Source organism: Crenobacter caeni (assembly GCF_010435965.1).
Taxonomy (GTDB): Bacteria; Pseudomonadota; Gammaproteobacteria; order Burkholderiales; family Chromobacteriaceae; genus Craterilacuibacter; species Craterilacuibacter caeni.
Genome location: NZ_JAAGAA010000005.1, coordinates 54581 through 164065 on the forward strand (window position 1 = coordinate 54581; position 109485 = coordinate 164065).

Annotated in this window: 111 protein-coding genes (1 of these 111 running past the window's edge); 63 read left to right on the forward strand and 48 right to left on the reverse strand. The window is 67.3% G+C overall.

The window, feature by feature from the left end; translation table 11 throughout:
• Nucleotides 1-137: 137 nt before the first annotated feature.
• Together fabI and GZH52_RS06975 are read right to left on the reverse strand one after the other, a co-directional pair.
• Nucleotides 138-926 (reverse strand): enoyl-ACP reductase FabI, encoded by a 789-nt coding sequence (fabI, locus tag GZH52_RS06970; protein WP_163315768.1) that lies wholly within the window; start codon nt 924-926, stop codon nt 138-140.
• Nucleotides 927-983: 57 nt separating this feature from the next.
• On the reverse strand, nt 984-2714 hold the full coding sequence (locus GZH52_RS06975; RefSeq protein ID WP_203525660.1) for a SulP family inorganic anion transporter: 1731 nt from the start codon (nt 2712-2714) through the stop codon (nt 984-986).
• 149 nt (nt 2715-2863) lie between these two features.
• Between GZH52_RS06975 and trxA the strand changes: the two genes are divergently transcribed.
• Nucleotides 2864-3190 carry a thioredoxin TrxA gene (gene trxA / locus GZH52_RS06980; protein WP_136552926.1) on the forward strand — a complete coding sequence of 109 codons (327 nt, stop codon included), beginning with the start codon at nt 2864-2866 and terminating at the stop codon, nt 3188-3190.
• A gap of 135 nt (nt 3191-3325) precedes the next feature.
• Nucleotides 3326-4582 (forward strand): transcription termination factor Rho, encoded by a 1257-nt coding sequence (rho, locus tag GZH52_RS06985; protein ID WP_136552928.1) that lies wholly within the window; start codon nt 3326-3328, stop codon nt 4580-4582.
• Nucleotides 4583-4636: 54 nt separating this feature from the next.
• Here the strand turns inward: rho and GZH52_RS06990 are convergent, their stop codons facing one another.
• On the reverse strand, nt 4637-6127 hold the full coding sequence (locus tag GZH52_RS06990) for an aldehyde dehydrogenase (RefSeq protein WP_163315770.1): 1491 nt from the start codon (nt 6125-6127) through the stop codon (nt 4637-4639).
• Nucleotides 6128-6172: 45 nt separating this feature from the next.
• Nucleotides 6173-6718: a cupin domain-containing protein gene (locus GZH52_RS06995; RefSeq protein WP_163315771.1), complete on the reverse strand. Its 546-nt coding sequence runs from the start codon at nt 6716-6718 to the stop codon at nt 6173-6175.
• Between the two features lie 216 nt (nt 6719-6934).
• Here GZH52_RS06995 and ald point away from each other — a divergent pair, with 216 nt between their 5' ends.
• The 4 genes from ald to GZH52_RS07015 are packed head-to-tail and all read left to right on the forward strand — an operon-like array spanning nt 6935 to nt 11665.
• Nucleotides 6935-8059 carry an alanine dehydrogenase gene (gene ald / locus GZH52_RS07000; RefSeq protein ID WP_163315772.1) on the forward strand — a complete coding sequence of 375 codons (1125 nt, stop codon included), beginning with the start codon at nt 6935-6937 and terminating at the stop codon, nt 8057-8059.
• A 26-nt stretch (nt 8060-8085) separates the two neighbouring features.
• Entirely contained in the window at nt 8086-8844 is a 759-nt protein-coding gene (locus GZH52_RS07005; protein ID WP_163315773.1) for a gamma-glutamyl-gamma-aminobutyrate hydrolase family protein, read from the forward strand.
• A 53-nt stretch (nt 8845-8897) separates the two neighbouring features.
• Nucleotides 8898-10232 carry a glutamine synthetase family protein gene (locus GZH52_RS07010; protein WP_163315774.1) on the forward strand — a complete coding sequence of 445 codons (1335 nt, stop codon included), beginning with the start codon at nt 8898-8900 and terminating at the stop codon, nt 10230-10232.
• Between the two features lie 56 nt (nt 10233-10288).
• Nucleotides 10289-11665: an aspartate aminotransferase family protein gene (locus tag GZH52_RS07015; RefSeq protein WP_163315775.1), complete on the forward strand. Its 1377-nt coding sequence runs from the start codon at nt 10289-10291 to the stop codon at nt 11663-11665.
• Nucleotides 11666-11722: 57 nt separating this feature from the next.
• On the opposite strand, the gene GZH52_RS07020 is transcribed toward GZH52_RS07015, so the two are convergent.
• The gene (locus GZH52_RS07020; RefSeq protein ID WP_163315776.1) at nt 11723-12331 is read right to left on the reverse strand and encodes a TetR/AcrR family transcriptional regulator; all 609 of its coding nucleotides are present in this window, start codon (nt 12329-12331) and stop codon (nt 11723-11725) included.
• Between the two features lie 375 nt (nt 12332-12706).
• On the opposite strand from GZH52_RS07020, the gene GZH52_RS07025 reads away from it, so the two are divergent.
• From GZH52_RS07025 to GZH52_RS07070, 10 genes are all read left to right on the forward strand, one after another.
• The gene (locus GZH52_RS07025) at nt 12707-13639 is read left to right on the forward strand and encodes a sigma-70 family RNA polymerase sigma factor (RefSeq protein ID WP_163315777.1); all 933 of its coding nucleotides are present in this window, start codon (nt 12707-12709) and stop codon (nt 13637-13639) included.
• 157 nt (nt 13640-13796) lie between these two features.
• Nucleotides 13797-14657 carry a flagellar motor stator protein MotA gene (gene motA, locus GZH52_RS07030; RefSeq protein ID WP_163315778.1) on the forward strand — a complete coding sequence of 287 codons (861 nt, stop codon included), beginning with the start codon at nt 13797-13799 and terminating at the stop codon, nt 14655-14657.
• Nucleotides 14658-14669: 12 nt separating this feature from the next.
• Entirely contained in the window at nt 14670-15563 is an 894-nt protein-coding gene (gene motB / locus GZH52_RS07035) for a flagellar motor protein MotB (RefSeq protein WP_163315779.1), read from the forward strand.
• Nucleotides 15564-15569: 6 nt separating this feature from the next.
• On the forward strand, nt 15570-16301 hold the full coding sequence (locus GZH52_RS07040; protein ID WP_163315780.1) for a class I SAM-dependent methyltransferase: 732 nt from the start codon (nt 15570-15572) through the stop codon (nt 16299-16301).
• Nucleotides 16291-17619 carry a histidine kinase gene (locus tag GZH52_RS07045; RefSeq protein ID WP_163315781.1) on the forward strand — a complete coding sequence of 443 codons (1329 nt, stop codon included), beginning with the start codon at nt 16291-16293 and terminating at the stop codon, nt 17617-17619. Before GZH52_RS07040 ends, GZH52_RS07045 begins: the two co-directional genes overlap by 11 nt.
• Entirely contained in the window at nt 17616-18410 is a 795-nt protein-coding gene (locus GZH52_RS07050; protein WP_163315782.1) for a TrmH family RNA methyltransferase, read from the forward strand. Before GZH52_RS07045 ends, GZH52_RS07050 begins: the two co-directional genes overlap by 4 nt.
• Nucleotides 18411-18481: 71 nt before the next feature.
• Complete coding sequence (locus tag GZH52_RS07055) at nt 18482-18820, forward strand: YegP family protein (RefSeq protein WP_163315783.1); 339 nt, start codon at nt 18482-18484, stop codon at nt 18818-18820.
• A gap of 572 nt (nt 18821-19392) precedes the next feature.
• Nucleotides 19393-20124, forward strand: a complete 732-nt coding sequence (locus GZH52_RS07060; protein WP_163315784.1) for a metallophosphoesterase family protein — start codon at nt 19393-19395, stop codon at nt 20122-20124.
• Nucleotides 20091-20855, forward strand: a complete 765-nt coding sequence (locus GZH52_RS07065) for an SGNH/GDSL hydrolase family protein (protein WP_163315785.1) — start codon at nt 20091-20093, stop codon at nt 20853-20855. The genes GZH52_RS07060 and GZH52_RS07065 overlap by 34 nt, the downstream gene beginning before the upstream one ends.
• Nucleotides 20855-22966 (forward strand): putative bifunctional diguanylate cyclase/phosphodiesterase, encoded by a 2112-nt coding sequence (locus GZH52_RS07070; protein ID WP_163315786.1) that lies wholly within the window; start codon nt 20855-20857, stop codon nt 22964-22966. The genes GZH52_RS07065 and GZH52_RS07070 overlap by 1 nt, the downstream gene beginning before the upstream one ends.
• On the opposite strand, the gene GZH52_RS07075 is transcribed toward GZH52_RS07070, so the two are convergent.
• Nucleotides 22939-25410 carry a cation-translocating P-type ATPase gene (locus tag GZH52_RS07075; protein WP_163315787.1) on the reverse strand — a complete coding sequence of 824 codons (2472 nt, stop codon included), beginning with the start codon at nt 25408-25410 and terminating at the stop codon, nt 22939-22941. The genes GZH52_RS07070 and GZH52_RS07075 overlap by 28 nt on opposite strands.
• A gap of 281 nt (nt 25411-25691) precedes the next feature.
• Between GZH52_RS07075 and GZH52_RS07080 the strand changes: the two genes are divergently transcribed.
• The 3 genes from GZH52_RS07080 to GZH52_RS07090 are packed head-to-tail and all read left to right on the forward strand — an operon-like array spanning nt 25692 to nt 29186.
• Nucleotides 25692-26618 carry an AAA family ATPase gene (locus tag GZH52_RS07080; RefSeq protein WP_163315788.1) on the forward strand — a complete coding sequence of 309 codons (927 nt, stop codon included), beginning with the start codon at nt 25692-25694 and terminating at the stop codon, nt 26616-26618.
• A gap of 19 nt (nt 26619-26637) precedes the next feature.
• Complete coding sequence (locus tag GZH52_RS07085; protein ID WP_163315789.1) at nt 26638-27873, forward strand: DUF58 domain-containing protein; 1236 nt, start codon at nt 26638-26640, stop codon at nt 27871-27873.
• Nucleotides 27870-29186 (forward strand): DUF4129 domain-containing protein, encoded by a 1317-nt coding sequence (locus GZH52_RS07090; protein WP_163315790.1) that lies wholly within the window; start codon nt 27870-27872, stop codon nt 29184-29186. The genes GZH52_RS07085 and GZH52_RS07090 overlap by 4 nt, the downstream gene beginning before the upstream one ends.
• Nucleotides 29187-29574: 388 nt before the next feature.
• Here GZH52_RS07090 and GZH52_RS07095 read toward each other — a convergent pair whose 3' ends face one another.
• Nucleotides 29575-30567 carry a transporter gene (locus GZH52_RS07095; RefSeq protein WP_163315791.1) on the reverse strand — a complete coding sequence of 331 codons (993 nt, stop codon included), beginning with the start codon at nt 30565-30567 and terminating at the stop codon, nt 29575-29577.
• Nucleotides 30568-30609: 42 nt separating this feature from the next.
• Entirely contained in the window at nt 30610-32406 is a 1797-nt protein-coding gene (locus GZH52_RS07100; protein ID WP_163315792.1) for an arylsulfatase, read from the reverse strand.
• A gap of 566 nt (nt 32407-32972) precedes the next feature.
• Between GZH52_RS07100 and GZH52_RS07105 the strand changes: the two genes are divergently transcribed.
• Nucleotides 32973-34259, forward strand: a complete 1287-nt coding sequence (locus GZH52_RS07105) for an anaerobic sulfatase maturase (protein WP_163315793.1) — start codon at nt 32973-32975, stop codon at nt 34257-34259.
• 43 nt (nt 34260-34302) lie between these two features.
• On the opposite strand, the gene GZH52_RS07110 is transcribed toward GZH52_RS07105, so the two are convergent.
• From GZH52_RS07110 to tyrS, 11 genes are all read right to left on the reverse strand, one after another.
• Entirely contained in the window at nt 34303-35805 is a 1503-nt protein-coding gene (locus GZH52_RS07110) for a glycerol-3-phosphate dehydrogenase/oxidase (RefSeq protein ID WP_163315794.1), read from the reverse strand.
• A 117-nt stretch (nt 35806-35922) separates the two neighbouring features.
• Nucleotides 35923-36270, reverse strand: coding sequence for a translation initiation factor Sui1 (locus GZH52_RS07115; protein ID WP_163315795.1), 348 nt, complete (start codon nt 36268-36270; stop codon nt 35923-35925).
• Nucleotides 36271-36296: 26 nt separating this feature from the next.
• Nucleotides 36297-37169 (reverse strand): SMP-30/gluconolactonase/LRE family protein, encoded by an 873-nt coding sequence (locus GZH52_RS07120; RefSeq protein ID WP_163315796.1) that lies wholly within the window; start codon nt 37167-37169, stop codon nt 36297-36299.
• Nucleotides 37166-38386, reverse strand: a complete 1221-nt coding sequence (locus tag GZH52_RS07125) for a multifunctional CCA addition/repair protein (RefSeq protein WP_163315797.1) — start codon at nt 38384-38386, stop codon at nt 37166-37168. Before GZH52_RS07125 ends, GZH52_RS07120 begins: the two co-directional genes overlap by 4 nt.
• A gap of 9 nt (nt 38387-38395) precedes the next feature.
• Nucleotides 38396-39331 carry a complex I NDUFA9 subunit family protein gene (locus GZH52_RS07130; protein ID WP_163315798.1) on the reverse strand — a complete coding sequence of 312 codons (936 nt, stop codon included), beginning with the start codon at nt 39329-39331 and terminating at the stop codon, nt 38396-38398.
• A gap of 26 nt (nt 39332-39357) precedes the next feature.
• A complete protein-coding gene (locus GZH52_RS07135; protein WP_163315799.1) occupies nt 39358-41193 on the reverse strand; it encodes a lytic transglycosylase domain-containing protein in 1836 nt (611 codons plus the stop codon).
• 11 nt (nt 41194-41204) lie between these two features.
• A complete protein-coding gene (locus GZH52_RS07140) occupies nt 41205-42695 on the reverse strand; it encodes a TrkH family potassium uptake protein (protein ID WP_203525661.1) in 1491 nt (496 codons plus the stop codon).
• Nucleotides 42695-44071 carry a Trk system potassium transporter TrkA gene (gene trkA, locus GZH52_RS07145; RefSeq protein WP_163315800.1) on the reverse strand — a complete coding sequence of 459 codons (1377 nt, stop codon included), beginning with the start codon at nt 44069-44071 and terminating at the stop codon, nt 42695-42697. The genes GZH52_RS07140 and trkA overlap by 1 nt, the downstream gene beginning before the upstream one ends.
• Nucleotides 44072-44189: 118 nt before the next feature.
• Nucleotides 44190-45218, reverse strand: a complete 1029-nt coding sequence (locus GZH52_RS07150; RefSeq protein ID WP_163315801.1) for a 3'-5' exonuclease — start codon at nt 45216-45218, stop codon at nt 44190-44192.
• A gap of 29 nt (nt 45219-45247) precedes the next feature.
• Nucleotides 45248-46897: a methyl-accepting chemotaxis protein gene (locus GZH52_RS07155; RefSeq protein WP_163315802.1), complete on the reverse strand. Its 1650-nt coding sequence runs from the start codon at nt 46895-46897 to the stop codon at nt 45248-45250.
• A gap of 133 nt (nt 46898-47030) precedes the next feature.
• Nucleotides 47031-48305, reverse strand: a complete 1275-nt coding sequence (gene tyrS, locus GZH52_RS07160; protein ID WP_163315803.1) for a tyrosine--tRNA ligase — start codon at nt 48303-48305, stop codon at nt 47031-47033.
• 155 nt (nt 48306-48460) lie between these two features.
• Here tyrS and GZH52_RS07165 point away from each other — a divergent pair, with 155 nt between their 5' ends.
• Nucleotides 48461-49120: a cytochrome b/b6 domain-containing protein gene (locus GZH52_RS07165; protein WP_163315804.1), complete on the forward strand. Its 660-nt coding sequence runs from the start codon at nt 48461-48463 to the stop codon at nt 49118-49120.
• Nucleotides 49121-49179: 59 nt separating this feature from the next.
• Here GZH52_RS07165 and GZH52_RS07170 read toward each other — a convergent pair whose 3' ends face one another.
• The 6 genes from GZH52_RS07170 to yjgA form a co-directional block, all read right to left on the reverse strand.
• On the reverse strand, nt 49180-49644 hold the full coding sequence (locus tag GZH52_RS07170) for an acyl-CoA thioesterase (RefSeq protein ID WP_163315805.1): 465 nt from the start codon (nt 49642-49644) through the stop codon (nt 49180-49182).
• Between the two features lie 30 nt (nt 49645-49674).
• Nucleotides 49675-50103, reverse strand: coding sequence for a c-type cytochrome (locus tag GZH52_RS07175; RefSeq protein WP_163315806.1), 429 nt, complete (start codon nt 50101-50103; stop codon nt 49675-49677).
• 158 nt (nt 50104-50261) lie between these two features.
• Nucleotides 50262-50699: a c-type cytochrome gene (locus GZH52_RS07180; RefSeq protein WP_163315807.1), complete on the reverse strand. Its 438-nt coding sequence runs from the start codon at nt 50697-50699 to the stop codon at nt 50262-50264.
• A gap of 107 nt (nt 50700-50806) precedes the next feature.
• On the reverse strand, nt 50807-51610 hold the full coding sequence (gene trpC / locus GZH52_RS07185) for an indole-3-glycerol phosphate synthase TrpC (RefSeq protein WP_163315808.1): 804 nt from the start codon (nt 51608-51610) through the stop codon (nt 50807-50809).
• A 23-nt stretch (nt 51611-51633) separates the two neighbouring features.
• Nucleotides 51634-52593 carry a YheT family hydrolase gene (locus GZH52_RS07190; protein ID WP_163315809.1) on the reverse strand — a complete coding sequence of 320 codons (960 nt, stop codon included), beginning with the start codon at nt 52591-52593 and terminating at the stop codon, nt 51634-51636.
• Nucleotides 52590-53147 (reverse strand): ribosome biogenesis factor YjgA, encoded by a 558-nt coding sequence (gene yjgA / locus GZH52_RS07195; protein ID WP_163315810.1) that lies wholly within the window; start codon nt 53145-53147, stop codon nt 52590-52592. Before yjgA ends, GZH52_RS07190 begins: the two co-directional genes overlap by 4 nt.
• An 88-nt stretch (nt 53148-53235) precedes the next feature.
• On the opposite strand from yjgA, the gene pmbA reads away from it, so the two are divergent.
• From pmbA to GZH52_RS07210, 3 genes are read left to right on the forward strand one after another with little or no spacing between them, the layout of a single operon-like run.
• The gene (gene pmbA / locus GZH52_RS07200; RefSeq protein WP_163315811.1) at nt 53236-54579 is read left to right on the forward strand and encodes a metalloprotease PmbA; all 1344 of its coding nucleotides are present in this window, start codon (nt 53236-53238) and stop codon (nt 54577-54579) included.
• A complete protein-coding gene (locus GZH52_RS07205) occupies nt 54576-55193 on the forward strand; it encodes a DNA-3-methyladenine glycosylase family protein (RefSeq protein WP_239058048.1) in 618 nt (205 codons plus the stop codon). Before pmbA ends, GZH52_RS07205 begins: the two co-directional genes overlap by 4 nt.
• A gap of 57 nt (nt 55194-55250) precedes the next feature.
• Nucleotides 55251-55754, forward strand: a complete 504-nt coding sequence (locus tag GZH52_RS07210) for a disulfide bond formation protein B (RefSeq protein WP_239058049.1) — start codon at nt 55251-55253, stop codon at nt 55752-55754.
• A gap of 144 nt (nt 55755-55898) precedes the next feature.
• On the opposite strand, the gene GZH52_RS07215 is transcribed toward GZH52_RS07210, so the two are convergent.
• The 6 genes from GZH52_RS07215 to GZH52_RS07240 form a co-directional block, all read right to left on the reverse strand.
• On the reverse strand, nt 55899-57053 hold the full coding sequence (locus GZH52_RS07215) for an HD-GYP domain-containing protein (RefSeq protein WP_163315813.1): 1155 nt from the start codon (nt 57051-57053) through the stop codon (nt 55899-55901).
• Nucleotides 57054-57116: 63 nt separating this feature from the next.
• Entirely contained in the window at nt 57117-57896 is a 780-nt protein-coding gene (locus GZH52_RS07220; protein ID WP_163315814.1) for a TOBE domain-containing protein, read from the reverse strand.
• The gene (locus GZH52_RS07225; RefSeq protein WP_163315815.1) at nt 57893-58573 is read right to left on the reverse strand and encodes an ATP-binding cassette domain-containing protein; all 681 of its coding nucleotides are present in this window, start codon (nt 58571-58573) and stop codon (nt 57893-57895) included. The genes GZH52_RS07220 and GZH52_RS07225 overlap by 4 nt, the downstream gene beginning before the upstream one ends.
• Nucleotides 58563-59255 carry a molybdate ABC transporter permease subunit gene (gene modB / locus GZH52_RS07230; RefSeq protein WP_163315816.1) on the reverse strand — a complete coding sequence of 231 codons (693 nt, stop codon included), beginning with the start codon at nt 59253-59255 and terminating at the stop codon, nt 58563-58565. Before modB ends, GZH52_RS07225 begins: the two co-directional genes overlap by 11 nt.
• A 2-nt stretch (nt 59256-59257) precedes the next feature.
• Nucleotides 59258-60001 (reverse strand): molybdate ABC transporter substrate-binding protein, encoded by a 744-nt coding sequence (gene modA / locus GZH52_RS07235; RefSeq protein ID WP_163315817.1) that lies wholly within the window; start codon nt 59999-60001, stop codon nt 59258-59260.
• 48 nt (nt 60002-60049) lie between these two features.
• On the reverse strand, nt 60050-60958 hold the full coding sequence (locus tag GZH52_RS07240) for a LysR family transcriptional regulator (protein ID WP_163315818.1): 909 nt from the start codon (nt 60956-60958) through the stop codon (nt 60050-60052).
• A gap of 101 nt (nt 60959-61059) precedes the next feature.
• On the opposite strand from GZH52_RS07240, the gene GZH52_RS07245 reads away from it, so the two are divergent.
• The 5 genes from GZH52_RS07245 (at nt 61060) to GZH52_RS07265 (ending at nt 64395) form a co-directional block, all read left to right on the forward strand.
• Nucleotides 61060-61620, forward strand: a complete 561-nt coding sequence (locus GZH52_RS07245) for a cytochrome b (RefSeq protein WP_163315819.1) — start codon at nt 61060-61062, stop codon at nt 61618-61620.
• On the forward strand, nt 61617-62162 hold the full coding sequence (locus GZH52_RS07250; protein ID WP_163315820.1) for a YceI family protein: 546 nt from the start codon (nt 61617-61619) through the stop codon (nt 62160-62162). The genes GZH52_RS07245 and GZH52_RS07250 overlap by 4 nt, the downstream gene beginning before the upstream one ends.
• Nucleotides 62163-62189: 27 nt before the next feature.
• Nucleotides 62190-62765: a YceI family protein gene (locus tag GZH52_RS07255; RefSeq protein ID WP_163315821.1), complete on the forward strand. Its 576-nt coding sequence runs from the start codon at nt 62190-62192 to the stop codon at nt 62763-62765.
• Between the two features lie 10 nt (nt 62766-62775).
• A complete protein-coding gene (locus tag GZH52_RS07260) occupies nt 62776-63579 on the forward strand; it encodes a DODA-type extradiol aromatic ring-opening family dioxygenase (protein ID WP_163315822.1) in 804 nt (267 codons plus the stop codon).
• A gap of 63 nt (nt 63580-63642) precedes the next feature.
• Nucleotides 63643-64395 carry a nitroreductase family protein gene (locus GZH52_RS07265; protein ID WP_163315823.1) on the forward strand — a complete coding sequence of 251 codons (753 nt, stop codon included), beginning with the start codon at nt 63643-63645 and terminating at the stop codon, nt 64393-64395.
• A 9-nt stretch (nt 64396-64404) separates the two neighbouring features.
• Here GZH52_RS07265 and GZH52_RS07270 read toward each other — a convergent pair whose 3' ends face one another.
• Nucleotides 64405-64743, reverse strand: coding sequence for an FKBP-type peptidyl-prolyl cis-trans isomerase (locus GZH52_RS07270; RefSeq protein ID WP_163315824.1), 339 nt, complete (start codon nt 64741-64743; stop codon nt 64405-64407).
• 95 nt (nt 64744-64838) lie between these two features.
• Here GZH52_RS07270 and GZH52_RS07275 point away from each other — a divergent pair, with 95 nt between their 5' ends.
• Nucleotides 64839-65576 (forward strand): SDR family oxidoreductase, encoded by a 738-nt coding sequence (locus tag GZH52_RS07275; RefSeq protein ID WP_203525662.1) that lies wholly within the window; start codon nt 64839-64841, stop codon nt 65574-65576.
• Nucleotides 65577-65598: 22 nt separating this feature from the next.
• On the opposite strand, the gene GZH52_RS07280 is transcribed toward GZH52_RS07275, so the two are convergent.
• From GZH52_RS07280 to GZH52_RS07300, 5 genes are all read right to left on the reverse strand, one after another.
• Nucleotides 65599-66228: a MarC family protein gene (locus tag GZH52_RS07280; RefSeq protein WP_163315825.1), complete on the reverse strand. Its 630-nt coding sequence runs from the start codon at nt 66226-66228 to the stop codon at nt 65599-65601.
• A 120-nt stretch (nt 66229-66348) separates the two neighbouring features.
• Nucleotides 66349-67482 (reverse strand): succinyl-diaminopimelate desuccinylase, encoded by a 1134-nt coding sequence (gene dapE / locus GZH52_RS07285; protein ID WP_163315826.1) that lies wholly within the window; start codon nt 67480-67482, stop codon nt 66349-66351.
• On the reverse strand, nt 67479-67829 hold the full coding sequence (locus GZH52_RS07290; RefSeq protein ID WP_163315827.1) for an arsenate reductase: 351 nt from the start codon (nt 67827-67829) through the stop codon (nt 67479-67481). Before GZH52_RS07290 ends, dapE begins: the two co-directional genes overlap by 4 nt.
• Before the next feature lie 10 nt (nt 67830-67839).
• Nucleotides 67840-68970, reverse strand: a complete 1131-nt coding sequence (locus tag GZH52_RS07295) for a PilT/PilU family type 4a pilus ATPase (protein ID WP_163315828.1) — start codon at nt 68968-68970, stop codon at nt 67840-67842.
• Nucleotides 68971-69045: 75 nt separating this feature from the next.
• Nucleotides 69046-70719 carry a long-chain-fatty-acid--CoA ligase gene (locus GZH52_RS07300; RefSeq protein WP_163315829.1) on the reverse strand — a complete coding sequence of 558 codons (1674 nt, stop codon included), beginning with the start codon at nt 70717-70719 and terminating at the stop codon, nt 69046-69048.
• Nucleotides 70720-70978: 259 nt separating this feature from the next.
• On the opposite strand from GZH52_RS07300, the gene rimP reads away from it, so the two are divergent.
• From rimP to GZH52_RS07340, 8 genes are all read left to right on the forward strand, one after another.
• Entirely contained in the window at nt 70979-71404 is a 426-nt protein-coding gene (gene rimP, locus GZH52_RS07305; protein WP_163315830.1) for a ribosome maturation factor RimP, read from the forward strand.
• Nucleotides 71405-71452: 48 nt separating this feature from the next.
• Nucleotides 71453-72934 (forward strand): transcription termination factor NusA, encoded by a 1482-nt coding sequence (nusA, locus tag GZH52_RS07310; RefSeq protein ID WP_163315831.1) that lies wholly within the window; start codon nt 71453-71455, stop codon nt 72932-72934.
• A 35-nt stretch (nt 72935-72969) separates the two neighbouring features.
• Nucleotides 72970-75759 carry a translation initiation factor IF-2 gene (gene infB / locus GZH52_RS07315; protein ID WP_163315832.1) on the forward strand — a complete coding sequence of 930 codons (2790 nt, stop codon included), beginning with the start codon at nt 72970-72972 and terminating at the stop codon, nt 75757-75759.
• 79 nt (nt 75760-75838) lie between these two features.
• Nucleotides 75839-76237 carry a 30S ribosome-binding factor RbfA gene (rbfA, locus tag GZH52_RS07320; protein ID WP_163315961.1) on the forward strand — a complete coding sequence of 133 codons (399 nt, stop codon included), beginning with the start codon at nt 75839-75841 and terminating at the stop codon, nt 76235-76237.
• Nucleotides 76234-77154, forward strand: coding sequence for a tRNA pseudouridine(55) synthase TruB (gene truB, locus GZH52_RS07325; RefSeq protein ID WP_163315833.1), 921 nt, complete (start codon nt 76234-76236; stop codon nt 77152-77154). The genes rbfA and truB overlap by 4 nt, the downstream gene beginning before the upstream one ends.
• A gap of 70 nt (nt 77155-77224) precedes the next feature.
• Nucleotides 77225-77494: a 30S ribosomal protein S15 gene (gene rpsO / locus GZH52_RS07330; RefSeq protein ID WP_163315834.1), complete on the forward strand. Its 270-nt coding sequence runs from the start codon at nt 77225-77227 to the stop codon at nt 77492-77494.
• Between the two features lie 164 nt (nt 77495-77658).
• Complete coding sequence (gene pnp / locus GZH52_RS07335; protein ID WP_163315835.1) at nt 77659-79806, forward strand: polyribonucleotide nucleotidyltransferase; 2148 nt, start codon at nt 77659-77661, stop codon at nt 79804-79806.
• Nucleotides 79807-79874: 68 nt separating this feature from the next.
• Nucleotides 79875-80681 (forward strand): M90 family metallopeptidase, encoded by an 807-nt coding sequence (locus GZH52_RS07340; protein WP_163315836.1) that lies wholly within the window; start codon nt 79875-79877, stop codon nt 80679-80681.
• On the opposite strand, the gene GZH52_RS07345 is transcribed toward GZH52_RS07340, so the two are convergent.
• On the reverse strand, nt 80667-81707 hold the full coding sequence (locus tag GZH52_RS07345; protein ID WP_163315837.1) for an NAD(P)H-dependent flavin oxidoreductase: 1041 nt from the start codon (nt 81705-81707) through the stop codon (nt 80667-80669). The two genes, GZH52_RS07340 and GZH52_RS07345, sit on opposite strands and share 15 nt — an antisense overlap.
• A gap of 77 nt (nt 81708-81784) precedes the next feature.
• On the opposite strand from GZH52_RS07345, the gene GZH52_RS16665 reads away from it, so the two are divergent.
• The 18 genes from GZH52_RS16665 to GZH52_RS07430 all read left to right on the forward strand — a co-directional run bounded on the left by GZH52_RS16665 (nt 81785) and on the right by GZH52_RS07430 (nt 98928).
• On the forward strand, nt 81785-81961 hold the full coding sequence (locus GZH52_RS16665) for a hypothetical protein (RefSeq protein WP_203525664.1): 177 nt from the start codon (nt 81785-81787) through the stop codon (nt 81959-81961).
• A 129-nt stretch (nt 81962-82090) separates the two neighbouring features.
• Complete coding sequence (gene rpsB, locus GZH52_RS07350; protein ID WP_136553064.1) at nt 82091-82819, forward strand: 30S ribosomal protein S2; 729 nt, start codon at nt 82091-82093, stop codon at nt 82817-82819.
• Nucleotides 82820-82894: 75 nt separating this feature from the next.
• Complete coding sequence (gene tsf, locus GZH52_RS07355) at nt 82895-83761, forward strand: translation elongation factor Ts (protein ID WP_136553066.1); 867 nt, start codon at nt 82895-82897, stop codon at nt 83759-83761.
• Between the two features lie 85 nt (nt 83762-83846).
• Nucleotides 83847-84566 carry a UMP kinase gene (pyrH, locus tag GZH52_RS07360; RefSeq protein WP_163315838.1) on the forward strand — a complete coding sequence of 240 codons (720 nt, stop codon included), beginning with the start codon at nt 83847-83849 and terminating at the stop codon, nt 84564-84566.
• A gap of 80 nt (nt 84567-84646) precedes the next feature.
• The gene (frr, locus tag GZH52_RS07365) at nt 84647-85204 is read left to right on the forward strand and encodes a ribosome recycling factor (protein ID WP_163315839.1); all 558 of its coding nucleotides are present in this window, start codon (nt 84647-84649) and stop codon (nt 85202-85204) included.
• A 9-nt stretch (nt 85205-85213) separates the two neighbouring features.
• Complete coding sequence (gene uppS, locus GZH52_RS07370) at nt 85214-85963, forward strand: polyprenyl diphosphate synthase (protein WP_203525665.1); 750 nt, start codon at nt 85214-85216, stop codon at nt 85961-85963.
• Nucleotide 85964: 1 nt separating this feature from the next.
• Nucleotides 85965-86762: a phosphatidate cytidylyltransferase gene (locus tag GZH52_RS07375; protein WP_163315840.1), complete on the forward strand. Its 798-nt coding sequence runs from the start codon at nt 85965-85967 to the stop codon at nt 86760-86762.
• Between the two features lie 13 nt (nt 86763-86775).
• On the forward strand, nt 86776-87954 hold the full coding sequence (gene ispC, locus GZH52_RS07380) for a 1-deoxy-D-xylulose-5-phosphate reductoisomerase (protein ID WP_163315841.1): 1179 nt from the start codon (nt 86776-86778) through the stop codon (nt 87952-87954).
• Entirely contained in the window at nt 87948-89288 is a 1341-nt protein-coding gene (gene rseP / locus GZH52_RS07385) for an RIP metalloprotease RseP (protein ID WP_163315842.1), read from the forward strand. Before ispC ends, rseP begins: the two co-directional genes overlap by 7 nt.
• 7 nt (nt 89289-89295) lie before the next feature.
• Entirely contained in the window at nt 89296-91596 is a 2301-nt protein-coding gene (gene bamA / locus GZH52_RS07390) for an outer membrane protein assembly factor BamA (RefSeq protein ID WP_163315843.1), read from the forward strand.
• A 15-nt stretch (nt 91597-91611) separates the two neighbouring features.
• Nucleotides 91612-92094 (forward strand): OmpH/Skp family outer membrane protein, encoded by a 483-nt coding sequence (locus GZH52_RS07395; RefSeq protein WP_163315844.1) that lies wholly within the window; start codon nt 91612-91614, stop codon nt 92092-92094.
• Between the two features lie 93 nt (nt 92095-92187).
• On the forward strand, nt 92188-93243 hold the full coding sequence (lpxD, locus tag GZH52_RS07400) for a UDP-3-O-(3-hydroxymyristoyl)glucosamine N-acyltransferase (RefSeq protein WP_163315845.1): 1056 nt from the start codon (nt 92188-92190) through the stop codon (nt 93241-93243).
• Nucleotides 93240-93689, forward strand: coding sequence for a 3-hydroxyacyl-ACP dehydratase FabZ (gene fabZ, locus GZH52_RS07405; protein ID WP_163315846.1), 450 nt, complete (start codon nt 93240-93242; stop codon nt 93687-93689). The genes lpxD and fabZ overlap by 4 nt, the downstream gene beginning before the upstream one ends.
• A 2-nt stretch (nt 93690-93691) precedes the next feature.
• Entirely contained in the window at nt 93692-94465 is a 774-nt protein-coding gene (lpxA, locus tag GZH52_RS07410) for an acyl-ACP--UDP-N-acetylglucosamine O-acyltransferase (RefSeq protein WP_163315847.1), read from the forward strand.
• A gap of 2 nt (nt 94466-94467) precedes the next feature.
• Nucleotides 94468-95628: a lipid-A-disaccharide synthase gene (gene lpxB / locus GZH52_RS07415; RefSeq protein WP_203525666.1), complete on the forward strand. Its 1161-nt coding sequence runs from the start codon at nt 94468-94470 to the stop codon at nt 95626-95628.
• Nucleotides 95625-96218, forward strand: coding sequence for a ribonuclease HII (gene rnhB / locus GZH52_RS07420; protein WP_203525667.1), 594 nt, complete (start codon nt 95625-95627; stop codon nt 96216-96218). Before lpxB ends, rnhB begins: the two co-directional genes overlap by 4 nt.
• On the forward strand, nt 96219-96707 hold the full coding sequence (locus GZH52_RS07425; protein ID WP_163315848.1) for a DNA-deoxyinosine glycosylase: 489 nt from the start codon (nt 96219-96221) through the stop codon (nt 96705-96707). It abuts the gene before it with no gap.
• A gap of 124 nt (nt 96708-96831) precedes the next feature.
• The gene (locus GZH52_RS07430; RefSeq protein ID WP_163315849.1) at nt 96832-98928 is read left to right on the forward strand and encodes a methyl-accepting chemotaxis protein; all 2097 of its coding nucleotides are present in this window, start codon (nt 96832-96834) and stop codon (nt 98926-98928) included.
• Between the two features lie 37 nt (nt 98929-98965).
• Here the strand turns inward: GZH52_RS07430 and GZH52_RS07435 are convergent, their stop codons facing one another.
• The gene (locus GZH52_RS07435) at nt 98966-99181 is read right to left on the reverse strand and encodes an alkylphosphonate utilization protein (RefSeq protein ID WP_136553094.1); all 216 of its coding nucleotides are present in this window, start codon (nt 99179-99181) and stop codon (nt 98966-98968) included.
• Between the two features lie 188 nt (nt 99182-99369).
• Here GZH52_RS07435 and GZH52_RS07440 point away from each other — a divergent pair, with 188 nt between their 5' ends.
• The 3 genes from GZH52_RS07440 to rarD all read left to right on the forward strand — a co-directional run bounded on the left by GZH52_RS07440 (nt 99370) and on the right by rarD (nt 101531).
• Nucleotides 99370-99987, forward strand: a complete 618-nt coding sequence (locus GZH52_RS07440; protein WP_163315850.1) for a hypothetical protein — start codon at nt 99370-99372, stop codon at nt 99985-99987.
• Nucleotides 99988-100061: 74 nt separating this feature from the next.
• A complete protein-coding gene (locus tag GZH52_RS07445; RefSeq protein WP_163315851.1) occupies nt 100062-100574 on the forward strand; it encodes a YgjV family protein in 513 nt (170 codons plus the stop codon).
• Nucleotides 100575-100580: 6 nt separating this feature from the next.
• Nucleotides 100581-101531, forward strand: coding sequence for an EamA family transporter RarD (rarD, locus tag GZH52_RS07450; RefSeq protein WP_163315852.1), 951 nt, complete (start codon nt 100581-100583; stop codon nt 101529-101531).
• Here the strand turns inward: rarD and GZH52_RS07455 are convergent.
• Complete coding sequence (locus tag GZH52_RS07455) at nt 101488-101856, reverse strand: hypothetical protein (RefSeq protein WP_163315853.1); 369 nt, start codon at nt 101854-101856, stop codon at nt 101488-101490. The two genes, rarD and GZH52_RS07455, sit on opposite strands and share 44 nt — an antisense overlap.
• Nucleotides 101857-101865: 9 nt before the next feature.
• A complete protein-coding gene (locus tag GZH52_RS07460) occupies nt 101866-102288 on the reverse strand; it encodes a DUF3617 domain-containing protein (protein WP_163315854.1) in 423 nt (140 codons plus the stop codon).
• Between the two features lie 161 nt (nt 102289-102449).
• Between GZH52_RS07460 and GZH52_RS07465 the strand changes: the two genes are divergently transcribed.
• The gene (locus tag GZH52_RS07465; RefSeq protein ID WP_239058050.1) at nt 102450-102749 is read left to right on the forward strand and encodes a YkgJ family cysteine cluster protein; all 300 of its coding nucleotides are present in this window, start codon (nt 102450-102452) and stop codon (nt 102747-102749) included.
• A 48-nt stretch (nt 102750-102797) separates the two neighbouring features.
• Here the strand turns inward: GZH52_RS07465 and GZH52_RS07470 are convergent, their stop codons facing one another.
• Genes GZH52_RS07470 through GZH52_RS07495 form a run of 6 tightly spaced genes read right to left on the reverse strand, consistent with a single transcriptional unit; the run spans nt 102798 to nt 106080 of the window.
• Nucleotides 102798-103559, reverse strand: coding sequence for a peptidylprolyl isomerase (locus tag GZH52_RS07470; RefSeq protein ID WP_163315856.1), 762 nt, complete (start codon nt 103557-103559; stop codon nt 102798-102800).
• A gap of 19 nt (nt 103560-103578) precedes the next feature.
• On the reverse strand, nt 103579-103851 hold the full coding sequence (locus GZH52_RS07475) for a BolA family protein (RefSeq protein WP_163315857.1): 273 nt from the start codon (nt 103849-103851) through the stop codon (nt 103579-103581).
• On the reverse strand, nt 103848-104150 hold the full coding sequence (locus GZH52_RS07480) for a YciI family protein (RefSeq protein ID WP_163315858.1): 303 nt from the start codon (nt 104148-104150) through the stop codon (nt 103848-103850). The genes GZH52_RS07475 and GZH52_RS07480 overlap by 4 nt, the downstream gene beginning before the upstream one ends.
• Nucleotides 104150-104683 (reverse strand): septation protein A, encoded by a 534-nt coding sequence (locus GZH52_RS07485; protein WP_163315859.1) that lies wholly within the window; start codon nt 104681-104683, stop codon nt 104150-104152. Before GZH52_RS07485 ends, GZH52_RS07480 begins: the two co-directional genes overlap by 1 nt.
• A 60-nt stretch (nt 104684-104743) precedes the next feature.
• Nucleotides 104744-105664, reverse strand: a complete 921-nt coding sequence (locus GZH52_RS07490) for an SPFH domain-containing protein (RefSeq protein WP_163315860.1) — start codon at nt 105662-105664, stop codon at nt 104744-104746.
• Complete coding sequence (locus tag GZH52_RS07495) at nt 105661-106080, reverse strand: NfeD family protein (RefSeq protein WP_163315861.1); 420 nt, start codon at nt 106078-106080, stop codon at nt 105661-105663. The genes GZH52_RS07490 and GZH52_RS07495 overlap by 4 nt, the downstream gene beginning before the upstream one ends.
• Before the next feature lie 102 nt (nt 106081-106182).
• Between GZH52_RS07495 and GZH52_RS07500 the strand changes: the two genes are divergently transcribed.
• The 3 genes from GZH52_RS07500 (at nt 106183) to GZH52_RS07510 (ending at nt 108919) form a co-directional block, all read left to right on the forward strand.
• Nucleotides 106183-106770, forward strand: a complete 588-nt coding sequence (locus GZH52_RS07500) for an IMPACT family protein (RefSeq protein WP_163315862.1) — start codon at nt 106183-106185, stop codon at nt 106768-106770.
• A 74-nt stretch (nt 106771-106844) separates the two neighbouring features.
• On the forward strand, nt 106845-107771 hold the full coding sequence (locus GZH52_RS07505; RefSeq protein WP_163315863.1) for an exopolyphosphatase: 927 nt from the start codon (nt 106845-106847) through the stop codon (nt 107769-107771).
• 197 nt (nt 107772-107968) lie between these two features.
• Nucleotides 107969-108919, forward strand: a complete 951-nt coding sequence (locus GZH52_RS07510) for a GMP reductase (protein WP_163315864.1) — start codon at nt 107969-107971, stop codon at nt 108917-108919.
• A gap of 3 nt (nt 108920-108922) precedes the next feature.
• Here GZH52_RS07510 and GZH52_RS07515 read toward each other — a convergent pair whose 3' ends face one another.
• Nucleotides 108923-109485, reverse strand: partial view of an MgtC/SapB family protein gene (locus GZH52_RS07515; RefSeq protein ID WP_163315865.1) — the final stretch only. 712 nt of this gene lie beyond the right edge of the window; 563 of the gene's 1275 nt are visible here — the last part of the coding sequence; the start codon falls outside the window, past its right edge; its stop codon occupies nt 108923-108925.

The window sequence follows — 109485 nt, forward strand, 5'->3', positions numbered from 1 at the left end:
ATGCAACAAGCAATGCAAAAGGCATTGACATGTGTCAATCTTTGCAGAAAAAGCAAGCAAGCGCGTTTGTTTTATGGCCGGCAATGAAAAAAGGGCGCCCATTTGGGCGCCCCTTACCATCCGCAGTCTGCGCCGGATTAGGCTTCCGGTACGTTCAGCGAGTTCACGCTGAAGCCGGCGTCGACGTAGGTGATCTCGCCGGTGATGCCGGAGGAGAGGTCGGACAGCAGGAAGGCGGCGGTGTTGCCGACTTCCTCGATGGTCACGTTGCGGCGCAGGCAGTTCTGGCTGGCAGCCATCTTCAGCAACTGCGAGAAGCCCGAGATGCCGGCGGCAGCCAGCGTCTTGATCGGGCCGGCCGAGATGCCGTTCACGCGGATGCCGTCACGGCCGAGGCTGGCGGCCATGAAGCGCACCGCAGCTTCCAGGCTGGCCTTGGCCAGCCCCATCACGTTGTAGTTCGGGATCGCGCGCACCGCGCCCAGGTAGGACAGGGTGAGCAGCGCGCCGTTGCGGCCCTGCATCATCGGGCGCGCGGCCTTGGCCAGCGCCGGGAAGCTGTAGGCGGACACGTCGTGCGCGGTGTGGAACGCTTCGCGGCTGAGCGCGTCGAGGAAGTCGCCCTCGAGTGCCTCGCGCGGCGCGAACGCGATCGCGTGCACCAGGCCGTCTAGGCCGTCCCATTCCTTGCCGAGGTCAACGAACAGCTGCTTGATCTCGTCGTCGTTCTGTACGTCGCAGCGGTAGACCAGCTTGGAGCCGAAGTCAGCGGCCATGTCGCGGACGCGGTCCTCGAGCTTGTCGACCACGTAGGTGAACGCGAGCTCGGCGCCCTGGCGGTGGCATGCCTGCGCGATGCCGTAGGCGATCGAGCGGTTCGAGATCATGCCGGTAATCAGGATCTTTTTGCCTTGCAGGAAACCCATTGTTGGAGTCCTTTTGCTTGAAACAGTCGCGCATTATACCCGATGTGGCCGCGCCGCCTAACTGTCCGACAATGTCATGTCTGGTTTTGGCATGCCGGCGCACGCCTTGAGTGCCTGCTTGACGGTCGGGAACAGCCGGTCTTCCTGTGCCCAGAACAGCGACAAATGTGCCGCCTGCCACTGCAAGAGCTCGGTGCGCCGTCCGGCGATCACCAGCCGGATGCCTTGCGCGTCGAGGCGCCGCGCCACTTCGTCGAGGGTGTAGCGGCCGGTCGCGTCCAGCCTGGAGACCGGCATCATGTCGAGGATCACGGTGGCCAGGCCCGGCCGCTGGCTGCAGGCGGCGAGCAGGCGGTGGCTGAAGGTCGGTGCGTTGAAGAAGACCAGCGGCGCGTTGAAGCGGTAGATCAGCACGCCCGGGCGCTGCCGTGCGTCCGGGTGGCGGCCGGTGTCGTGAAAGCCGGGCACGCCGTCGATCTGGCCGAGGACCTCGTCCTCGGGGCGTGCCATCGCGTGGATGAAGCGCAACAGCGACAGCGCGAGCGCCACGGCGATCCCTTCGAGCACGCCGGTGCTGAGCACGCCGGCAGTGGTGGCGAGCGACAGCCACATCTCGTGGCGGCTGAGGCGGCCCAGTTCGCGCACCGCACGCATGTCCAGCAGCGACAGCGCGGCGTCGACCAGGATCACCGCCAGCGCGACGGTCGGCACCAAGGCGAGTAGCGGGGTGAGGGCGACCAGACAGAGCGCGACCCATAGCGCGGCGACAATCGAGCTCATCTGGGTGCGCGCGCCGGCGCGCTCGGCGACCGCGGTGCGCGAATCGGCCGCGCTGACGGCGAAGCTGCCGGACAGCGCCGACGCGATATTGGCGGCGCCCAGCGCGCGCAGTTCGAGGTCGGCGTCGACTTCGTAGCCGCCTCGCGCGGCAAAGCTGCGCGCGGTGACGATCGCGTTGCAGTAGCTGATCAGCGCGACGCCGCCGGCGGCCGAGGCGAGCTTGCCAAGCTCGAGCCCCGGCACGGCGGAGAGGTCCAGCCTGAGCGTGGGCAGGCCGGCGGCCACCTCGCCCAGGGTGGCAACGCCCAGTGCTTCGAGCCCGGCCAGACGGGTGGCGAGGGTCGCGCCGGCCAGCGCAAGCAAGGCGGCGGGCAGGCCGGGCGCCCGCCTTGTGGTCAGCCTGAGCAGGGCGAAGGTCGCAAGGGCGAGCAGCAGGGTCGGCAGGCTGGTGTTGCCAAGTCCGCGCGCCAGTTCGGCGACGCGGTGTAGCGCGTCGTGCGAGGAGAGCTCGATGCCGATGAGGCTGCCGCCTTGCCCGAGCAGGATGTTCAGCGCGACGCCGTTCAGGAAACCCAGCAGGATGGGGCGCGACAGGAAGTCGGCCAGCGCGCCCAGGTGCAGGCGGCTCGCGCCGACCAGGAGCAGGCCCGCGAACAGCGAGAGCAGCGCCGAGAGCGCGAGGCGGGTGTCGGCGTCGACCGCGCCGAGCGTCGCCAGCGTGCCGGCGACCATCGCGCAGGTCGCCGCGTCCGGGCCGACCACCAACTGGCGCGAGGTGCTGAACAGCGCGTACGCGATGAGCGGCAGCAGCGACGCGTACAGCCCCAGCGCCGGCGGGAAACCGGCCAGTTGCGCGTAGGCGACGCCGACCGGCACCGCGACCGCCGCGACCGCGCTGCCGGCCCGCACGTCGGCGGCAAGGTCGGTGCGCCGGTACGCGAGCAGGGCGGCGGCGCCCGGCATCAGGCGGCGCAGCAGGTTCGGAACGGATGGAAACTGGGTCGGCATGGCGTGGGCAGGCGTCGGCGTTGACTCCAACTATACGCCTTGTAATATCTTTGTCATGCCCGTGGCGCGTGCCGTCTTGCTGCGGATTTGGCGGCTTTGCTACCATGCGTGTTTCGAGCACAACAGCGCACGCTTCTCCAGAGGACACTATGAGCGATCTTATCCAGCACGTCAGCGACGAATCCTTCGAGCAGGAGGTCCTGAAAGCCCAGGGCCCGGTACTGGTCGACTACTGGGCAGAATGGTGCGGTCCGTGCAAGATGATCGCGCCCATCCTCGACGACGTTGCCGGCGAATACGCAGGCCGCCTGAAGGTGGTCAAGCTCAATATCGACCAGAACGAGCAGACCCCGCCCAAGTTCGGCATCCGCGGCATCCCGACCCTGATGCTGTTCAAGGACGGCAACGTGGTCGCGACCAAGGTCGGCGCCCTGGCCAAGGGCCAGTTGACCGCGTTCATTGACAGCCACATCTGATCGCGTCTATCCTTCCCTGAGTTTTCAAGCACGGGTGGCGTTTCCGCCGCCCGTCCTCCTGTTTCATTCCTCACTCGTAGACTTCAGAAGCCCGTTCGCGGCTTCGTTTCGACAATGAGTCGACTTACGGCTGCCATGCATCTATCCGACCTCAAACACCTCCATGTCACCCAGCTGGTTGAAATGGCGATCGCCAATGAAATTGACGGCGCCAACCGGCTGCGCAAGCAGGACCTGATCTTCGCCCTGCTGAAAAACCAGGCCAAACGCGGCGAAAGCATTTACGGCGACGGTACCCTCGAAGTGCTGCCGGACGGCTTCGGCTTCCTGCGCAGCCCCGACACCTCGTATCTGGCCGGTCCCGACGACATCTACGTCAGCCCCAGCCAGATCCGCCGCTTCAACCTGCACACCGGGGACAGCATCGAGGGTGAGATCCGCACGCCGAAGGACGGCGAGCGCTACTTCGCGCTGGTCAAGGTCGACCGGGTCAACGGCGAACCGCCGGAAAACTCCAAGCACAAGATCCTGTTCGAGAACCTGACGCCGCTGTTCCCGACCGAACAGTTCAAGCTCGAACGCGACATCCGCGCCGAAGAGAACATCACCGGCCGCATCATCGACCTGGTCGCGCCGATCGGCAAAGGCCAGCGCGCGCTGTTGGTCGCACCGCCGAAGTCGGGCAAGACGGTGATGCTGCAGCATCTCGCGCACGCGATCACCGCCAACCACCCCGAAGCGGTGCTGATCGTGCTCCTGATCGACGAGCGTCCGGAAGAAGTGACCGAGATGCAGCGCTCGGTGAAGGGCGAAGTGGTCAGCTCGACTTTCGACGAGCCGGCGACGCGCCACGTGCAGGTCGCCGACATGGTGATCGAGAAGGCCAAGCGCCTGGTCGAGCACAAGAAGGACGTGGTGATCCTGCTTGACTCGATCACCCGTCTGGCGCGCGCGTACAACACCGTGATCCCGTCGTCGGGCAAGGTGCTGACCGGCGGTGTCGACGCCAACGCGCTGCAGCGCCCGAAGCGCTTCTTCGGTGCCGCGCGCAACGTCGAGGAGGGCGGTAGCCTGACCATCATCGGCACCGCGCTGGTCGACACCGGCAGCCGCATGGACGACGTGATCTACGAGGAATTCAAGGGCACCGGCAACTGCGAGATCCACCTGGACCGCAAGATGGCCGAGAAGCGCATCTTCCCGGCGATCAACATCAACCGCTCGGGCACCCGCCGCGAGGAGTTGCTGATCCCGCCGGAGCAGTTGCAGCGCATCTGGGTGCTCCGGAAACTGCTCTACCCGATGGACGACATCGAGGCGATGGAGTTCCTGCAGGACAAGGTACGCGCGACCAAGTCGAACCAGCAGTTCTTCGACTCGATGCGTCGCTGACGTACCACACAAAAAAGGGAGGCCGCGGCCTCCCTTTTTTGTTGCCAGTCGAACTTAGCTGAGCTTGATCAGCGTGCTCTTCAGTTCGGTGTACTTCTCCAGTGCGTGTAGCGATTTGTCGCGCCCGTTGCCTGACTGCTTGAAGCCGCCGAACGGGAAGTTCATGTCGCCGCCCTCGTCGTAGCAGTTCACCCACACCGTGCCCGCGCGCAGGCGGCGCGATACCTGGTGCGCGGTGGTGAGGTTGGACGTCCAAACCGCGGCGGCGAGGCCGTATTCGCTGTCGTTGGCGATGGCGACCGCCTCGTCGACGGTGTCGAAGGTGATGATGGAGAGCACCGGCCCGAAGATCTCCTCGCGGCAGATGGCGAGGTCGGCGCGCGGACAGTCGAACGCGGTCGGCTCGATGAAGAGGCCGGTGTCGGTATGCGCGGCCTTGCCGCCGGTCACAAGCTGGCCGCCCTCGGCGAGGCCCTTCTCGATGTAGCCCAGCACCTTTTCGTACTGGATGCGGTCGACGATGGCGCCCATCGCGGTGTCCGGGTCGAGCGGGTTGCCCGGCTGCCAGCCCTGGGCCGCCTCGCGGAAGGCGGCGAGGAAGGCGTCCTTCACTTCGCGTTGTACCAGCACGCGCGAGCCGGCGGTGCACATCTCGCCCATGTTGTAGAAGATGGCGGCGGCGGCGGTGCGCGCGGCCTTGCGGATGTCCGGGCAGTCGGCGAGCACGATGTTGGGCGACTTGCCGCCGAGTTCCAGCCACACGCGCTTGAGGTTGGATCCGGCAGCGTAGCCGGCGATCAGCTTGCCGACGCCGGTCGAGCCGGTGAACGCGATGCAGTCGACGTCCATGTGCTCGGCGAGCATGCGGCCGACGTCGCCGGCGCCGGGCAACACCTGGAAGATGCCGGCGGGGATGCCGGCTTCGCGGGCGAGCGCGCCCAGGCGGATCGCGGTCAGCGGCGACTTCTCGGACGGCTTGACGATCACCGCGTTGCCGGCGGCCAGCGCCGGGCCGAATTTCCAGCTCGCCATCAGGATGGGGAAGTTCCACGGCACCACCGCGGCAACCACGCCGACCGCCTCGCGGGTAACGAGGCCGACCAGCTTGGGGTCGACCGGCGCGACTTCGCCGCCGACCTTGTCGATCGCCTCGGCGAACCATTCGACGCAGTAGGCTGCACCGGCGACGTCGACGCTCTGGGTGTCCGAGATCGGCTTGCCGGCGTCCAGCGTTTCCAGCAGCGACAGCTCGTCGGAATGCTCGCGGATCAGCGCGGCGAAGCGCTTGAGGATGCGGCCGCGTGCAAGCGGGGCGAGGCCCGACCATTCACCCGACTCGAACGCCTGTCGCGCGCATGCAACAGCGGTGTCGACTTCGGGCTGTCCGCACCAGGAAATCCGGGCGAGTGCCTGCCCGTTGGCCGGGTTGACGCAGGGGAAGGTCCTGCCGTCGGCGCTGGCGGTGTACTCGCCCTTGATGAAGGCGCGGCCTTCGATGGCCAGCTGGGCGGCCATCTCTTGCCATGCTTGCAGGGTGCGGCTCATGGTGTGCTCCTTTTGGCGGCCGCTCGTGGCGGCCTGTTGTGTCGTTCAGAATGTCGGTGGCGAGCTTGCGCTGACGATCTCGCACGGCGCGTCGCCCAGGTTGCGGAAGCGGTGGGGCAGGCGGCTGTCGAAGTAGTAGGCGTCGCCGGGGCCGAGGGTGCGCACTTCGCTGCCGACGGTCAGCTCGACTTCGCCGCTGATCACGACGCCGCCTTCCTGTCCCTCGTGCTCGAGCATGTCAGGCCCGGTGTCGGCGCCCGGCAGGTAACGCTCCTTGAGGATCGCCAGGTCGCGCCGCTCGTGCGCGGTGCCGACCAGCAACAGTTCGATCTCCTCGTTGCCGAGGTTGGGCAGCTCGCCTGCCTGGTAGAACACGGTCGGCTGCTTGGGTTCGGCGTCGAAGGTGAAGAATTCGGCCAGCGTCATCGGCAGCCCTTCGAGGACCTTTTTCAGCGAACTGATCGACGGGCTGACGCGGTTCTGTTCGATCAGCGAGATCGTCCCGTTGGTCACCCCGGCGCGTTTGGCCAGTTCGCGCTGCGAGAGGTTCATGTTCTCGCGCACCATCCTCAGTCTTGCCCCGATATCCATGCTTTGTTCTGCCTCCTGTGGCTAATGTTAATAATATTAGACGAGGGTAAGTCAACCGGAATGTGCTCCCGGCGAGTGCTGTTGCAATGCAAAACGCATTCGCGTTGCAAATTGGCTATTTTGCAGCCAGTATCTGCTCAGCGGTTGTCAGACAGCTTGGTGATTTTTTTAAACGAGCCAGGCCGGGTCGACCCGTAATTATGACAGGAGGCAGAGATGTTGATCGGTGTTCCGAAGGAGATCAAGGTTCACGAGTACCGCGTCGGCCTGACGCCGTCGGGGGTGCGCGAGCTGGTCGCGGCCGGCCACTCGGTGCTGGTGCAGTCGCAGGCGGGGCTCGGCGTCGGCTTTACCGACGAACACTACCTGCAGGCAGGCGCCAGTATCGCGGCGAATGCCGCCGAGGTGTTCGAGCGCGCGCAGATGATCTGCAAGGTCAAGGAGCCGCAGCCGGTCGAATGCCGGATGCTGCGCCCGGGCCAGGTATTGTTCACCTACCTGCACCTCGCGCCGGACCCGGACCAGACCCGGCTTCTGGTCGACTCGGGCGCGATCGCGATTGCCTACGAGACGGTCACCGACGACAAGGGCGGCCTGCCGCTGCTCGCGCCGATGTCCGAGGTGGCGGGACGCATGGCGATTCAGGCCGGCGCGCACGCGCTGGAGAAGGCGCAGGGCGGACGCGGCGTGCTGCTGGGCGGCGTGCCTGGCGTGGCGCCTGCGCGCGTGGTGGTACTCGGTGGCGGGGTGGTCGGCCTGAACGCCGCGCGCATGGCGATGGGGGTCGGCGCCGACGTGACCATCCTCGACAAGTCGCTGCCGCGCCTGAAGGAAATCGACATGCTGTTCGAGGGCCGCATCAAGACCCTGATGTCGAACACCGCCAATATCGAGGAGATGGTGCGCGACGCCGACATGGTGATCGGCGCCGTGCTGATCCCGGGCGCGGCTGCGCCCAAGCTGGTCACCCGCAAGATGCTGGGCCGCATGAAGCCCGGCGCGGTGCTGGTCGACGTCGCGATCGACCAGGGCGGCTGTTTCGAGACCAGCCGTCCGACCACCCACCAGGAGCCGACCTATGTGGTCGACGGCATCGTCCACTACTGCGTCGCCAACATGCCGGGCGGTGTCGCGCGCACGTCCACCATGGCGCTGACCAACGCGACGCTGCCCTTCGCGCTGGAGCTGGCCAACAAGGGCTGGGCACGCGCCTTGCTTGAGAATCCGCACCTGATGAACGGCCTGAACGTCTGCGCGGGCAAGGTCACCTACGCGGCGGTCGCCAGTGCTCTGGGCTACCCGTACGCGGACCCGGTCTCGACGGTGAAGGCCGCCGCGTGACGGGCCCATTCCACATTGAGGACACCATGCAGCAAAAACCCCTGATCGGCATCCCCTGCGACGTCAAGCAGATCGGCCACTTTCCGTTCCATGCCGTCGGCGACAAATACGTCGTCGCCGCGGCGGGCGCGGCCGGCGGCGTGCCGCTCTTGTTGCCGTCGCTCGGGGACGCCGAGCTGATCGCCGCGTCACTCGAACTGGTCGACGGCGTGCTGTTGCCAGGCTCGCCGTCAAACATCGAGCCGCACCACTACAGTGCCGGTCCCAGCCGCGAGGGCACCCTGCACGACGTGCGCCGCGACGCGACCACGCTGCCGCTCGCTCGCCTCGCGATCGAGCGGGGCGTGCCGCTGCTGGGCATCTGCCGCGGCTTCCAGGAGGTCAATGTGGTGATGGGCGGCACCCTGCATCAGCATGTGCAGGAAGAGCCGGGCATGCTCGACCACCGCGAGCCCGACACCGACGACCTGGACCTGATGTACGGCGAAGCGCACGACATCCGCCTGTTGCCGGATAGCTGGATCGCCGGCTGGGCAGGGAGTGAGCGCGCCCGCGTCAACTCGATCCACCAGCAGGGCATCCGCACGCTGGGCGAGGGGTTGGTGGCCGAGGCGGTCGCCGACGACGGGCTGATCGAGGCGTACCGGGTCGAGGCCGCGCGTGCGTTTGCGTACGCGGTGCAGTGGCATCCCGAGTGGAAATACTGGGAGAACCCGCTCTCCCGCAAGATTTTTGAGGCTTTCGGCGAAGCTTGCCGACAGCGCCGTCAGCGACGCAACGAATAAGTCGCGACTCGGCTCCGAGCCGGAGGATAACCGGCAAAACCAAGGAAACCATCATGCATCAAGAGAACCTGGACTGGCTGCGCGAGCACCGGATCACCGAAATGGAGTGCATCGTCCCGGACATGACCGGCGTTGCGCGCGGCAAGATCGTCCCCAAGGACAAGTTCATCAGCGAGACGGAAATGCGCCTGCCCGAGGCGGTGCTGATCCAGACGGTGACCGGCGACTGGCCCGACGACAGCATGCTTGACCTGACCGACCCGGACATGGTGCTGCGGCCCGACCCGAGCACGCTGCGCCGCGTGCCGTGGGCGAGCGACCCGACGGCCCAGCTGATCTACGACTGCTTCCGTGCCGACGGCAGGCCTGTGGAAGTCGCGCCGCGCAACGTGCTCAAGCGCGTGCTGTCGCTCTACGAGGCCGAGGGCTGGGCACCGGTGGTCGCGCCGGAGATGGAGTTCTACCTGATGTCGCCGAACCCGGACCCGGACATCCCGCTGGCGCCGCCCATCGGCCGTACCGGCCGCGCCGAGTTTGGCCGCCGCTCGTACGCGATCGACGCCGTCAACGAGTTCGACCCGCTGTTCGAGGACATCTACGACTACTGCCACGCGCAGAACCTCGAAGTCGACACGCTGATCCACGAGATCGGTACCGCGCAGATGGAGATCAACTTCCTGCACGGCGACGCGCTGTCGCTGGCCGACCAGGTCTTCCTGTTCAAGCGCACGGTGCGCGAGGCGGCGTTCCGCCACAATATGTACGCGACCTTCATGGCCAAGCCGATGGAGAACGAGCCGGGCAGCGCGATGCATATCCACCAGAGCCTGGCCGACCGCGAGACCGGCAAGAACCTGTTCAGCCGGCCGGACGGCGAGCCGTCCGAACTGTTCTTCAACTTCATCGGCGGCCTGCAGCACTACCTGCCGGAAGTGATGCCGCTCTTTGCGCCGTACGTGAACTCGTTCCGCCGCCTGAGCCGCTATACCGCCGCGCCGACCAACGTCGAGTGGGGCTACGACAACCGCACCGTGGGCCTGCGCGTGCCGCATTCGAGCCCGGCCGGGCGCCGGGTGGAAAACCGGGTGCCGGGTGTCGACGTCAACCCGTATATCGCGATGGCCGCGACGCTGGCCTGCGGCTACCTCGGCATCAAGGAAGGCCTCAAGCCGCGCGACCCGTGCCAGATCGACGCGTACACCTTGCCCTACCAGTTCCCGCACTCGACCGAAGAGTCGCTGCAGCGCCTTTCCCGCTGCGAGGCGATCGCCGAAGTGCTGGGCAAGCAGTTCGTCAAGATGTACGTGGGGGTGAAGGAGAAGGAATTCTCCGAGTACTTCCGCGTGATCAGCCCGTGGGAGCGCAAGTTCCTGTTGCTGCACGTGTAAGCCGGCCGGCCTGCCGCCGGGAGCGGCAGGCGCCTGAACGACAAGATGGAGAGACCATGAAGCAGAATACCGAAGCTTGGCGCGCGCTCGACGCCGCACATCACCTGCATCCGTTTTCCGATACCAAGGGCCTGAACGCGCAGGGCGCCCGGGTGATCACCCGGGCCGAAGGCATCTACCTGTGGGATTCCGAGGGCAACCAGATCATCGACGGCATGGCCGGGCTGTGGTGCGTGAACATCGGCTACGGGCGCAAGGACCTCGCCGAAGTCGCCAAGCGGCAGATGGAAGAGCTCGCCTACTACAACACCTTCTTCAAGACGACCAACCCGCAAGTGGCCGAGCTCTCGAAGCTGCTGGCCGAAGTGGCGCCGGAAGGCTTCGAGCACGTGTTCTACACCAACTCGGGCTCCGAATCGGTCGACACCATGATCCGCATGGTCCGCCACTACTGGTCTTCGGTCGGCAAACCCGAGAAGAAGGTGCTGATCGGCCGCTGGAACGGCTACCACGGCTCGACCATCGGCGGCGCGTCGATGGGCGGCATGACGTATATGCACGAGCAGGGCGACCTGCCGATCCCGGGTATCGTCCACGTCGAGCAGCCGTGGTACTACAAGCACGGCAAGGACATGACGCCGGAAGAGTTCGGCCTGGCTGCCGCGCGCTGGATCGAGGACAAGATCCTCGAAGTCGGCGCCGACAAGGTCGCCGCCTTCGTCGGCGAGCCGATCCAGGGCGCCGGCGGCGTGATCATCCCGCCTGCGACGTACTGGCCGGAAGTCGAGCGCATCTGCCGCAAGTACGACATCCTGATGGTGTGCGACGAGGTGATCTGCGGCTTCGGCCGTACCGGCCAGTGGTTCGGCCATGAGCTCTACGGCGTGAAGCCGGACCTCTTCACCACCGCCAAGGGCCTGTCGTCGGGCTACCTGCCGATCGGCGCGGTGTTTGTCGGCGAACGCGTCGCCCAGGGGTTGATCGAGCACGGCGGCGACTTCAACCACGGCTTCACCTACTCGGGCCACCCGGTGTGCTGCGCGGTGGCGCGTGCCAACGTTACCGCCTTGCGTGACGAGGGCATCGTCGCGCGCGTGCGCGAAGAAACCGGCCCCTATATGCAGGCGAAGTGGCGCGAGACCTTCGGCCAGTTCGACCATGTCGACGACGTGCGCGGCGTTGGCCTGATCCAGGCGTTCACCCTGGTCAAGGACAAGCAAAAGCGCGAACTGTTCGACAACTGGGGCACGATGGGCCTGGCCTGCCGCGACATCTTCTTCCGCGAGAACCTGATCATGCGCGCGTGCGGCGACCATATCGTCGCGGCGCCGCCGCTGGTGATCAGCAAGCGAGAGATCGACGAGATGCTCGGCCGTGCCGCGCGTTGCGTCGAGGAATTCGAACGTGTGGTGGTGCGCGGCCAGCCAGGCTGAACGCCTGGCCGATGCCGGCCTTGAAGGGGCGCGCAAGCGCCTCTTTTTTTGTGTCTGCTAGATCGCCGGAGCGGGTGTGCCCGCGATGCGGGCAATTTCCGCCTGCAGCACGCGGCGCGCCCACTCGGTGCGTTCGCTGGACGGCGAGTGGGTGAAGAGCAGGCAGTTGGTCACGGCCATCCCGACATACTGGGTGATCAGCGAGAGCACGACCGGGATGAACTCGCGGTGGCTGGCGTACTCCGGGAAATGGGCGCCGAGCAGCGCGACGAAGCGGTCCCGATAGTGCAGCGCCTCTTCGTGCAGCAGCCGGTGCAGTTCAGGCTGGGTGCGCGCGGCGACCGCCAGCTCGACGGCGACCAGGTGGCAGCGGCCGGCCGAGGCACTTTCGGCCAGTTGCCACAAGCGGTGCGCGGTGTCTGCCTGTCCGCGGCTCGCGTGCAGCGACGCTTCGCAGTGCTCGAGGATGCGTTCGAGCGCACGGGAAAACGCGCTGTGCAGCACTTCGTTCTTGGTTTCGAAGTGCCTGAACAGGGCGCCCTGGGTGAGTCCGGTACCTTCGCAGATTTGCTGGGTGGTCGTCCCCTTGTGTCCATGGCGGTAGACGCTGTTGAGCGCGGCGTCGACAAGCTTGTCGCGGGTGATCTGGGAGCGGGCGTGCTGCAATCTGTATCTGTCCTAAACGAAGTCAAATCAATAATCAGGATAAATTATTCAATTTATAGATGCAGCCCGCGGCCTTTGCCACCCGATATGCCGGCAGGCGGCGCGGGGGGTGCTAGTGCCTGCTAGCAACGCATGGTCGCCGGATAGGGGCTATGGCGGCCGGCGTGGCAATAAACTGTCCGCGCCGGCGGTAAATTGCATTGGAATGCCATAAAAATCGAATGTTCGACCATTCCGGACTTGCATGTCGGGCTGCATTGCGAGCCGTTCCCGATAGTGTTTGGTTTTGCCTGAGGCGCCCGTTAGCATGGATAACACACTCAGTAGTGGATTTTGTTATTGGGAGGTCAGGATATGGTGTTTTGTGCGGATTGGGTGGCAGCGGAGGGTGCCGATCAGCCGGAAGAGGAGGCTGAAGCTTTAGCCGATGCGCCGGACAGCCTGCCGCTGGCCGGGGCGGGCGAAGACTGGCGCAGCGAGACGGCTGATCTTGCGCAGGTCTATCTGAACGAGGTCGGCCGCAAGCCGCTGCTCACGCAGGCAGAGGAGCAGTATCTGGCCCGCCTGGCGAGGGACGGCGACGACGATGCGCGCCGGCAGATGATAGAGCGCAACCTCAGGCTGGTCGTCTCGGTCGTCAAGCGCTACCAGGGCCGCGGGGTCGACTTCCTGGATTTGATCGAGGAAGGCAACCTCGGCCTGATGCACGCGCTGGAGAAGTTCGACCCCGACCTGGGTTACCGCTTCTCGACCTACGCGGTGTGGTGGATTCGCCAGAATGTCGAGCGCGCCTTGCTCAACCAGTCGCGCACCGTGCGGCTGCCGGTGCACGTGGGCAAGCAGCTGGCGCGTCTGTTGCGCGCGGCGCGCGAGCACGAGCGCCGTCATGCCCGCGAGGCCAGCATGCCCGAACTTTCCCGTGCGCTGTCGCTGGACGAGGCGGAGGTGGCCGAGCTGCTGACCTTGCAAAAAGGCTGCGTGTCGTTCGAGACGCCGATCGCAGGCCAGAGCGAACTGACCCTGGCCGACATGCTGCCCGACCCGCACGCGCGCGGGCCGGAAGGCCTTCTCGGTGCGAGGCAGCTCGACGAAGGGATGGGGCGCTGGCTCTCGGCGCTCTCGCCCAGGCACCGCGCGATCATCGAGTTGCGCTACGGGCTGGGCGACGAGGCGCCGCTGACGCTCGAGGCGGTCGGCGCACGGCTGGGCATCAGCCGCGAGCGGGTCCGCCAGTCGCAGATCGAGGCGCTGGAAGCCTTGCGCCGCCAGTTGCGGCGCGAGGGGCTGGACGCCAGCCTCCTGTCCTGAAGCCGCCGGTGCTCGTCAGGCGGACCGCGCTTGGGCTTGCGCACCTGCCTGTAATATACTGGCGGCGCTATTACGGTCGCAGGTGTCGCCATGCGCGTGACGCCAGAGCCCCGCCACAGGGGACATCGCAGGCCGGATTTTCATTTTGGGGGTCTGCATGTTCATTCCAATCGGCTACGTGGTCATCTTCGCGGCGTGCCTGGGCGGCTTCGCGCTGGCGGGGGGGCACCTGGCGTCGCTGTTCCAGCCGGTGGAACTCCTGATCATCGGCGGTGCGGCCGTCGGCGCCTTCATCGCCGCCAACGGCGGCGCACCGCTGAAGGCGACCGGCAAGGCTCTGCCCACCGTGTTCAAGGCCTCGCCGTACAGCAAGGCGTTCTACATGGACCTGTTCGCCTTGCTGTTCGAGGTGCTCGCCAAGGTGCGCAAGGAAGGCCTGATGTCGGTCGAGGCCGACGTCGACGCGCCCGAGTCCAGCCCGCTGTTTTCCAAATACCCGGCCATCCTGGCCGACCACCATGTGGTCGAATTCATCACCGACTACCTGCGCTTGATGGTTGGCGGCAGCCTCAACGCGTTCGAGATCGAGAACCTGATGGATGTCGAGCTGGAGACGCACCACCACGAGGGCGAGGTGCCGGTCAACGCGGTGAAGAGCCTGGCGGACAGCCTGCCCGCCTTCGGTATCGTCGCCTGCGTGATGGGCGTGGTGCATACCATGGAGTCGGTCGGCCTCCCGCCGGCGGAACTGGGCAAGCTGATCGGCGCCGCACTGGTCGGCACCTTCCTCGGCATCCTGCTGGCCTACGGCTTCGTCGCGCCGATCGCGACCGCGCTCGAACACAAGCTTGCCGACCAGACCCGCGTGTTGCAGACGGTCAAGGTCACGCTTCTGGCCAGCCTCAACGGTTACGCGCCGCAGGTGGCGGTCGAATTCGGCCGCAAGGCGCTGGCCGGCCACGACCGCCCGTCGTTCCGCGAGCTCGAAGAGCACGTCAAGCAGGCCAAGGCCAAGTAAGGAGCGCCGACGATGGCAGACGAGTCGCAGCGCCCCATTATCGTCAAGCGGGTCAAGAAGGGTGGCCACGGCCACCACGGCGGGGCGTGGAAGATCGCCTACGCCGACTTCGTGACCGCGATGATGGCGTTTTTCCTGTTGATGTGGTTGTTGGGCTCGGTTTCGCAGGGGACCTTGCAGGGTATCTCCGAATACTTCAGGACGCCGCTGAAGGTCGCCTTGTCGGGCGGGCAGGGGGCGGGCGACGCCACCGCCATCATCAAGGGCGGCGGCACCGACCTCACGCGCCAGGCCGGGCAGGTCAAGCGCTCCAACCGGTCGCCGGAGGACGTCGAAGCCGAGAAGAAGCGGCTGAAGGCCCTGCACGACAAGATCAGCGCGGACTTGCGTACCAGCAACGTGCTGAAGTTCTACAAGGACCAGCTCAGGCTGGAGATGACGCCGGACGGGCTGAAGATCCAGCTGCTCGACGAGAAGAACCGGCCGATGTTCGCCTCCGGCAGCGCGGCCTTGCTGCCGCATACCCGCGAGATCCTGCGCGAGCTTGGCTACGAGCTCAACGCCGTGCCCAACCTCCTGAGCGTATCCGGCCACACCGACGCCGCGCCGTTTTCGGGCGGACAGCAAGGCTACAGCAACTGGGAATTGTCGGCCGACCGTGCAAACGCGGCACGCCGCGAGCTGATCCTGGGATCGATGGACCCGTCCAAGATCCTGCGCGTGGTGGGCCTGGCCAGCGCCAACCCTCTGAACCGGCAGAACCATTTCAGCCCCGAGAACCGCCGCATCGAGATCGTGATCCTCAACCAGGACGCGGTCGACCGCATCCGCTCGGACGGCGCGAGCGCCGACGCTGCCGCGCCGGCGCCGGCAGAAGAGGGCATGCAGGCGAGCGGCGCAGGCTAAGCGGCCATGTTGCGCGCGGCGCTCGCCGTCTTCCTCGCCTCGCTCGCGGCGTGGGCGCTCTTCGCGCCGCTGGCCGAGCCCGGGCGCTGGGCGCTCGCGCAGGCGGCTTTCTGCCTGCTGCTCGGGCGCGCGCTGTCGCTTGGCGGCGTACGCCTCATCGCGCTTGGCCTGTTCGCACCTGCGTTGCTCTTGGCGCTGCAGTGGTCGCTGCCGCCTTGGGTGTGGGCGCTCGCGGCGCTGCTGACCTTCGCGCTCGCGCGCAACGCGCCGACGCAGCGCGTGCCGTTCTACCGCTCCTCGGGCGAGGTGTGCCGGGTGCTGTCGCACTGGCTGCCGCAAGGCGCTCGGCTGTGCGATTTGGGCTGCGCCGACGCGCGCATGCTCTTTTCGCTCGCGCGCTTGCGCCCCGACCTCGTGCTCACCGGCGTGGAGAACGCGCCCCTGCCGTGGCTGGCGGCGCGTGTACGCTGGTCTCTGGCGGGCCGTCCGGCAAACGTGAAGATCGTCTTCGGTGATTTGCGCCGCCTGCCGCTGGCGGGTTTTGACGTGTTGTACGCCTTCCTGTCGCCCGCGCCGATGCCTATGCTGTGGCGGCGTTTCCAGCGCGAGGCGGATGCGGGCGCCTGGCTTGCCAGCAACTCCTTTGCTGTCCCAGACGCGCCTGCCGAGCGCACGCTGCCGCTGGGTGGCCCCTTGCAGACCGAACTTCTCCTTTGGCGTCGACCGCATGCAACTTGAACACTGGCTCGCCGGCCTCGTGTCCCGGCGTCTTCCCGTGCTGCCCAATAGCCGGCGCGCGCTGGGCCGCCTGCTCGCCGAGGGCGACGCGCTCTCGCTCGAGGCGCTGGCCAACCTCACCCTGTCCGACCCGCTGATGCTGTTCGACCTGATGCGGCTGTGCGGGTCGGTGCCGCGGCTCGAGGCCTCCGGCAAGCTGCCGGCGGTCGAGCAGGTGCTGATGCTGCTCGGGGTCGATACCGTGCGCAGCCGTTTCGCGGCGCTGGACACGCTGAGCGTGGCATCCGGCCAGCTGGATGCCGACGTCGCCGAAGAGGTGCGCGCGATGCTGGGGCGCGGCCGCATCGCGGCGCAGATCGTCAAGGGCTGGCTCGCGCTCGCCGGCGAACCCAGGGTCGAGGACTGCTTCATCGCCGCCGAGCTCTACAACCTGCCGGCGTGCGTCTACCTGCTGGACAGCAATACCCTGACCGGCAAGCCGCCATTGCAGGCGGCGGCCGACGCTTTCGGCACCGACTATCCGCTGCTGCTGTCGGCCTTTGTCCGCAAGCTGGGCCTGCCTGGCGCGCTGGGTGCCTTGCTGGGGCCGGGCTCGCCCAACCGCCAGCGCGGCCTGCTCAAGCTTGCGGTCGCGACCGCAGAGGGGGTCGACCAGGGCGTCTGGCGCGCCCCGTGGCTCGCGGGTGTCGAGGCGGCTGCGTCGCTCTGCGGTGCGCCGCTGGACGATGCGCTCGAAGTCGTGCAGCGCGCCGTGCTGCAGGTGGCCAGAAGCGGTACCGCGCCCGAGTACGGCTTTGCCGCTAGGCGCCTGATCGCGCTCGAGGGGGCGGTGCCACCGCCTGTACCGCGCGTGCGCGCGGCAGCGGCCATCGACGCCGTGCGGCCGGACGCGGTGATCCGCGAGGCGCTGCGCCACTTGGCTAACGACCTTAGGTTCTCGCGCGTGCTTTACTACCGTGTTGACCCGGCGGCAGCGTGCCTGCGCCTGCGCTTCCAGGTCGGCGTGCGCGAGGGCGAGCCGCTGGCCAGGCTGGCACCCGAACTGGGCGAGGGGCGCCTGCTCTCGACCCTGATGTCGCGTGCGCAGTGCCTGTTCACGCCCGCGCACGCCCTGGAGCAGCTTGCCAGCCGTTACGGGGACGTGCTGCTCACTGCGCTGGGGCCGGGCGACAAGGCCTTCCTGTCGCTGTGGGCGCACGGCGTGCCGCTGGGCCTGTTCGTCGCCGATAACGGGCCGGGCGGCCGAGCAATCGACGCGGCAACTTTCAACCAATTCAAGGCCCTGGCAGCCGGGCTGCCGGGGCGGACATCCGCATGAGCAAACTGATCACCTCCGCGAACAACGACGCCGTCAAGGCGCTGGCCAGGCTCTCCGACAGTGCGCGCGCGCGCCGCAAGGCGAACCTGATGGTGCTAGAAGGCATCCACCTGATCGCGGCCGCCCGCGACGCCGGCGTGCTGCCGCAGACGCTTTACGTGAACGAAGACGCGCACGCGCACCCGGAGGTGGCGGCCTTGCTCGCGTCTCTTGCCGGGTGCTGCGAGGTACTGGTCCTCGCGCGGGGCGTGCTCGGAAGGTTCAGCGCGCTTGCGTCGGCCCCCGAGCTGATCGCGCTCGCCGCGCGGCCGCAGCCGCAGCCGGCCCCGGCAGGCGCGTGCTGCGTGCTGCTGGAGGACGTGCAGGACCCGGGCAATGTCGGTACCATCCTGCGCTCGGCGGCCGCGTCGGGCGTGCGCGACGTCTACCTGTCGCAAGGCTGTGTCGACGTCTATTCGCCCAAGGTGCTGCGCGCCGGCATGGGCGCGCACTTCGCGCTGTCGCTGCACGAGGGGGCGGACCTGGCCGCCTTGCTGGACACTTTTCCCGGCCGGCGCCTGGTCACGCATCTTGCCGGCGCGCACTCGCTGTACGAGGAAGACCTGGGCGGGCAGGTCGCGCTGGTGTTCGGCAACGAGGGCGCCGGCGTGTCGGACGCGCTGCTTGCGCGCGCCGACGCGCGCATCCTGATCCCGATGCCCGGCCACGCCGAGTCGCTGAACGTCGCGATGGCGGCGACTGTCTGCCTGTTCGAACGGGTCAGGCAGCGTCTTGCCTTGCAAAACGGATGAAGCCTGGCTTTTTCTGATCTAGATTGGCTGGAGGCGGGCGGCTTGCCCGTGTTCTTCCAGCGGAGGGTCAGATGTCCGGAAAATTCGAAATCAGCGCGTCGAGCAACGGCAAGTTCCTGTTCAACCTGAAGGCCCGCAACGGGCAGGTGATCCTGACCAGCCAGCTGTTCGATTCGGTCCACCATGCCGTCGAGGCGGCGCAGTCGCTGCAGCAGGACAGGAAGCTTTCCGATCGCATCCACCGCAAGGTGTCCACCGCCGGCGAGCCCTATTTCAGCATCCACGGTGACGGCGACAAGGTGATCGCGCGCAGCCAGATGTATTCGTCGAGCACCGCGATGGAAAAAGGCATCGACTCGGTGCTCGAGCACGCGCCGCAGGCGCTGCTCGTCGACACCACCGCAAAGTAGGCGCTAGACATAGCGCTGCCCGAACACGCCAGGCGGCTGCGGATGGCCAAGCAGGTCACCTTGCAAGGCACCGCAGCCGCGCGCAGAGGTTGTCGCGCTGCGTGTCTGTTTCCATACCCCCGGGCCAGTGCGAGCGCCATCGCCTTGCCCGGCGCGATCATGGTGCCGACGACCTCTGCGTCCTCGGTGTCGCGCGTAACCTCCCGCAGCAACGGGCCCCAGCCGCGTGCCCCAGCGTATTGTTGCGTTCCTTTAAGTGCCAAGGTCGAGGCCGATCCGCTCGCCCTCCCGCGCGCGGCGACCTGCAGGCGTTTGCGTCCGTCCGTGCCCGTGAACGGCGCCTTGACCGAGCGGAAGTGGCGGAGCTCGCCGCAGGCAGCGTCGATCAACGTCTCGGGTGCCCCGGCCTGCAGGACGCGGGCGATGTTCTGGTTGTGCGAGAAGGCCATGAATATCAGTCCAGTGCCAGTGCCGGGTGTTGCGCGCAAGCCATGCTTTGGGCATTTGTGTGGCGGGGCAGGCGAGGTTTGCCCCTATGATGTCGAAGCTACCCTCCGACCGGGAACTTTGTCATGCGCATTGCCCTTGTTTCAGACATCCACGGCAACCTGCCCGCACTGGAAGCCGTCGCCGCCGACATCCGTCGCCGGGGCGCCGATGCCGTCTACGCGCTGGGCGACTTGCTGTCCGGCCCGCTCGCGGCAAGGGATACCGCGCACTGGCTGATGGCGAGCGGCTGGCCGTGCCTAGCCGGCAACCACGAGCGCCAGCTCCTGAGCGCCGACCCGGTCGTGCACGAGGCGTCCGACCGCGCGGCGCTCGCCGAACTGGATGCGGAGTCGCTCGCCTGGCTCTCGACCCTACCGCCGACGCTGCGCCCTGCGTCCGACATCCTGCTCTGTCACGGCACGCCCACCAGCGACTGCCGTTACCTGCTGGAGACGGTCGACAGCGGCGGGATCCGCATGGCCAGTGGCGACGAGATCGCCCTGCGGCTCGCCGGCGAGACGGCGTCGCTGGTCGCCTGCGGACACAGCCACCTGCCGCGCGCGCTCGAAGCGGCGGGCGTCACCCTGGTCAACCCCGGCAGCGTCGGCCTGCCCGCGTACGCGGATACGACGCCCATGTACCACCGGGTCGAGACCGGCTCGCCCGACGCCCGCTACGCGCTTGTCGAGCGGCTGGGCGGTCGTTGGCATGTCGACCTGGTGTCGGTGCCGTACGACTGGCGGCCGATGGCGGCGCTGGCCGCGCGCAACGGCCGCGCCGAATGGGCGCGTGCACTCGCGAGCGGGCGCGTTTGAGGACGCCTTGCTGGGCGTACTGGCCGCTCGCGCCGCTGCTGGCCTGGCAGGGGCAGCAGGTGCGCCAGCGCACGCCGAAGCTGCCGGAGCCGGCCGGGGAGCGCGAGGGCGAAGCGGGCGAGGGCACGCCCCTGTCGCTGCTGATTGTCGGCGATTCGTCTGCCGCCGGTGTCGGCGTCGCCAGCCAGGCCGACGCACTGTCCGGCCAACTGCTGGCGGCGCTGGCGCCCGGGTTTCGGGTGCGCTGGCAATTGCGGGCGCAAAGCGGGCTGACCAGCGACGAAATGCTCGCCTGGCTCGCCGCCGAGCCGCCGGCGCGTTGCGATGTGGCGGTTTCTGTCTTGGGCGTCAACGACGTGACCTCGCAGCAGCCGCTGGCGCGCTTTGTCGAAATGCAACGGGCGCTGGTTGAGCGGCTGCAGGGGCTGGGCGCGCGGCGGGTGCTGCTGTGTGCGCTGCCGCCGATGCAGTGCTTTCCGGCCTTGCCTGCGCCGCTGGCCGGCTACCTCGGTGCACGGGCCAGGCGTTACGACGCGGCGCTCGCTGCCTTGTGCGCGGCAACGCCCGGTTGCCGGCGGGTCGGCTTTACCGGCCGGGCGGAGCCGGGCTGGGTCGCGTCCGACGGTTTTCACCCGGGGGCCGCGTGCTACAGGGCATGGGGCGGGGCGCTGGCACGGTCGATCATCGACGCGTGGCCGCAAGCACAGGGCACAGGGACGAGGAGGTCGTGATGGAAACGCTGGATCAGGCGGGGCACTCCCCGGTTGGCGAGTTGGTCCGCCACCTGCGCGCGCAGCAGGCGGCCGAACGCAAGCTGTTCGACGGCGGGCCGGTGATGGTACTGGTGTGGCTGCCCGAGGACGGCTGGCCGCTCGAGTACGCGTCGGCGAATGTCGCGGCGCAACTGGGCTACACCGCGCGCGAAATGCTCGCGCCGGGGTTCCGCTATGCGGATCTGGTGCATCCGGACGACCTTGAGCGCGTCGGTCGCGAAGTGAGCGAGCGGGTCGCCGCCGGCCTGCCCGAGTACGAACAGTCGTACCGCCTGCGCGGCAAGGACGGGTGCTGGCGCTGGTTCTACGATTTTTCCCGGCCCGAATGGGACCGGAACGGGCGCGTGGTGCGCATCCGCGGTTACCTGATCGACCGCACCCGCCACAAGGAGGCCGAAAACGCGCTGCAGGAGAGCGAACGCCGGCTGCGCCTTGCGCAGGCGGCGAGCGGCGCCGGCATCTGGGAGTGGCAGTTTGCCGGCGACCGCGTGCTGTGGGACGCGTTGTGCTGGCAGATGCTCGGCTACGAAGACCAGGCGTTCGCGATGGACTACACGCGCTGGAAGACGCTGGTCCACCCGGACGACAGCCTAGGTGCGCTGGAGACGCTGCGCGAGCAGCTCGCGCGCGCGCAGGCGTTCGTGATCGAGTTGCGCCTCAGGCGTGCCGACGGCGCCTGGCAGTGGACCGAGGTGCGCGGCAAGGCGGTCGAGGCGGGGCCGGATGGCCAGATGCGGCGGGTGCTGGGCACCCATATCGACATCTCGGCGCGCAAGGCGAGCGAAGAGAAGATCGAGCGGATGGCGTTCTACGACACGTTGACCGGGCTGCCGAACCGGCGGCTGCTGCTCGACCGGATCGGGCAGGCGATCGCCGGTGCACGCCGCGCGGGCCGCCAGGGGGCGCTGGTGTTCGTCGACCTCGACCGTTTCAAGCAGCTGAACGACACCCTGGGCCACGAGATGGGCGACGCGATGCTGGTCGAAGTCGCGCGGCGCCTGCAAGGGGCGGTGCGCGCGAGCGATACCGTCGCACGCTTAGGCGGCGACGAGTTCGTCGTGATGCTGACCGGCCTGCCCGGGCAGGCCCGTGCGGCCGCGTTGCAGGCGGAAACGGTGGTGCAGGGCATGCTGGCCGAGCTTGCGCGGCCGGTGCAGCTTGGCGGGCACCAGCGCTATACCGGGGCCAGTTTCGGCGTCGCGCTGTTCGACGGCAGGCTGGCCGACGCCGACACCCTGATCCGGCGGGCCGACATGGCGATGTACCACGCCAAGCGGGCCGGCCGCCATACCCTGCGTTTCTTCGACGAGGCGATGCAGGTGGCGTTCAGCACGCGTGTGCAAGGCGGGCAGGCCCTGCGCCGGGCGCTGGCCGAGGGGGGCGTCGAACTGCATTTCGAGCGGCAGTTCGGCCGCGCGCGCCAGGTCGCCGGCGCCGAGGCGCTGCTGCGCTGGCCGCGGCGAGACGGGGGCATGCTGCGGGCACGGGAGGTGCTCGCGCTCGCCGCAGAGGCCGGGCTGTCGGTCCAGCTTGGCCGCTACCTGCTCGACGCCGCGTGCGCGACGCTCGCGCGCTGGCGCAGCGACGGCGAACACGGTCACTGGCAGCTCGCGCTCAACGTCGACGCCGTCCAGCTCTACCATCCGGATTTTCCGCGCGAACTGGCGGTGTCGCTCGAGCGGTACGCGCTAGCGCCGGGGCGCCTGACGCTGGAAGTGCCGGAGGGTGCGCTGGCCGGCCGCGAGGAGGAGGCTCAGGCGCGCCTTAAGGCGCTTGCCGGGCTCGGCGTTCGCCTGTCGCTCGACAATTTCAGCCTGGCCTTCGCGACGATCGCGCAACTGGGCAGCCTGCCGCTGTCCGAGGTCAAGGTCGATTGCCGCCAGCTGTGGGCGCTGCAGGGCGAGGCGGGCGCACGCGCGCTCTCAAGCGCGGTGCTCGCCTTGTGCGCGACGCTTAGGCTGCTCGTGGTGGCCCGCAACGTCGACACCGCCGCCCAATACGCCTTGTGCGAGGAAATGGGCTTTCACGCGTGCCAGGGCCGCTACTTCGGGGACGCCGAAGCGCTGTGACGCGCGGCGAAGCGGACCAGGGTGCGGGCCGCGCGCGCGAGCGGCAGGCTGGCGAGCGCGCCGGTCAGCGCGAGAAGCAGCATGGACGGCGGCGGCCAGGCGAAGCCGAACGCGGCGGAGAGCGGCGCAAAGGCCAATAGCGGCAGCGGCACGACAGCGCCGCAGAGCATCACCCAGCGTGCGGCCTTGGGCAGGGCGGCGAGTCCCTGTTCGCGCAGCGCGCCGATCAGCAGCACGCTGGCGAGCAGCAGGGTCGCGAAGGCGGTGGCGCGCGCGGCTGGCGTCGCCAGTTGCGCGAGCGCCAGCGCGTAGACGCCGCCTGCTGTCAGCGCGACCGCCAGCCCCGCGGCCAGCGCGGCGGCGATGTCGGCGCCACCGGGCAGCGCGTGCCGCGCAGGCGGCGCGGCCAGCGGGTCGGCGTGGCCATGGTCGGCCTCGAACGCGACCGAGCACGCCGGGTCGATCAGGATCTCGAGCACGGCGATGCACAGCGGGGTGAGCAAGGGCGGTACGCCGAACAGCACCGCCGCGAGCGAGAGCACGACGATGGGCACGTGCACGGCGAAGGTGTAGAGCAGCGCGGCGGCAAGATTGGCGTTCATGCGCCGCGCCTGCGACAGCGCGCCGACGATGGACGTGAAACTGTCGTCCGACAGCGTCATCGCCGCCGCTTCGCGCGCGACGTCGGTGCCGCGCGCGCCCATCGCCAGCCCGACGTCGGCCGCCTTGAGCGCCGGCGCGTCGTTTACCCCGTCGCCGGTCATCGCGACGACATGCCCGGCGCCTTGCAAGGCGCGCACGATAGAAAGCTTGGCCAGCGGGCTGACCCGCGCGAACACGCTGCAACGCGCGAGTGCCCGGGCGCGCCCAGCCTCGTCCAGCGCGCCGAACTGGCTGCCGGTGATCACCTCGGCCCCGGCGATGCCCGCCTCGCGCGCGATTGCGCGCGCGGTCTCCGGGTGGTCGCCGCTGATCATCACCACGCGCACGCCGGCGCGCGCGCACTCGGCCACCGCCGCGGGCACGCCGGCCTTCATCCGGTCGGCCAGCCCCGCCAGACCCAGCCACTCGAAGTCGAAGTCGTGCTGGATCGCCGGCGGCGTGTCGTCCGTCCAGCGCGCGCGGGCGACGCCCAATACGCGCAGCCCATCCGCGGCCATCGCGCGGGCGGCTTGGGCGACGCGCTGCTTGTGCGCCGCGTCCAGGTGACAGAGTTCGGCGACCGCCTCGGGCGCACCCTTGGCGGCAATCTCGCGGCCGGCATTGCCGTCCTGCCAGCCGTGGCTCATCGCCGGCAGCTCGGGGCTGAGCGCGTACTCCCAGCTCAGTTGCCAACCCGGGTGCAGGTGTTCGCTGCCGGCAAGCTGCGCGTTCGCGTAGCGGTGGAACGCGCGCTCCATCGGGTCGAGCGGCGTCTCCTCGCTGGCGAGCACCGCGTACTCGAGCACGCGGTGGAAGGGCTCGGGCAGCGGCGTGTCCCCCGCGGTGTCGAAGGTTTCGCCGTCGACCCACAGCCGGGCGAGCTGCATGCGGTTCTCGGTCAGCGTGCCGGTCTTGTCGACGCACAGCACGTCGACCTGCCCCAGCGTCGACAGCGCGGGCAGCCTGCGCACCAGCACGCCGTGCGCGGCGAGGCGACGCGCGCCCAGCGCGAGGAACACGGTAAGGATCACCGGAAACTCCTGCGGCAGCACGCCCATCGCCAGCGTGAGGCCGGCGAGCACGGCCTGCTGCCAGGTTTCGCCCCCCAGCCAGACCATCAGCGCGAGCAGCCCGCTCAACGCGCCGCCGGCGACGGCCAGCGTGCGCGTCATCTTGCCTAGCTGGCGGGTCAGCGGCGACGCGGCCGCTTCCAGCGTACCGAGCGACGCGCCGATGCCGCCCAGCGCGGTGTGGCGGCCGGTCGCGCGGACGGTGGCGTGTGCCTGGCCGCCGACCATCAGCGTGCCGGCCATGACCTCGTCCCCGGCTGCCTTGGTCACCGGCACCGACTCGCCGGTCAGCAAGGACTCGTCGAGCGCGCACTCGTGCGCGTCGTGAAGCCTGGCGTCGGCCGGCACCCGCATCCCTTCGGAGAGCTCGATCACGTCGCCGACGACGAGGCCGCGCGACGGCACGCGCAGCCATTGCCCGTCGCGCAGCACGGTCGCCGGCGGGGCGGAGAGCTCGCGCAGCGCGTCGAGCGCGCGTTCGGTGCGCGCCGCCTGCAGCACGGTCACCACGATGATGACCGCGATAAAGCCCAGCAGCGCCAGCGCCTCGCGCGGCTCGCCCATGCTCAGGTAGATGCCGCCTGCGGCCATCAGCAGCATGAACATCGGCTCGCGCACGACGTCGGCCGCGATGATGGCAAGTGTGCGCGGCGCCTGGCCGGGCAGGGTGTTTTCGCCGTCCCGGGCTAGGCGCTCGCGCACCTGCTGGCTCGTCAGTCCGTCGGGTGTCATCGCTGGTGTGTCCCCGTCCTCGTCGCGGCGCTCCTGATCGTGGCGGCCGCCTCTTGAATGGTTTAAGGATAAGGCGGCACCCGTACCGGTCGCGCTGCCTTGTAAGCGCTTTCGCTGAAGGAGGCCGGCCATGCGCGGAACACAGGCATGCAGGCCCAGGCGCGGGACGGGCAAATTGCCACGGCCGGCTTCTCATGATTATGGGTTTGACGATATATTCTATTTGAATAATTGGTGACTGTGCTGCCTGTCGCGGCCGGCGCCCCTGAGCGCGAGGTGTCATGCAAGCTGCCATCCATGCCCTGATCGACAATGTGGAACGCGTGATCATCGGCAAACGGCCGGTGATCGAACTGGCCGTGCTGGCGCTCTTGTGCCGCGGCCATGTCCTGCTCGAGGACGTGCCCGGCACCGGAAAGACTATGCTCGCTCGTGCGCTGGCGCGTTCGGTCGACGCGCAGATGCGCCGCTTGCAGTGCACGCCGGACCTGATGCCTTCCGACATCACCGGTGTCGCGGTATGGGACCCGCACGCGCTGACCTTTCGCTTCCAGCCGGGACCGGTCTTCACGCCCATCCTGCTCGCCGACGAGATCAACCGCGCGACGCCGCGCGCGCAGTCCGCCCTGCTCGAATGCATGGAGGAGCGCCATGTCAGCGTCGACGGCGAGACGCACGCGCTGCCCGACCTCTTTACCGTGCTGGCCACGCAGAACCCGGTCGAGATGGCCGGCACCTTCCCCTTGCCCGAGGCCCAGCTCGACCGCTTCTTCGTCTGCCTGTCCATCGGCTACCCCGGCCCGGACGAGGAGCTGTGCATGCTGCAATCGCAGGCCGGCCGCCACCCGATCGAACGCCTGGAGCCGGTGATCGGCGTCGACGCGATCCGCGAGGCACGCGACGCGGTCAGGCAGGTGCATCTGGGCGAGGATGTGGCGCGCTACCTGCTCGCGATTGTCGGCGCGACCCGCAACCATCCGGATTTGCGCCTGGGCGCCAGCCCGCGCGGCACGCTGGCGCTGGCACGCGGGGCGCAGGCGCAGGCCTGGCTCGCCGGGGAAGCTTTCGTGACGCCGGATCGGGTCAAGGCACTGGCCGGGCCGGTGCTGGCCCATCGCCTGCTGCTGGACGCGCAGGCAGCGGCGATGGGGCGCGATGCCCGTGCCGTGCTGGACGAGATCGTCGCCGCCACGCCGGTGCCGGTGTGACATGCAGGGCCTGCCAAGCTTGACGCGTCCGGGCCGGCGGGCCGCACCCTGGCTGCTCTCGGCGTTGGTGGCGGTCGCCTACCTGTCTGCGCTGGGCCGGGGGCACTCCTTGCCCTGGGTGCTCGCCGCGTTGCTGTTCTCGGCGCTGCTGTGTGGCTTGTGGCTGCCGCACTGGCAGGTCGCGCGCCTTATGGTGCGGCGCGAGGCGCCCGGGCGGGCCGAGGAGGGCGAGACGGTCGAGCTTTGCGTCGTGCTGGAAAACCCGGCCTGGCTGCCCCGCTTTATGGTCGAGGTGTTCGATCGCCTGCCCGCGGACGGGTCCGGCGCGCAAAGCACCGAGCGGCGGATCGCGCTGCTGCCCTACCTGCCGCCGCGCGCCCGGCGCACGCTGCGCGTGCCGCTACTCTGTGAAAAGCGCGGCCACTACCGGCTAGGTCCGGTGACGCTGGCGACCGCCTTCCCGCTGGGGCTGGCGTCGGCCAGGCGAAGCCAGGGCGGCGAGGCGTGGCTCACGGTCTACCCCGAGCTCTTCGCGCTTGCGGCGCTGCCGCTGTCGGGCGCGCCATCCCGCATGCACCGTGCCGACTGGCCGCTGCCCGGCCACAAGGGCGCGGCAGAGTGCATGGCGGTGCGCGAGTATCGTGCCGGCGACAACCCGCGCCATGTGCACTGGCGCGCCAGCGCCCGCCTGGGCGAATTGGTGGTACGCGAATTCGAGCCAACGGCGGATGCGCTGCTATGCCTGGTGCCGGATCTGGCGCGCGACGCCAATGTCGGTGTCGGCCGCCAGGCGACGCTGGAGGTGACGCTGCGCATCTGCGCCTCGATCGCGCGGGCAGCCTCGGCCTGGCGTACTCCGGTGCGGCTGCAGGGGGCAGGTGCAGCGCCGGTGAGGATGGTGTCAGGCAGCGGCGAGCTGCAGTTCCGGCAAATGCTCGACTGCTGCGCAAGGCTCGATGCCGACGGCGATGTTCCGTACGCCGAAGTACTGCGTGAGGTGGGGGCGCAGGCCGCCGCCGGCGAGACGCTGGTCCTGTTCCTGAGTGAGCCGGCCGCGCGCGCCGAGGCCACGCTCATGGCCATCGCTGATTTGAGGGCGCGCCGCCTGCCCGTGCTGGCTGTCCTGTTTGACCGCTCAAGCTTTGATATGCCAGGCCCCGACGCGGCGGCGCTGGGCGCGCGCCTGGGAGCCCTAGGGGTGCGCTGCCTGCCACATGCCTGCGGCGACGTGGCCGCACGGTTGTTCTCGCGATGAACGAAACCCTGCCAAGCCGTGCCGTCTATATCGGCCTGTGGGCCAGCCTGGTACTCGCTATCGCCTGCAACGCCTTTCTCGATATCGCCTACGGCAGCTTCGGCAAGGAGCTGCTGTGCTGGGCGCTGGCGTATGGCTGGAGCCTGCGCGCGGCCTGGCGCTTGCGCGCCGATCCCGAGCGCGCGCGACGTCTGCAGCGGCGGGTGCTGCTGGCTGTCGTCCCGCTCGCGCTCTTGCTGTTCTTGCCGGTCTGGGGGCCGGAGCGCGGCGGCGTCTACGCGCTGGCCGCTTTGCAGCTGGCCAATAGTTGCGTGTGCGCGAGCCGGCGTCAGTTGCGCATGGGGCTGATGGTGTCGCTGGTGCTGGTGATGTTCGCCTGCAGCCATTACCGCGCCGACTGGACGCTGCTGTTCTACCTGCTGCCCTATGTCGCGGCGCTGGTGTTCACGCTCTCGGCGGACGAGATCGGTCAGCGTGCCGGCCGCACCGCGCCAGACCAGACGCAGGCCGCGGGGTTGGGCTTGGCCATGCTGGCGGCGACCTTGAGCATCCTGCTGGCAGGCGGGGGGCTGTATGCGCTGACGCCGCAGCCGACCTGGAGCACGCTGTCCTCGGCCTTTGGCCTGAGCGCACCGTTGGGCGCTGCGGGTGATGCGGTGGGGGCAGGAGGTGGTGCGGGGCAGGGCGTGCCGTCGGACAGCGCGGCAGGGGGGCAGGGGGGCGACGCGCTGCGCGGGGCGGCAGCGCGTCCCGGCATGCCGTCCTGGCAAGCGGCCACGATGCAGGCGCTGGCCGACGGCCATGATGCGCTGTCGGCGGCGCTCGCGCCGCTGCAGTCGCACTTGCAGCGACAGCGTCAGCGTCTGGAAGCCTGGGCGGCCGCGCACCGGCAGGACTTGCTCGCCAGCCTGCTGGCCTTGCTCATGGCGCTGCTGCTGGCAGGGTTGTTTTATCTGGTGCGGGAGATGCGGGCCGGACTGTGGCTGCGCACGCGGGCCGACTACCTGCGGCTGGGCCTGCTGGGCGCGCACGGGGTGGGGCGGCAGGGGGCGCGCCGTTACTGGCAGGCCTGCGAGCGCCTGTGTGCGCTGGAAAACGCGCCGCGTAACCCGGCGCTCAGCGTGCGCGAGTACGCCGGCACCCTCGAGCCCCTGCTATTGTCGCCCACCCCTGCGCTGCAGGCGTTGATGCGCGGCTTCGAGGCCGCGCGCTATGGCGCGCACGAGCCTGACCGGGCGGCGCTCTCGCAGCTGCGCAGCCACTACCGCGCGCTTTATCGCCAGTTGCGCCGAGAGGGCCTGCTTGGCGGGTAAGATGGACGGGCATTCAATATTGGTATGCTGGTGTGGCAGGGAGAGGACGGATGCGGTATCAGGGTAGGCTCAGGAACTGGAAGGACGCGCAGGGTTACGGCTTCGTAGCGTCCGAGGGCGGGGGCGAGCAGGTCTTCGTGAATGACAAGGCATTCAGACAGGGCTGCCGCCCACGGGAAGGTGGGCTGATCTGTTGCCAGCCAGGGCGTGATAGTGCAACTGAACCAATGCCTTAGCCAGAATGTTGGGCGGCACGGACCAAGGCTCAGGGCGAGCTGAGCAGCTTTTCGCCCCGCTCGCCCCGGATGTGGGAGATGTCCATTTCTCGCGGGCTGGTTTTGCTTGGCCACATGGCTGGGCTAGACAAAACCTGGAAACGTCCGGCCCCTTACTCCTGCTTCAAGCGCCGGGAGCCTTCGATGAGTGGGTGCCAGCCGAAGACAAAAGTGATCATGAAACTGTCCATGCGCATTTTGTCAGGCGCGCTGTCATTGACCGTCGAGCGGTAACCGGCGGTGAGGTTGAGGTTGTCGTTGATTTTGTAGCCAAGGGTAAGACCCAAGGTCACATCATTGCGCTTGCTGCCCTCTACGCCATCAATGGTTGCCTTGCCGCCCTTGTACCAGGAGGCGTCCAGCGACCCCCAGATGTTTTCCGCGAAATCACGGGTCAAATGGGCGTCGAGCTGGAAGAGCGGATCGGTTTTCAACTTGCGGCCGACGAAGTCCGTGTTGTCACCGAAAATCCAGGCCGCCGGCAGCAACTCCAGCGTCGTCCGCCTGCCGGGCACCCATGCACCAAGCTGCATGGTCATCGGCGCACCGATGCGGCCATACCAGCGATTTTGGCCAAGATTGAGCGTCTGCTTGTTGTCATACTCGCCGATCGGCACGGCGATGTCTGCCAGCAGATCCAGCGAAAACCCCGGCTGGTATCGCATTGCATCGGGAATGTTGTTCTGTGGCTTGGGGCCGATGAGATTGACGTTCAGTTCAAGCATCGGATCGCCAAAGCCGCTGGCAGACTGCGAGACCGAGGCGCCGTTCACTGCCCGTGCCTCGCCGGAAATGCGCCCCATGGGCAAAAGAATGGCCGCCATGGCCGAGCGATCCAGCAGCGAAAACGTTTCCGCATATCCGGCAATCGCCAGGGTGGCATCAAAATTGGCGTCATTACTGACCAGACGGGAGGGGTCGAAAGGATTGGCGTTGCCGCTGATGGACTCGACAATGAGCGGCACAGCACTGCCACCGGTCAGCGTTTTCCAGTAAAAGCGGGCCGGCACTTCGGCTTGCGCCGGGCCGACTCCGCTCATGGCAAACAATGCGGCTGCGGCCAATGGCAGTTGGGCAAAACGGCGGTTCTTCTTGCTGCTTGTCATGAGCTTCATCCTTTGTCGTTGTCAGTTTCCTGGGCAGCCAAATCAGGGTGCGGGTTCTGCCACCATGTCCTTCGGGGGGACGAACTGCTGCTTGTAGATCAGGGGCGGATACCCTTTGTCGTCGGATACCCGTTTGGGTAATTGATCTTCCAGGGTTTCGAACACCGAACGGCTGGGCAAAATAACGTTGTTTTCCCGCGCATAACTCTCCCAGAGCGAAGTCATGGCCTTGAGCTTGTCAGGATTCGCTGCGGCCAGGTTCTTGCGTTCGGCCGGGTCGCTCGCCAAGTTGTAAAGCTCCCAGCTTTCAGAACCAAAGGGCTTGTATTGCCAGCGGATTTTCCATTCGCCCTGGCGCACCGCGCGATTGCCAAAAATCTCCCAGGCCAGGTAATCCTGCTCCGTGCGGGGCGATTCGGTTTTGCCCGCCAGCAAGGGCACCCATGATTTACCCATCAGCGCAGGCGTTTTCTTGTCTTGGTCTGCCTTGGGGTAACTGGCGCCGGCCACCTCAAGCATGGTCGGCATGATGTCGGCCACGTGCAGGACGCCGTGATTGATGCTGCCCTTCATGCGCTTGACCGGGGGGCCGCTGACGATCAGCGCATTGCGGATGCCGCCTTCAGCTGTCCAGCTTTTGTACTGGCTGAATGGCGTCATCGATACCTGTGCCCACATCGGGCCGTAGCCGACGTACGAGCCCGGATCGCCCCAGGCGTTCGGATGGGTTTGCGACCAGTTGATCGCGCCAAACAGGAAGTCCCGCGAGCCGGGCGAGCCGGCAATCATCTTGAACAGGTCGGTGCCTTCGGCGCCGTTGTCGCCAAAAACGACAAAAATGGTATTGTCGTATTCGCCGATTTTCTTCAGGTGATCGACCAGGCGGCCGACGTGGTGGTCGAGGTTTTCCACCATGCCGGCATAGAGCTCCATCTTCTTGCCGAGGATCGCCCGGCTGGCCGGCGCCAGCACGACGGGATCGGGAACAAACCACATGCGTTCGGAGAGTTCAGTGCCTGCCGGCAGGATGCCCAGCTCGATCTGCCGCTTCAGGCGCGCCTGCCTGACTGCGTCCCAGCCCTTGTCGTATTCGCCGACGTGACGGTTGCGCCACTCTTTCGGCAGGTGGAAGGGATCGTGCGGCGCCTGGTGGGCCACGTAGGCAAAGAAGGGCTTGCCATCGGCGCGGTTGGCGTCGATGAAGCTGATCATCTTGTCCGTATAGGTCTTGGTCGCGTAATAGTCGTCAGGCAGTTTGTTCAGATAGCGGCCATCTTCGGTGAACACCGACTGGGGTGCGGCGGCCGTGAAATTGGTCATGTCCCAATAGCTGCCCGCGCCGTCCAGCAGGCTGAAGTCACGCTCGAATCCGCGTGCACGGGGGATCAGCTCGGGTGATTTGCCCAGATGCCACTTTCCAACCATGTAAGTGTGATAACCGGCATCCTTGAGTAGCTGGGGCAGCGTCGGTATCCCGAGTTTCAGATAGCCTTCGTAGCCATCGGCGCCGCGCTGGTTGGGCGCGGTCCATTCGTCCATATTGCCCAGGCCGTTGCGGTGCGTGTCGATGCCGGTGAGGAGGGTCGCGCGTGTTGGCGAACTGGTTGCATGCGTGTAGAAGTTCGTGAAACGCATCCCTTCGCGGGCCAGCGCATCGATGTTTGGCGTTTTGATCTCGCTGCCAAATGCGCCCAGGTCGGCATACCCCAAGTCATCGCCAAGAATGACGACAATATTGGGGCGTTTGCCTTGTGCCGGCTCGGGCGTCTGTGCAGTCGCAGCAACTGGAAATACGGCCGCAAGCGTTGCGGCAATGAGGCTTAATGCGGCGGTTTTCATCCCTTGTCCCTGTTTGGTTTGAGGGCATCCTTGGCATGTTCATATTTCATAATACACACGCATTAATGGATGGCAATGTGATTGGCTGGCGGTACGCGGGGTGTTGCACAAATTGTCAGAAGGGCAGGTTTATGCTTATGGTTTCCTTCCGGAAACCTCCCGTTCTGGCATGATCCAACCGTGCACTGCCACGACAGATCAATGAAGAGTCTGTTCGTTGATAAATAAAAAAGAGGTGGATGTCTATTTAAGAATGGTGGTCCGTTTAAGCCTTTCGGCCGGCATGCGGTTTTGCCGAACCGGCGTTCAGCGTCGACATGCATTGTTGCGACCGTAGGAAAGGGTAGTCAGCCGGGCCCACCTGATCCCGGTCGGGCATCACGGCAAGACGAGCTTGCGGACGCAACGCAACGCAAGGCAAGAGTGAGACGGGGAGGGCGAAGGCGTTCCGCCTGCAACTGCCATGATTTTCGAGGGCGCAAGCCATAAACGACCTGCCGTGTGGAGAAAAACAGTACAGGCTCGGCGCTACATTCCGCTCAGCAATCGGCAACAAAGGCAGACCGATGATTCCAATTCGTCCCGTTGATCAGGATCCCAAGCTGGAATTACCCCCTTTGGCGGGCGGCGATTATTATGCCTTCCACGTCATGATTAAGCCCGCCGGCGCGCAGTGCAATCTGGATTGTGCCTATTGCTTTTACCTGCACAAGGAAGACCTGCTCCAGCAAGGCAAAATGCCGCGCATGAGCGAATCGCTGCTGGAAGCCCATATTCGGCAATACATCGCCGCCCAGACCGGGCCGGAAGTGGTGTTTACTTGGCAAGGCGGTGAACCCACGCTGATGGGGCTGGATTTTTTTCGCCGGGTGGTCGAGTTGCAGGCGCGCCACGCCAAGCCGGGTCAGGCCATTGCCAATGATCTGCAGACCAACGGCGTCTTGCTGGATGAAGCGTGGTGTCGATTTCTGAAGCAGCATCGCTTTCTGGTCGGCCTGTCGATAGACGGGCCTGCCACGCTGCATGATACCTACCGCTACAGCAAGGGCGGCAAGCCGACTTTTGAGCGTGTGATGGCGGCGGTAAAGCTGCTGCACCAGCACGAGATCACCTTCAATGCGCTGTGTGTGGTGAACAGGCTCAACGCCCGCAAGCCCATCGATGTCTACCGTTTCCTGCGCGATGAAGTGCGCCCGCACATCATCCAGTTCCTGCCGGCGGTGGAGCCGGCCAGCTTCCATGGTGTCGCCCCCGGCTACTGGAAACAGGACGAGCTGCCTGTCAGCGGCTCTGCGCGGGCAAGACCCGGCCAGCCGGATTCGCTGGTGACCGACTGGTCGGTCGATCCGGAGGATTGGGGGTATTTCCTGACGCGCGTGTGGGAAGCGTGGCTGAAGCATGACTTCGGTCGCGTGTTCGTCGATCAGTTCGAGAATGTCATCAGCCAGTTGCTTGGCCGGGGGGCACAGACCTGCGTGAGCGGGCAGATTTGCGGCAAGGCGCTGGCTATCGAACACGATGGCAGCTTGTACAGTTGCGACCATTTTGTGTATCCGGAATACCGGCTGGGCCATATTCGCGAGGTGCACGAGGGGGCCCTGGCCTTTTCCGAACGGCAACAAGCCTTCGGTTTCGCCAAGTACAAAACCTTGCCGGCGTATTGCCGTGGCTGCCGCCATCTGCAGCTTTGCTGGGGCGGCTGTCCGAAAAACCGCTTTGTGAAGACGCCTGACGGTGACGCGGGGCTTAATTACCTCTGCCCGGGGCTGAAGAAATTCTTTGCCCGTGTTGTTGCAGATCGTGTCCTGTTCCTTGGCCGAATGGGCTTGGGCGTCGGCAATTGCATTCTCTGACCATGGCAGGGGGCACCGCGCTCTGCATCCAGTTGCCTGTCCGTCAGCGGGAGGCAAAGGCGTTGCCGTCCGGATGGTTAGGCATTGAATGCGCTGCCGCCAGTGCCGCGCTTACGCAAGCGGTCAGCATCATGCAGCGCCCCGCGTCGAGCAGCCCTATGTGCAGGCGGCGGTAGAGCACGTCTTCCGCGGTGCGTGCGGCTTCGAACGCCTGCGCGTGCCGCGCGAAGTGGGCTAGGTCCGTGCTCGCCGCCGGCTCCCCGGCGAGCAAGGCCGCCTCCAGCGCTTCAGTGTCCCAGGTTGTCGCGTCCAGTAGCGGCAGCGTCGCCGTCACGCATTCCCGCCTGGGCAGCAGGCCGCGCGCGCAGGCGAGGCTGACCGCGTCCTCGGCCATCCTGCGGTAGGTCGTCCACTTGCCGCCGGTGACGGTGATCATATTGCCGAATTCGTGCACCAGCGCGTGTTCGCGCGACAGCCGCGCGGTGTCGTTTCCCGAGGCGCCTTGCGGGCTGTAGAGCGGGCGCAGCCCGGCGAAGGTCGCGCGGATGTCGGCGTGGCCCAGCGGCCTCTCTAGGTAGGCCGACGCGGTTTCAAGCAGCCAGCCGGTTTCGGCGGCGCTCGGTACAGGCGCCCAGTCGGGGGCGTCCGCCTCGACGTCGGTGGTGCCGAGCAGCACCCGGCCGTGCCAGGGCAGCGCGAACAGCACGCGCCCGTCCGGGGTTTTCGGGATCAGCATGCCCGATGTGAACGGTAGCACGGCGGGGTCGACCAGCAGGTGCGAGCCGCGCGAGAAGCGCAGCAGGGTCGGGGCGTCGGGGCTGGCCAGGCGCCGCACCCGGTCGGCCCACACCCCGGCAGCGTTGAAGACGACCCTGGCCGAGACGGCGCAGGCGAGGCCGGTTTCCGTGTCGCGGACGGTCAGCCGGCTGATGCCGGTGCTGTCCCGCTCAAGGCTTTCAAGGCGCATGTAATTCAGCGGCAGCGCGCCTTGCGCGTGCGCGGTGTGCATCAGGCTGATGGCGAGGCGCGCGTCGTCGAACTGCCCGTCCCAGTAGGCGACGCCGCCGGTGAGACCTTCGCGGCGGATGCCGGGCAGGCGGCGTAGCGTCTCTTCGCGGCTCAGCCACTCGGTGTCGCCCAGGCTTGCGTCGCCGGCGAGCGCGTCGTACAGGCCGAGTCCGACCCGCAGTTTCACGCGCTCGAGCTGCCCGTAACAGGGAACGACGACCTGCAGGCGGCGGGTGAGGTACGGCGCGTTGCGTAGCAACAGCGCGCGCTCGTGCAGCGCCTCGCGTACCAGCGCCACGCGGCCTTGCTGCAGGTAGCGCACGCCGCCGTGGACGAGTTTGGTGCTGCGGCTGGAGGTGCCGGCGGCGAAGTCCTGCGCGTCGACAAGCAGCGTCGAGAAGCCGCGGCTGGCGCTGTCCAGCGCGATGCCCAGCCCCGTCGCGCCGCCGCCGATCACGGCGACGTCCCAGGCCTGTTGCGTGGCCAGCCGCTCAAGCAGGCGGGCGCGTGAAAGCGGCGCGGCGCGCGGGTGCTGCATGGTGTCCCCCTTGTGTGTGGCGGGCCGCGATTTTTCTTGTGAAGCGCGGCGGCCCTCGTTGCAGCTTAGGCAGGGGATGCGCTGGCGGGAAAGGCTGCTTGTGGCCAGGGTCGAGGCTTAGCCGCCGGCGCGTTTGACCGTCCAGCCTTTTGTGCCGAGCAGCGGCAGCAACTTGTCGACATGGGCGCCCTGGATCTCGATCACGCCGTCCTTGAGCGTGCCGCCGGCACCGCACGCGGTGCGCAGGGCCTTGGCGAACACGGCAAGTTCGTCGTCAACGAGGGGAACGCCGCTGATCACCGTGACCTCCTTGCCGCGGCGTACCTCGCGGCGCACGCGCACCACACCGTCGCCCTTAGGCCTGGCCACCTGGCAGGTGCAGCCGGTCAGCGGCTGGCGGCAGGCGGGGCACATGCTGCCGTGTTCGGTCGAGTAGACGAGGCCGCCCAGTCCCTTGTTTTTCATGTTGCTTGTCCTTGCTGGTCGGGGTGTCAGAGGGCGGCGCAGGGCTCGGGCAGGCCGGCGACGTCCATGTCGACGGCGAACAAGTCGCCCGAGCGCGGCCAGGCGGCGAGTTCGGCCGCGCTGCGCTTCTCGCGCGAAGTGGTGATGTAAAGGGTCTTCAGGTTCGCGCCCCCGAAGGCGACCATGGTCGGCCAGCGCGCGGGCACGTTAAGCCGGCCGACGGTGTGCCCGGTCTCTATATCCAGCCCCAGCACGCACGCGCCGTCGAACAGCGCAACCCAGTAAGTGCCGGCCGCGTCGAACGCGGCGCCGTCCGGCCGGCCTTCATCCGCCGCAAAGCGGCGCACCAGTGCTCGCTCGCCGCAGATCTCGCCGTGTTCATCCAGCGGGTAGCGCCAGAGGGCCGGGCCGCGGGTGTCGGCGTGCATCAGCCACCGCCCGTCGGGGCTGAACGCGAGCCCGTTGGAGACGGTCACGTCTCCCGCGACCACGTCGCTCTGCCCGTCCGGGCGCACGCGCACGAGCTTGCCGTTCGGTGCGTCGCGCGGCTCCCAGAGGGTGCCGGCCCAGAAGTTGCCGTGAGCATCGGCGCGACCGTCGTTGAAGCGCGAACACGCCGGGTCGGTCGGGTTGGGCGCGAGCATCTTTTCCAGCACGCCGTCGGCGTCGGTGAGGTACACACCGTCGCGCAGCGCGACGACAAAGCCGCCGGTTTGCCTCAGCGCGAAGCAGCCTATCTGCTGCAGGAAAGGGTAGCGGCGCAAGCCGCCCTGCGCGTCCAGCCGCAACAGGGTTTGTCCGGTGATGTCTACCCAGTAGAGCGCCTGCTCCGCCACGCTCCAGCGCGGGCACTCGCCCAATTCGGCCGCGTTTTCGACCACCGTGCGCAGGTTTTTCATGCGCGGACCCCGGCCATCGCCTGTGCCACCGCCGCCACGCGCGCGCGCTCGACTTCGGCGGGGATGGCGCGCTTGTCGGCGCAGCCTTGCGCGATAGCGCCGGCGTCGACCCCGTGCGCGGCATCGAGCAGCCGGGCAAGGTAGGCGGCCTGCGGGTAGGGCGTGTCCTCGAAGCCCAGCCGGCCGCGCGCGTCGGCCACGCAGGCGTCCAAGAAACGCGTAAAGCGCTCGGGTCGGCGCAGCGCGTCGGTGTCGCGGAACAGGCGCAGCACGGTGTCGGCGCGCATCTCGCGCGCGACATGCACCTTGGTGTGGTAGAGGCAGGTGATGCGCGCCAGTTCGCGGCATTCGGCGGGCACCCGCAGCCGCTCGCACAGCGACAGCAGCGGCTTCTCGCCGCGTGCCTCGTGGCCGATATGGCGCGGCAGGATATCGGCCGGCGTCAGCGCCTTGCCCAGGTCGTGGGTCAGGCAGGCGAAGCGCGTGTCCAGCGGCAGGCCCATCCGTGCGGCGGTGTCGAGCACCATCCGCGTGTGCACGAGGGTGTCGACTTCCGGGTGGTAGTCGGCGCGCTGCGGCACGCCGGCGAGCGCGGCGACTTCGGGCAGCACGCGCGCGAGCGCGCCGCATTCGGCGAGCACTTCGAGCATGCGCGAAGGCCTCTCTTCCATCAGCCCCTTGGCGAACTCCGCCCACACCCGCTCGGGCACCAGCGCGTCGACTTCGCCGTTGTCCACCATCTGGCGCATCAGCGCCATCGTCGCGGGGGCGACGCTAAATCCGAAGCGTGCGGCGAAGCGCGCGACGCGCAGGATGCGTACCGGGTCTTCGGCGAAGGCGGGGCTGACGTGGCGCAGCACGCCGGCGGCCAAATCCGCCTGCCCGCCGTAAGGGTCGGTCAGCGCGCCGTTATCGTCCTCGGCGATCGCGTTGATGGTCAGGTCGCGCCGGGCCAGGTCTTCTTCCAGCGTGACCTCGGGCGAGGCGTGGAACACGAAGCCGTGGTAGCCGGCACCCGTCTTGCGCTCGGTGCGCGCCAGCGCGTACTCCTCGTGGGTCTTGGGGTGCAGGAACACCGGAAAGTCGCGGCCGACCGGGCGGAAGCCCAGGTCCACCAGTTCTTCGGTGCTGGCGCCGACCACCACCCAGTCGCGGTCCTTCACCGGCAGGCCCAGCAGGCGGTCGCGCACGGCGCCGCCGACGGTATAGCATTTCATCTTGACGTCTTAATTGGCTCGGTAACGGTCGAGGCGCGCCGCGTGGCTGTCCTCGCCAAGATAAGCGGGCACCACCGCCTCCAGCGCGCTGGGCGTGAAGCCCAGCAGGTCGGCGGGGAAGGGCGCGAGGCTGACGTTGTCGACCTGCAGGGACTTCACATTGTCGCGGCTGATCAGCGTGGGGCCGGGCAGGCACTCCATCAGCGTCGCCTGCAGCATGGCAAGCGGGGCCGGCAGCGGGACAACCGTGCGCGGGTGGCCGGTCATTTCGCCGACGTAGCGCACCAGTTCGGCCAGCGTGTAGCTGTGCGGCCCGGCCAGCTCCAGCACCTGCCCGATGGTCGCGGGGCGCTCAAGGCAGGCAGCGATGGCGCGCGCGACGTCCTCGACCCACACCGGCGCGAAGCGGGTGTCGGCGCCGGCGAGCGGCAGCAGCGGCAGGTGCCGGCACAGGCTGGCGAACAGGTTGAGGAAGCTGTCGCCGCGCCCGAACACCACCGACGGGCGCAGGATGGTCCAGGCAAGGCCGCTTTGTTCGATCACGCGCTCGCCCAGCGCCTTGGTCTGCTGGTAGTCGGACGGCGCGTGCGCGTCCGCGCCCAGCGCGCTGACATGCACGAGCCGGCGCACGCCGGCCTCGCGCATTGCGCGGGTGAGGGTTTCGGGCAGCGTGACATGCGCGCGTTCGAAGTCGCGCCTGCGCCCGTGCAGGATGCCGACCAGGTTGACCACCGCGTCGTGGCCGGCGAGCAGGCGCGTGAGCGAACCCTCGTCGTAGACGTCGGCCGCCACCACGTTCACGCCGGGCAGCACCGACAGTGCCGGGTGGCTGTCCGGGCGGCGGCTCACGACGGTGAGCAGCGCACCCTGCCGGGTCAGGTACTCGGCGACGGTGCTGCCGATAAAGCCGCTGCCGCCTATCAGTGCGATGCGAGGTGCGTCCATGTCCGTCTCCTTGTCAGTGCCTCGGCCTATTTGGCCGCGATGGTGCCCATGCGCGCGGTGAGCGAGGTCTCGCCTTCGCCCGACTGCGCCGCGTACTCGACAGCATTCGCCATCACCTTTTGCACATAGTCGCGCGTCTCGGTGAACGGGATGGTCTCGGCGTAGATCGCGCCCTCCAGCGGGCGGCTGTCGCGCCACGCGCGCGCGCGGCCCGGGCCCGCGTTGTAGCCGGCGGTCGCCAGCACCGGGTGGCCGGTGGTGTCGAGCACGTGGCGCAGGTACCAGGTGCCCAGGTGGATGTTGGTGTCGACGTCGTTCACGTCGAAACTGTCCATGCCGACCTTGGCGGCGACCCAGCGCGCGGTGGCGGGCATCAGCTGCATCAACCCCTGCGCACCGACCCCCGAGCGCGCGACGGTGACGAAGCGGCTCTCCTGGCGCATCAGCCCGTACACCCACGCCGGATCGACTTCGAGCTGCGCGGCGTAGCGTCGCGTCGCGTCGCGGTACGGGGTCAAGAAGCGCAGGCCGAAGTTGTGCTGGTTCTTGGTGCGCTCGGCGCTGTAGATCGCCATGTCGTAGTAGCCGCGCGCGCGGCCGTACTCGGCGGCGGCGATCAGTGCCTTGTCGTCCTTGCCGCGCATCGCCCAGCGCCATTCGCGCCGGCCTTCTTCCAAGAGCGCCGGCTCGCCCTTCTCGCGCGCGTAGTCGAACAGCAGGCTCGCGCGGCGGATCGCGGGCTCGGCGCCGGCGCGCGCGATATCGGCGTCGCTGGCAGAGAGCGGGGAGGGCGGCGCCGAGACGCTGCTGCCCAGCGCCTCGCGCGCGAGGATGCCGTAGTAGTTGTGTTCGGACGACAGTTGCACGAGGCGGGCCTGTCCCTGCGCGCGCTGCCCCAGCGCAAGTTCGGCGCGGGCGCGCCAGTAGCGCCACGCGCCCTTGGCGGCGAGCTTGGCCGGCATCTTCGAGGTGACGGCGAGCACGGTGTTCCAGTCTTCGGCGCGCAAGGCGGCGCGCGCCCACCATTCCCACTGCTCGGGGGTCAGCTCGGACGGCAGCGCGCGCGAAAACCAGATCAGCGCGTTGCCCGCGTCCTGCTTGCGCGCGGCCAACAGCGCGAGCTGCCCCCAGCCGAACGCCGCCTGCTCGGCGGTCAGCGTGGGCGCGAGGCGGGTGAGCTCGGCGGCGGCGCCGGAGAGGTCGCTCTTGCCCTGGCGGACGACGCCGATCACCGCGGCCTCGTTGCTGCCCGAGGTGAAGAATTCTTCGGAGAGGCCGGCCGCGGCGGCGAGGCCGCGCGCGACGGTCACGTAATTGATCGCAACCAGCGAGCGTACCCGCGATCTGACCTCGTCGGCCGACAGCGTGCCTTGCCGGGCCGCCTCGTTAAGTAAAGCATTGCAGCCGTCCGGCAGTTTCAGCTTGTCGAGCAGGTCGGCGTCGGGCTGGGCCTTCTGGCCGGCCTTCAGTTCGGCGAGCGTCGCGTAGCAGGCGGTCTCGGTGTCGCGTTCGTCTGCGGGTACGCGGCGGATCTCGCGCGCGAAGGCAGCCCAGTCGTTGTCCTTGCCCAGGCGCTTCAACCATTCGCCGGTCAGCCTTTCGCTCAGCGTGGACGCAGGCTCGGCGGCGAGGAAGGCGCGCGCCGGCGCGTCGTCGCCGTTTTCCAGCGCGAGAAGCGCCTGCCAGTAGCGCGGGTAGGCGGCGAGGGCGTCGGCGCGGGTCGCCTCGACGGTGCGCGCAAGCGTCGCGGCGTCTTTCTGGCGCCACGCGTTGCGCGCGGCAACCAGTTCGTCACCGGTGTCCGCCGCGGCGTAGGGGATCAGGCCCGCGACGAGGGTCGCGATCAGCAAAGTCTTTTTCATCGTATTGGGCGTCATTTTCGCCAGAACGCGGGCGTAAACAGGATCAGCAGGGTAAAGAGCTCGAGGCGGCCCAACAGCATCGCCAGCGCGCACACCCAGGTCTGGAAGTCGGTCAGCCCCGCGTAGTTGGCGGCCGGCCCGACCTGGCCCAGGCCCGGGCCCGTGTTGTTGATGCACGAGATCACCGCGCTGAACGAGGTCATGAAGTCCAGCCCCGAGGCGATCATCACGAAGGTCAGCACGATGATGCTCATCACGTACACGAAGATGAAGCCGAGCACCGAGAACGCGACGCTGTCCGGCAGCGCGCGGCCGTTGACCTTCAAGGGCAGGACAGCGCGCGGGTGCAGAAGTTGCGTCGTCTCGCGCTGCGCCTGCCGGAACAGGATCAGCGTGCGGATCATCTTGATGCCGCCGCCGACCGAGCCGGAACTCGCGGTAAAGCACGACAGGAACATCATCCATAGTGGCACGAAGATCGGCCACTGCGCGTAGTCGGCGCTGGCAAAGCCCGAGTCGGTCGCGATCGAGATCACGTTGAAGCTGACGTGGCGCAGCGCGGCGCCGAAGGTGTAGATCTCGCGCCACCACAGGAAGGCCGACAGCATCAGGATGGAGCCGAAGATCACCGCCAGCACCGCGATCGCTTCGGAGTCGGCGCGGTAAGGCTTGAGCGATTTCTGGCGCAGCGCGTAGAAGTGCGTCGCGTAGTTGAGGCCGGAGATCAGCGTGAAGCCGGCGATGATCAGCTCGATCGGCAGCGAGTCGAAGTGGCCGACACTGGCGTCCTTGGTCGAGAAACCGCCCAGCGCGACGGTGGACAGGCCGTGGCACAGCGCGTCGAACCAGTCCATGCCGGCGGCTTTCAGCGAGAGGATGCACAGCAGCGTGAACACGCAATAGAGCAGCCACAGGCTCTTGGCCGCCTGCGCGATGCGCGGCGCCAGCTTGGCGTCCTTCATCGGGCCGGGCATCTCGGCCTTGTAGATCTGCATGCCGCCGACGCCGAACATCGGCAGGATGGCGACTGCCAGTACGATGATCCCCATGCCGCCCAGCCACTGCATGAAGTGGCGCCAGAAGTTGATCGCCGGCGGCAGGGTGTCGAGCGAGGAGAGCACGGTCGCGCCGTTGGTGGTCAGCGCCGAAATCGACTCGAAAAAGGCATCGGTGAACGACAAGTCCGGGTCGTGCAGCATGAACGGCATCGCCGAGGTCGCAGCCAGCCCGATCCACAGCGTCACCACCAGGATGAAGCCGTCGCGCGGCTTGAGTTCGGCCTCGTAGCGGCGGGTCGCCGCCCACAGGAAGAGGCCGATGGCGAGGCCGGCGACGGCGGCCAGCAGGAAGTTCTCCAGCGTCTGGTCGCGGTAGACGACCGAAACGACGGCGGGCACGGCGAACATGCACGAAAAGAGCATGATCAGCTTGGACATGATGTGCGCGACCGGCAGCAGCTTGCCGAGCGCGCCGGCGCTCGCGCGGTGGGCGATCTCGTTCATCAGAAGAACCCCAGCTTGACCTGGACCAGCTGCTCGATCTCGCGCACCTGGTGGCGGCGCGACACGAAGATGATCAGGTGGTCACCGTCGGCGAGCACCTCGTCGTGGTGCGCCATGCGCACCTCGTCGCCGCGCACCAGCGCACAGATGCGGCAGCCTTGCGGCATCTCGATCTCGTCGATGCGCCGCCCGACCAAGCGCGAGGTCTTGACGTCGCCGTGGATCACCACCTCCATCGCCTCGGCGCTGCCGCCGCGCAAGGGGTGCACCGCCTCGACGTCGCCGCGGCGCAGGTGGGCGAGGATGGAGCCGATGGTGGAGAGGTGGGGCGAGACGGCGATGTCGATGCGGTGGCCCTCGAGCAGGCCCACGTAGCTGGAGCGGTTAACCAGCGCGATCACGCGGCGCGCGCCCATGCGCTTGGCGAGCAGCGCCGACATCACGTTGTCCTCGTCGTCGTTGGTCAGCGCGCAGAACACGTCCATCTCGTCGATGTTCTCGGCTTCCAAGAGTTCCTCGTCGGTCGCCTCGCCCTGCAGCACCAGCGCGTGCTCGAGCTCTTCGCCCAGGCGCCGGCAGCGCTCGAGGCCGTGGTCGATGACCTTCACCTGGTAACCCGCCTGCTCGAGCAATCGGGCCAGACGGAAACCGATATTGCCGCCGCCGGCGATCATCACGCGACGGATCGGCGGGTCGTCCTTGCGCAGTTCGGCGAGCACGTCGCGTACCGCGTCGGGCTGGGCGAGGAAGAACACCTCGTCGTCGCACTGGATCTCGGTGTTGCCGGTGGGCAGGATCAGCGAGTCTTCGCGGTCGATCGCGCAGATGCGGCAGTTGGCCTCGGGCAGGTCCTGGCGGATGCGGCGCAGCTCGCGCCCGACCAAGAGGCCGCCCCTGAGCGTCTGGGTCGCCACCAGCTGCACGCGGCCGTCGGCAAAGTCGAGCACCTGCAGCGCGCCCGGGTACTCGAACAGGCGGAACAGGTTGTGGGTGACGATCTGCTCCGGGCAGATCGCGTAGTCGACCATGAATTCCTCGAGCAGGCCCTCGCCGCCGTACTCGACGTAGTCGCTGGCGCGGATGCGCGCGATCTTGGTCGGGATGTTGAAGCGGCTGCCGGCGATCTTGCACGCGGCGAGGTTGGTCTCGTCGTTGCGGGTGAGCGCGAGCAGCATGTCGCAGTCGGCGGCGCCGGCGCGCTCGAGCACCGACGGGTGCGCGGCGTTGCCGACCACGGTCTGGATGTCCAGCCTGTCCTGCAGCTTCTTGAGCAAGGCGGCGTCGAGGTCGACCACCACGATGTCGTTGTCGTCGGAGACCAGGTTTTCGGCGACGCGCGCGCCGACCTGGCCGCCGCCGAGGATGATGATTTTCACGTGTATTGTCCGGCAGAAGGCTTGTTTGCCGGCATTTTACCGTGACTGGCGCCTTGGTGGCGGGCCGCCGGCACCTGGCGTGCGCGGCGGGCGTGGGTTTGAGGCCTGCCGGCCGGCGTCAGGGCGCGGCAAACACCTTGCGCCAGCGCCCGCCATCGAGTTCCTCGAGGCCGAGGCGCGCGTAGAGCGCGGCGTGCGCGCCGCCGTGCGCGCAAAGCTGCACCTCGGGGCAGCCTTGCCGTGCCAGGCGGGTGAACAGCGCCTGGACAAGCTGGCGGGCGAGGGCGGCCTGGGTGTTGGCGGGCACGAGCGACAGGGTGGTGCCTGCTTCTTGCGCGAGCGCGCGGGCAAAGCCGACGACGGCGCCTTCGCGCACGGCGACCACCCACGGGGTGCGCACCGTTTGCGCGGCGCGCACCTCGGCTTCCAGCGTGGCCTCGGGCAGGCCCGAGAGGGCGGCGAGCACCGGCACGTCGTCGACGTGCACGTCGCGCACCCGGGTGCGCGGCCGCGTGCGCTTGCGCGCGGCCTCAGCGCGCGGCGGCTCGAAGTCGGCGAGCCGGTGCTGCACGCAGAGCGCGGCGTACGCGTCGTTCGCCGCGTACAGCACCTGCCGGTCGGCAAGCTGCGCGGCCGCCCAGTTCGAGGTGCCGACCTGCTTGCTCTTGGCCAGACGCCGGCCGAACAAAAGCGCGATGGCGGTCTTGGCGCCGACCTCCTGGCTGAAGCCGTAGGCGCGCAGCACCTGGCCCAGGTCGACGATGCCGCGGGCCGTCAGCTCGAAGCGGCGCGCGAGTTGCGCGAGGTCGCCGCGCAGGCCGAAGCCGACCTTGGCGGGGGACTCGGCCGCGATCAGCGCGAGTGCGGGCGCGAGCGTGTCCGGGCGGCAGCTCTGGAACAGCCAGGCGTGGTCCCGCGTGCAAAACTGCAACAGGTGCGGGCCGGTCGACGCTTCGCCGCGGCTGAAGGTGGGTTTGGATTCGGTGTCGAAGCCGATTTCGGCTTGGGAAGCCAGTGCGCGGTAGGCGGCTTCGGCTTCGGCGGGCGTGGCCACGACGGTGACCGCCTGCCGCGCGAGCCCCTCGAACAGGGGTAGCTCGGCGATGGCGGTCTTGTCGGGCAGGGTGGTGGGCATCCGTTCGGGCATCGCGCCATTGTACGCGCAATGCGCGCAGCTTAGCGGGTGCGGAAGTGGCCGATCGCGGCGTTCAGCTCGCTGGCGAGCTTCGCCATCTCGCCGGCCATCCGGCTCGAATCCCCGACCGCCTGGCTGTTCTCGTGGCCCATCGCGGCGATCCGCTCGACGTTGCGGGCGGCGTCGTTGCTGGCCGTGCTCTGTTCGCGCATCGCCGCGGCGATCTGTTGCGTCTTGCCCAGCAACTGGCTGGCGCGCCCCTGCAGGGTGGCCAGCCGCTCGCCGAGCGACTGGCTCAAATCGACGCCCTGCGCGACGCGGCTGGCCGCCTCCTGCATGCTGCCGACCGCCTTGCCGGTGTCGTCCTGCACGCCGCGGATCTTGTCGCTGATCTCGCCGGTGGCCTGGCTGGTGCGCTCGGCGAGTTTCCTCACCTCGTCGGCGACCACCGCGAAGCCGCGGCCCTGTTCGCCGGCGCGCGCCGCCTCGATCGCGGCGTTCAGCGCCAGCAGGTTGGTCTGCTCGGCGATGTCGCGGATCACGCCGACGATGCTGCCGATCTCTTCCGAGCGCTGGTTGAGCTGGTCGATGATGGCTTCGGACTGGCTGATCGTCCCTGCGATCGCCTGCATCTCGCTGCTCGAGCGCTCGGCGAGACTCAGCCCCTCATCGGCCTCCTGGCGGCTGGTGCGCGCCTCGTCGGCCATCTGTTGGGCGTGGTCGGCGACGAGGTCGATGCTGACCGTCATCTGCTCGACCGCGGCGGCGGTCGACGAGGACGCGTCGCTTTGCTGGCGGCTGGCGTCGGCGACCCGCTGCGAGACGCCGGACAGGCTGGATGCGGTGTCTCCCAGCCGCGCCGCGCCTTCGCGGGTCTGCTCGATGAACGCGCGCAACTGGCCAAGCAGGGTCTCCAGCGCCTCGGTGGTTCGGCTGATTTCGTTATGGCCGTGCGTGCCCAGTTGCAGCGTCAGGTCGTTGTTGCGGGCCGCTTCTGCCAGCTTGGCCTGCAGCGCGTTCAGCGGCCGGGTGATCGAGCGGGCGAGCAGCCAGGACAGGGTGACGCCGGCGGTGAGTGCGGCGACGACGAAGGCGGCGAGCAGGGTGATCGCGCGGTGGATGCCGGCCTCGAGCTCAGTCGATGCGGCCGTCGTCTGCGCGCTGACCGTCTCGTCCAGCTTGTCCAGCGTGTCGCGCGCGTCGTAGAGCGCCGGCTTGAACGGCTGGATCGCGGCGTCGGCCAGGTTGGCGCTGGCGATCTCGCCGCGTTCGATCTGCCCGTACAGCGTGCCCATGCCCTGTTCGTAGCGGGCAATGCCGGCGCCGACCCGGTCCAGTTCGGCCGCGAAGGGGGCTGCGGCGGTTTCGCCGCGCACCTTGGCGAGCTGTTCCTTGAAGTGGGCGATGCGCTTGTCGAGGTCCTGCTTGTTGGTCTGGATGTTCTGCTCGCTACCGGCGGGGTTGCCGATGCTGATGAAGATGTCTTTCTCGTCCTGGCGCACCGAGCGCAGGGTGAGCTGCAATTCGGCCAGCGAGTGGCGCAGCGCGATGTCTTCGTGGATCAGGCGGGTCGCCTCTTCGTCCAGCGTGGTAAGCGAGCGCCAGCCGACGGCGCCGACGAGGGCACAGGCGGTGAGCAGCAAGGTGGCAAGCAGCGTGATCCGCCGCGAGATGGTCAGACGGTCGAACATGAACTTCCCCTGGATGCAGGCCACTTACGTTAGCCATTTTATGGTCCGGGGATTGTATCGATGGTTCCGCCCGTCTGTAGCGAGGGTTTGCCCAAAATGGGTGAGGCCGCCGCGGGCGCGGCGGCCGGCGGGTTTAGTGCCAGCGCACCAGGCTGTACAGCTTCTTGCCGCGCTTGATCAGCGTGTACTGGCCGAACAGGCGCTCGGCGTCGGTCACGGTCTGTTCGATCGCACCGGCCTTCACGCCGTTGACGCTGACCGCGCCGCTCTGGATGAAGGTGCGCGCCTCGCTCTTGCTCTTGGCAAGAGAGCCTGCCACCAGCACCTCGATCAGGCTGTCCTGGCCCTTGGCTATGGTCACCGACGGCATGCCGTCCTGCGCCAGCTGCGCGAAGTCCGCCTCGGTCAGGCTGTCCAGGTTTTCGCTGAACAGCGACTGGCTGATGCGTTGCGCCGCGACCACCGCGTCCTGCCCGTGCACCAGCGCGGTCACCTGCTCGGCGAGGATGCGCTGCGCCTCGGGCTTGCCCGCGCGCGCCTTGTCCTCGGCCTCGATCGCGTCGATCTCGGCGACCGACAGGAAGGTGAAGTAGCGCAGGAACTTGTAGACGTCGGCATCCGCCGTATTCAGCCAGAACTGGTAGAACGCGTACGGCGAGGTCTTCTTCGGGTCCAGCCACACCGCGCCGCCCTCGGTCTTGCCGAACTTGGTGCCGTCGCTCTTGGTGACCAGCGGCAGGGTCAGGCCGAACACCTGCTGCTGGTTCATGCGGCGGGTCAGGTCGATGCCGGCGGTGATGTTGCCCCACTGGTCGGAGCCGCCGATCTGCAAGCGGCAGCCGTGCTGACGGTTCAGTTCGACGAAGTCGTAGCCCTGCAGCAGGCTGTAGGTGAACTCGGTGAACGAGATGCCCACGTCGTCACGGTTGATGCGCTGCTGCACCGACTCCTTCTTGATCATCGCGTTGACCGAGAAGTGCTTGCCGATGTCGCGCAGGAAGTCGAGCACGTTCATCTGGCCGAACCAGTCGTGGTTGTTGGCCATGATGGCGGCCGCTTCGCCGTCGAAGCTCAGGAAAGGCTCGACCTGCTTCCTGATCTTGCCGACCCAGTCGGCGACGATGTCGGGCGTGTTGAGCTTGCGCTCGTTGGCCTTGAAGCTCGGGTCGCCGATCATGCCGGTGGCCCCGCCGACCAGCGCGATCGGCTGGTGGCCGGCCATCTGGAAGCGCTTGAGCACCAGCACCGGCACCAGGTGACCGAGATGCAGGCTGTCGGCGGTCGGGTCAAAACCGCAATACAGGGTGACCTGGCCTTGCGCAAGCATGTCTTCGATGGCGGCGGCGTCGGTGACCTGTGCGATCAGGCCCCGGGCCTGCATGTCCTGGATCAGGGAGGTGGGTTGCATGGGCTCTCCAAATAGTGCAAAAAGCGCGCGGGCGCCGCTGACGGAGCCCGCTTCAAAAAGATTGACAATTCTACCCGAAAGCAAGCGCCGCGCCGAGGCTGGCGGAACCATTATTCAAGTAGAATAGCGAGTGTCCGATTCGATAGGAGAGCAAGATGAAGCATCAGGTCAAGGTGTGGGATGTGCCGACCCGCCTGTTCCACTGGACGCTGGCCGCCAGCTTCGCCTTCATGTGGTGGAGCGCCGAGCAGGGCGGCGACTGGATGGCGTGGCATTTGAGGGGCGGCGTGCTGATCGCGGTGTTGCTGGTGTTCCGCCTGGTCTGGGGCGTGCTCGGCAGCCAGACCGCGCGCTTTGCCGACTTCCTGAAGGGGCCGGCCGCGATCCTAGGCTACGTGCGCGGTGAATTGACCGAGCGCGAGCAGCCCGGCCACAACCCGCTGGGCGGCTGGATGGTGTTCGTCATGCTTGCCGCCTTGTCAGCGCAGGTGGTGACCGGGCTCTTCTCTGCCGACGTCAACGCCTACATCTACGACGGCCCGCTCGCCGCAGCGGTCAGCAGCGAAATGGCCGAACAGATGAACGGCTGGCATCGGCTGAACTTCAACCTGGTGCTCGCGCTGGTCGGCCTGCACCTGGCGGCGATCGTGTTCTACCGCGTGGTGAAAAGGCAGAACCTGGTCAAGCCCATGCTCACCGGTTACAAGAGCATCGAAGGCGAGGCGCCCAGCCTCTACTTCGCGCCGGCCATCATCGCGCTGGTGACGCTGGTGGTCGCCGCCGGCGCGGTGTACTTCGTGCTGACGCGCTTCTGAAACAGCTAGTCACCGATGCGCCGGGCCAAGCCCGGCTTTTTTTGCGCGCGAGAACAAGGTCAGGCCGGCGGAGCGCTGTCGCGGCGTTCAATGATGGTAAGCGCGGCCGCTTCGTCGGGGACGGTGTCGAAGTCGGAGACGAAATCGGAGCTGACCGCGCGCGGCCGACCGCGTACGGTATCCACGCAGACGAACAGGCTCTCGCCGCGGGCGACGGCCTTGCCGGTCTTCACGCATTCGATCAGGTACTGGCGGCGCGACTGGCTACCCTCGAAGCCGACGATCCAGGTGTGTAAACGGAGCGCCTGGCCGGCGAATGCCGGGCGCAGGTATTCGATGTGCTGGCTGCGCACGACCCACGAGTGGTCGCACTCGAGGTAGCGGGCGACGCCCCAGCCCCGGTGTGTCGAGTGTGCGAGCGCAGTGTCCTGCATCCAGCGCAGGTACTCGACGTTGTTGGCGTGGCCGTTGAAGTCGATCGCCGTCTCGGGGACGGCGAACGTGCGCGTGTAGACGTCACGCATCGGCCACGACCGCGCTGGCGGGCGCCGGGGTCACAGTGGCGGGCCGCGGAAAACGTCGTGGCAGCTTTTGCAGCTTTGCCCGACCTGGCCGTAGCTTGCGCGGATGGCAGCCAAGTCGCCTGCCTGCGCGGCCTTGTTCAGCGCGTCGACGGCAACGATGAACTGCTTTTTCTCGGCGTCGAACCTGGCCGGCTGGCTCCAGATTTCGGCCTTGGCGCGGCTGTTCGCCTGGCTGCCGGCGGCAAAGCGTGCGAACGGCGCCGGCGCGGCGGCCTTGAGGCTGGCGGCGAGGCGGGCGAACTCGTCCTTGCGGTACGGTGCGCGGTCGCGCACGACGACGCCCATCGGCTCGAAGCTGCGCAGGATGGCCTTGAAGTCCTTGACGCGGGCTTCGGCGGTGGGGTTGGCGTGGACGGTGCCGGCAAGGGCGAGGGTGGCAAGCAGCAGGGTCTTGTACATCGTTGGTGTCACTTGGGGAGAAAACGGGCGCCTCCCGCAGGGGAGGCGCGATGGCACTGAAGAGGCTAAGAGTCGCTGACAAAATTACACGGGCAACCAGTAAGTTGCTGATCCGCCAAATTCTCGACAGCTAGAAATATAGGTTGTGTTAGCCGGTCTTAGTCCGGCTTGCGGAAGGCGTCGTGGCAGGACTTGCAGGTCTGGCCGACCTTGCCGAAGGCGGGCTTGATCGCGGCGAGATCCCCGGTCGCGGCCACCTTGGCAAGCGCTGCGGTCGCTGCTTCGTGCTTGCTGATTTCCTGCTTCCATTCGGCGCTCTTGCTCCAGATTTCGGCCTTGGCACCGGTCTTGCCCTTGTCGGTGCCCGGCGTGAAGTACTGCCACGGCTGCTTGGAGATCACCTCGAGGTGGGCGGCGAGCTTGGCGAATTCGGCCTTGTCGTACGGGGTCTTGCCCTTGACCATGTCGCCCATCGGGCCGAAGGTCTTCTTGTAGTCCTTGAAGACGTCCTGGCGCTGGGTGATCGGGTCGGCGGCAAGCGCGCTGCCGCAGGCGGCGGCGATGGCGGCGGCGAGGACAATACGGGTCAGTTTCATGACGAAGACTCCTTATGGTTTAACTGCTGCGGACATTAGCATATCACGAGCCTGCCCAAAGCCCTGTCCGCGGCGCGGACTTGCCGCGCCAAGGGTGTTAAGGAGTATTAAGCCGCGTTCGTGCCAAAGAGCCGCGAGAGCGCCGCGCCGGGGTCGGCCTCGCGCATGAAGGCTTCGCCGACCAGGAAGGTGTGCACGCCTGCGCCGCGCATGCGTGCGACGTCGCTGCCTGTCGCGATGCCGCTCTCGGTCACGCAGACGCGGTCCTTGCCGATCGCCGGCAGCAGCGACAGCGTGGTGTCGAGGCTCACCTCGAAGCTGCGCAGGTTGCGGTTGTTGACGCCGATCAGCGGCGTCTTCAGCGTCAGCGCGGCGTCGAGTTCCTCTGCGTTGTGCACCTCGACCAGTACGGCCAGGCCCAGTTCGGTAGCCAGCGCCTCCATTTCGCGCATCTGGCTTGCCGGCAGCGCGGCCGCGATCAGCAGGATGGCGTCGGCGCCCATCGCCGCAGCCTCGACCACCTGGTAGTCGCCGATCAGGAAGTCCTTGCGCAGCACCGGCAGCGCGCAAGCGGCGCGGGCGGCTTTCAGGTATTCGGCGTCGCCCTGGAAGTAGTCGGTGTCGGTGAGCACCGACAGGCAGGCTGCGCCGGCCGCCTGGTACTGGCGGGCGATCGCAGCCGGGTCGAATTCGGCGCGGATCACCCCCTTGCTCGGGCTCGCCTTCTTCACCTCGGCGATCACCGCGGGCAGGCCCTCGGCGTGTTTGGCGCGGATCGCGCCGACGAAATCGCGCTTGTCGGCGCGGCGCGCCTCGGCGTGTTCGCGCAGCAGGGCCAGCGGCGCACGCTGCTGGTCACGGGCGACTTCTTCGGCCTTGGTCGCGAGGATTTTCGCCAGGATGTCGGACATGGTTTCTCCTGAGTCGGTCGTTTTTATAGGTGTTGGCGGAAAAATGCGGTCAGCCGTCGCGGCAGCCACTCCAGCCGCCCGGGGAAGGGACCGTCTGCGAAGCCGACGTGACCGCCGTGTTCGGGCTGCTCGAGCGTCACGCAGGCGGCGACCTCGGCGGCGTCCGGCAAGGCGGAGGCCGGCAGGAAGGGGTCGTTGCGCGCGTTGAGCACCAGCGTCGGGCGGCGGATCGCGCCGAGCAGGGGTTTGCTGCTGGCGCCTAGCCAGTACGCGCGCGCGTCGGGGTAGCCCGCCAAGGGCGCGGTGACTAGGTCGTCGAATTCGGCGAAGGTGTGCGTGCGTGCCAGCCGCCCGCCGTCGAACAGCGCCGGGTGGCGTTCGAGCTGGGCGTGTGCCTTGGGCTTGAGCGTCTTCAGGAACATGCGCGTATAGATGCGCCGGCCAAGGCCGCGGTCGAGACGGGTGCTGGCGGCGGTCAAATCGAGCGGCACCGACACCGCGGCGGCGGCCATTGGCAGCGCCGCCTCGCCCGTCTCGCCCAGGTACTTGAGCAGCATGTTGCCGCCGAGTGAGACGCCGGCGGCGAACACCGGCGCACCGCTCTCGGCGGCGAAGCGTGCGAGGATCCACGCGACCTCGGCCGAGTCGCCGGCGTGGTAGGCGCGGGGCAGGGTGTTGTCGACGCCGCCGCAGCCGCGAAAGTGCGGCACCGCGCCGCGCCAGCCCAGTTGCTCGACTTCGAGCATCAGCGCACGCGCGTAGTGGCTGTCGCTGCTGCCCTCCAGGCCGTGAAAGAGCACCAGCAGCGGCGCGGCCGTATCGTCGCCGACGCGGTCGACGGCGATCTGCCCCTTATCCGGCGTGTCCCACAACTCGCGGCGGTACGCCGGGCGCGCCGGGCGCAGAAAAAGCGCAGGCCAGATGGTCTGCGCGTGTCCGCCCCTGAGCCAGCGCGGGGCCTGATAGGGCGGGGCGGGTGTCATGCCTCGTCGCTGTCGTCCTGCTGCGCGTCGCGCGCGGCGGTGGTGCCCGGCTCGGGCAGGAAAGTCTTCAGCGTCTGGAACAGCTGGCGGTACGCCTTGGGCGGCTTCTGCTCGGCCAGTTCCTTGCGGGCGTTGCGGATCATGGTGCGCAACTGCTGCACGTCGGCGTCGGGGTGTTCGGCGACGAAGGCGCCCAGCGTCTTGTCGTCGGCCATCAGCTTGTCGCGCCAGCGTTCGAGCTGGTGCAGCCACGCGTTGTGCTCGGCCGAGTCGCCGCGCATGATCGCCAGTTGCTGGCGGATCGGCTCGGGGTCGATGCTGCGCATCAGCTTGCCGATGTACTGCTCCTGGCGCTTCTTGGCGCCGAAGGACGGGATGCGCTGGTGTTCGAGCACCGCGGTCAGCAGTTGCTCGGGCAGGTCGAATTTCTTCAGCTTGTCGCGCGGCAGTTCGGTCAGCGCGCGGCCGAGTTCCTGCAGCGCGTCCATCTGGCGCTTGAGCTCGGATTTGCTGGGGATGCCTTCTGCTGCACTATCGTGTTGAGGGTAGGTCATGCTTGTCGGTTGATTCCATTCAAGGCTGGTATGATACCCGAAATTGACGGCGCCCAAGCCGGACGCCGGCTCCATTGCAAAGGACACTATGGCAGACGCAGCATTCAGTTTCAGTCACGGTCAGCTGCAGGACGTCGCAAACCGGGTGCTCGCGCTCGCGCGCGAGGGCGGCGCGACCGCCTGCGAGGTCGACGTATCCGAAGCCTGCGGACAGTCGGTCAACGTGCGGCTGGGCCAGATCGAGACGCTTGAGTACAACCAGGACAAGGGGGCGACCGTCACCGTCTACGTCGGCCAGCAAAAGGGCCACGCCAGCACGTCGGACTTCGGCGCCGACGCGCTTAGGGACACCGTCGCGGCCGCGCTGTCTATCGCCCGCTACACCGGCGCCGACCCGTGCGCCGGCCTCGCCGACCCGGCGCTGTTGGCGACGACCTTCCCCGATCTTGACCTCTACCACCCGTGGGCGCTGTCGGCCGAGGACGCGATCGAGATGGCCTGCCGCTGCGAGGACGCCGCGCGCGCGGTCGATCCGCGCATCAGCAACTCGGAAGGCGCCGGCGTCTCCACGCAGACCAGCCACTTCGTGTACGCCAACAGCAACGGCTTTCTCGCCGGCTACCCAGGCTCCCGGCACAGCCTGTCGGCTGCGGTGATCGCCAGCGAGAACGGCGCGATGCAGCGCGACTACTGGTACACGAGCGCGCGCGCCAGCGCCGACCTCGACGACGCGGCAAGCGTCGGCCGCCGTGCGGGCGAGCGCGCGCTGCGCCGGCTGGGCGCCAGAAGCGTCAAGACCGGCAACTACCCGGTGCTGTTCGAAGCGCCGATTGCCTCTTCACTGATCGGGCATCTGGTGAGCGCGGTCTCCGGCGCCAGCCTGTACCGCAAGTCGACCTTCCTGCTGGATACGCTGGGCAAGCAGGTGATGGCCAGTTGCGTGAACATCGATGAAGACCCGTTCGTGCCGCGCGGCCTTGCCTCCGGCGCCTTCGACAGCGAGGGCGTCGCCACGCGCGCGCGCCGGCTGGTCGACGCGGGCGTGCTCGGCGGCTACTTCCTCGGCAGCTACTCGGCGCGCAAGCTCGGCATGCAGAGCACCGGCAATGCCGGCGGTAGCCACAACCTGATCGTGCACGACACCGGCGAGCGCTTCGAAGCGATGCTCGCGCGCATGGGCACCGGCCTTCTGGTGACCGAGCTAATGGGGCACGGCCTGAACCTGGTGACCGGCGACTATTCGCGCGGCGCGGCCGGGTTCTGGGTCGAGAACGGCGTGATCGCGTACCCGGTCGAGGAGATCACCATCGCCGGCAACCTCGCCGACATGTTCGGCGCGATCGAGGCGGTCGGCACCGATACGCTCATCCGCGGCGGCAAGCGTTGCGGCTCGATCCTGGTCGGCTCGATGACGGTGGCCGGCAGCCATTGAGCACGCCCGCCTGGTGGGGCGCCGCGAACGACGCGCTCGCCGCGGCCGACCCGGTGATGGCCGCGCTGATCCGGCGCTACCCGGACGCGCGGCTTACCAGCCGTGGTGCGCCCTTCGAGACGCTCATGCGCGCCATCGTCGGCCAGCAGATCTCGGTGGCGGCGGCCGACGTGCTGTGGGCGCGTCTCACCGCCTTGACGCCGGCGACGCCTGGTGGCGTGCTTGCCGCATCGCCCGATGCCTTGCGCGGCGCGGGATTGTCCGCGCGCAAGGTCGAGTACGCGCGGTGTCTGGCCAGCCACTTCGCCGACGGGCGGATCGACCCCGCGCATTTTGGTGCGCTGCCGGACGAGGTGGTGGTCGATAAGCTGACCGCGGTGCGCGGCATCGGCCGCTGGAGCGCCGAGATGTTTCTGATCTTCAACCTCAACCGTCCGGATGTGTGGCCCGTCGACGACATCGGCTTGCTGCGCGCGCTGGCCGTCCATTACCTGGATGGCCGGCGGCCGACGCCCCGTGAAGCGTCCGGCTTTGGCGAGCGCTTCAGGCCGTGGCGCACGCAGGCGACCTGGTATCTGTGGCGCAGCCTCGATGCGGTCGAGGTTCATTACTGAAAACAACAAAGTGCCGCCAGCTTGCGGCGCGACAAACGCATTTCCTGTAGGGGGACGATGATGTTCAAGTTTCTGCCGGGCCCGCGCGCGGGCTTCGCCTTGCTGTTTCTGGCGTGCGTAGGCTCGATCGCCTTCGCGCTGTTCGCGCAGTACTACCTGCTGCTCGAGCCTTGCCCGATGTGCATCCTGCAGCGCGTCGCGGTGATCTTCACTGGCCTCTTCGCGCTGGCGGCCTGCCTGCACAACCCGGGGCCGTGTGGCTACCGGCTGTGGGGCGGCTTGTGCGCGCTCGCGTCGGCGGCGGGCCTTGGCGTGGCAGCGCGCCAGGTGTGGCTGCAGCAGTTGCCGTGGGACCAGGTGCCGGCCTGCGGCCCCGGGCTCGAGTACATGATGGAAACAATGCCCCTGTGGAACGTGCTCTCCAAGGTGCTCTCCGGCAGCGGCGAGTGCGCGAACGTCGACTGGACGCTGCTGGGCTTCACCCTGCCGCAACTGTCCGCCGCCTTCTTCGCGGCGGTCATCGTGTGGGTGCTGCTCTTGGTGTGGCCGCGCGGGCGCTGATTCAGAGCCTGTTCACGGTCTGCTGCGCATCAGCGATACGGCGTTGAAAACGGCTTCGAAATGCTCATGTACGACCTGTACATTCCGCTTTCTCAGCCGTTTTCGCCTTGTCTCGCCCTCGCTCGCGAGACCGTGAACACGCTCTCAGGCGCCCGGGGCGATGCGCCACAAGGTCGACAGGTAGGCGGTGCGCACGCCCGCCGCCTGCGGCGCGACCGCGCAGCTGACCGCGTAGGCGGTCTGCCGGGTTTCACGCAGCAAGGGGTCGCCGTAGGGCGGCCCGTTTTCTTTCCTGAGCGCGGCGACGAAGGGTTCGGTCGCCTTGTCGCGCCGGGCGAGCACCACGCCGATCTCGCCACTGGCGAGCCTGACGAAGCTGCCCGGCGGGTAGACGCCGAGTTCCTTGACCATCAGCGCGACAAAGCGTGCGCTGTCCTGATCGGCGTTGGCGCTGAACATCTGGCGCAGTGCCAGTTGCGGCAGTTGCGCGCAGCGGTAGCTGCGCGGCGTGAGCTTGGCGGCGACGACGTCGCAGAGCTGCAGCAGCGGGACGAGCGCGTCGAGCGCGCCGGCGCCCAGCGCGAGCGGGTAGCCGCGGCCGTCGTGCCGCTCGTGGTGCTGCTGCACCAGCGTGTGCCAGTGGGTGTCGGTCACGCCCGCCTCGCGCAGGATCGCCGAGCCGAGCAGCGGATGGGTATCGATCTCTTCGCGTTGCGGCGGGGTCAACGGTTCGCGCTGGCCGTGCAGCGTGTCCATCAGGCCGGGGACGGCGATATTCATGGTCAGCGCCGCGCACAGCAGCGCCTCGCGCTCGCCGGCCTGTAGCGCCAGGCGCTCGCCTATCAGCGCGGCAAGCAGGGCGACGTGCACGCTGTGCGTCGCCGCGTAGCGGACGATGGGCGCGAGCAGCAGGGACGCGATCATCGCGTCGGGCGTGCGCCGCGCGAGTGTCCCGATGTCGGATGCCAGCGCGCGCACCTTGATCTCGAAACCGGTGGTGGCGAGCGGGTGGGCGAGCAGGGCGTTCAGCCTGCGCGAGAGGTGAAGCAGCTCTTCGAAGGGGTTGAGCGTGCGAGGCGCGTCGCTCTCCTGCGCGCGAGCCGCACTGGCCGTCTCGGTGCCTTGCATGGCGGGGGCGCCCTTCGAGTGCGCGAGCAGCCGCGTGCGTTGCGCCTCGGTCAGCACGTAGTGGCCGCGGCCGAGCAACAGCATGCCGTTGTCCGTGTACACGCTGACCGGCAACGCCTCGCCGACCCGGATCGCTTGCGCCAGCAACTGCTGGCCGGCCTGCTTGCTCATCGGGCGCCCTGCTGGAAAGTGGATGCGGCGATTGTCGCAGCCTTGTTTGCTTCTGTCATGGGTTTAACCGGCGACGGCGACGATCACGCTGGCCGCGTCGAAAGAGACGGCTACCGCCTCGCCCGGCGCAGGCCGGCGCCCGCCGGCGGGCAGGCTCGCGACCAGCCGTTCGCCGCCGCGGCTCACGAGTTGCAGCTCGCCGCTGTCGTCTGCCGGCCCGTTGCCTTGCACGGTCGCCGCCAGGCAATTGTCGGCGGGCGTTTCATCTGCGGCCGCCACCCGCAGGGCAGGCGCCTTGACAAGGGCGAACGCGGCGCGGCCGATTTCAAGGCCGAGCGCCTCGCAACTGGCTTGGGTGAGCTGCGCGACGACGCGCTCGCCGCCGGCCAGGCGCAGGGTCAGCCGTACGCCGCCATCGTGCGCTGCGAGTGCCTCGACCTTGCCCGGTAACTGGTTGCGCGCGCTGGTGCGCAGCGAGAGCGCGCGCATCAGCTGCCAGTCGTCGGCGAGGGAAGGGTCGGCCAGCGTGCCCAGCAGCGACTGCAAGGCCTGGTCGAGCCGGGCGTAATGCTCGACCAGTCTTTTGCCGCGCGCGGTCAACCGGGTGCCGCCGCCGCCCTTGCCGCCGGCGGCGCGCTCGACCAGCGCCTCACCGCTTAGCCTGTTCATGGTATCGATCGCGTCCCACGCGCCCTTGTAGCTGACGCCGCACGCGGCGGCGGCGCGGGTGATCGACCCTGTCTTACCGACCTGGGCGAGCAGCGCGATGCGCGCGCCGCCGGCCAGACGCGTCTCGCCGGCGTTCAGCCACAGCTCGGCGCTCGCCTTGACCGGGTCCTTCATGCCGCCCCCTGCCTGGCTAGGCGCCCGTCGGCGAGGGTGAATACCGTGTCGCCGAAGGCGGTGGCGTCGTCCGGGTCGTGGCTGATCAGGATCAGCGGGATGCCGGTTTGCGCGAGGAGCTCACCCAGTTCGGCGCGCATGTGCGCGCGCAGGGGCGCGTCCAGCGCGGCGAACGGCTCGTCGAGCAGCAGTGCCTCGGGCTTGGCCGCCAGTGCCCGCGCGAGCGCGGCCCGCTGGCGCTGGCCGCCGGAGAGCGTGTGCGGGTAGGCGTCGGCGAGCGCACCGAGGCCGAACGCTTCGATCCAGCGCTCGGCCTCGGGGGCGCGCACGCGCCGCGAAGGGTTGAACCAGCGGCTGCCGGCGACGCCGAAGGCGACGTTCTGGCGCACGGTCAGGTGCGGCAGCAGCGCATAGTCCTGGAACAGGTAGCCCATCTTGCGCGCGCGCGCCGGCAGCGCCACGCCGCGCGCGGCGTCAAACAGCGTGCGTCCGCCCAGGCGGATCCGCCCCGCGTCGGGCGTCATCAGCCCGGCGATCGCCTTCAGGGTCAGGCTCTTGCCCGAGCCGGACGGCCCGAGCAGCACCAGACGCTGCGTGTCGCAGCCAAACTCAATGTCCAGCGCGAAGCGGCGCCCGCCCTGCTCGTAGCGTTTCTGGATGGCAAGCTCAAGCTGCATCGCGCGCCTCCTGGGTACTTGTCCGGCCCGGGGCGAGGGCGAGGGTGGCGAGCAGCACCGCCGCGCACACCGCCGAGGTGAGCAGCACCAGCGTGGTCGCGGTGTCGTCCTGCCCGGCCTGCACCGCCTCGTAGACGGCGACCGACAGGGTCTGCGTCTGGCCGGGGATGCTGCCGGCGACCATCAGTGTCGCGCCGAATTCGCCCATCGCCCGCGCGAATGCAAGCAGTACGCCGGCGAGGATGCCGCGCCACGCCAAGGGCAGGGTGACGCGGAAGAATACCGCGGTTTCGGATAGCCCCAGCACGCGCGCGGCCGCTTCGTAGCGGCCGTCGACCGCCTCGAAGGCGGCGCGTGCGGGCTTGAAAACCAGCGGAAACACGACGACGGACGCGGCGAGCACCGCGCCTTGCCAGCTGAAGATCAGGTTGACGCCGAAGTTCTCCTCCAGCCACGCGCCGATGGGGCCGTTGCGCCCGACCAGCACCAGGATGTAGTAGCCGAGCACCGTCGGCGGCAGCACCATCGGCAGTGTGAGCAGGGTGTCGATCAGGTCGAGCCCGGGAAAGCGGGTGCGGGCAAGCAGGTAGCCGGTCGCGGTACCCAGCACCAGATTGATCAGCGTCGCCCACGAGGCGACCTTCAGCGATAGCAGGAGCGCCGTGAGGGTGGGCTCGTTCATGCTTACGGCCGGGTGAAGCCGTGGGCGGCGAGCACGCCTTGCGCCGCCGCGCCTTGCAGGTAGCTCGCGAAGCGGTGCGCATCCTGGCGGTTGCGACTGCCGGACACCACGGCGGCCGGGTAGCGGACCGGCGTCGCCGTTTTCACCGTCAGCAGTGTCTTCACCTTGCCGCTGAACGCCTGGGCGTCCGACGCGTAGACGAAGGCGGCGTCCACCTCGCCGCGCGCGGCGTAGTCGAGCGCCTGGCGCACGTTCTGCGCGCGAACGGCCTTGGCGTTAAGCGCCGGCCACAGCCCGGCTGACAAGAGCGCCGCCTGCGCGTAGCGGCCGGCCGGCACGCTGTCCGGGTTGCCCAGCGCGACACGGCGCACCGCCGGCTGCGACAGCGCGGCGAGGCTGTCTACCTTGAGCGTGCTGGAACCCGGCGCGACCAGCACCAGGCGGTTGCCGGCCAGGTCGAAACGGGACTTGCCGTCGATCAGGCCGCGGCGCGCGGCCTCGTCCATGGTCGCCTCATCCGCGCTGACAAACAGGTCGACCGGCGCGCCGTGCGCGATCTGCTGCAAGAGTGCGCCCGAGCCGCCCGCGTTCACCCGCACGCGCACGCCGGGCTGGCCTGCCTCGAAACGGGCCGCGATCTCCCGCATCGCGTCGGCGAGGCTGGCGGCAGCGGAGACGGTCAGCTCGCCCGCATGCGCGGGCAGGCTGATGGCAAGGGCGGCGAACAGGGCGGCTATCCGGGGCATTATTGGTCGGTACTCGTAGCGTTATATAGTGTCGTATATTGCGCGACTTTATGCCGATGGTAAAGCCGGCGCGCCGCCCAGCGCCTCGCGCAGCAAGGTGATGAGCGCGCGCAGGCGGGCCGGCTGGTGGTGGCGGGTCGGGTAGAGCGCGAACACGCTCACTTCTCCGCACGCCCAGCCGGGCAGCACCGCTTGCAGGCGGCCGGCGGCGATATCGTCGCCGACGATGAAGTCCGGCTGGCGGGTAATGCCGAGCCCGGCCAGCGCAAAGGCGCGGCACAGCTCGCCGTTGTTGGCGATCAGCGGGCTTGCGACGCGCACCCGTTCGCGCTCGCTGCCACGGCTGAGCGTCCACTCGCCGCGCGCGCGGGCGAGGCTGTAGTCGATCAGCGTATGCGCCGTGAGGTCGGCGACGTCTACGGGCGCACCATGCCGGGCGAGGTAGGCGGGGCTTGCGCACAGCAGGACGCGCGAGCGGCACAGCGGCAAGGCGACCGCGCGGGTGAGCGGCGGCTCGGCGCTGATGCGGATCGCGAGGTCGAAGCCGTCCTCGAGCAGGTCGACCATCTGGTCGGACAGTACGACGTCGAGCCGCACCTGCGGGTGGCAGCGCGCGAATTCTGCGAACAGCGGCGCGAGGCGCAGCGTGCCGAAGCTCAAGGGCGCGCTGATGCGCAGCAGGCCGCGCACCTCGCTGCTGTTCATGCTCGCTTCTTCCTCGGCCTCGGCGACCCTTTGCAGGATCTCGCGGCAGCGCGCGAGGTAGGTGTGCCCCTCGTCGGTCAGCGCGAGGCTGCGCGTGGTGCGCTGGATCAGGCGCACGCCGAGCGCGCGTTCGAGTTCGGTCACCCGGCGCGACAGCGCGCTCTTCGATTGCTCAAGCTCGTTGGCGGCGCCGACGAAACTGCCGGTGTCCGCGATCGCGACCAGCGCGCGCATCGCTTCGAATTTGTCCATTGTCCCGTTTATCGCATCAATGAATTGCGGTTCGAGTAGTTTATTGCAGTGCTTGATGACAATAAAGTGGCGCATCGCAAGGTCACCTTAGAGGCGCACACATGTCCATCCCCCGTTACACCCCCGCGCTGGTGCGCCTGCACTGGCTGATGGCGGCGCTGGTTTTTGCCACCTTCGCGCAGGGCGTTCTGGTCAGCCAGTTGCCCGTCTCTCCGGCGATGTTCCGCCTTGTCTCTTGGCACAAGTGGGGCGGCGTACTGCTGTTCGGGCTCGTCTTCCTGCGCATCCTTGTGCGGCTGCGCCACGGCGCGCCGCCGCTACCTGCCGGCACCGGCCGCGGGGCGCGGCTGGCCGCGCACGCGGTGCATCTTGTGCTCTACCTCTGTTTCCTCGCGGTGCCGCTGGCCGGGTATTTCGCGAGCCTCGCCAAGGGGTTTCCGGTGGTGTTGTTCGGCGTGTTTCCGCTGCCCGTGCTGATCGGTGCCGACCCGGCGCTCGCTGAGCGGCTTGCCGCTGTGCACGCGGTGCTCGCCTACGCGTTTGGCGCGCTGGTCTTGCTACATGTGGCCGCGGCCTGCAAGCACCAGTGGCTGGATCGCGACGGGCTGATTTCCCGCATGGCCTTCGCGCCTGCCCCTTCTTCCCCGAAAGGACAATCATGATCAAACCTTGCGCAGGCCTGCTTGCCCTCGTGCTGGCCCTACCCGTCAACGCCGCCGGCGTCGACCTTGCGAAGAGCAGCCTCAACTTCAGCTTCCGCCAGATGGGCGTGCCGGTGGCCGGCAGTTTCGGCCGCTTCGACGCCGATGTCGCCTTCAATGCGGCCGAACCGGCGAAAAGCCGCGCGACGCTGACCGTGCACACCGCGAGCATCCGCCTGCCGGCGCCCGACGCCGTTGCCGAGGCGGCCAAGGCCGCGTGGTTCGATGTCGCGCGCCATCCGCAGGCGCGTTTCGTCGCCAGCCGCTTCACCCGTCTGGCCGACGGCCGCTATCAGGTGTTTGGCCGGCTGACGCTCAAGGGGATCAGCCGCGACATCTCGGCGCCGTTTGCCTTGCGCGAGGCAGGCGGCACCCGCTGGCTCGAGGGCGCGCTGCCGATCTCGCGCCTCGCCTTCGGTGTCGGTGACGGACAGTGGCGCGATACCGACACCGTCGCCGACACCGTCGAACTCAAATTCCGCCTGGCGCTGTCCGGGCGTTAAGCACCCACCCCAACAAAGGAGCACACCATGACCGTCCTGAAGCCCACCCTTGCCGCCATCCTCATGTCCGCCGCGTTCGGCGCCATCGCCGCGCCGGTTACCTACACGATCGACCCGACGCACACCACCGCCACTTACTCGGTCAACCACCTGGGGCTGTCGCTGCAGCAGGGCACGTTCAGCGAGGTGAGCGGGCGCCTTGTCGTCGACGAGGCGGCCGGCACCGGCAAGGTCGAGGTGGTGGTGCCGACGGCTTCGCTCAACAGCCACTTCGCCAAGCGCGACGAGCACCTGAAGGGGCCGGACTTCTTCGATGTCGCGCGCTACCCCGAGATGCGCTTTGCCGCCGACAAGGTGGTGTTCCGCCAGGGCAAGCCCGAGCGGGTTGAAGGGCAGCTGACGCTCAGGGGCGTGACCCGGCCGCTGACGCTGACCGTCACCCGCGCTGCAAGGCTCGCCAACCCTATGAGCGGGGTCGAGACCTGGGGCGTGAACGCCGAGGGCCGCCTCAAGCGCAGCGAGTTCGGCATGGACAAGTACCTGCCGGGCGTCGGCGACGAGGTGACGCTCGCGATCGCGCTGGAAGCGCCGAAGGCGCAGTAAGGAGAAGACGATGAGGCTGCCGACCCTGTTCGTGTCGCACGGTGCGCCGACGCTGGCGCTGGAGGAGGGGCCGGACGCGGCGATGCTCGCGTCCTTGCCGGCGACGCTCGGGCCGGTGCGCGCGGTGCTGGTGGTCTGTGCGCACTGGCAGGCGGCGGCCCCGGTGGTGAGTGCGACGCCGTCGCCCGCGACCCTCCACGACTTTTACGGCTTCCCCGCGCCGCTCTACCAGTTGGCCTACCCGGCCCAGGGCTCGGCGTGGCTCGCGGCCGAAGTCGAGGTGGCGCTGGCTACGGCCGGTCTTGCATGCGGCCGAGACGACAGGCGCGGCATCGACCACGGCGTGTGGGTGCCGTTGATGAAGCTGTGGCCGGCGGCCGACGTGCCGCTGGTGACGCTGGCGCTGCCGCGGGGCGCGTCGGTGGCCGAACTCATCGCGCTGGGCGCCGCGCTGTCGGCGCTGCCGGACGAGGGCGTGCTGGTGTTGGGTTCGGGCGGTTACGTGCACAACCTCTCCGCGCTGTCGGTCGACGGCGCGGCGCCGCCCGCGTGGGCGTGCGCGTTCGAGGCGTGGCTGGACGACGCGCTGCTCTCGGGCGACAGGCAGCGCCTGTCGGGCTGGGCGGAACACGCGCCGTTTGCCATGCATGCCCACCCGAGTAGCGAGCACCTGGCGCCCTTGTTTGTCGCGCTGGGTGCGGCGGGCGAAGGTGCGCACGCGCGCAAGCTTTTTGACGGCTGGCGCTACGGCGCGCTGTCGATGGCGGCTTTCTCGTTTGCTGCCCCGCCTGCGGGCGCATGCAACGCACTGTAGAATGCCGGATGACAAAGGGCCGCGCACGCGCGCGGCCACCGCCATTCCAAAGGAGAAAACAATATGGGCAACCCGGTGATCGACCAACTGATGAACCGCCGCTCGGTGCGCGCCTTCAGCGGCGAAGCCGTCAGTGACGGCGACCTGGAGGTGATCCTGCGCGCGGCGCAGCAGGCGCCGACCTCGGTCAACGGCCAGCAGGTCTCGCTGATCGTCACCCGCGACAAGGCGACCATCCGCCGCATCGCCGACATCGCCGGCGGCCAGGTGCAGGTGGCGACCGCCGACGTGTTCGTCACCATCGTCGTCGACTTCAACCGTACCGCGCACGCGTGCCAGGCGGTGGGCGTCCAGCAGCAGATCGCCGATTCGGCCGAGGGGCTGATGGTCGGCGCGGTCGACGCCGGCATCATGCTGATGGCGCTGCAGGTGGCCGCCGAGTCGCTCGGCTACGGCACCACCGCGATCGGCGGCATCCGCCGCGCGCCCCAAGCCTTGGTCGAACTGCTCGGCCTGCCCGCGGGCACCTTCCCGCTGGTCGGCACCACTATCGGCGTGCCCGATGAGACGCGCCTGCCGCGCGTCAAGCCGCGGGTGCCGCTCGCAAGCTTCGCGATGCACGAGCGTTACGACGACGCTGCGGTCGCCGCCGGTGTGGCCGAGTACGACCGCACGCTTGCCGCGTGGTGGCAGGCGCAGGGCATCTCCGACATGCCGTCCTACTGCCGCGCCACCGCCGGCTACTACCAGAGCGACTACTTCCCGACCGTCGGCGAGGCGCTCGCGCGCCAGGGCTTCAGCCTCGCCGACAAGTAAGGGCGGGGTTCAGTCGCGGGTCAGCACCTCGATCAGTTCGATCTCGAACACGAGGTCGGAATTGGCCGGGATGCGCTCACCGATCGCGCGCTCGCCGTAGGCGAGTGCGGCGGGGACGAACAGGCGGCGCTGGCCGCCTTCCTGCATGCCCATCAGGCCGATGTCCCAGCCCTTGATCACGCGGCCGGTGCCGATCACGCACTGGAACGGGCGACCCTTGTCGTGCGAGGACTCGAAGCGGGTGCCGTCGGCGAGGTAACCGGTGTAGTGGGCGGTGATCAGCGCGCCCTTGACCGCGGCCTTGCCTTCGCCTGCGACGATCTCTTCGATACGGACTTCCTGCTGCATGCTTGCCTCCTTATGGATGGGGTCGGTATTGCAAAGGGCGGCATTCTACCGCGTCGTCAGCCGCATGGCGCGACGCGGCTTTTCAAGGAGGCATCATGCTCAAGGTCGTGTTGACCGGCCACAGCCAGGGCCTGGGCGCGGCGCTGGCCGAAGCCTTGCTCGCGCGCGGCGTGCCGGTGCTGGCGCTCTCGCGCTCGCGAAACGCGGCGCTCGCCGCGCGCCATGTGGGTCTTGCCGAGGTTTCGCTCGACCTTGCCGACAGCGGCGCACTGGCGCGCTGGCTCGCCGGCGGAGAACTCGCGCGTTTTGTCGAAGGGGCAGGCAGCGCGTGGCTGATCAATAACGCGGGCACGCTCACGCCGCAGGCGCTCGCGGGCGCGCAAGGCGCGGCGGCGCTCGCGCGGGCGGTCGCGTTGAATGTCGCGGCGCCCTTGATGCTGACCGACGCCTTTGTCGGCGCGACGGCGCAGCTTGCAAACAGGCGCGTGCTGCACGTGGGCAGCGGCGCCGGCCGCCAGCCTTACCCTGGGTGGAGTGTGTATTGCGCGGGCAAGGCGGCGCTCGACATGCACGCGCGTGCGCTCGCCGCCGAAGGCCACGCCGGGCTGCGCGTCGCCTGTGTCGCACCGGGGGTGGTCGACACCGCGATGCAGGCGCAGATCCGCGCGGCCAGCCCCGAGGCGTTTCCGCCGCGCGAGCGCTTTGTGGAGTTGAAAAACAGCGGCGCGCTCTGGACGGCAGGCCAGGCTGCCGCGCGGCTGTTGGCGTATCTCGAATCCGGCGGGTTCGGTCAGGCACCGCTGGCCGACGTGAGGACCTTGCAGGAAGGTTGAGCCGGGTTGCTGCTGGCCCGCGCTAGCGCGCGAGTTGCGGGAACAGGCGGTAGACGCCGTCGACGATGATCTCGATCGACAAGGCGGCGAGGATCATGCCCATCACCCGGTTGACGATGTTGATGCCGGTCTGCCCCAGTACGCGGCTGATCGGCGTCGCCATTACCAGCGTCACGTAGCAGGCGGCGGCGACCAGAAGGCCGCTGATGATCAGCGCGAGCATCTGCAGCCAGCCCTGCGCCGCACTCGCGTAAATGATCACCGTCGACATGGTGCCCGGGCCCGTCATCAGCGGGATCGCCATCGGCACCACCGCGATATTGGTCTTGGCCTCTGCCTCCTCGCGTTCCTGCTTGGTCGTCTTGGTCGGCGAGGACTTGGCGTTCATCAGCGAGATCGCGATCAGCATCAGGAGCATGCCGCCGCCGACCTGGAACGAACCGATGCTGATGCCGAGAAATTTGAGCAGCGCGTCGCCGACCAGCGCGAACACCACCATCACCACGGCGACCGCGGTGGCGGTGGTCTTGGCGATCGACTTGCGTTCGGACTGTGACGAATTGGGGGTGAGGCTGATGAAGATCGGGATTGCGCCCAGCGGGTTCACCAGTACCAAGAGGGCGGTGAAGATCTTGATGATTTCCAGTTCCATGGCGGCGAATCTTACCTGCTAAGGGTCGGCAAGGGCTTTCAAGCTGGTGACGGGAACGGATACGCCCGCGTCAGCCGGCCAGCAGGCGGCCGGCCGATACCAGTCTATGCCATGGCACCATCATTTTCCGGCCAGGAGCGTGGCTAGCGTGCGCCGGTAGATGGCACTTAACGCGTCAAGGTCGGCGAGCGCAACGCATTCGTCGATCTGGTGGATGCTGTCGTTCCTGAGGCCGAATTCGATCACCTCGCCGGCGATGCGCTTGATGAAGCGCCCGTCCGAGGTGCCGCCGCCGGTCGAGTGCGCCGGCCTGAGGCCGGTTTCGGCCGCGATCGCGGCCTGAAGCGCCCTGGCAAGCGCGTCCGGACGCGACACGAAGGGTTCGCCGCCGCTGCGCCATTGCCAGTGCCCGTGGATGTCGTGGCGGGCGAACAGCGCTTCGCTCTGGCGGATCAGCGTGGCGGCCGGGCTGGCCGGGCCGTGCCTGAAGTTGAAGCGCAGGGTCGCGTGGCCGGGAATCACGTTGCCGGCGCCGGTGCCGGCGTTGAGGTTGGAGACCTGTAGGCCGGTGGCCGGGAAGTCGTCGTCGCCGTCGTCCCAGCGCGTGGCGATCAGCTCTGCCAGCGCCGGCGCGAGCCGGTGTACGGGGTTGTCGGCCAGGTCAGGGTAGGCGACATGGCCCTGCACGCCGTGGACGGTCAGCGTCGCCGACAGCGAGCCGCGCCGGCCGTGGCGCAGGGTGTCGCCTAGACGCGCGCCCGAGCTCGGCTCGCCGACCAGGCACCAGGTAATCCGCTCGCCCCGCGCTAAGAGCGCGTCGACGACGCGCAGCGTGCCGTGCTCGGCCGGGCCTTCCTCGTCCGAGGTCAGCAGCAGCGCGATCGACCCCGCATGTTTGGGGGAGGCGGCCAGAAAGTCCTCTAGCGCGACGACAAAGGCGGCGATGCCGCCCTTCATGTCGGCCGCGCCGCGGCCGTACAGCTTGCCATCGTCGACCATCGCTGCGAACGGCGGGTGTCGCCACCGCTCTTCAGGGCCGGTCGGCACCACGTCGGTGTGGCCGGCAAAGCACAGCAAGGGGGCCGCGCTGCCCTTGCGTGCCCACAGGTTGCTGACGCCGGCGTGGTCGAAGCGCTCGAGCGTGAAGCCCAGCGTCGCGAGGCGCCGGCTGATGACATCAAGGCAGCCGGTGTCGTGCGGAGTGAGCGACGGGTGGCGGATCAATTCGCGCGCAAGTTCGAGCGTCGCGCTCATTTTCCCAGCCGCGCGCGGTAGGCCGCCTCGTCGAAGCCGACGGTGATGGTCTGCCCGTCGTCGAGGATAGGGCGCTTGATCAGTGACGGGGTCGCTGCCAGTTGGGCGAGCGCGCCTTCGCGGCTGGCGCACGCGGCCTGCGCGTCGGCGTCCAGCGTGCGCCAGGTGGTGCCCTTGCGGTTGACGAGCGTCTCGACGCCGACGGCGTCGGCCCAGCGCGCGAGCGCGTCCGCGGGGACGCCCTGTTTCTTGAAGTCGTGGAAGGCGAAGTCGACCTCGTGGTCGGCGAGCCACTGGCGGGCTTTCTTGACGGTGCCGCAGTTGGGAATGCCGTAAACGGTCAGCATGGGGCGGGACTCACTGGTTGAGGATGAAGCCGTCGAAGTCGGGTGCGGCCTCCTGGGCTGCGCCGGCCGACGGGCGCTTGGCATTTTCGTTGTTGTTGACGAGCCAGTACAGGTTGGTCGGCGAGTCGGCGTTCTTCATCGCCTCGTCCAGCGTGATCTGGCCGCTGTTGTAGAGGCGGTACAGCGCCTGCTCGAAGGTCTGCGCGCCTTCGGCCAGCGTCGCCTCGATCGCGTCCTTGATCTTGTCGATCTCGCCTGCGCGGATCAGTTCGCCGATGTGCGGCGTGTTGAGCATCAGCTCGACCGCCGGGATCAGCTTGCCGCCGGTCGACGGCAAGAGGCGCTGCGAGATGACCGCCTTGAGCGCCTGCGACAGGTCCATCAGCAGCGCCTCGCGCGTCTGCGGCGGGAAGAAGCTGATCATGCGGTTGAGCATGTGGTAGCTGTTGCTCGCGTGGAAGGTGGTGATGCACAGGTGGCCCGACTGCGCGTAGTTGATCGCGTGGGTCAGCGTTTCGGCGTCGCGGATCTCGCCGATCATCAGCACGTCGGGTGCCTCGCGCATCGCGTTCTTGAGCGCCGCGCCGTAGGAATGGGTATCCAGCCCGATCTCACGCTGGTTGACGATGGAACGGCCGTGCTCGAACAGGTATTCGACTGGGTCTTCCACGGTGAGGATGTGCCCGCTTTGCGTGCGCTTGCGCTGCTCGATCAGCGCGGCGACGGTCGAGCTCTTGCCCGAGCCGGTGGCGCCGGCGACGACGATCAGGCCGCGCTTGAGACCGACCAGCGACTGCAGCGATTGCGGCAGGTTCAGCTCGTCGAGGTTGGGTGCCTTGGGGGCGATGCGGCGCACCACCATCGCGACCTGGCCACGCTGGCGGAACAGGTTGATACGGAAGTTGCCCAGGCCCTCCGCCTGCCGCGCAAAGTTCATTTCCAGGTCCCGCTCGAAGCGCGCGGTCTCGTCGGTATTCATCAGGCTGTACGCGAGCTGCTGCACCTGTTCGTGGCCGAGGACCTTGTCGCCGACCGCGCGCAGCACGCCGTCGATCTTGATCTGGACCGGCGCACCGCCGGTGTAGAAGGTATCGCTGGCGTCGTGTTCGGCCATTAGCCGGAAAAAGGGCAGCATCATCATCGGGCGGAATTCCTTGTGGTGAGCAAAAAAGCCCCGAAGCGGCGAGGCCGGCTCCGGGGCTTCCTGGGGCGGCCCTTAGGCCTTGGCAGGTGCCGCGTCGCGCAGCGCGCGGCGCAGGATCTTGCCGACGTTGGTCTTCGGCAGCTCGTCGCGGAACTCGACGAACTTGGGTACCTTGTAGCCGGTCAGGTTCTGCTTGCAGTGTTCGATCACCGCCTCGGCGGTCAGCGCCGGGTCCTTCCTGACCACGAATACTTTCACCAGTTCGCCCGACTTCTCGTCGGGTACGCCTATGCACGCGACTTCGAGCACGCCCGGGTGCATCGCGACCACGTCTTCGATCTCGTTCGGGTACACGTTGAAGCCGGAGACCAGGATCATGTCCTTCTTGCGGTCGACCAGCTTGACGAAACCCTCGGGCGTGATGATGGCCATGTCGCCGGTGGCGAGGAAGCCTTCGGCGTCAATCACCTTGGCGGTTTCCTCGGGACGGTTCCAGTAGCCTGCCATCACCTGCGGGCCCTTGATGCACAGCTCGCCCGCCTCGCCCTGGGCGACTTCGCGGCCTTCGCTGTCGCGGATCTGGATGTCGGTCGACGGTACCGGCACACCGATGGTGCCGTTGTAGTCCTTCAGGTCGAGCGGGTTGATGCACGCGGCCGGGCTGGTTTCGGTCAGGCCGTAGGCTTCGACCAGGGTCACACCGGTCATCTGCTTCCAGCGCTCGGCGACCGCCTTTTGCACGGCCATGCCGCCGCCCAGCGTCAGGCGCCAGGTCGAGAAGTCGACGGTCTTGAAGTCCGGGTGGTTGAGCAGGGCGTTGAAGAGGGTGTTCACGCCGGTCATCGCGGTGATCGGGTACTTCTTGATCTCCTTGATGAAGCCCGGGATGTCGCGCGGGTTGGTGATCAGCACGTTGAGCGCGCCGATCTCGGTGAACGCCATCAGGTTCGCGGTCAGCGAGAAGATATGGTAGAGCGGCAGCGCGGTGATGATCACCTCCTGCCCTTCGCGCACGGCGGGTTTGATCCACTCGCCGGCTTGCAGCATGTTGGCGACGATATTGCGGTGGATCAGCATCGCGCCCTTGGAGACGCCGGTGGTGCCGCCGGTGTACTGCAGGAAGGCGATGTCGTCATGGCCGACCTCGACCTTGACCGGCGGCTTGCGCGCGCCCTGGGCGAGTGCGTCGTTGAAGCGGGTGTACGCGGGCAACTGCCACGCAGGGACCATCTTCTTGACGTTGCGCACGACGAAGTTGACGATCGCGCCCTTGGGGAAGCCCAGCATGTCGCCGATCGACGCGATTACCACATGCTTGATGCGGGTCTTGCGGATCACGTCCTCGAGCACGGAAGCGAAGTTCTCGAGGATGACGATGGTTTCGGCGCCCGAGTCGTTCAGCTGGTGCTCGAGTTCGCGCGGGGTGTAGAGCGGGTTGACGTTGACGACGGTGCAGCCGGCGCGCAGCGTGCCGAACACGCAGATCGGGTACTGCAGCAGGTTGGGCATCATGATCGCGACGCGGCTGCCCTTGGAGAGGCCTAGTTGCTGCAGGTAGGACGCGAAGTCGGAGACCTTGCGGTCGAGTTCGCCGTAGCTGAGCACCTTGTCCATGCAGGCGACGGCAGAGCGGTCACGGAAGCGTGCGACGCTCTTGTCGAACACCTCGTTGATCGAGGCGAAGGTGTTGACGTCGATCTCGTGTGCGACACCCTGCTGGTAGTTCTTGAACCACACCTTGTCCATGGTTAGCCCTTCTCCTTCGTGATGGCCGCCTGTGCGCCCGTGGCGCAGGGTCTAGCCTGTTTGCATTGTTGTTTTGCCCATCCTCCAATTTACCGGAACTAAAACCCCCCTGCAAAGCGCTCCGTTGTCATGGGGTGTCCGCTGTACGCTGCCAGCGGCCGGTCAGGCTGCGCCATTTTCTTTTTTGTGCTGAATGGTTTACACTCTGGATGTTTAGTGATGGGCGGTTCGCCCATTTTTTATTTGCGGAAAACAACTAATGGATGTACGTCAGCTGTTGGAAAACACCCTGCCGGGCCTGGGTTACGAGCTCGTTGATTGCGAGCTGACGCCGGGCGGCGGCATTCGTGTTTTCATGGACAAGCAAGGTGGCGTGACGGTCGAGGACTGCGTGACCGTCAGCAACCACATGACCCGTCTTTTCATGGTGGAGAACATCGATTACAGCCGGCTGGAAGTCTCGAGTCCGGGTCTGGATCGACCGCTGAAAAAGGAAGCGGATTTCGTGCGATTTGCCGGCCAGCTGGCCAAGCTGCGCACGCGTCTGCCGGTGGACGGGCAGAAGAAGTTTACCGGTCGCCTCGCCGGGGTCGAGAACGGTGTTCTCAGCCTCGAAGTGGAGGGCCGGATGGTGGCAATCGAACTGACCAATATCGACAAGGCTAGGCTCGAGCCCGAGTTTTAAGGCCAAGGTCAGCGATCCCGTCCCGGGGTCAAGAATGCGGAGGAATGAATGAGTCGCGAGATTTTGTTGCTGGTCGACGCGCTGGCAAGCGAGAAGAATGTAAGCCGTGATGTGGTGTTTTCCGCGCTGGAAATGGCGCTGGCGTCTGCCACCAAGAAGAAGTTCCACAACGAGGAAGACATGGATGTGCGCGTCGAGATCGACCGCCTGACCGGTCTTTACAGTACTTTCCGCTGCTGGACGGTCGTCGAGGACGAACTGCTTGAAGTGCCCGCGCGCGAAGTCACCCTGGAGGAGGCGCGCGAGAAGGATCCGCGCGCTGAGATCGGCAGCGTGATCGAAGAGCCGATGGAGGCGGTCGAATTCGGCCGCATCGGCGCGCAGACCGCCAAGCAGGTGATCCTGCAGAAAATCCGCGACGCCGAGCGCGAACAGCTGCTCAGCGACTTCCTCGCGCGTAGCGACAATATGGTGCTGGGCACCATCAAGCGCATCGAGCGCGGCAACGCCGTGGTCGAAGTGGGCAAGCTCGAAGCCGTGCTGCCGCGCGACCAGATGATCCCGAAGGAAAACCTGCGCGTCGGCGACCGCGCGCGCGCCTACCTGATGCGCATCGACCGCCTGGGCCGTGGCCCGCAGCTGGTGCTGTCGCGGACCTGTCCGGAGTTCCTGGTCAAGCTGTTCGAGCTTGAAGTGCCCGAGATCGAGGAAGGCCTGCTCGAGATCAAGGAAGCCGCCCGCGACCCGGGGATGCGCGCCAAGATCGCCGTCAAGTCGAACGACCCGCGTGTCGACCCGCAAGGCACCTGCATCGGCATGCGCGGCTCGCGCGTGCAGGCGGTGACGCAAGAGCTCTCCGGCGAGCGCGTCGATATCGTGCTGTGGTCGCCGGACCCGGCGCAGTTCGTGATCAACGCGCTGTCGCCGGCCGAAGTGAGCCGCATCATGATCGACGAGGACAACCACGCGATGGATGTGGTCGTCGCCGAAGACCAGCTGGCGTTCGCGATCGGCCGCGGTGGCCAGAACGTCCGCCTGGCGGCCGAGCTGACCGGCTGGAACATCAACATCATGACCGTGGAAGAGGCCGAGGAAAAACTCGAGGCCGAGGACGCGGTGGTGCGTCAGCTGTTCGTTGACCTGCTGGCCTTGACCGAGGACGAGGCCGCAACCCTGGTGCAGGAAGGCTTCACTTCGCTGGAAGAAGTGGCCTACGTGCCGATCGACGAAATGCTGGGAATCGAGGGCTTTGACGAAGCCTTTGTCAACGACCTGCGTAGTCGCGCGCGTGACGCGCTGCTGACGCAGGCGATTGCCACCGAAGAGAAGGTGGAAAGTGTGGAAGACGAGCTTCGCAATCTGGAAGGCCTCGATGCCGAGCTGGTGCGCAAGCTGGCCGAGAACGGCGTGGTGACGCGCGACGACCTGGCGGACCTCGCCGTCGACGATCTGATGGACATCACCGGCATGGAAGCCGAGCCGGCGCGGGCGCTGATCATGAAGGCGCGCGAGCACTGGTTTGCCGAGTAAGCATCGAGCTGAATTGACTGATTGTAGGAAGACGAATGGCATTGACTAATGTAAGACAGTTTGCGGCCGAGCTTGGCCTGACCCCGGAACGCCTGCTCGAGCAGTTGCGTGCCTCCGGCGTCGCCAAGCGCTCCGCTGACGACTCCTTGACCGAACAGGACAAGAGCCAGTTGCTGGGCCACCTGAAGCGCGCCCATGGCGCCGCGCAGGACCCGCATATCACGGTTGCGCGCAAGCAAACCAGCGAAGTACGAGCCGCCGACGGCAAGGCCGTGACCGTGGAAACCCGCAAGAAGCGCGTGTTCGTGCGTCCGCCGGAAGAGTTGGCGCAGCCGGCCGTGCAACCGGAAACCAAACCGGAACCCAAGCCCGAGCCGAAACCCGAGCCGAAACCCGAGCCCAAGCCGGAACCCAAGCCGGAACCCAAGCCCGAACCTAAGCCTGAGCCGAAACCCGAGCCGAAGCCGGAACCCAAGGCGGAGCCGAAACCCGAGCCCAAGCCGGCGCCGAAGGCAGAGCCCAAGGCCGCGCCGCAGCCGGCTGCACCGCAGTCCATCCTGTCTGCGGAAGAAGTCGCTGCCCGTGAAGCCGAGGCTCGTCGTCACGCCGAGCTGCGCGCGCGTCAGGAAGCGATGATCCGCGAGAAGCAGGAGCGCGAAGCGCGCCGCCAGGCCGCGATCGCCGCGAAGAACGCGCCCAAGCCGGTCGAGCCGCCCAAGCCCGCTCCGGCTGCGAAACCCGCCGAGAAACGCGACGAGGCGTCGGTACGTTCGGCGCGTCCGTCGGCCAACCGCCAGTCGGTGTCGTCGACCCCGCGCAACCCGACCGCGCGCCTGCCTGCAGCGGGTGCGGCCCAGCCGGCAGCGCCGGCGCCCTCGTCGCCGGGTGCCCGTCCTGGCGACAAGAAGGGCGCCAAGAAGGGCGGCCGTGACGGTGGTTGGGAAGACGGCAAGAAGGGTGGTCGTGGCCTGAAGACCAAGGGCGGCGACATGGGCGGCGGCTGGAAGTCCAAGAAGGGTGGCCGCAACAAGAATAACGGCCAGAACGCCTTCCACGCGCCGACCGAGCCTATCGTCCACGAGGTGCTGGTGCCGGAGACGATCACCGTCGCCGACCTCGCGCACAAGATGGCGGTCAAGGCGGCCGAGGTGATCAAGGTCCTGATGAAGATGGGCATGATGGTGACCATCAACCAGGTGCTCGACCAGGAAACCGCGATGATCATCGTCGAGGAAATGGGCCACGTCGCCAAGGCGGCTCAGACCGACGATCCGGAAGCTTACCTGGAGAAAGCCGGCGACGAAGCCGTCGAGGCGCTGCCGCGTTCGCCGGTGGTGACCGTGATGGGTCACGTCGACCACGGCAAGACTTCCTTGCTCGACTACATCCGTCGCGCCAAGGTGGCGGCCGGCGAGGCTGGCGGCATAACCCAGCATATCGGCGCCTACCACGTCGAGACGCCGCGCGGCATGATCACCTTCCTCGATACCCCGGGTCACGAGGCGTTTACCGCGATGCGTGCCCGCGGCGCGAAGGCGACCGACATCGTTGTGCTGGTGGTTGCCGCCGACGACGGCGTGATGCCGCAGACCATCGAGGCGATCCACCACGCGAAGGCGGCCGGTGTGCCGATGGTTGTCGCGGTCAACAAGATCGACAAGCAGGGCGCGAACCCCGAGCGCATCCGCCAGGAACTGGTCGCGCAGGAAGTGGTGCCCGAGGACTGGGGTGGCGACACGCAGTTCGTCGAAGTGTCTGCCAAGCAGGGCATCAATATCGACGGCCTGCTCGAGGCGATCCTGCTGCAGGCCGAAGTGCTCGAGCTGCACGCGCCGGTCGACGCGCCGGCCAAGGGCATCATCGTCGAGGCACGCCTCGACAAGGGCCGCGGTCCGGTGGCGACGCTGCTGGTGCAGTCCGGTACCCTGAAGAAGGGGGACGTCGTACTCGCCGGTACCGCGTTCGGCCGTGTCCGCGCGATGATCGACGAGAACGGCGATCAGGTCGAGTCGGCCGGTCCGGCGATCCCGGTCGAGATTCTCGGTCTGTCCGACGTACCGCAGGCGGGCGAGGACGCGATGGTGCTGGCCGACGAGAAGAAGGCGCGCGAGATCGCGCTGTTCCGTGCCGGCAAGTACCGCGACGTGCGCCTGGCCAAGCAGCAGGCGGCCAAGCTGGAGAACATGTTCGCGCAGATGGCCGAAGGCGAGGTGCAATCGCTGTCGATCATCATCAAGGCAGACGTGCAGGGTTCGTACGAAGCGCTGGCAGGCAGCCTGCAGAAACTGTCGACCGACGAAGTGCGTGTCAACATCCTGCACTCGGGTGTCGGCGGCATTACCGAATCCGACGTCAACCTGGCGATCGCCTCCAAGGCTATCGTGATCGGCTTCAATACGCGTGCCGACGCGGCCGCGCGCAAGCTTGCCGAGAGCGAAGGCGTCGACATCCGCTACTACAACATCATCTACGACGCCGTGGATGAGGTGAAGGCGGCGCTCTCCGGTATGCTCGCGCCGGAGAAGAAGGAAACCATTACCGGCATGGTCGAGATCCGTCAGGTGATCACCGTGTCGAAGGTCGGCAACATCGCCGGCTGTATGGTGACCGACGGCCTGATCAAGCGCTCGTCGCTGGTGCGCCTGATCCGCAACAACGTGGTCGTGCATACCGGCGAACTCGAGTCGCTCAAGCGCTTCAAGGACGACGTGAAGGAAGTGAAGCAGGGCTACGAATGCGGCCTGATGCTGAAGAACTTCAACGACATCCACGAGGGCGACCAGCTCGAGGCGTTCGAGATCGTCGAAGTCGCGCGTACGCTGTAAGACGCCGGCGTACCGCAAGGCGGGTGGCGGCCGGGCAAGCCCGGCGCCCCCGCCTTTTTGCTGAACGAAACAAAAGGACATCAAGATGGCAAGGAAGACCTTTTCCCGCGCCGACCGCATGGCCGACCAGATCCAGCGTGATCTTGCCGAGCTGATCCGTGCCGGCCTGAAAGACCCGCGCGTGGGCTTCGTGACGATCACGTCGGTCGAAGTGACGCGCGACTACTCGCACGCCAAGATCTATTACACCGTGATGCAGGAAGACAAGCGCGCGCTGACGCAGGAAGTGCTCGACCATTCCGCCGGCTATCTCAGGAGCGAACTGGCGCGCGGCCTCAAGGTGTTCACCGTGCCGCAACTGCACTTCGTGTACGACGAGTCGATCGAGCGCGGCGTGCACATGAGCCGACTGATCGACGAGGTGTCGGGCCAGGATGCGGCGAACCGGGGCAAGCTTGCGGACGACGCGGCAGAATGACGCAGTTTCGCAGGGTCAAGCGTGCGGTGGACGGCGTGCTGCTGCTGGACAAGCCCTTGGGTGTGTCGAGCAATGGCGCGCTGCAGCACGCGCGCAGGCTGTACCAGGCGGCCAAGGCCGGCCACACCGGCGTGCTCGACCCGCTCGCCAGCGGCTTGTTGCCGGTGTGCTTTGGCGAGGCGACCAAGTTCTCGTCCTTCCTGCTCGACGCGGACAAGGCGTACCGCACCACCGTGCGCTTCGGGCAGAAGACGACGACCGGCGACGCCGAGGGCGAGGTGATCAGCGAACGCGAGGTGGCCTTCGACGAGACGGCGCTGCGTGAGGCGATCGCGCGCTTTAGCGGCGAGATCGACCAGGTGCCGCCGATGTACTCGGCGCTCAAGCACCAGGGCAAGGCGCTGTACGAGTACGCGCGCGCCGGGGTCGAGATCGAGCGGCCGGCGCGCCGAGTGACCATCCATTCGATTGAACTCTTGTCGTTCGACGGCGTGAGTGCAGAGCTTGACGTGCGCTGCAGCAAGGGGACGTATATCCGGGTGCTGGGCGAGGACATCGGCGAAGCGCTCGGTTGCGGTGCGCACCTGTCGGCGCTGCGCCGTACCGCGACTGCCGGCTTCACGCTCGAAGCCTCGCACACGCTGCCCGCACTGGAAGAAATGGACGAGGCAGGGCGCGACGCCTGCTTGTTGCCGGTTGACGTGCTGGTCGGCCATTTGCCCGAGCACGCGTTGGGCGAGGCGGATTTTTCGCGTTTCATGCACGGCATGGCTGTCCAATTCGACAAGGATCGTGCAATAATGCCGCGGTTCCGCGTTTACCGAGCGTCGACGCGGCAATTCCTGGGTCTGGGAGAGGTACGGGAGGCAGGTTTCCTGCATCCAGCCAGGCTCATGGCGACCAAGGTCGCCGACTAAGCGAAGCAAGGATGGGTCTAGGCTCGCCTTGCTTGTCGGGCGCAAGCCCTTTATCAAATTGGAGTAAAAAATGGCCATCACCGCCGCCCAGAAAGCAGACATCGTCAAGGACTTCCAGCACAAGGAAGGCGATACCGGTTCGTCCGAAGTGCAAATCGCACTGCTGACCGCCCGTATCAACGATCTGACCCCGCACTTCAAGGCCAACACCAAAGACCACCACAGCCGCCGCGGCCTGCTGAAAATGGTTAGCCGTCGTCGTCGCCTGCTTGACTACCTCAAGCGCACCAACGCCGACAGCTACCGCAGCCTGCTCGCCCGTCTGGGTCTGCGTAAGTAAGCGGATAGCCGGGAAAAGTCGCAGCCTAGGCTGCGACTTTTTCTTATCAAGTTTCAGCGCCGAAATTGACGGGGTGTGCCTCTAGAAATGCCGGTCCGGTCCGGCCGGCATTTCTAGGGGTTCCCGTTATCGGCGAAGGTTCACCAAATCAACAGGGGTTCCCCATGTTCAACAAGATCACCAAGAGCTTCCAGTACGGCCGCCACACCGTGACCATCGAGACCGGCGAAATCGCCCGTCAGGCGTCTGGCGCCGTCCTCGTGTCGATGGACGAGACCGTCGTGCTGGTTTCCGTCGTCGGCTCCAAGAACGTCAAGCCGGGCCAGGACTTCTTCCCGCTGACCGTCGACTACCTCGAGCGCACCTACGCCGCCGGCAAGATCCCGGGCGGCTTCTTCAAGCGCGAAGGCAAGCAGTCCGAGAAGGAAATCCTCACCAGCCGCCTGATCGATCGTCCGATCCGCCCGCTGTTCCCCGAGGGCTTCTACCACGACGTGCAGATCGTCGCGACCGTGATGTCGCTGAACCCGGAAGTCGACTCCGACATTCCGGCGATGATCGGCGCGTCCGCCGCGCTGGCGATTTCCGGCCTGCCGTTTGCCGGCCCGATCGGCGCCGCCCGCGTCGGTTACGCCGACGGCGAGTACATCCTGAACCCGACCAAGACCGAGCTTGCGACCTCTGCGCTTGACCTGGTGGTCGCCGGTACCGATCGCGCGGTGCTGATGGTCGAGTCCGAAGCCAAGGAGCTGTCCGAGGCGGTGATGCTGGGCGCGGTGGTGTTCGGCCACGACGCGATGCAGGCGGCCATCAAGGCGATCAACGAGCTGGCTGACGAAGTCAACCCGGTGATGTGGGACTGGGCGCCGAAGGCGCACGACGAGGCGCTGGCCGCCAAGATCCGCGAGATCGCCGGCGAGAAGATCGCCGCCGCCTTCCGCATCCGCCAGAAGCAGCTGCGCTCCGCCGCCCTCGCCGAAGCTTGGGACGCAGTGAAGTCCGCGCTGATCACCGAAGAGACCGAGACCCTGGTCGCCAACGAGATCAAGGCGATCTTCAAGGGCATGGAAGCCGAGATCGTGCGTACGCAGATCCTGTCCGGCGAGCCGCGCATCGACGGCCGCGATACCCGCACCGTGCGTCCGATCGCCGTGCGTACCGGCGTGCTGCCGCGCGTACACGGCTCGGCGCTGTTCACCCGTGGCGAAACCCAGTCGATCGCCACCGCGACGCTGGGCACCAGCCGCGACGAGCAGATCATCGACGCGCTGGCCGGCGAGTACACCGACCGCTTCATGCTGCACTACAACTTCCCGCCGTACTCGACCGGTGAAGCCGGCCGCATGGGCCCGCCCAAGCGCCGCGAGATCGGTCACGGCCGCCTGGCCAAGCGTGCGCTGATGGCCGTGCTGCCGCCGGCAGACGAGTTCAGCTACACCATGCGCGTGGTCTCCGAGATCACCGAATCGAACGGTTCCTCGTCGATGGCGTCCGTCTGCGGTGGCTGCCTCGCGCTGCTGTCCGCGGGTGTGCCGCTGAAGGCGCACGTGGCCGGCATCGCCATGGGCCTGATCCTGGAAGGCAACCGTTTTGCCGTGCTGTCCGACATCCTGGGTGACGAAGACCACCTGGGCGACATGGACTTCAAGGTGGCCGGTACCGCCGAAGGCGTGACTGCACTGCAGATGGACATCAAGATCCAGGGCATCACCAAGGAAATCATGCAGGTCGCGCTGGCGCAGGCCAAGGAAGGCCGCCTGCACATCTTGGGCGTGATGCAGGAAGCCGTCGAAGGTCCGCAGACCCTGTCCGAGTTCGCGCCGCGCCTGTTCACCATGAAGATCAACCCGGAGAAGATCCGCGAAGTGATCGGCAAGGGCGGCGAGACCATCCGCAGCATCACCAAGGAGACCGGCTGCGAGATCAATATCGAGGACGACGGCACTATCACCATCGCCTCGGTGACGCAGGAAGGCGCCGACGCCGCGCGCAAGAAGATCGAAGAGATCACCGTCGAAGTCGAAGTGGGCAAGATTTACGAAGGTACCGTGGTCAAGATCCTCGACAACAACGTCGGTGCGATCGTGTCCATCCTGCCGGGCAAGGACGGCCTCGTGCACATCTCGCAGATCGCCAACGAGCGCATCAAGAACGTGTCCGACCACCTGAAGGAAGGTCAGGTCGTGCGCGTGAAGGCGATCGAGACCGACGACCGCGGCCGCGTCCGCCTGTCGATCAAGGCGCTGCTGGAAGACGAGTCGCGCGTTGCTCGCGAGACCGCCGAATCGTTCGGCCTGAAGTCGGGTAACTGATAGGTTCGAGTCCGAGAGGCCCGCGCTAGATGCGCGGGCTTTTTTGCGCCTTGTGGACAGGGGGTGTGATGTTCTGGAAACGCTGGTGGCCCGCTGCGCGGCAGCGGGAAGAAGCAAGGCTCGCCACGGTACGGCAGGTGGCGGAGCGTTTGCCTGTGCTCGCAGGTTTGAGTGGGGTGGAGCTTGAGCGCTTGGCGCGTCTGGCGCTGACCTTTGTCGACGGCAAGTCGCTGGTGCGGGTTGACGACGGGGCGCTGGACGACGACGCCGTGGCCGTGATTGCCTTGCAGGCCGCGTTGCCGGTGTTGGGGCTAGGGGCTGCGGCACTCGCTGACTGGCGAGAGGTGATCCTGTATCCGGACGCTTTTGTTACGCGCGACTTGTGGTTGGATCATGCCGGTCTCGCGCACGAAGGCGAACAGGTGCTGATCGGGCAGGCGCGCTCGGACGGCCCGCTGGTGCTGTCGCTGCCCGACGCGGTTGATGCGGCGCAGCTCGACGGCTGGAACGTGGTGATCCACGAGATCGCGCACAAGCTCGACATGCTGGACGGCGCACCCAACGGCTGTCCGCCCCTACACAAGGGGATGGACCGCCAGGCTTGGGCGCGCGACTGGAGTGCCGCGTATGCGGCGTTCTGCGCCGGGCTCGACGCGGGGCACGAAGGCTGGCTCGACCCGTACGCCGGCGAAGACCCGGCAGAATTCTTCGCGGTGCTCTCCGAGGCCTTCTTCGAGACGCCGCACTGGGTCGCCGACGACTATCCGGCGCTATACGGCCATTTGGTGGCTTTTTACCGGCAGGACCCTTCGCTCAGGTTGCCGCGTCTCGCGTGGCCGCTGCCGGAACACGCGGCGCCGTTACGGCTGGAGTAGGGCGCCTACGCGCGCGTGGCTGGCGTTTGCCTCGGCCATCACGCGGGCAAACAGCTCGGCGACGGACGGCACGTCGGTGATCAGGCCCTGCGACTGCCCGATCAGCTGGACGCCGCGTTCAAGGTCGCCATCTTCGACAGCGCGGCGGATGTTGTCGGTCGCGGCGCCGAACTGGGCGAGTTGGCGCAGTCCCCACGGGTTTTGCAGGAGGCCGCCGAGTGCGACCTTCAGCGGAGACATGCCCATTTGCCTTGCCATGCTGACCGAGCGCAGGCTGGCCAGCGGCAAGGGCAGGGGGCGGCGTGTGGCGCGGCGGGCGCGCTGGGTGTCCATCACGCGGCAGGGCAGACCGTCGAAGTTGCGCGAATAGAGCGTGTCGGCGACGCCGCGCTCGACGATCGCGGCCTTGCTTCTGTCGTGCAGCGGGCTCTCGCGGGTGGTCGCGATGCGGCTGCCCATGGCAATGGCGTCTGCGCCCAGCGCCAGTGCTGCGGTGAGGCCCGCGCCGGTGGCGAAACCGCCGGCCGCGATGATGGGTAGGCTCGTTACGGCACGCACGGCCGGGATCAGTGTCAGCGAGGTGACCGCGCCGCCGTGCGCGGCGGCCTCGTGGCCGGTGACGAGCAGTGCGTCGGCGCCGGCCGCCTCGGCCGAGCGGGCGTGTTTCTCGCTGGTGACGGTCGCGATCACCTTGCCGCCGTAGGCGTGCGCGGCGTCGGCGATCCATTCGCCCTTGCCTAGCGAGTAGTTGATCACCGCTACGCGCTCTTCGAGCGCGACCCGGGCGTTATCGGCGCTGCCGGGCATCAACAGCGTGCAGCCGACGCCGAACGGTCGGTCGGTCAGTTGCCGGATGTGGCGGATGGCGGCGCGAGTCGCGTCGGGGCCGAGCGGACCGCTGGCGAGGATGCCGAGCCCGCCCGCGTTGGCGACGGCGGCGATGAGTTCCGCGGTGGCGATATAGGACATGCCCGGACAGACGAGCGGCAGGTCGACGCCGAAGCGCTGGGTGAAGGATGTGTGCATAGCAGGCCGGGCTGATCAGGATGATGCCCATTCTGTTATGCTTTTAGCAATTTTTCAAACGGTTGTTTGACACAGATATGTATCTTGCGCTGATAGGCTGGCTGTACGTGGTGCTGATGTTCTCGATCGCCCAGGAGAGCGTGGTCGCCACGGTGTTTTACCTGTTGTTCCTCGGTGTGCTGCCGGTGGTGCTGATCGGCTGGATGCGCCGAGTACGCCGCCGCGAGCGCGCACAGGAGCGGGATGACGCTTGAGCGGCAGCAGGCTCGGTGCTAGAATCCCGCGTCCCCGGAATGGCCGGGGATCATCACGCACATTCGCGCCAAAGGGTGTCCGCAAGGATTTTTGCGCGAATGGAGGCATAACCCTTGGGAGTTTATTGAATGAGCACCACCGTGACCATGCGTCAAATGCTGGAAGCCGGCGTACACTTCGGCCACCAGACCCGCTTCTGGAACCCGAAGATGGATCAGTACATCTTCGGCAGCCGCAACAAGATCCACATCATCAACCTGGAAAAGACCCTGCCGCTGTTCATCTCGGCACAGGACTACGTTCGTCGCCTGTCGGCGAACAAGGGTACCGTGATGTTTGTCGGCACCAAGCGTCAGGCGCGTGACATCATCCGCGAAGAAGCATCCCGCGCAGGCGTGCCCTTCGTCGACCACCGCTGGCTGGGCGGCATGCTGACCAACTACAAGACGGTCAAGCAGTCCATCAAGCGTCTGGAAGAAAAGAGCGCTCTGCTCGCCAACGCGGACGAAACCGGTTTCAACAAGAAAGAACTGCTGGACCTGCAGCGCGAAGTCGACAAGCTCGAGCGCTCGCTGGGTGGTATCAAGGACATGAAGGGCCTGCCGGACGCGATCTTCGTGATCGACACCGGTTACCAGAAGGGCACCATCGTCGAAGCGCAGAAGCTGGGCATTCCGGTGATCGGCGTTGTTGATACCAACAACAATCCGGACGGTATCGATTACGTGATCCCGGGTAACGACGACTCCAGCCGTGCAATCCGCCTGTACGCTCGCGGCATCGCTGACGCGGTGCTGGAAGGCCGTGCACAGGCCATCCAGGAAATCGTCGCCGCCGAACCGGCAGCAGCCGAGTAAGCGGATCGGTCAAAGGGGCGCAAGCCCCTTTTTTCCGACCTTGATACCCGATTTACATAATCCAGGAGATTGAAGATGGCGGACATCACCGCAAAAATGGTTGGCGACCTGCGCGCTGCGACCGGTCTGGGCATGATGGAGTGCAAGAAGGCACTGGTTGAAGCCGAAGGCGACATGGCCAAGGCCGAGGAAATTCTGCGCATCAAGTCCGGCAACAAGGCTTCCAAGCTGGCCGGCCGTACCGCAGCCGAAGGCGTGATCGCGACCTTCGTCGAAGGTGGCGTGGGCGCAATGGTCGAAGTGAACTGCGAAACCGACTTCGTCGCCAAGGACGAGACCTTCCTGTCCTTCGCGCGCGCGGCTGCCGAAGCGGCTGCCAAGGCCAACCCGGCCGACGTCGAGGCGCTGCTTGCTGTTGAAGTGAACGGCCAGAGCGTCGAAGAAATCCGCAAGGCTGCGATCGCCAAGCTGGGTGAGAACATGAACGTGCGCCGTTTCGCGCGCTTCGAAACCACCGGCACCATCGCCACCTACCTGCACGGCGCGAAGATCGGTGTGATGGTCGACATCAACGGCGAAGAAGCCATGGGTCGCGACGTCGCGATGCACATCGCCGCTTCCAAACCGATCTGCGTGTCCAAGGACCAGGTGCCGGCCGAAACGCTGGAAACCGAACGCCGCATCTACAAAGAGCAGGCGATGGCTGAAGGCAAGCCGGCCGAGATCGCAGAGAAGATGGTTGAAGGCCGCGTGCGCAAGTACCTAGCCGAAGTGACCCTGCTGGGCCAGCAGTTCGTCAAGAACCCGGACATCACCGTCGAGAAGCTGCTCGCAGACGCGAACCAGTCTGTCAACGCGTTCGCGATGTTCGTGGTCGGCGAAGGCATCGAGAAGAAAGTGGTCGACTACGCGGCTGAAGTCGCTGCGGCTGCCAAGGTCTAAGCGTCAAGCTGCCTTGAACCGACGGCACCCCGAGGGGTGCCGTTTTGCAAATATACATACCCAAATCATCCGGACCGAGGTCACCATGAGCCAGACTCCCGCTTACAAACGCATCCTGCTGAAACTCTCGGGCGAAGCCCTGATGGGGGACGACAGCTACGGCATCAACCGCGCGACGATCGAGGGTATCGTCGGCCAGGTGAAGGAGGTCGTCGATCTGGGGGTGCAGGTCGGGGTGGTCATCGGCGGCGGCAACATCTTCCGCGGCGTTTCGCAGGCAGCCTCCGGCATGGACCGCGCGACCGCCGACTACATGGGCATGATGGCGACCGTGATGAACGCGCTGGCGCTGAAGGACGCGATGGAGAACGCCGGCATCATCGCCCGCGTGCAGTCCGCGCTGACCATGCAGCAGGTCGCCGAGCCCTACGTGCGCGGCAAGGCGATCCAGTACCTGGAAGAGGGCAAGGTGGTGATCTTCGCCGCCGGTACCGGCAACCCCTTCTTCACCACGGACACCGCGGCCGCGCTGCGCGGCATGGAGATGAACGTCGACATCATGCTCAAGGCGACCAAGGTCGACGGCGTGTACACCGACGACCCGAAGAAGAACCCCGAGGCGGTGCGCTACCAGACGTTGACCTTTGACGAGGCGATCGGCCGCAACCTGAAGGTGATGGACGCGACTGCGTTCGCGCTGTGTCGCGACCAGGGCCTGAACATCAAGGTGTTCAGCATTTTCAAGGCGGGTGCGCTGACCCGGGTCGTGCTTGGCGAAGACGAAGGCACGCTGGTACACTGCTGAACCATTACAGATTTTGACGGGCGGAAACGGCGCATCGCCGCTTTCCGCCTTGTTTTTCCGATTGAGAAAGTGGAGTGAACATGATCAACGACGTCAAGAACACGGCCGAGCAGAAGATGCAGAAATCGCTCGAGGCCTTCAAGAACGACCTGAACAAGGTCCGTACCGGCCGCGCGCATACCGGCATTCTTGATCACGTCATGGTCGACTACTACGGCAACCCGACGCCGGTCAACCAGGTGGCGAACGTCAACCTGATCGACGCGCGCACCATCGGCGTGCAACCGTGGGAAAAGAACATGCTCGCCAAGGTCGAAAAGGCGATTCGCGACTGTGACCTCGGCCTGAACCCCGCGTCGATGGGCGACCTGATCCGCGTGCCGATGCCGATGCTGACCGAAGAGCGCCGCAAGGATCTGATCAAGGTGGTGCGTGGCGAGGCCGAGGGTGCGCGTGTCGCCGTGCGCAACATCCGTCGCGACGCGAACAACGAACTGAAGAACCTGATCAAGGACAAGGCGATCACCGAGGATGACGAGCGCCGCGCGCAGGACGACATCCAGAAGCTGACCGACAAGTACATCGCCGAGGTCGACAAGGCGCTGGCGGCCAAGGAAACCGACCTGATGGCCGTATAAGGGGCCGTCTTGAACACGACTTCCACCCAGTCGGTGCCGCCGGTTTCGGCGGTGCCGCGCCATATCGCGATCATCCTCGACGGCAACGGCCGCTGGGCCAAGAAGCGGCTGCTGCCGCGCGTGGCCGGCCACAAGAAGGGCCTCGACGCCGTGCGGGAAACGGTCAAGGCCTGCGCCGAGCTCGGCGTCGACTACCTGACGCTGTTCGCCTTCTCGACCGAAAACTGGCGCCGTCCGCCCGACGAAGTCTCCTTCCTGATGGGGCTCTTCATCGGCGCGCTCGAGCGCGAGGTCGAGCGCCTGGCCGAGCGCAACATCCGCCTGCGGGTGATCGGCGCGCGCGAGCGTTTCGCGCCGGAGCTCAACGCGCGCATCGAGGCTGCCGAGGCACGCACGGCGGGCAATACCGGGCTGACGCTCTCGATCGCCGCCGACTACGGCGGCCGCTGGGACGTGTTGCAGGCGGTCAACCGCCTGATCGCCGAGGGCGTGCGCGAAATCGGCGAGGCCCAGCTTTACGGCCAACTGTCGCTGGGTGACGCACCCGAACCCGACCTCTTTATCCGTACCGGGGGCGAGCAGCGCATCAGCAACTTCCTGTTGTGGCAGCTTGCCTACACCGAACTGTATTTCACCGACCTGCTGTGGCCCGACTTCGACCGTAGCGCGCTGGACGCCGCGCTTGCGTCGTACCGTGCGCGCGAGCGGCGCTTTGGCCGCACCAGTGAACAGCTGCCGCCCGAGGCGCAGCGAGGCTGACATGCTCAAGACCCGCATCCTGACCGCCCTTGTCTTGCTGCCGATAATGCTATATGCATTGTTTGCACTGCCGCAGGCCGCCTGGGCGGCCTTTTCCTGGCTGATCGTCGTCGTCGCCCTGTGGGAGTACACCCGCATGGCCGCGATCGGCGGCGCGCTGCGCTGGGGCTACCTGACCGTCTCGACGGCCATCGCTGCGGCGGCCTGGCAAACCGGTTTCGAGCTGCCTGCGGCCGCGCAGTGGGCGGTGCTCGCGTTTTGGCTGCTCGGCGCGCCGATGTGGCTTGCCAAGCGCTGGTCGCTGGGTTCTGGCGCGCGCGCGATGCTGCTAGGCTGGCTGATGCTGTTGCCCTGCTGGTTCGCGCTGGTGGGCTTGCGCCCGACGGCCGATGCAGGGCTGTCGCTGCTCGCCGTGATGGGCCTCGTGTGGGTGGCCGACGTCGCCGCGTATTTCTCCGGCAAGTCCTTCGGACGCAGGAAGCTCGCGCCGGCGATCAGCCCTGGCAAGAGCTGGGAAGGCGTATACGGTGCGCTCATCGCCGTGTGCGTGTATACGGTCTTGGTGACCCGTCTGGGCTGGGTGCAGGTGGACTTGCCGCTCTCGGCACTGTTGCCGGTGGCGCTCGCGCTGACCGCGGTCAGTGTCGAAGGCGACCTGCTAGAGTCCTGGTTCAAGCGTTCGGCGGGCATCAAGGACAGCAGCGCGCTGTTGCCCGGCCACGGCGGCGTGTACGACCGTATCGACAGCCTGATCGCCGTGCTGGCCGTCACCCACGCGCTCCTGGTGCTGTTCGGCTGACAAGGAATTATCCATGACCCTCGGCGTTACCGTATTGGGCGCGACCGGCAGTATAGGCTGCAGCACGCTCGACGTGCTCGCGCTACATCCCGAGCGCTACCACGTCGTCGCGCTGACCGGTTTCTCGCAGCTGGACAGGCTGGCCGCGCAGTGCGTGCGTTTTTCGGCCCGCTTCGCGGTCGTCCCCGACGACGCGAGCGCGCGGCGCCTGCGTACGCTGCTGGCGGAAGCCGGCTGCGTCACCGAGGTGCTCTGTGGGGAAGACGCGCTGTGCCGCGTCGCCGCCATGGACGAGACGGACGTGGTGATGGCCGCCATCGTCGGCGCCGCGGGGCTCGCGCCTTCGATGGCTGCGGTGCGCGCCGGCAAGCGCGTGCTGCTTGCCAACAAGGAGTCGCTGGTGGTCGCCGGCGCGCTCTTCATGCGCGAGGTGGCGCGCTGCGGCGCGACGCTGTTGCCGGTCGACAGCGAGCACAACGCGATCTTCCAGTCCTTGCCGGCCGCGTGGTCGGGCGACATGGCTGCTTGCGGCGTCGAGAAGCTGGTGCTGACCGCCTCGGGCGGCCCGTTCCGTACCTGGAGCGCGGATGCGATCGCAGGGGCGACGCCGGAGCAGGCGTGCGCACACCCGAACTGGACGATGGGGCGCAAGATCTCGGTCGACTCGGCGAGCCTGATGAACAAGGGGCTAGAGCTGATCGAGGCGCGCTGGCTGTTTGACGTGCCGGCCGCCGACATCGAGGTCGTCGTTCACCCGCAAAGCGTGATCCACTCGATGGTGCGCTACCGCGACGGCTCGGTGATCGCCGAGCTTGGCGAGCCCGACATGAAGACGCCGATTGCCTGCGCGCTCTCCTGGCCCGAGCGCATCAGGGCGGACGTCGCGCCGCTGGACTTCATGGCGCTCTCGGGGCTTACCTTCGAGGCGCCCGATCTTGCGCGTTTCCCTTGTCTGCGCCTGGCCTATCAGGCGCTGGAGGCGGGGGGCGACGCGACCTGCGTGCTCAACGCCGCCAACGAAGTCGCGGTCGCGGCCTTCCTCGAGCGGCGCATCCCGTTCTCCGGCATCCCCGCGCTGATCGAAGACGCGCTCGCCACGCAGGATCTCGCCGCTAGCGGCTCGGTCGACGCGCTGCTCGCGCGCGACGCCGAAGTGCGCGCGTGGGCCTTGCAACGGATTGCCGCATGCTGACCATCGTCGCCTTCCTGGTCGCGATCGGCGTGCTGGTGACCGTGCACGAATTCGGCCACTACCTGGTCGCACGCTGGTGCGGGGTGAAGGTGCTGCGCTTTTCGATCGGTTTTGGCAAGCCGATCGCGCGTTTCGTGCGCGGCGGCACCGAGTGGGTAGTCGCGCTGGTGCCGCTGGGCGGCTACGTGAAGATGCTGGACGAGCGGGAAGGGCCGGTCGACGCGGCCGAGCGCGCCCAGGCTTTCAATACCCAACCCGTGTTCAAGCGCATCGCGATCGTGATCGCCGGCCCGCTCGCCAACTTCCTGACGGCGATCGTCCTTTTTTACGCGGTGCTGTTGCCCGGCGGCGAGACGCTGGCACCGCGCGTGGGCATGGTGGTGCCGCAAAGCGCCGCGTCCGCGGCGGGCCTGTTGCCGGGGGACACCGTACGTACCGTCAACGGCGAGACGGTGGCCGACTGGGATGGCCTGCGCTCGGCGATGGCCGAGGGGGTCGGCAGCGCGGGGCGGCTCGTCATCGAAGTCGAGCGTGAGCAGCGGGTGCTCACCTTGCCGGTCGACCTCGAGCGCTTCAACCTGACACGGCTGGACGAGAAGACCGTCGGCCGGATCGGCGTGCTGCCGCAGCGCTTCCTGCCCAAGATTGCCCTTGTCGAACCCGGTGGCGCCGCCGAAAAGGCCGGGCTTGCCAAGGGGGACGTGCTCAGGACGCTGGACGGCCGTCCCGTCGCCGGTTGGGGCGAGTGGGTGGTGGCGATCCAGAACAGCCCCGGCCGGCTGATGCAGGTCGGCGTCGAGCGGGAAGGGCGCGTGCTGCAGCTTGCGCTGCGCCCGGCGTCCGTCGAGGCGGGCGGCGTCGCGCAGGGGCGGATCGGCGCCGCGCCGGCGCTTGACGAAGCGTGGCTTGCCAGCTTGCGCCGCCCGGTCGATTACGGCGTGTTTGGCTCGCTGGTGCAGGCGGTGGAGCGCACCTGGCGGATGTCGGCGCAGACCCTCAAGATGATGGGCGGCATGTTTGTCGGCCAGGTGTCGCTCGACGCGATCAGCGGGCCGCTGACCATCGCCGACTACGCCGGCAAGACCGCCAGCATGGGCTGGCAGAGCTACCTCTCCTTCATGGCAGTGATCAGCGTCAGCCTCGGGGTGCTCAACCTGCTCCCCGTACCCGTGCTGGATGGGGGGCACTTGCTGTATTATGTCGCGGAATTGGTCAGGGGGCGTCCCTTGAGCGAACGCGCCCAGCAGATCGGGCAGCGGCTGGGGCTGGCCCTGATCCTGACACTGATGATGATTGCCCTTTTTAATGATCTGGGCCGAATGCTCGGAGGCTGATAATCGAATGAAATCCAAAACGCTCGTTGCCGCGCTCGCGCTGGCGTTCGCCGCCGCCGGCGCCCACGCCGACGGCAGTTTCGTGATCAAGGACATCCGGGTCGAAGGGCTGCAGCGTACCGAACCGGGCACGGTGTTCAGCTACCTCCCCGTCAAGGTCGGCGACACCTTCGACCAGCAAAAGGCGTCCGAGGCGATCAAGTCGCTGTTCGCGACCGGCTTCTTCAACGACGTGCGTGTCGAGCACGAGGGTGACGTGGTGATCGTCGCCGTATCCGAACGCCCGGTGGTCGCGCAGCTGACCGTCGACGGCGCCAAGGAATTCGACAAGGAACAACTGAAGAAGGCGCTGAAGGAAAACGGCCTCGCCGACGGGCGCATCTTCGACCAGGCGCTGCTCGACCAGGCGGTGCAGGAACTCAAGCGCCAGTACTACAGCCGCGGCAAATACTCGGTCGAGATCTCGCCGACCGTCACCCGCCTCGACCGCAACCGCGTCGCGGTGCGGCTGGACATCACCGAAGGCGTGACCGCCAAAATCCGCTCGATCAACATCGTCGGCGCGCGCGACTTCGACCAGGACACGCTGCTCGAGGAGTTCTCGCTCGCGCCGTCCGGCTGGATGAGCTGGATCGCGCGCGACGACCAGTACTCCAAGCAGAAGCTGTCGGCCGACCTCGAGAAGCTCAAGGCCTTCTACCAGAATCAGGGTTACGCCGAATTCAATATCGAGTCGACGCAGGTGTCGATCAGCGCGGACAAGCAGGACGTCTACCTGACCGTCAACGTCACCGAGGGCAAACCGTTCAAGGTCGGCAAGACCAAGCTGGCGGGCGACCTCAAGGTGCCCGAGGCGGACCTGCTGCCGCTGGTGACGGTGAAGGAGGGCGAATTGTTCGCCCGCGAGAAGGTCAACGACACCGTCGCCGCGATCTCCGACAAGCTGGGCGCCGAAGGCTACGCGTTTGCCAACGTCAACGTGGTGCCGGAACTCGACCGCGAGCGCCAGGTGGTCGGGCTGACCTTCTTCGTCGACCCGGGCCGCAAGACCTATGTACGCCGCGTGAGCATCGCCGGTAACACCCGCACCCGCGACGAGGTGATCCGCCGCGAACTGCGCCAGCTCGAAGCCGCACCCTACGATTCGGCGGCGATCAAGCGCAGCAAGGAACGCCTCGAGCTGCTCGGCTACTTCGACACCGTCAACATCGAGACGCCGCCGGTGGCCGAGACCGCCGACCAGGTCGACATGAACATCTCGGTCAAGGAGCGCCCGACCGGCAGCATCCAGGCCGGTGTCGGCTTCGTGCAGGGCGAAGGCCTGCAGCTGTCCGCCTCGGTGTCGCAAAGCAACGTGTTGGGTTCGGGCAAGTCGGTCGCCGTCGCCTTCTCCAACGGCAAATCGAACAAGCAGGCGTCGATCTCGTTCACCGACCCGTACTTCACGCCGGACGGCGTGAGTCTGGGTTACGACCTCTACCACCGCGTGTACGACCCGGACGCGGTCGACCAGAGCCGCTACAAGAGCAAGACCACCGGTTTCGGCCTGCGCATGGGCGTGCCGCTGACCGAGTACGACCGTGTGAATCTTGGCCTTGGTGCGGAAAACACCAAGCTCACCCTGTTCGACGACAGCCCGAACCGCTACAAGGAGTTCGTCGAGGAGTACGGCTCGGACAACACCACGCTGACCGGTAGCGCCAGCTGGGGTCGCGACACCCGTGACAGTGCGCTTTGGCCGACCCGCGGCGGCGTACTCGGCACCCGCCTGGAGGCGGGCCTGCCCGGCGGCGACATCCAGTTCTACCGTGTCACCGGCAACGCGACCTGGTTCTACCCGCTGTCCAAGACTTTCGTGCTGGCGACCAGTGCCGAGGCGGGCTTCGTCAACGGTTACGGCAAGACGCCGGACGTGCCGTTCTTCCAGAACTTCTACCTGGGCGGTATCGGCTCGGTGCGCGGCTTCGACAATGGCTCGTTGGGCCCAAGCGCCGACGACGACAACGACGGCGAGACCGATTACCTCGGCGGTACCCGCAAGGTCAACGGCAGCGTCGAGTTGCTGTTCCCGTTCCCGGGCATGAAGGACAACCGCTCGGTGCGCACCAGCGTGTTCTTCGACGCGGGTACCGTGTGGGACCCGAAGGAAGCCGGCGGTGCGTCCGACTACCTGCGTTACTCGACCGGCTTGGCGCTGGCGTGGCTGTCGCCGGTCGGCCCGATGAAGTTCAGTTACGCGTTCCCGCTGAAGAAGGAAGAGGGCGACAAGCTGCAGCGCTTCCAGTTCACGCTGGGAACCGTGTTCTAAGCAAGGAGAGGCCAGATGAAAAAGCATGTGCTGCTGCTCATGGCCGCGCTGGGCGCGGCGATGCCGGCACTGGCGGCCGAGTTCAAGTTCGGCTACGTGAAGATCGAGCGCATCTACAGCGAATCGGCGCCGGCGCAGGCCGCGCAGAAGAAGCTCGAGCGCGAATTCGCGCCACGCGAGACCGAGCTCAAGCGGATGGCGGAGCGTGCGAAGGCCCTGCAGGCGCAGCTTGGCAAGAAGGCGGACGAGGCGACACGGCGCGCGCAGGAGCGCGAGCTCTCCGCGCTCGAGCGCGAGTACCAGGCCAAGCTGCGCGAATTCCGCGACGATTTGAACCAGCGCCGCAACGAGGAGTTCGCGTCTGTGCAGGAGCGGGCCAACCGCATCGTGCGCCAGATCGCCGAGCGCGAGCAGTACGACCTGATCCTGCAGGACGCGGTCTACGTGAACCCCAAGCTCGACATCACGCCCAGGGTGCTCAAGGAACTCGAACGCTGAGCGGCCTTTATGAGCGGCCTTTATTCGTGACCACAGCCCGCCATTGGCGGGCTTAACAGCGAGAGCCGACGCAAGTCGGCTTTGTTGCGCAAGATGAAACTGACCGAAATCATCGCCGCCCTGGGCGGCGAACTCATGGGGGACGACCGCGAGGTCGCACGCCTCGCGCCGCTCGCAGGCGCCGGCGCAGGCGAAATTACCTTTCTCGCCAACCCCAAGTACCGCAAGGACCTCGACGCGTCGGACGCCTCGTGCGTGATCGTGCGCGAGGACATGCAAGAGGCCGCCGCGCGGGCTGGGCGCAGCCTGATCGTGGCCGCCAACCCCTACCTGTACTTTGCGCGCGTCGCCGCCTTGCTGAACCCGGCGCCCGAGGCGCAGGGCGGTGTTCACCCGAGTGCGGTGGTCGACGAGACGGCTTGCATCGCGGCGTCCGCCGAGATCGGCGCCAATGTGGTGATCGGGGCGCGTGCCGTCATCGGCGAGCGCTGCCGCCTCCTGCCCGGTGCCGTCGTCGGCGACGGCGTGAGCATCGGCGACGACACCACGCTCTACGCCAACGTGACGGTCTACCATGGCTGCGTGATCGGCTGTCGCGTCGGCATCCACTCGGGTTCCGTGATCGGCGCCGACGGCTTCGGTCTCGCCTGGGACAAGGACCACTGGTTCAAGATCCCGCAGACCGGCCGCGTGGTGATCGAGGACGACGTCGAAATCGGCGCCAACACCACCATCGACCGCGGCGCGCTCGCCGATACCGTGATCCGCCGCGGCGCCAAGATCGACAACCTGGTGCAGATCGCGCACAACTGCGAGATCGGCGAACACACCGCGATCGCCGGCTGCACCGGCATCGCCGGGTCGACCCGCGTCGGCGCGCGCTGCACGCTGGGCGGCGCGGTGATGATGGTCGGCCATATCGAGATTGCCGACGGCACCCATATCGGCGGCGGCACGCTGGTTTCCAAGTCGATCAAGAAACCCGACAACTACGCGTCGAGCTACCCGATGTCGACCGCCAAAGAGTGGATGGCCAACGCCGTCCACCTGCGCCACCTGGACGCGCTCGCCAGCCGCATCAAGTCGCTCGAGAAGCGTCTGGCTGCCGAGCCGGCCCCCACTACATCGCAACAAGGAAAAGAACAATGAACGAAGCCGTGACCATCGACGTGCGCGAGATCATGCGCCACCTGCCGCACCGCTACCCCTTCTTGCTGGTCGACCGCGTGGTCGACTTCGAGGCGAACACCCGCATCCGCGCGATCAAGAACGTGACCATCAACGAGCCGTTCTTCGTCGGCCATTTCGCCGACTACCCGGTGATGCCGGGCGTCTTGATCATCGAGGCGCTGGCGCAGGCGGCCGGCATCCTGTCGATCAAGAGCGCGGGCGGCCGCGCCGAAAACGAGCTGTATTTCTTCGTCGGCATCGACAACGCGCGCTTCAAGCGCCAGGTGGTGCCGGGCGACCAGCTCGTGTTCGAGGTCGAGCAGCTGCAGGCCAAGCGCGGCATCGCCAAGTACAGCGCGCGCGCGCTGGTCGACGGCCAGGTCGCGTGCGAGGCCGAGATCATGTGCGCGAAGCGGGAGGTGTAAGCATGGCCATCCACCCGACAGCGATCGTCGACGCGCGCGCCAAGATCGCCGACGACGTCGAGATCGGCGCGTACTCGATCATCGGCCCGGACGTCGAGATCGGCGCCGGCAGCTGGGTCGGCCCGCACGTGGTGATCGAGGGGCATACCCGCATCGGCCGCGGCAACCGCATCTTCCAGTTCTGCTCGCTGGGTGCCGCCCCGCAGGACAAGAAGTACGCGGGCGAGCCGACCCGCCTCGAGATCGGTGACAACAACACCATCCGCGAATTCTGCACCTTCAACCTGGGCACCGCGCAGGACATCGGCGTCACCCGCGTCGGCGACGACAACTGGATCATGGCCTACGTGCACCTCGCGCACGACTGTCAGGTCGGCAACAAGACCATCTTCGCCAACAACACCACGCTGGCGGGCCATGTGCACGTCGGCGACTGGGTGATCCTGGGTGGCTTCACCAGCGTGCACCAGTTCACCGTGATCGGCGAGCACGCGATGACCGCGTTCGCCAGCGCCGTGACGCAGGACGTGCCGCCGTTCGTGATGGCAGCCGGCAACCGCGCCGAGCCTGCGGGCATCAACAGCGAAGGCCTCAAGCGCCGCGGCTTCTCGCCCGAGGCGATCCGTGCGGTGAAGAACGCGTACAAGGCACTGTACCGCAAGGGCCTGACGCTGGACGAGGCCAAGGCCGAGATCGGCGCATTGACGGCGGCCCAGCCGGAACTTGCCGCGTTCGACCGCTTCTTCGCGCAATCGGCGCGCGGGATCATCCGCTGACGATGCCGCTCTTTGAGAAAGCGGGCGCGCTGAAGGTCGCGATGGTCGCGGGCGAGGCGTCCGGCGACGTGCTGGGCGCGCACCTGATCGACGCGATCCGCGCGCGGCACCCGCACGCCGAGTTCGCCGGCATCGGCGGGCCGCGCATGGTCGCGCGCGGCCTGAAGACGCAGGTGCCGCAGGAGCGCCTCGCGGTGCGCGGCTACCTCGAGGTGCTGCGCCGCCTGCCCGAACTGCTGGGCATCCGCCGCCGCCTGAAAAGGACGCTGATCGCCGAGCGCCCGCAGGTGTTCGTCGGCATCGACGCGCCGGACTTCAACCTGGGGCTTGAAAAAAAGCTCAAGGCAGCCGGCATCCCGACCGTCCACTACGTGAGCCCGTCGGTGTGGGCGTGGCGGCCCGAGCGCGTCGCGCGCATCGGCGAGTCGGTATCGCGCATGCTGTGCCTGTTCCCGATGGAGCCGCCGCTTTACGAGAAGTACGGCGTGCCGGTGACCTTCGTCGGCCATCCGCTCGCGCACGAGGTGCCGATGGTGCCCGACGCGCGCGCGATGCGCGAGCAACTGGGCTTGCCGCGGGAGGCGCCGGTGTTCGCGCTGTTGCCGGGCTCGCGGGTGTCCGAGCTCGACTACATGGCGCCGCCCTACCTTGCCGCCGCACGACTACTGCTGGCCGAGTTTCCCGACGCGACCTTCCTGGTGCCGCTGGCCACCCGCGCGACGATGGCGCGCTTTGACGAGATCGTCTCGCGCTGCAAGGCGCACGACTTGCCGATCAGGAAGCTGATCGGCCACGCGCAGATGGCGATGATCGCGAGCGACGTGGTGCTGGTCACCAGCGGCACGGCGACGCTGGAAGTCGCGCTGACCAAGCGGCCGATGGTGATCGCGTACAAGCTCTCTGCGCTGACCTACCGCATCGTCAAGCGCAAGATCCGCCTGCCGTGGGTCGGGCTGCCCAACATCCTCGCCGGCCGCTCGCTGGTACCGGAGCTGCTGCAGCACGACGCGACGCCCGAGAAGCTCGCCGCCGAAGTGTCGCGGATCTGGCACGACAAGGCCTACCAGGCCGAGCTCAACGCCGAGTTCACCGCCTTGCACCAGAGCCTGCTCGCCGACACCGACCAGCTTGCCGCCGGCGCGGTGCTGGAGGTCGCCCGATGAGCGCCATCCTGATCGCCGGTGTGGACGAGGCGGGCAGGGGGCCGCTGGCCGGCAGCGTGGTCGCCGCCGCGGTCATCCTCGACCCCGCGCGGCCGATCGCGGGGCTCGCCGACTCCAAGAAGCTGTCCGAGGCGAAGCGCGACGCGTTGGCGCCCCTGATCCGCGAGCGCGCGCTCGCCTGGTGCGTCGCCGAGGCGAGCGCCGCCGAGATCGACACGCTGAACATCCTGCAGGCGACCATGCTGGCGATGCGGCGCACCGTCGAGGGCCTGAGCGTCACGCCCGGCGAAGTGCTGATCGACGGCAACCGCGTGCCCAAGGGCCTCTTGGTGCCCGCGCGCGCCATCGTCAAGGGCGACGCGCTGGAGCCTGCAATCTCGGCGGCGTCCATCCTCGCCAAGACGGTGCGCGACGCGCAGTTGCTGGCACTGGATGCGCGTCACCCCGGCTACGGTTTCGCCCGCCACAAGGGCTACCCGACGCCCGAGCACCTGGCGGCGATCGAGCGGCTGGGGGTCTTGCCCGAGCACCGCAAGAGTTTCGCGCCGGTGCGCCGCCTGCTGGATGCGGCGCAGGGGTCGCTGTTCTGAATGCGCAAGCACTGTTTCGAGCCGGTCGTCGACGCGCATACCCGCGTGCTGGTGGTGGGCTCCTTGCCGGGCGACGCGTCGCTCTCTGCCGCCGAGTATTACGCACACCCGCGCAACGCGTTCTGGCCGGTCATGGCCGCGCTGACAGCCAGCCCCGACCTTGCGGCCCGCCCTTATGCCGAGCGTCTGGCGTGTTTGCTCGCGCACGGGGTCGGCCTGTGGGACGTGGTCGGCAGCGCCAGGCGGTCGGGCAGCCTGGACGCGGCCTTGCGCGACGTCGAGGCCAACGATCTTGCCGCGCTGTGCGTGCGCCTGCCGGCGCTCGTCGCGGTCGCGTGCAACGGCGCGGCCGCGTACGCGCGTGCCCGGCGGCAGCTGGCCCAGACGATTCCCTGCATCGCGCTGCCGTCGACCAGCCCCGCGCACGCTCGCCCCTTCGCCGAAAAGCTCGCCGCGTGGCAGCAGGGGCTTGCCCCGCTGTTGGGCTAATGCCTTCTGGAATTGATTACAGGCAAATATTAATGTATTTGCCCGGCTCGCTTCGGCGGCTATCTATATAATCCCCTTTAAATAATCAGGGTTTGCTGCAACGCAAGATAGATAGGGGTCGCCTGTGAAAATCAACCAGCCTGTCACCCAGAACCGGGTGCCGTTTCCTGCAGAGTGTTATCTGGTCTCCAAGACCGACCTTAAAGGCGTCATCACCTACGCCAACGACGCCTTTGTCGAGGTCAGCGGCTTTACCCGGGACGAGCTGATCGGCAAGAGCCACAACATCGTCCGCCACCCGGACATGCCGCCGCAGGCGTTTACCGATTTGTGGGCGACGGTGAAAACGGGGCATCCATGGCGCGGCCTCGTCAAGAACCGCTGCAAGAACGGTGACTATTACTGGGTCGAGGCCTTCGTCGTCCCGGTCAAGCGTGACGGGCAGGTGACCGGCTACATGTCGGTGCGCACGCCGCCGGCCGAAGCGGCGGTGGCCGACGCCGAAACCGCCTACGCGCGGCTGCGCGCCGAGCCGAAGCGGCCCTTGCCCAGGCAGAAACGCTTCTGGTCCGACCTGGGCTTGAAGGCGCGGGTGTGGGGCGCGATGGGGGTGGTACTGCTGGTCTGTGCGGGAGCCGCCATGCAGGGCATTTTTACCCTCGAGCGCAACCAGCGCGAAATGGCTGGGTTGTACGAGCAGGAAATGCTCCCGGCGATGCAGGTAAGCCGGGTGATGTTCCTGCTCTCCGACAATCGCTCGCAGATGATGCTTGCGTTGCAGCACGACCCGGCTTCGGCCGCCGCGCCCCTGCACGAGCACGAGGTCGGCATGCATGTGGAAGCCACGCTGGCCAACCGCGCCAAGATCAACGAGACGCTCAAGCAACTGGGCGAGCTGAAGTTGTCGGGTGACGAGTTGCGCATGCTGGAGGCTTTCGCGACGACGCGCGAGCGCTTCTCCAAGGAGGGCATCAGCGTGATGCGCGATCTGGTCAAGGCCGGCCAGTTCGCCGAGGCGAACAAGGTGCTGCTGCAGAGCGTCAACCCGCTGTACGCGCAGATGCAAAAGGACGGACAGGCGCTGATCGATACCTTCAGCCACCATGCGAACGGACGCTACGGGGAGGCAGCTGCCGCGAACGCCACCGCGCTTTGGCTGCAGCTGGGCGCACTATTGGGTGCGGTGCTGGTCGCGCTGATCTCGGGCCTCTTGCTGGCGCGCTCGATTGTCGTACCGATCCGCCGGGTGATGGGCTTCTTCGACCGCATCGCCGAAGGCAAGCTGACCGACCGCATCGAGATCGACGGCCGCAACGAAACCGGCGTGCTGCTGGCGAACCTCGCGGTGATGCAGGCGACGCTCAAGGCGATGCTCGACGAAATCAACGCCAGTGCCCGCCAGATCAACGCGCGCTGCGCCTTGCTGGACACGCGTACCGACGAGGTGGTCACGCAGTCAAGCCAGCAGCAGGGCGACGCCGTCGCGGTCGCGGCGGTGACCGAAGAATTCACGCAGTCGGTGCAGGAGGTCGCGCACCACGCGGGCGACGCGGCCGCAGCGGCGCAGCGTACACTCGACCAGGTGCGGCAGACCCGCGAGAGCATCGGTCAGGGGATGGCCGCGACCGAGCGCGTGGTGGTCGCGGTGGATGCGTCCAGCCGCACCATCGAGCGTCTGAACCAGTCGATCGAGCGCATCGGCGACATGACGCAGGTGATCGCCGAGATCGCCAGCCAGACCAACCTGCTCGCGCTTAATGCCGCGATCGAGGCGGCGCGCGCGGGCGAGCAGGGGCGCGGCTTTGCGGTGGTCGCCGACGAAGTGAGGAAGCTTGCCGAGCGCACCACCACCTCGACCGGCGAGATCGGGCATACCGTCAAGGAGATCGAGCAGGTGACGCAGGAAGCGGTCGCGGCGATGGAGGAGGCGGTGCGCGAGGTCAATGCCGGCATCGGCGGCCTGCGCACGAGCGTGGGCGAGCTGGCCGGGGTGACCAGCGCGTCCGAGCAGGTGACGCAGATGGCCGAGCAGATTTCGGCGGCAGCCAGCCAGCAGGGCGTGGCCAGCGAGGATGTCGCGCAGAGCATGCAGCGGATCAGCCAGCTGATCGAATCGAACACGCAGACCGTGCATCAGGCCAAGCACGAGGCCGACCAGGTGCGCGTGCAGGCGAAGGTGCTGCAAAAACTGATCGGCGAGTTCAAGCTGCACGAGCGTTAAGCGCTGCGGCCCCGGCGGCGTTCGCCGCCGGGGGGGCTTACCCCTTCTTCAGGAAGCAGGTCTTCAGCATCAGGCCCTTGATCTTGTCGTTGCGGCACTCGACATGCTCGTCGTCGTCCTCGCTGACGCGGATGTTCTTGAACACGGTGCCGCGCTTGATCACTGCCGACGAACCCTTGACCTTCAGGTCCTTGATCACCGTTACCGTGTCGCCGCTTTGCAGCAGGTTGCCGTTGCTGTCACGAATGTCCATTGTCTTTGCCTCGGGAGTTGTTGAGGCTTCATTATAAATAAGAGCGGTGGACTTTACGGGTTATTAGTCTATTTAGTTATATTTTATGCGCGGCGGGCAGGGCGGACGCTTGCCGCATGGTCCGGAGCGGACAGTGCGGGGGCGTTTGCCTTATCATGCCGGCCTGTCCTTGAAACGCGGGAACCCTCATGAGTGAACAAACGGCCGGTCAACGGCAAGCGTGGCGCGCGGCTTGCGCGCTCTCGGACGCGCTGCGCGAGCGGCTGCCGGCGGCCATCGGCGCGCAAAAGGGGCTGAAGACCGGCAAGCTCCTCTACGAAGTGCAGAAAATCGGCGGCGAGCAGGTCGCGCTCGCGCTGAGCGTGCCCCTGATGGCGCGTGAAAACCGCCGCGACGTCGAAGTCGCGTGGATCAATGTTCAGGTGAGCGTCGCCGGCAACGGCTTGCCGCTGACGGCCGGCGGCGACCCGGTGGGCGAAGCCGTCGTGCACGTCGCGCACTGGGCGTGCGAGTTCAGCTTCGAGTACGACGCGTACATCGGCTTCCCGGCGACGGCATGGCAGCCGTGGGCGGCGATCGAGGGCGGCCGTGTGCGCTGGGAGGAGTCCGAGTCGCCGTACGGCGACGAATGGCTGTACACGCTGCCGCTGGCGGCGCTCTCCGACGCTTCTGCGATCGACGCGCTGATCGTGGCGCCGGTGCTCGCGGGCCTGACCCGCGGCGAGTGTGCCTACCCGCTGCCAGGGCAGTTGTCCTATGTTGCCGTGGCGACGGAAGACGGCACCGACCTGCGCGTCGACGCCTGAACCTGCGCGCCATGCGTGCGGCATGGCGGTGGTGGTGCTAAGATCGCAAGCATTTGCCCTGTTTTTCCGCCGCCATGACCCCGTTCCTGTTGTCGCAGCTGTGCATCGCGCTGGCCATGTGCTTCGACGCGATGACTTTCCAGTTCCGCTTGCGCCGCCACGTGGTGTACTGCCTTGTCTGCGCCAACGTGCTGATCGGCGCGCACTTCGGCCTGCTCGGACACTGGACGGCGCTGCTGATGATGGTGCTCGCCGCCACGCGCAACCTGGTCAGCCTGCGCGGGCCGTCGCGTCGCCTGATGTGGGGGTTTGTCGCGTTAACGCTCCTTGCGGTCGCCGTCACCTGGGCCGGTCCCTTGAGCCTGTTGGGCGGCGCTGCCGCGCTATTGCCCAACTTCGCGATGTTCAGCCGCTCCGACAAGCGCATGCGCGTGCTGATCATGGCCAGCACGCTGATCTGGATCGCGCATAACGCGGCGATCGGCTCGCCGATGGCGGTGCTGATGGAGGTGCTGTTCCTCGCCGGCAACCTGGTCGGCTACTACCGTTTCTACCTGCGTGGCCAAAGGCCACGCGTTTCCACCTGATACACGATGAATCAGACTTCCGGCGTTCCCCTGGCGGGGATCGCGCTCTCCGTATCGGCCTCGGTGCTGTTCGCGGTGCTCTCGGGCTACACCCTGCTGCTCGCACCGCTCTCCGGCCTTTCCATCTTCGCGTGGCGCGTGGTGTTCACCGTGCCCGGTGCCTTGCTGCTTTTGCACGTTCGCCGGCAGTGGCCGGCGTTTTCGGCGCTGCTCGCGCGTTTTTGCAGCGAGCCGCACCTGTGGTGGGCGCTGCCTGCGCTCGCCGCGCTGTTCGGCGTGCAGCAATGGCTGTTCATGTGGGCACCGGTCAACGGCGAGGCGATGTCGGTGGCGATGGGCTACTTCCTGCTGCCGCTGACCATGGTGCTGTTCGGCCGCGTGCTCTACCGCGAGCACCTGTACCGCATGCAGTGGCTGGCGGTCGCCTGCGCGCTCGCGGGCGTACTGCACGAATTGTGGCTGACTCGGGCGCTCTCGTGGCCGACGCTGGTGGTCGCGCTGGGCTACCCGCCTTATTTCGTGCTGCGCCGCTGGGTGAAGCTCGAGCCCTTGACCGGCTTCACGCTCGAGATGCTGCTGCTGTTGCCGTTTGCCCTGTGGATGCTGAGGCTGGAAGGCCCGGCGAGCATCGCCGTACTCGAGCACGGCCGCTTCTGGCTGCTGCTGCCGGGGCTGGGGCTGATCAGTACCGTCGCGCTATTGTGCTACCTCGCGTCGAGCCGGCTGTTGCCGCTGGGGATGATGGGGATTCTGGGTTACGTCGAGCCGGTGCTGCTCTTCATGCTGGCGATCACGGTGATGGGCGAGCCGATGTCGCCGGCGCGCCTCTTGACCTACGGCCCGATCTGGCTGGCGGTCGCGCTGACGGTGCTGCATATCGCGCACCGCCAGCGACTCTTCAGCCCGGACCGTCTTATTGCCAGGGGTGTCCTTCGAGGTAGGCGGCGATCTGGCTGATGTCGGCCGCGGTCGGTTGGCGGATCTGGCCGCCGGCCTTTTGCATGTAAGCCTGCATGTGCTTGAGAATGCCCGGCCACGCCAGGGGCGGTTCGCGCCCCGGCAGCGGCGCGCGGTGGCACTGGCCGCAGTACTCGCCGGCGAGCCGCGCACCCGCCGAGAGGTCGCGCCCGGCTAGCGGCGCCGGGGCGTTGCCCATCATGCCGTCCATCATGGCGCTGTTCATCATGGGCATGGCTTGCCCGCCCGGCGCCGCCGGCCCCGCGTTGGCGGTGAGCGCCGCGAGCATGGCCGCGCAGGCGAAGAGCGCTTTTGCTTTTTTCATCATGCCTCCTCAGGGCTTCGGGCAGGTGCCGACGCGTTTGGCCTGGTAGCGGTGGGTCAGCGTCATCGGCTTGCCGTCGACCGTCTGGGTGAAGCTCGCGCCGCCGCTGTAGGAATCCGGCCCGTAGCGGATTTCGCCTTGCGCGCTCATGCGGCCCTGCTTGTTGTCGCAATGCATGCGCCAGCGGGTGATGTCGCCGTCACGGCGGCTGTCGTCGAGCGTGCAGCCTTGCATCTGCGGCAGCGGGTGCTCGGTCTTGGCGAGTTGCTCGGCGGTGAAGCACTGCTCGACGCGCATCGGCGGGATGGGGCCGGGGTGGCCCGGCATGGTCACTTCGGTGGTGATCTGCCACAGGCCGGGCTGCATGGTCGGGGCGGCGTGCACGGCGCCGGCAAGGGCGGCGGCGATCAGGGCGGGGACGAGGGCGCGCATGGTCTTCTCCTGGTGGTTGACCTACACGGTATGGGTGCCGACTAGCCGGTTGTCAAACTTGCCCGGCTGAAAAACCCCTATTGCATACCACTTGTATTGGCATGGCATTTTTATAGAATATGCGGCGGTTTCGTTTTTGCTTTTGAACGATGTCGCTGTGCATGACTTGTGGCGCGTGCTGCGCCAGTTTCCGGGTGTCCTTTTACTGGGCGGAAGCCGACGACGGTGGCGGCACGGTGCCGGCCGCACTGACCGAGCCGCTCGACCCTTGGCGGCGCTGCATGGCCGGTACCTGGTCGGACGCGCCGCGGTGCGCCGCGCTGCAAGGCGAAGTCGGCCAGCGTGCAGGCTGCGCGATCTACGCGCAGCGCCCGTCGGTGTGCCGGCAACTGGAGGAGGGTAGCGCGCAGTGCCAAAAGGCCCGCGCACGCTGGCGCCTGGTGGCGCTTGAACCTGCCTGAACGACAAAACCGCCCCGAGGGGCGGTTTTAGCTTGAGGTGCGATCCGCTTACTGGGCGATCTGCGCCTTGGCCTTCAGCGACTGGATGTACGCCTCGACCATCTGGCCCTGCACGCGCTGGGTCAGTTGCGGGCGGATCGATTCCAGCGGCGGCAGCGACTCTTCCTTCACGTCCTCGAGCTGGATTACGTGGTAGCCGAAGTCGGTCTTCACCGGCGTCGCGGTGACCTGGCCCTTGGAGAGCTTGGCGAGCGCGTCGCCGAACGGCTTCACGTACACGTCCGGGGCGCTCCAGCCCAGTTCGCCGCCTTGCTGCGCGCTGCCCGGGTCCTGCGACTTTTCCTTCGCCAGTTGCGCGAACGGCTTGCCCTTGCGCAGCGCGTCGATCACCGCGTTCGCCTCGGCCTCGCTCTTGACCAGGATGTGGCGTGCCTTGAACTGCTTCTTGGCCGGCATCTGCGCCTTCAACGCGTCGTATTCGGCACGCAGCTTGGCGTCGGTTACCGGGTTGCGCTTCACATGGTCGCGCAGCAGCGCGTCGGCCAGCGTCATCGCCTGCAGGTTCTCCAGCTGGGCGCGCACCGCCGGCTGCTTGTCGATGCCGCGTTTGAGCGCTTCCTGGCGCAGCACTTCGGCGGTGACCAGCTGGTCGACCACTTGTTGCGGCGCGGCCTGTCCCCCTTGCGCCTGCATCATCTCGCCGGCGGCGCGGATGCGTTCCGGGCTGATCGCCTGGCCGTTGACCGAAGCGGCAAAGGCCTGGCCGGACAGCATGGCCGCGAGGGCCAGCGCGAGCGTGGTTTTCTTCATGTGTGTTCCTGCTTTCTTGTTATCGGGGTGTGGATTCGTCGGGCGTGTGCGCGCTGATCGCCAGCGCGTGGATGCGCCCCTGCATCAGCTCGGCGAGTGTGGCGTACACCAGACGGTGGCGCGCGACGCGCCCGAGCGTTTCGAACGCGCTGCTGACGATGGTCAGCCGGTAGTGGCCGCCGTCGCGTGCGCCGGCGTGGCCGGCGTGCCGTGCGCTCTCGTCGTCGATTTCGACGAGGGTCGGCGACAGCGCGGCGAGCCGTTCGTGCATCAGGCTGACGGTGTCGCTCATGCGGGCAGTACCCGTTTGAACGGTTGCACTTCGACACGGGCGTAGACGCCGGCCGCCACGTACGGGTCGGCGCTTGCCCACGCCTGCGCGTCGGCGAGCGACGCGAATTCGGCGACGATCAGGCTGCCTGCGAAGCCGGCGGGGCCGGGGTCGGCCGCGTCGATCGCCGGGCAGGGGCCGGCCAGCACCAGGCGTCCCTCGTCCTGCAGGGCGGTCAGGCGCGCGAGATGTGCCGGACGCGCCGCGAGGCGGTTTTCCAGCGAACCGGGCACGTCGATGCCGTGGATCATGTAAAGCATTATTCCTTGTTCTCCATATGGCGCGTGAGGTAGAGGCTCTGTGCGACGACAAAGCCGAACATCAGCCCCATGCCGCCGAACAGCTTGAAATTGACCCAGGTCTCTTCGCTGAAGCTGAACGCGACCCACAGGTTGAGCGTGCCCATGAACGCGAAGAAGGCGATCCACGCGAGGTTGAGCCGCGTCCATACCGCGTCGGGCAGGGTCACCTGTTCCTTCATCAGCGCGCGGATGCCGTTCTTGCCGGCGAACTGGCCCAACAGCAGGCCGCCGCCCATCGCCCAGTAGAGCAGGGTCGGCTTCCACATGATGAACTGCTTGTCGTGCAACAAGAGTGTCGCGCCGCCGAGCACCACGATCAGTGCGAGGCTGACCCATTGCATGGTGTCGACCTTGCGGTGGCGGAAGTAGGCGTAGCCCACGGCGATGGCGGTCGCGACGATGGCGACGGCCGTCGCGCTGAAGATGTCGCGGGTGAACCAGTAGGTGGCGAAAAAGAGGAGGACGGGGAGCAGGTCGGAGAGTATTTTCATTCCGGCGATTATGTGGTCATGGGCCGCGTGTGACAAGGCGCGCGGCCGCGGGTTCAACGTTCAGCGGGCATCCGGGCGGTCGGTCTTGCGGATCACCGACAGGGCGGTGGCGACGGTGCTGGCGATGTCGCCCGCGTTGGCCGGCAGCAAGAGCGTGTTGCCTTCCTTGGCCAGCTTGGCGAAGGCGTCGACGTACTGTTCGGCGACCTTCAGGTTGACCGCCTCGATGCCGCCGGGCGTGGCGATCGCGGTGCCGACGGTGGTCAGCGCGTGCGCGGTCGCGTCGGCGACCAGGCGCAGCGCCTCGGCTTCGCCCTGCGCGGTGTTGATCGCCGCCTGCCGCTCGCCCTCGGACTTCTGGATCGCCGCCTCGCGCTGGCCGGTGGCGATATTGATCTGCTCCTGCTTGCGCCCCTCGGACGCGGCGATCAGCGCGCGCTTCTCGCGCTCGGCGGTGATCTGGGCCTGCATCGCGTGCAGGATCTCCTGCGGCGGCACCAGGTCCTTGATCTCGTAGCGCAAAACCTTCACGCCCCAGCTGACCGCCGCCTCGTCCAGCGCGGCGACCACCGACGCGTTGATCTCGTCGCGCTCCTCGAAGGTCTTGTCCAGTTCCATCTTGCCGATCACCGAGCGCAGCGTGGTCTGCGCAAGCTGGGTGATCGCCATGATGTAGTCGCTCGAGCCGTAGCTCGCGCGTTGCGGGTCGGTCACCTGGAAGTACAGGATGCCGTCGACCTTGAGCTGGGTGTTGTCCTTGGTGATGCAGATCTGGCTGGGCACGTCCAGCGGGATCTCCTTCAGGCTGTGCCGGTACGCGACGCGGTCGACAAAGGGGATGATGATGTTGAGCCCGGGCGAGAGCACCGCGTGGAAGCGGCCGAGCCGCTCGATGACCTGCGCGCTTTGCTGGGGGACGACGCGCACGGCCTGCAAGACGAAGACGAGGGCGGCGACAAGCAGGATGAGGCTGGTGATCATGGCTTGGACTCCGGGGTTTGCGGGCGGATGAGCAGGAGGTTGCCGTCGCGGCCGACGATGCGGGCGTAGGGGCCGTCGCCGGGGCCGCCGTCGGCGGTTCTGGCCTGCCACAGCGCGCCGCGGTAGCGTACCGTCGCGTACGATTCCTGCCAGTTGACGACCTCGACGCGCTCGCCGATGTCCAGGTCGTCGGCAGCGGGTGCGTGGCGCGGTTTCCTGCGCTTGAGCAATACCAGCACGCCGAGCAAGGCGGCGGCGCTCGCGCCGATGAGCTGCACGATGAGGCTGGCGCCGGCGAAGGCGAGCACGGCGCCGCAGGCGAAGGCGGCGGCGAAGACCAGCAGGTAGAAGGTGCCGGTAAGGAACTCGCCGATCAGCGCGGCGAGCGCGAGGCTGAGCCAGATTCCGGGTGTCATGTCTGTCGCGCGCGAAGGGATGACAGTATTGTGGACTGCGCCATCCGCTGCGGCAATCACCGCGTTTGGGGGTGTGCGCTTTTGCGCGATAGACTCCCGGCCATGCAAGAAATCATGGTGCCTGGCGAGGCCGAAATCGAAATCCGCCACAGCCGCTTCATCGGCTACCTCAGCAAGGTGGCTTCGCGCGCCGACGCGCAGGCCGCCCTCGCCGACATCCGTGCACGGCATCCCGGTGCACGCCATGTGTGCTGGGTACTGCTCGCCGGCGGCGAGTCGGGCATGCACGACGACGGCGAGCCCGCCGGCACCGCCGCGCGGCCGATCTACCTCGTGCTGCAGCACCACGCGCTCGTCAATGTGCTGGCGGTGGTGGTGCGCTACTTCGGTGGCGTGCGCCTGGGCGCCGGCGGCCTAGTGCGCGCGTATACGCAGGCGACAGTCGCCGCGCTGGGCAACGCGCGCATCGAACCCGTGCGTGCACAAAGCACGCTGACCCTGCGTAGCCCGTTCGCGCTGGAAGACAGGCTGCGCCGCTACTGCGCACGCAACGGGGGTGAAATCGTGTCGGCCGACTACGGCGAGGCGGTCGTGTTGTCGGTGCGGGTGGCTGCCGATGAGGTGCCGCGCTATCGCCAAGACTTGCCCGACGTGTTTGCCGGTGCCGTCGAGTTTGTGGACTCGCCTTGAATCCTGCGCGCGCTTTCGCCATGATTTCTGGATAAAGAGGGCGCTCCCAAACGCGCAGCGCCCCGGAGGAGACCATGCCGCGCTGCCGCCTGCTGACCCGCGCCGACTTTGACGGGCTCGCTTCGGCGATCCTGCTCGAAGCGCTGACCGTGACCGACCGTTTCGATTTCGTGCACGCCGCCGACGTGCGTAGCGGCAAGCTGCGCCCGGGCCCGGGCGACGTCACCGTCAACCTGCCCTGCGTGGCGGACGTGCGCCTCGCCTTCTCGCGCGAGCCTTGTGCGGGCACGTCGGACGCGTGGGTGGTCGACCCGGCCGCGCCTTCTTGTGCGCGGCTGATCTGCCGGCATTTCGACGTCAGCCCCGAAGGGCTGGGGGTCGATGTGGCGCTCATCGACGCGGTCGACCAGGCGGTCGCAGGCGATCTTGGCGTTGCCGACGTGCTCAACCCGCAAGGCTGGCTGCTGCTGGATGCGATCACAGACGCGCACAGCGGGCTGGGGCGGTTGCACCACTTCGCGGTCGGCAACCTCGCGCTGATGCGCGCGCTGGTCGCGTATTGCCGCGACCATACCCTGTCCGAGGTGCTCAACCTGCCGGATGTGGCCGAGCGCGTCGAGGCGCTGCGCGGCGCGCAGGCCGCCGCGCGCGAGCAGATCCTGCGCTGCGCGCGCGTGTTCGGCGACTGCGTGCTGGTCGACTTGCGCGCCGAGGCGGTCATCCATCCGGCGAGCCGCTACCTTGTGTACGCGCTGTTTCCGGCGGCGAGGTTCGCGCTGTCGGTGTACTGGGGGCGGCAGGGTGCCAACACGGTGCTCGCGCTGGGCCGTTCGATCTTCGCGCCGGGTGGCGGGCGCGACGTGGCGGCGCTGCTCACGCGCTTTGGTGGTGGCGGGCACGTGGCCGCCGGCAGCTGCCAGGTCAGCAACGCCGACGCCGACCAGGTGCTGGCGCGGCTGCTGATGTCGCTCGACACCGGCGGCGGGATGGCGCTTGCATAATTTGACGTGATGAATCTTGATTTGAAGAAAACAGGTTGACGCGGCAAGCGAGCGCGCGTTATGGTTGTCGGGAATTGTGCTTGCGCGCCCCAAGGGCGGCGCAGGGGAAGTTGCAAACGGGCGCCGGGGTCGGCGCCCGTTTCTTTATGGGGCCCCCGTTTTTTTGAATCCCGTTACTTACCCTGAGGCATTGCAGCATGATCAAGACCGAACTGAACTACGGCGACGTGTACCTGGTACCGAAGAAGACCATCGTCGACTCCCGCAAGGATTGCGACACCTCGGTCGCCTTCGGGCCGCACCGCTTCGCGATGCCGGTCTACCCCTCGAACATGAAGAGCGTGGTCAACGAAGAGACCTGCGAGCTGTTCGCGCGCCAGGGCTGGTTCTACACCATGCACCGCTTCAACGTCGACGTGGTCGCCTTCGTGCGCCGCATGCAGTCGCAGGGCCTGATCGCGTCGATCAGCATGGGTGTCAACGAAGACTCGTACCAGCAGGTCGCCGACCTCAAGGCGGCCGGCCTCACCCCCGAATACATCACCCTAGACATCGCCAACGCCTGGTGCGTGAAGGCCGAGCGCATGATTACCCACCTGAAGGAAGCGTTCCCGCAGAGCTTCCTGATCGGCGGCAACGTCGCCACCGCCGAGGCCGCGCGCGACCTGGAAGCGTGGGGCTGCGACGCGATCAAGGCCGGCATCGCCGGCGGGCGCGTGTGCATTACCAAGAACAAGACGGGTTTTCACCGCCCGATGATCTCGACGGTCAGCGACTGCGCGGCCGCGGTGCAGATCCCGGTGATCGCCGACGGCGGCATCGTCGAGCACGGCGACATCGCCAAGGCGCTGGTGTGCGGCGCGACCATGGTGATGGCAGGCTCGATGTTCGCGGGCTTTGACGAGTCGGCGGGCGACCTCGTCGAGATCGGCGGCAAGCTCTACAAGGAATACTTCGGCAGCGCGTCGCAGTTCAACAAGGGCGCCTACGTGAACGTCGAGGGCAAGAAGATCCTGGTCGAGTACAAGGGCGCGATCGGCAAGCTGCTGGCCGAGCTGACCGAAGACTTGCAGTCGTCGGTCAGCTACGCCGGCGGCCGCGACTTGTCGGCGCTGCGTGGCGTCGAAATGATCACCGTCCCGCGCTGACCATCAGGTGAAGGCCAGCCCCGCGAGCATGCCGGCGACGGTGCCGGCAAACGCGGGCAGGCAGCGGCGGGCGAGCGCGGGCCCGCCGATGCTCGCGATGATGCCGAACTTGAACGCGGTGTTGGCGAGCACGGCAAGTACCGCAGCGACGGCGAGGCTCTCAAGCGAAATCTGGCCGCGGGCGAGCATCTGGTAGAGGGCGAGGGTGATCGCGTCGACGTCGTTGACGCCGGTCACCAGCGCGACGACGTACACGCCCTTGCTGCCGAACAGGTCGTTCAGCCACGCCGACGCGATCAGCACCAGCGCGAACACCGCGGCAAACCCCAGCGCCAGCTTCAACTGGGTCGGGTTCTGCAGTTCGAGTTCGGCGCGCCCCGAGCCGTCCTTGGGCGCCGACCACAGCGTGTACGCGGCGCCGGCGAGCCCCAGCGCGAGCGCCGGCAGCATCAGCCGCGCCATGGTCGGCAAGGCGGGGGGCATCACCAGCGCTGCGACCAGCGTCAGCCTGGCGAACAGCACCAGGTTGGCCAGCACGATCACGCTGGCGGCCACCGCCAGCGAAG

Excerpts from the sequence above, each read along its gene's own strand:
- motB (WP_163315779.1), top strand. The coding sequence starts at position 14,670 with ATGGCAGACGAGTCGCAGCGCCCCATTATCGTCAAGCGGGTCAAGAAG.
- GZH52_RS07345 (WP_163315837.1), bottom strand. The coding sequence starts at position 81,707 with ATGCACACATCCTTCACCCAGCGCTTCGGCGTCGACCTGCCGCTCGTC.
- GZH52_RS06995 (WP_163315771.1), bottom strand. The coding sequence starts at position 6,718 with ATGGATATCGGGGCAAGACTGAGGATGGTGCGCGAGAACATGAACCTC.
- GZH52_RS07190 (WP_163315809.1), bottom strand. The coding sequence starts at position 52,593 with ATGACACCCGCCCCGCCCTATCAGGCCCCGCGCTGGCTCAGGGGCGGA.
- GZH52_RS16665 (WP_203525664.1), top strand. The coding sequence starts at position 81,785 with ATGTATCTTGCGCTGATAGGCTGGCTGTACGTGGTGCTGATGTTCTCG.
- GZH52_RS07495 (WP_163315861.1), bottom strand. The coding sequence starts at position 106,080 with ATGACACCCGGAATCTGGCTCAGCCTCGCGCTCGCCGCGCTGATCGGC.
- GZH52_RS07460 (WP_163315854.1), bottom strand. The coding sequence starts at position 102,288 with ATGCGCGCCCTCGTCCCCGCCCTGATCGCCGCCGCCCTTGCCGGCGCC.
- rarD (WP_163315852.1), top strand. The coding sequence starts at position 100,581 with ATGAATCAGACTTCCGGCGTTCCCCTGGCGGGGATCGCGCTCTCCGTA.
- GZH52_RS07040 (WP_163315780.1), top strand. The coding sequence starts at position 15,570 with ATGTTGCGCGCGGCGCTCGCCGTCTTCCTCGCCTCGCTCGCGGCGTGG.
- GZH52_RS07170 (WP_163315805.1), bottom strand. The coding sequence starts at position 49,644 with ATGCGTGACGTCTACACGCGCACGTTCGCCGTCCCCGAGACGGCGATC.
- GZH52_RS07045 (WP_163315781.1), top strand. The coding sequence starts at position 16,291 with ATGCAACTTGAACACTGGCTCGCCGGCCTCGTGTCCCGGCGTCTTCCC.
- GZH52_RS07470 (WP_163315856.1), bottom strand. The coding sequence starts at position 103,559 with ATGAAGAAAACCACGCTCGCGCTGGCCCTCGCGGCCATGCTGTCCGGC.
- GZH52_RS07270 (WP_163315824.1), bottom strand. The coding sequence starts at position 64,743 with ATGCAGCAGGAAGTCCGTATCGAAGAGATCGTCGCAGGCGAAGGCAAG.
- pyrH (WP_163315838.1), top strand. The coding sequence starts at position 83,847 with ATGAGCCAGACTCCCGCTTACAAACGCATCCTGCTGAAACTCTCGGGC.
- GZH52_RS07395 (WP_163315844.1), top strand. The coding sequence starts at position 91,612 with ATGAAAAAGCATGTGCTGCTGCTCATGGCCGCGCTGGGCGCGGCGATG.
- GZH52_RS06975 (WP_203525660.1), bottom strand. The coding sequence starts at position 2,714 with ATGCCGACCCAGTTTCCATCCGTTCCGAACCTGCTGCGCCGCCTGATG.
- GZH52_RS07440 (WP_163315850.1), top strand. The coding sequence starts at position 99,370 with ATGAGTGAACAAACGGCCGGTCAACGGCAAGCGTGGCGCGCGGCTTGC.
- GZH52_RS07220 (WP_163315814.1), bottom strand. The coding sequence starts at position 57,896 with ATGAAGGACCCGGTCAAGGCGAGCGCCGAGCTGTGGCTGAACGCCGGC.
- GZH52_RS07075 (WP_163315787.1), bottom strand. The coding sequence starts at position 25,410 with ATGACACCCGACGGACTGACGAGCCAGCAGGTGCGCGAGCGCCTAGCC.
- GZH52_RS07480 (WP_163315858.1), bottom strand. The coding sequence starts at position 104,150 with ATGCTTTACATGATCCACGGCATCGACGTGCCCGGTTCGCTGGAAAAC.
- GZH52_RS07100 (WP_163315792.1), bottom strand. The coding sequence starts at position 32,406 with ATGAAAACCGCCGCATTAAGCCTCATTGCCGCAACGCTTGCGGCCGTA.
- GZH52_RS07180 (WP_163315807.1), bottom strand. The coding sequence starts at position 50,699 with ATGAAACTGACCCGTATTGTCCTCGCCGCCGCCATCGCCGCCGCCTGC.
- GZH52_RS07125 (WP_163315797.1), bottom strand. The coding sequence starts at position 38,386 with ATGAAATGCTATACCGTCGGCGGCGCCGTGCGCGACCGCCTGCTGGGC.
- fabI (WP_163315768.1), bottom strand. The coding sequence starts at position 926 with ATGGGTTTCCTGCAAGGCAAAAAGATCCTGATTACCGGCATGATCTCG.
- GZH52_RS07255 (WP_163315821.1), top strand. The coding sequence starts at position 62,190 with ATGACCGTCCTGAAGCCCACCCTTGCCGCCATCCTCATGTCCGCCGCG.
- dapE (WP_163315826.1), bottom strand. The coding sequence starts at position 67,482 with ATGAGCGCGACGCTCGAACTTGCGCGCGAATTGATCCGCCACCCGTCG.
- GZH52_RS07215 (WP_163315813.1), bottom strand. The coding sequence starts at position 57,053 with ATGAGCAAGCAGGCCGGCCAGCAGTTGCTGGCGCAAGCGATCCGGGTC.
- GZH52_RS07225 (WP_163315815.1), bottom strand. The coding sequence starts at position 58,573 with ATGCAGCTTGAGCTTGCCATCCAGAAACGCTACGAGCAGGGCGGGCGC.
- GZH52_RS07375 (WP_163315840.1), top strand. The coding sequence starts at position 85,965 with ATGCTCAAGACCCGCATCCTGACCGCCCTTGTCTTGCTGCCGATAATG.
- GZH52_RS07475 (WP_163315857.1), bottom strand. The coding sequence starts at position 103,851 with ATGAGCGACACCGTCAGCCTGATGCACGAACGGCTCGCCGCGCTGTCG.
- trpC (WP_163315808.1), bottom strand. The coding sequence starts at position 51,610 with ATGTCCGACATCCTGGCGAAAATCCTCGCGACCAAGGCCGAAGAAGTC.
- GZH52_RS07465 (WP_239058050.1), top strand. The coding sequence starts at position 102,450 with ATGACTTGTGGCGCGTGCTGCGCCAGTTTCCGGGTGTCCTTTTACTGG.
- GZH52_RS07150 (WP_163315801.1), bottom strand. The coding sequence starts at position 45,218 with ATGCCCGAACGGATGCCCACCACCCTGCCCGACAAGACCGCCATCGCC.
- GZH52_RS07260 (WP_163315822.1), top strand. The coding sequence starts at position 62,776 with ATGAGGCTGCCGACCCTGTTCGTGTCGCACGGTGCGCCGACGCTGGCG.
- bamA (WP_163315843.1), top strand. The coding sequence starts at position 89,296 with ATGAAATCCAAAACGCTCGTTGCCGCGCTCGCGCTGGCGTTCGCCGCC.
- GZH52_RS07115 (WP_163315795.1), bottom strand. The coding sequence starts at position 36,270 with ATGAAAAACAAGGGACTGGGCGGCCTCGTCTACTCGACCGAACACGGC.
- GZH52_RS07295 (WP_163315828.1), bottom strand. The coding sequence starts at position 68,970 with ATGATGATGCTGCCCTTTTTCCGGCTAATGGCCGAACACGACGCCAGC.
- GZH52_RS07510 (WP_163315864.1), top strand. The coding sequence starts at position 107,969 with ATGATCAAGACCGAACTGAACTACGGCGACGTGTACCTGGTACCGAAG.
- GZH52_RS07435 (WP_136553094.1), bottom strand. The coding sequence starts at position 99,181 with ATGGACATTCGTGACAGCAACGGCAACCTGCTGCAAAGCGGCGACACG.
- GZH52_RS07280 (WP_163315825.1), bottom strand. The coding sequence starts at position 66,228 with ATGGAACTGGAAATCATCAAGATCTTCACCGCCCTCTTGGTACTGGTG.
- GZH52_RS07275 (WP_203525662.1), top strand. The coding sequence starts at position 64,839 with ATGCTCAAGGTCGTGTTGACCGGCCACAGCCAGGGCCTGGGCGCGGCG.
- GZH52_RS07120 (WP_163315796.1), bottom strand. The coding sequence starts at position 37,169 with ATGAAAAACCTGCGCACGGTGGTCGAAAACGCGGCCGAATTGGGCGAG.
- tyrS (WP_163315803.1), bottom strand. The coding sequence starts at position 48,305 with ATGCAACCCACCTCCCTGATCCAGGACATGCAGGCCCGGGGCCTGATC.
- GZH52_RS07065 (WP_163315785.1), top strand. The coding sequence starts at position 20,091 with ATGGGCGCGTGCACTCGCGAGCGGGCGCGTTTGAGGACGCCTTGCTGG.
- fabZ (WP_163315846.1), top strand. The coding sequence starts at position 93,240 with ATGAACGAAGCCGTGACCATCGACGTGCGCGAGATCATGCGCCACCTG.
- GZH52_RS07080 (WP_163315788.1), top strand. The coding sequence starts at position 25,692 with ATGCAAGCTGCCATCCATGCCCTGATCGACAATGTGGAACGCGTGATC.
- truB (WP_163315833.1), top strand. The coding sequence starts at position 76,234 with ATGACGCAGTTTCGCAGGGTCAAGCGTGCGGTGGACGGCGTGCTGCTG.
- lpxD (WP_163315845.1), top strand. The coding sequence starts at position 92,188 with ATGAAACTGACCGAAATCATCGCCGCCCTGGGCGGCGAACTCATGGGG.
- GZH52_RS07485 (WP_163315859.1), bottom strand. The coding sequence starts at position 104,683 with ATGAAAATACTCTCCGACCTGCTCCCCGTCCTCCTCTTTTTCGCCACC.
- rseP (WP_163315842.1), top strand. The coding sequence starts at position 87,948 with ATGCTGACCATCGTCGCCTTCCTGGTCGCGATCGGCGTGCTGGTGACC.
- nusA (WP_163315831.1), top strand. The coding sequence starts at position 71,453 with ATGAGTCGCGAGATTTTGTTGCTGGTCGACGCGCTGGCAAGCGAGAAG.
- GZH52_RS07090 (WP_163315790.1), top strand. The coding sequence starts at position 27,870 with ATGAACGAAACCCTGCCAAGCCGTGCCGTCTATATCGGCCTGTGGGCC.
- GZH52_RS07155 (WP_163315802.1), bottom strand. The coding sequence starts at position 46,897 with ATGTTCGACCGTCTGACCATCTCGCGGCGGATCACGCTGCTTGCCACC.
- rpsB (WP_136553064.1), top strand. The coding sequence starts at position 82,091 with ATGAGCACCACCGTGACCATGCGTCAAATGCTGGAAGCCGGCGTACAC.
- GZH52_RS07210 (WP_239058049.1), top strand. The coding sequence starts at position 55,251 with ATGATGTTCAAGTTTCTGCCGGGCCCGCGCGCGGGCTTCGCCTTGCTG.
- modA (WP_163315817.1), bottom strand. The coding sequence starts at position 60,001 with ATGCCCCGGATAGCCGCCCTGTTCGCCGCCCTTGCCATCAGCCTGCCC.
- GZH52_RS07165 (WP_163315804.1), top strand. The coding sequence starts at position 48,461 with ATGAAGCATCAGGTCAAGGTGTGGGATGTGCCGACCCGCCTGTTCCAC.
- GZH52_RS07290 (WP_163315827.1), bottom strand. The coding sequence starts at position 67,829 with ATGCTGACCGTTTACGGCATTCCCAACTGCGGCACCGTCAAGAAAGCC.
- modB (WP_163315816.1), bottom strand. The coding sequence starts at position 59,255 with ATGAACGAGCCCACCCTCACGGCGCTCCTGCTATCGCTGAAGGTCGCC.
- GZH52_RS07140 (WP_203525661.1), bottom strand. The coding sequence starts at position 42,695 with ATGAACGAGATCGCCCACCGCGCGAGCGCCGGCGCGCTCGGCAAGCTG.
- GZH52_RS07245 (WP_163315819.1), top strand. The coding sequence starts at position 61,060 with ATGTCCATCCCCCGTTACACCCCCGCGCTGGTGCGCCTGCACTGGCTG.
- lpxA (WP_163315847.1), top strand. The coding sequence starts at position 93,692 with ATGGCCATCCACCCGACAGCGATCGTCGACGCGCGCGCCAAGATCGCC.
- GZH52_RS07455 (WP_163315853.1), bottom strand. The coding sequence starts at position 101,856 with ATGAAAAAAGCAAAAGCGCTCTTCGCCTGCGCGGCCATGCTCGCGGCG.
- yjgA (WP_163315810.1), bottom strand. The coding sequence starts at position 53,147 with ATGACCTACCCTCAACACGATAGTGCAGCAGAAGGCATCCCCAGCAAA.
- lpxB (WP_203525666.1), top strand. The coding sequence starts at position 94,468 with ATGCCGCTCTTTGAGAAAGCGGGCGCGCTGAAGGTCGCGATGGTCGCG.
- GZH52_RS07055 (WP_163315783.1), top strand. The coding sequence starts at position 18,482 with ATGTCCGGAAAATTCGAAATCAGCGCGTCGAGCAACGGCAAGTTCCTG.
- GZH52_RS07070 (WP_163315786.1), top strand. The coding sequence starts at position 20,855 with ATGGAAACGCTGGATCAGGCGGGGCACTCCCCGGTTGGCGAGTTGGTC.
- GZH52_RS07445 (WP_163315851.1), top strand. The coding sequence starts at position 100,062 with ATGACCCCGTTCCTGTTGTCGCAGCTGTGCATCGCGCTGGCCATGTGC.
- GZH52_RS07015 (WP_163315775.1), top strand. The coding sequence starts at position 10,289 with ATGAAGCAGAATACCGAAGCTTGGCGCGCGCTCGACGCCGCACATCAC.
- GZH52_RS07105 (WP_163315793.1), top strand. The coding sequence starts at position 32,973 with ATGATTCCAATTCGTCCCGTTGATCAGGATCCCAAGCTGGAATTACCC.
- GZH52_RS07505 (WP_163315863.1), top strand. The coding sequence starts at position 106,845 with ATGCCGCGCTGCCGCCTGCTGACCCGCGCCGACTTTGACGGGCTCGCT.
- rnhB (WP_203525667.1), top strand. The coding sequence starts at position 95,625 with ATGAGCGCCATCCTGATCGCCGGTGTGGACGAGGCGGGCAGGGGGCCG.
- GZH52_RS07005 (WP_163315773.1), top strand. The coding sequence starts at position 8,086 with ATGCAGCAAAAACCCCTGATCGGCATCCCCTGCGACGTCAAGCAGATC.
- GZH52_RS07110 (WP_163315794.1), bottom strand. The coding sequence starts at position 35,805 with ATGCAGCACCCGCGCGCCGCGCCGCTTTCACGCGCCCGCCTGCTTGAG.
- GZH52_RS07250 (WP_163315820.1), top strand. The coding sequence starts at position 61,617 with ATGATCAAACCTTGCGCAGGCCTGCTTGCCCTCGTGCTGGCCCTACCC.
- rimP (WP_163315830.1), top strand. The coding sequence starts at position 70,979 with ATGGATGTACGTCAGCTGTTGGAAAACACCCTGCCGGGCCTGGGTTAC.
- infB (WP_163315832.1), top strand. The coding sequence starts at position 72,970 with ATGGCATTGACTAATGTAAGACAGTTTGCGGCCGAGCTTGGCCTGACC.
- GZH52_RS07500 (WP_163315862.1), top strand. The coding sequence starts at position 106,183 with ATGCAAGAAATCATGGTGCCTGGCGAGGCCGAAATCGAAATCCGCCAC.
- GZH52_RS06990 (WP_163315770.1), bottom strand. The coding sequence starts at position 6,127 with ATGAGCCGCACCCTGCAAGCATGGCAAGAGATGGCCGCCCAGCTGGCC.
- GZH52_RS07240 (WP_163315818.1), bottom strand. The coding sequence starts at position 60,958 with ATGGACAAATTCGAAGCGATGCGCGCGCTGGTCGCGATCGCGGACACC.
- GZH52_RS07490 (WP_163315860.1), bottom strand. The coding sequence starts at position 105,664 with ATGATCACCAGCCTCATCCTGCTTGTCGCCGCCCTCGTCTTCGTCTTG.
- GZH52_RS07425 (WP_163315848.1), top strand. The coding sequence starts at position 96,219 with ATGCGCAAGCACTGTTTCGAGCCGGTCGTCGACGCGCATACCCGCGTG.
- trxA (WP_136552926.1), top strand. The coding sequence starts at position 2,864 with ATGAGCGATCTTATCCAGCACGTCAGCGACGAATCCTTCGAGCAGGAG.
- GZH52_RS07050 (WP_163315782.1), top strand. The coding sequence starts at position 17,616 with ATGAGCAAACTGATCACCTCCGCGAACAACGACGCCGTCAAGGCGCTG.
- ispC (WP_163315841.1), top strand. The coding sequence starts at position 86,776 with ATGACCCTCGGCGTTACCGTATTGGGCGCGACCGGCAGTATAGGCTGC.
- GZH52_RS07130 (WP_163315798.1), bottom strand. The coding sequence starts at position 39,331 with ATGGACGCACCTCGCATCGCACTGATAGGCGGCAGCGGCTTTATCGGC.
- ald (WP_163315772.1), top strand. The coding sequence starts at position 6,935 with ATGTTGATCGGTGTTCCGAAGGAGATCAAGGTTCACGAGTACCGCGTC.
- GZH52_RS07010 (WP_163315774.1), top strand. The coding sequence starts at position 8,898 with ATGCATCAAGAGAACCTGGACTGGCTGCGCGAGCACCGGATCACCGAA.
- pnp (WP_163315835.1), top strand. The coding sequence starts at position 77,659 with ATGTTCAACAAGATCACCAAGAGCTTCCAGTACGGCCGCCACACCGTG.
- GZH52_RS07340 (WP_163315836.1), top strand. The coding sequence starts at position 79,875 with ATGTTCTGGAAACGCTGGTGGCCCGCTGCGCGGCAGCGGGAAGAAGCA.
- GZH52_RS07135 (WP_163315799.1), bottom strand. The coding sequence starts at position 41,193 with ATGAAAAAGACTTTGCTGATCGCGACCCTCGTCGCGGGCCTGATCCCC.
- frr (WP_163315839.1), top strand. The coding sequence starts at position 84,647 with ATGATCAACGACGTCAAGAACACGGCCGAGCAGAAGATGCAGAAATCG.
- tsf (WP_136553066.1), top strand. The coding sequence starts at position 82,895 with ATGGCGGACATCACCGCAAAAATGGTTGGCGACCTGCGCGCTGCGACC.
- GZH52_RS07265 (WP_163315823.1), top strand. The coding sequence starts at position 63,643 with ATGGGCAACCCGGTGATCGACCAACTGATGAACCGCCGCTCGGTGCGC.
- GZH52_RS07175 (WP_163315806.1), bottom strand. The coding sequence starts at position 50,103 with ATGTACAAGACCCTGCTGCTTGCCACCCTCGCCCTTGCCGGCACCGTC.
- rho (WP_136552928.1), top strand. The coding sequence starts at position 3,326 with ATGCATCTATCCGACCTCAAACACCTCCATGTCACCCAGCTGGTTGAA.
- rpsO (WP_163315834.1), top strand. The coding sequence starts at position 77,225 with ATGGCCATCACCGCCGCCCAGAAAGCAGACATCGTCAAGGACTTCCAG.
- GZH52_RS07095 (WP_163315791.1), bottom strand. The coding sequence starts at position 30,567 with ATGACAAGCAGCAAGAAGAACCGCCGTTTTGCCCAACTGCCATTGGCC.
- pmbA (WP_163315811.1), top strand. The coding sequence starts at position 53,236 with ATGGCAGACGCAGCATTCAGTTTCAGTCACGGTCAGCTGCAGGACGTC.
- GZH52_RS07060 (WP_163315784.1), top strand. The coding sequence starts at position 19,393 with ATGCGCATTGCCCTTGTTTCAGACATCCACGGCAACCTGCCCGCACTG.
- motA (WP_163315778.1), top strand. The coding sequence starts at position 13,797 with ATGTTCATTCCAATCGGCTACGTGGTCATCTTCGCGGCGTGCCTGGGC.
- GZH52_RS07300 (WP_163315829.1), bottom strand. The coding sequence starts at position 70,719 with ATGGACAAGGTGTGGTTCAAGAACTACCAGCAGGGTGTCGCACACGAG.